Below are 113,202 nucleotides of genomic sequence, written 5' to 3' on the forward strand. Positions count from 1 at the left end.
CGTCGGCCGGGGCTTCGTGCTGTCTATGGCTCAGGCGACTGAGACTGCTGAGCCAGCTCAGGCAGCTCAGGCGGCTCAGGCGGCTCGGTGGCTCAGGTGGCGGCGAGGCGGCCCTTCTCGGCTGCTACGTCGAAGTCGGCCTCCGGCCACTCGGGGTTGAGGTCCTTCAGCGTTTCCAGGAGGAGCGTCGTGACGGCCCAGTTGCGGTACCACTTGCGGTCGCTGGGAATCACGTACCAGGGCGTCTTCTCGCCGTTGCACTTCTCCAGCGCGGCCTCGTACGCCTCGGTGTAGGCAGGCCAGAGCTCACGCTCGTCGACATCACCGGGGTTGTACTTCCAGTGCTTGGTCGCGTCGTCGAGTCTCGCCTCGAGACGGAGCTTCTGCTCCTCCGGCGAGATGTGCAGGAAGCACTTCACCACCGTGATGCCGCTCTCGGCCAACTCTTCCTCGAACTCGTTGATCTGCTCGTAGCGGCGATTCCAGACCGGCGGCGCGACCAGGTTGCGGACCCGGGCGATCAGTACGTCCTCGTAGTGCGAGCGGTCGAAGATCCCGATCAGGCCCGGCCCCGGCAGCGCCTGCCGGATCCGCCAGAGGAAGCCGCGGCGCCGCTCGGCCGGCGTCGGCGCCTTGAACGAGGTGATCCGCAGACCTTGGGGATCCATCAGCCCGGCGCCATGCCGGATGACGCCGCCCTTGCCGGACGTGTCCATCCCCTGCAGGACCAGCAGAACCCTGCGGTTGCCGCCCTTGCGCCCCTCGGCGAACAGCCGTTCCTGCCAGTCGGAGACCTCTGGCTCGAGCGCTTCGAGGGCGATCTTGCCCTCCTCCTTGGTGCCGTTGAACCCTGGCGTCGCGCGGCTGTCCCAGGCCTTCAGGTCCACCGGACCCGACGGCACCCGCAACGCGTCCAGCAACCTGGTGGCGCCGCCCTGATCCACCCCGGAACTCTTCTTCTTCGCCATCCGCTCATCCTGCCTCATGTTCGCGTCAGACCGGATCATTCACCGCGCGTGCTGCCTTCCGGCGGCGCCACAGCACCAGTTCGATCACGAGCACCAGGAGCAGGCAGACCGGTACCGCGATCACGCCCCAGACCAGGCCGGCCAGCGCCGCGAAGCAGTCACCGTCGTAGCCGGCGCAGTCGTCCTCGTGATGGGCGATGCCGGCCATGGCGACCACGTACGCCGTGAGCAGGGTGGCGCCCAGGTAGGCGACAGCGCGCACCATCCACCGGCCGGCACCGGGCGTGCCCTTCGGTCCGGCCTCCTGTGTCCGCGCGGGTTGGAGCGCAGTCGCGATCAAGGTCAGCGCGATCAGTCCGAGCACCACCTGCAGGTAGACGAGTTCGCCCTCGCCCGCCTCCCAGACGAACCGGAAGTCGAGGTTCGTCGCCACCTGCCACACCAGAATCACGTCCAGCACCACAAGGGCCGCGGCGAGCAACAGTCGAGCCGTGCGGTCCTGCCAGGCGACCACGACGCCGGCGACCCCGAGCGCGGCCGCGGCGTACCCCAGGGGGAGGATCCACTGCTCACTCCCGCGTCCCTCGGCATAGCTGAAGTAGACGAAGTTCCCAGCGCCCAGCAGGCCCAGCCCCGCGGCGAACAGCGCGAGGGACCCGACTACCGTCCGATGCTCTTGGATGGACATGGAGTCAGCGAACCACGTCCAAACGCCGGTCCGCGTGAGTAGGACCACTCAGTTCGGCTGTGTCGCTCCTTCGCGGGCCAGCGCGATCAGGCGGGAGACGGCGCGCAGGTACTTCTTCCGGTAGCCGCCCTTCAGCATCTCCGGGGAGAACATCTGATCGAGCGGTACGCCGCTCGCCACGAGCGGGATGTTCCGGTCGTACATCCGGTCAGCGAGCACCACCAGCCGGAGCGCGACGTTCTCGTCGGTGAGCAGCCGGATGTCCTGGATGCCCACGGTCTCCACCCCGTCGAGCAGAGCGCCGTACTTGCTCGGGTGCAGCTCGGCGAGTTGCCGATAGAGGTCGACGAAGTGGTCGCAGGAGGCTCCGGCACGCTCGGCTGCCACCTGCTCGACCTGCTCGTCGGTCCACGGCTCAGGAGCTACTGGGAGCCCTCGATGCCGGTAGTCGGGCCCATCGATCCGGCGTACGTCGAAGTTCGACGCGAGGCCCTGGATCTCGCGGAGGAAGTCCGTCGCCTGGAACCTGCCCTCGCCGAGCTTGTCCGGCAGCGTGTTCGAGGTCGCCGCGAGCTGTACGCCGGCTTCGACGAGTTGCCCGAGCAGTCGCGAGATCAGCACGGTGTCGCCGGGATCGTCCAGTTCGAACTCGTCGATACAGATCAACCGGTACTCCGACAGCGCCGCGACGGCCGGCCGCATCCCCAGAGCGCCGACCAGGTTCGTCAACTCCACGAACGTGCAGTACATCTTCGGCCCGGCCGAGACATGCCACAACGAAGCCAGCAGGTGCGTCTTCCCGACCCCGAAGCCGCCGTCGAGGTAGATCCCCGCCTTCTCCAGTTCAGGCCGCGACCTGGAACCACGCGACCTGGAACCACGCGACTTGGAACCCCTGAGCCTGGACCACAGCGTGGGCTCCTTGCGCGGTTCGGCGAGAACCTCCGCCCGGTCGCCGAGCACACCCAGGATCTCCGCCTGGCTCGGCTCGTCCGGGTTGGGCCGATAGTTGCCGAACCGTACGTCGGCGAACCGCGGCGGCGGCACGCACTCGGACAACAGCCGATCCGGACTCACCTCCGGCCGGCGCTCGCTCAGACGAATCGGCACCCCCACACCCTACGAGCCGACGCACCCCTTCAGGGCCAAGGGATGGGACAGCGGTTGGAAACAGCCGGGAAACAACGCCGTGACCTTGACCGCTTTCTTACTTTCAGTTAGGAAGTTGGTATCGGGGTCCACAGCCGGCTGGAATGACCGAGGAGTCAGCATGGGTGATCGGCAAGTCCCAACCCTGTCCACCACACCGTTTCGACGGCGCAGTCTGCTGAAGGGAGCGCTCGGCGGCGCGGCCGCCCTCGGGCTCGGCCCGGCCCTCGCGGGCTGCGGCGGCAGCGACAGCGGGGGCGGCACCACCAGCGGTGGCAAGGCCGTCGTCCGGATGTGGTCCTGGTACGGCGACCAGGAGGATCAGTTCCCGAAACTGATCGAGAAGTTCGAGGCGGCGCACAGCAACATCAAGATCGAGAACCGGATCTTCGGCACCCCCGACCAGTACCTGCCGGCGCTGCAGGCGGCGGTCGCGGGCGGCGACGTGCCGGAGATCTTCGCGCCGCACACGCGAGCGCTCACCTACGGCACCGGCGGTGTCTCGGCCGACCTGAAGAAGGATCTCGGCGACGACTTCCTGAAGGACTTCTTCGACTCGGCCAACCAGGAGTACACGCTGGACGGCAAGCAGTACGCGGTCGGCTGGATGGCGCAGACCTTCGGCCTGTTCTACAACCCGGACCTGCTGAAGCAGGCCGGCGTCGGCGAGGACGAGATCGAGACCTGGGACGACCTGATCGCGGCCGCCGCCAAGATCCGGGCGATCGGCAAGCACCCGGTGGCGCTCAGCTGCAACCCGACGACCAGTTCGCTGGACTTCTTCCTGCCGCTGGTTACCCAGGTCGCCGACGACCCGACCTTCTACCTCAAGCTGGACCAACTCAAGGACGGTCTGACCTATGAGGACCAGACCGTGGTCCAGGCGCTCGAGCTGAACCAGAAGATCGTCAAGGGCGGCGTCTTCCAGCCGGGCACCACCGGCACCAGCGGCGACCAGGTCCCGCAGATCTTCTACACCGAGAAGTCCGCGATGCTGTTCAACGGCTCGTGGACGCCGCAGGGCCTGTCCAAGGACGCTCCCCCGGCGTTCGCGAAGAAGTACAAGGTGATGAAGACGCCGGCCATCGCGGCGGGCAAGCGGCACTGGTGCGCGAACCAGGCCGGCGCCGGCTGGGCGGTCTCGGAGACGAGCAAGAACAAGGACGCCGCGCTGGAGTTCCTCAAGTTCCTGTACTCCGCCGACCAGTACTCCCCCACCATGAACGACTCGAACTCGATGCCGGCCACCAAGAGCGCCGCCGGCCGGATCGAACTGCCGGTGATGAAGCAGATGACGTCCTGGCTGCTCGACGGCGACGGCTGCCCGCACATCCCGTTCGGGGCCGGCTCGGTCGCGGCCGGCGATCCGCTGTCGAAGATCTTCGACGGCACCGGCCGGCCCGCCGCCGTCGCGAAGGAGATGCAGCAGGCCGTGCTGAACGCGAAGGGCGGCTAAATGGCGACCACTCTGACCGCACGTCCCAGCGCGCCCGGGCCGGCGACCCGCAGTACGGGGTCGGGAAGGAACCGGTTCGGGTCGCCGCTGCGGAAGTCGCAGCGGGTGGCGGGCTACCTGTTCGTACTGCCGACCTTCGTGCTGTTCCTCGGGTTCGTCCTGTGGCCGATCGTCTACACCGCGTACCTGAGCCTGACCTCGTGGGGCGGCTTCGGCAGTCCGCGGTTCGTGGCCCTCGACAACTACACCCGGATGCTCGGCGACCCGGTGGCCCGCCGGGCGATGATCGTGACGCTGGTCTACACCGCCGTCACGACCGTGGTGCTGACCTTCCTCGGCCTGCTCACCGCCGTCCTGGTGAACGCGGTCTGGAAACATGTCGGCGTCGTGGTGCGGACGATCCTGTTCATTCCCGGCATCGTCTCGTTCGTCGTCTCCGGCGTGCTCTGGAAGTTGATCTACGACCCGAACATCGGCACGCTCAACCAGGTGCTCGGCTCGATCGGGCTCGAGTCGCTGCAGCATCCGTGGCTGGCCGACCAGCGGACGGTGTTGCCGGCGATCATCGTGGTGAGCATCTGGGGCGGGCTCGGTTTCACCATGCTGATCTTCTTCGCCGGTGTCCAGGGCATCGACCCGAGCCTGTACGAGGCCGCTGAGGTGGACGGCGCGAGCAAGACCCAGCAGTTCTGGAACGTGACCGTGCCGAGCCTGCGGGTGGTCACCGGCCTGGTGGTCAGTCTCGGCCTGCTGAACGGGTTCAAGGCCTTCGACATCATCTTCGTGATGACCGGCGGCGGGCCCAACCACGGCAGCGAAGTACTGGGGACCTATCTGTACTCGCTGGCCTTCGGCTCGACGTCCGGGTCGATCCCGCAACTCGGCTACGCGAGCGCGTTCAGTGTCGTGACGATGGTGCTCTGCACGATCGCGGTGATCGCCCAACTGTGGCTGACCAGGAGGGCGGATCGATGAGGTTCCCGCTGGGCAAGAGCTTCGCCACCTTCGTGCTGCTGCCGTTCTGCGTCCTGATGGCGTTCCCGTTCGTCTGGATGCTGCTCACGTCGCTGCGGGAGGCGAACACGATCTTCGGCGGGTCGTTCTTCCCGGACACGTTCACCCTCGCCGGCTACCGCACCGCGTGGACGTCGATCCAGTTCCCGCTGCACTTCTGGAACAGCGTCTGGATCACCTCGGTGACGGTGATCGGCGTACTGATCTTCGCCACCCTCAGCGGCTACGCGTTCGCGAAACTCGACTTCCCGTTCCGCAACACGCTCTTCGTGCTGCTGCTGACCACGCTGATGATGCCGTCGACGGCGCTGATCATCCCGCTCTATCTGCAGCTCAAGGCGTTCGGGTTGCTCGACACCCAGGTGGGGCTGCTGGTCCTGTACATCTCGGGGTCGGCGCCGTTCGCGATGTTCCTGATGCGGGCGTTCTTCCAGACCCTGCCCGACGAGCTGATCGAGGCCGCCCGGGTCGACGGCGGCAGCGAGTTCACCATCTTCCGCCGCGTCATCCTGCCGCTCACCCGGCCGGGGATCGCGACCGTGGTGATCTTCCAGTTCCTGCAGACCTGGAACGAGTTCCTGATCGCGAACACCGTCCTGCGTACCACCGACTCGTTGCCGCTGCAGCCCGTTCTCTTCAGCCTGATGGGCCAGTACTCCACCGACTGGCCGGCGCTGACCGCCGGCCTCACCCTGTCCGTCATCCCGGTCGTCGTGGTCTACGTCCGGATGCAGCGGCAGTTCGTCGCCGGGATGATGCTCGGCGCCGTCAAGAGCTGACCTTTCCCCCTCGAAGAAGGAGCATCAATGCCGATCACCAACGTCGTCGTCAACTGCACCGATGTGCAGCGCTCGGTCGAGTACTACGCCAAGTTCCTCGAGGTCGAGCTGATCGGCGAGGCCACGGCCGAACGCGCCGTGCTGGACGCGGTGACGGCGACGATCGAACTGCGCGCGGTCGAGGCCGGGCGCGAGCAGAGCACCTGGGTGGGCGACGACCTGCAGAAGGGGTTCCGGCACCTCGGCTTCAAGGTCGACCGGCTGGACGAGCGGGCCGAGGTACTGAAGGCCGCCGGCGTCGAGTTCAAGCTCGACCCGCTCGATGCCGAGGGCAAGGTCCGGATCTGCTTCTTCTACGACCCCGACGGCACCCTGCTGGAGATGATCCAGGGTGACCTGCAGTACGCCGAGATGCTCGACGCCGAGGGGGTCGCGCGAGAGCGCGCTCTCGGAGTACCGCCGCGGCCGCGGTTCGACCATGTCGCCGTCACCGTCGAGGACCGGGCCGCCACCGACGCGTACTACCGGGACAACTTCGGCTTCTCCTTCATCGGCACCATCGAGCAGCCGCACGACCCGCGCGGCTTCCGTATCGGCTATCTCAAGTCCGGCGACACCGTGCTCGAAGTGTTCACCTACGAGCACGAGAAGAGCTCCCGCGCCCCGCAACTCGACGTCGCCGGCTTCGCGTACGCCGAACTCGCCGGTGACCCGCCGCCGGACCTGACCGAGGCGACCGCCCCCGACGGGACGACCGTGTACGTCGACCCGGACGGCTTCGCCTTCTCGGTCGGACCTACCGTATGAGCGCCGCAGCGCCGCGGCAGCAAGCCGATCATCAGGCTGTTCACGGAGCAGCTCATCACAAGGGGGGCGCATGACGAGTCCTTCTACCGACGACTGGCTCCGGCCGCTGGGTTCCACCGGGCTGACCGTGTCCGCGGTCTGCGCGGGAGGAGCGCTGCTCGCCGGGATGCCGGAGGTCTTCGGCTACGACGTCAGCCGCGAAGAGGCGGTCGCGGTGGTCCGGCAGGTGCTGGACAGCCCGCTGCGCTGGATCGACACGTCGAACGGGTACGGCGACGGCGAGAGCGAGCTCCGGATCGGGCAGGCGCTCGCCGAGCACGGCGGCCTGCCGGACGACTTCCTGGTCGCGACGAAGGTGGATGCTGACGGCAAGGACTACTCCGGTGCGCGGGTCCGGGCCAGTGTTGCCGAGAGCAAGCAGCGGCTCGGCCTCGACCAGTTGCCCCTGGTCTACCTGCACGATCCCGAGTTCCACGACTTCGACTCGATGCGGGACGCCGTCGACACGTTGATGCGACTGCGCGACGAGGGTGAGATCGGGCATGTCGGCCTGGCCGGCGGCAACACCGCCGAGCTGTCCCGGTACCTGGACCTCGGCGGCTTCGAGGTCGTCCTGGTGCACAACCGCTGGAGCCTGGTCGACCACAGCGCCGGTGCCCTGATCGAGAGAGCGGTCTCCGAGGGGATCGCGGTGGTGAACGCCGCGATCTACGGCGGCGGCATCCTGGCGAACCCGTCCGGCGGCCTGGCCAAGTACGGCTACCGGGAAGCGCCGGCCGCCCTGCTCGAAGCCGTCGCGGCGATGGACAAGGCGTGCCGCGACCACGGCATCGACCTGGTCACCGCCGCGCTGCAGCACTCGGTGAACGACCCACGGATCAGCGCGACGGTGATCGGCTTCAGCAAGCCCGCCCGGGTGGACCAACTGGTCGCCTCGCTGGAGACCGAGATCCCGGCCGAACTCCTGGACCGGCTGGCCGAACTGATGCCCGACCCGCGGTACTGGCTGGAGGAACCACGATGACGAACTTCCCCGACGGATTCGTCTGGGGCGCGGCGACAGCGTCGTACCAGGTCGAGGGAGCGGTCTCCGAGGACGGCCGCGGGCCGAGCATCTGGGACACCTTCGCCCATACGCCGGGCCGGATCGCGGACGGCTCGACCGGCGATGTCGCGGACGACCACTACCACCGGTACGCCGAGGACATCAGGCTGCTCGCCTCGCTCGGGCTCACGGCGTACCGCTTCTCCATCGCCTGGCCGCGGGTGATCCCGACGGGTGACGGAGCCACCAATCCCGCCGGGCTCGACTTCTACCGCCGCTTGGCCGAGACGTGCCTGGAGCATGGCGTCACGCCGTACGCGACGCTCTATCACTGGGATCTGCCGCAGCCGCTGGAGGACGCCGGCGGGTGGCTCGTGCGCGACACCGCCGAGCGGTTCCGGGACTATGCGGCGATCACGCACGCCGCGCTGTCGGACGTGATCAAGAACTGGATGACGCTGAACGAGCCGTGGTGTTCGGCGTTCCTGGGGTATGGGAACGCCGAACACGCACCGGGACGGACCGAGGGTGCTTCCGCGCTGAAAGCCGTTCATCACCTGCTGCTCGGGCACGGGCTGGCGCTTCGGGCTCTGCGCTCACCGGAGACGTCGATCGGGATCGCGCTGAACCCGGCACCCGTGTACGCCGCGTCGTCGTCCGAGGCGGATCGCGATGCCGCGCGGCGGGCAGACGGGCTGCGGAACCGGTTGTTCCTCGATCCGCTGCTGCTCGGGAAGTATCCGTCGGACGTGCTCGAGGACACCGGGATGACGGACTGGTTCGCGCAGTACGACGCGGATCTGCCGGTGATCTCGACACCGATGGACTTCCTCGGGGTGAACTACTACTGCCCGCAGACGGTCGCCGCGCCGGACGGTCCGATCACGGATCCCGGCAAGCCCAGCACGCTGCCGGGAAGCGAGAACCTCGTTGCCGTCGACACCGGTCTCGAACGCACCCAGATGGGCTGGCCGATCCAGCCCAGCAGCCTCGGCGATGTCCTGCGGATGGTCAACGACCTCGCTCCCGACCTGCCCCTCTACGTCACGGAGAATGGCGCCGCCTATCCGGATGAGGTGACCGCGGACGGCCAGATCGAGGACACCGAACGCCGGAGCTACCTCGAACAACACATCAACGTCTGCCAGCAGGTGATTTCCGGCGGTCTACCGCTGAAGGGCTACTTCGCCTGGACCTTGATGGACAACTTCGAATGGTCCTTCGGCTACAGCCGCCGCTTCGGCCTGGTCCACGTCGACTACCAGACCCAAGCCAGAACCATCAAACACAGCGGCCACTGGCTCCGCGACTACCTCACCACCTGACCCGCGGGAGGGTCGGGAACACCGCAGGTGTGGTGGGGGTCGGCTGTCAGCCCCGGCGCGAGCTATCCGCTCAGGGCGCGGTTGGAGGTTTGGTGAGGGGTTAGCTGGCTGTGGAGGACTAGGGAGGCGGCACCGAGGGCAGCGGCGCTGGGGCCCAGTTTGGAGAGTTCTACGCGGGTGGGGTGCATGGCGCGGACGAACGACAGGCGGTTGATCTCGGTGGTGGCGACGCGGGCGTAGATCTCGCCCGCCTCGCTGAAACCGGGCCCGGCGAGAATGATCTGGTCGAGGTCCAGCAGGTTCGTGATCGACAGCAGCGCCTTCGCCAGGTACGTCGCCGACTCCTCGATCAACGCCAGGCACCGAGGATCTCCGGAAGCCGCCAGCCGCGCGAGCTTGGCGAAGTCCGAGCGGATCGCGGAGCGCCTCCCCCGCAGCCCCAGGTCGCTCACCAACGACACGTCCTGCTCGGCCAGTTCGACCACCCGCGCCGGCGCGGCCAGGCTCTCCAAACAGCCGCGGCCACCGCACCAGCAGTCCGGCCCGTTCACGTCCAGGATCATGTGGCCGATCTCTCCGACGTTCGAGGACGAGCCGCGGTACACATCGCCGTTCGTGACCAGGCCCAGCCCGAACCCGGCCGCCATGTACACCGTGGCGAAGTCGTTGGCCGACGGGATCCGACCGGCCCAGAACTCGCCGATCGCCGCGCAGGTCGAGTCGTTCTCCACCACGATCGGGTGGTCGATCGCCGCGCTCAACGTGTCCCGGACCGCGAACGGCTCCCACGCGTACTTCGCCCGGTTCGCCCGCAGCAAGCGGTCTCCCCCGCCCTGCCGGCCGGCCAGCGCGACCCCCACGCCGACCAGCGTGGCAGGCTCGATCCCGGTCTTGACGATCAGATCCTCGAGCTCAGCCGTCAGCCGCTTCACCACGGTCCCCGGGGTGTCCCGCCCGATCCCCTTGGACGACAGTTGCTCGATCACGCGGCCGTTCATGTCGGTGACCACGTACGTCGTACTCGGCGTGTCGATGGAGATCCCGACGGCGTGCCTGGCGCGGGGGTTGAACTGCAGCAGGGTGGCGCGTTTACCCCCGGTGGGGTCGCCCAGGCCGGTCTCGATGATCAGCCCGTCGGCCAGCAACTGCTTGACCACCCGGGAGATCGAGGCACCGGTCAGACCCGAGCGGTCGGCCAGGTCCACGCGTGTCACCACGCCGCTGGAGCGGATCAGGTCCAGGATGGCACTGTGTGTCTCCTGAGCGGTCGCACCCTTGAGGATCTTCGCCACGGTCATTCCCTCCCGGTGCGCACTTTAGTACACAACGTAAGAAAGTGGGGATAGTTGACCTCGAGTTCTGTTGAGGTCCTAGCGTGGCGAGACCAATGGAGACGCCAGGAGGTCTGATGTACGCCGTACGGCTGCACGAGTTCGGTCCGGCTGAGAATCTCGTCTATGAGGAGGTCCCGGACCCAGTTCCGAGCGCCGGACAGGTCCGAATCAGCGTGGAGGCGGCCGGCGTGCACCTGCTGGACACCGCGCTGCGGGCCGGGACGGCAGGTGGCGGGCCGGTCGCACCGCCGGAGCTTCCGACCATCCCAGGCCGGGAGGTGGCAGGCACCGTCGACGCCGTCGGACCAGAGGTCGACGAGACCTGGATCGGCAAGCGGGTGGTCGTGCACCTAGGCCCTGTACCCGGCGGGTACGCCGAACTGGCCGTGGCGAACGTAAAGTCCCTTTACGTGATCCCCGACCACCTGGATGGCGCGACCGCCGTAGCCACTATCGGTACCGGCAGAACCGCCGCCGGCGTACTGGAGCAGGCCGCGCTCGGCAAGGACGACGTAGTACTGATCACGGCCGCCGCGGGAGGCATGGGCAGCCTCTTCGTGCAGGCGGCCCGCAACGTCGGGGCGGTCGTGGTCGGAGTCGCCGGAGGGCCTGAGAAGGTCCAGCAGGTGCGGGACCTCGGCGCGCAGTACGCGGTGGACTACAAGGCGACGGACTGGCCGGAGCAGGTCAAGGAACAGCTCGACGGGCGGGACGTGACCGTAGTACTCGATGGAGTGGGCGGGGAGAACGGGCAACGCGCGTTCGAGTTGCTGGGCATCGGTGGCAGGCTGCTGATGTTCGGCTGGTCGGGCGGCGGTCCTGTGCAGTTGACCACCCAGGACCTGATGAACCGCGGCCTCAGCGCGACCTGGGCGATCGGCCCGAAGCTGATGCGCAGACTCCGTGAACTGGAAGCCACGGCGCTCCGGGAGTCGATCGAAGGCCGCTGGACTCCCCTGCTGACTCGGTTTCCCCTCTCGAAGGCCCCCGACGCCCACCGCGCCCTCGAGCACCGCGAAACGGTCGGCAAGGTCGTCCTGCTCCCCCCGGAGTTGACCTTCACACCGTGTCAAGGCCCACCGTAGAGCCATGTTCACCATCGGAGACTTCGCCGCCTTCGGCCGGGTGTCGGCACGGATGCTGCGGCACTACGACGCGATCGGGTTGCTACGGCCGGCCGTCATCGACAGCACCAGCGGCTACCGGTACTACCGCGCCGACCAACTGAAGCGGCTCAACCGGATCATCGCGCTCAAGGATCTGGGCTTCACCCTGCAGCAGGTCCAGGACATCGTCGACGCCAAGATCGGCCCGGAGGAGCTGCGCGGCATGCTCCGCCTCCGCCGGGCCGAGCTCGAGGCGCGGCTGGCCGATGACGCGCTGCGGCTGGACGCCGTCGAGGCGCGGCTCCGAATCATCGAGAGGGAGGGTCACATGTCAACGGACGACGTCGTCCTGAAGTCGGTCCCGGCGATCCGGGTCGCCGAGCTGTCCGCCACCGCCGCCAGCTATGAGGGGGTGGACATCGGTCCGGTCATCCAGCCCCTGTACGCGCAGGTCTGGGAGCGGATCAACGCCGCCGGGGTGAAACCGGCCGGGCCGCCGGTTGCCTACTACGAGAAGGCCGAGGGCGACGCGGTCGTCGTACACGCCGCTGTCACCGTCGACGCGGCCGAGCAGGGCGGCGCCGACTACCAGGTGCTCGATCTGCCGGAGCTTCGGACGGCCGCCACTATCGTCCACCAGGGCTCCATGGACCAAGCGGACCAGAGTATGCAGCTGCTGGCCCGCTGGATCGATGACGGCGGCTACCGCAGCGTCGGCTACGCCCGCGAGGTCTGCCTCGCCTTCGACCCGGACAACCCGGACAACTGGGTGCACGAGTTCCAGATCGAGGTCACCCGACCCTGAACCTTCGTGAAGTTCAGATAGGCCTTGATCTTCGAGCGTTCGGTGCTGGGCGACGTACTGCAGGCCCCACGGCGTACTGATGTCCTGCTGGCGGATGAACTGGTCGCCTGGGCCGGCCAGCACTTCGGCGGCACGGCCCTGGACCAAGCGGTCGGCTGTCCGCACCGCGGCGGCCCTCGGATCGACCGGTGGATCGGCTTTGGCTTCGGTTGCCGGCACCTCCATGGCGACCACCGCTGTGGCGGCGACCGTCAGCACGCAACCGACTGCGACAGTGCGCAGGGCTGTGCTCTTCACGGGCTACTTCCTCACTGAAGGAGGCGAAACCCCCGCCACCGGCCGGGGGGCTGCGGCCGACCGGCGGATGGCGGGGGCGAGGAAGTCTGGGTCCGCTGGGCAGGTGGATGAACTCCAGTCGTCCTCTGTTCGAAGAGATTGACACCTGCGAGTTATGGCTGTGATATCCCAGCAGGGCATAACCTCACCGCTATGGAGCTGGAATTACGCCATTTGCGGGTGGTCTGCCGCCTCGCGGACACCGGCAGCGTCTCCAAGGCCGCCGCCGCTCTGGGCGTCTCGCAGCCCTCCCTCACGGCCCAGCTCCACCGGATCGAGGACGCCATCGGCGGCTCGCTGTTCGACCGAGGCCCGTACGGCGTGGTGGCCACTCCCCTGGGCAAGCACGTACTGGGCCGGGCGCGGGCGATGCTCGCGGATATGGACGACCTGGTGGGCTCCAGCCGCCGCTATACGACCCCGTCCGCAGTACTGCGGCTGGGGTCGGTCCGCACGGTGATGTTCGGCGGGTGGTTATCCCGCTTGGAGGAACTCCTGCCGGGGCGGGAGATCACGACGCAGGTGGACCCGTCGTGCGCAGTACTGACTGAGTTGCTGGCGGCCGGCGTGGTCGACGTGGTGATGCTCGGCCGCTGCGACGACGCCCACTCCCCACCCTGCCCGCCGGGCATTCGCGAGCAGACGATGGTCTACCCCGAGCCCTTCGCCGTCGCCCTCCCCATCGACCACCGGCTGGCCGGCGAGTCCTCGGTGAACCTCGCCGACCTGGCCGACGACATCTGGATCTGCCCACCCGCGGGCAAGGAAGACGGCGACCTCGCCTTCCTCCGCGACGCGTGCGAGGCGGTCGGCTTCACCCCTGAGTTCCGCTACGCCAACCTCGACACCGCGGAGATCGAACAACTGATCGGCGCCGGCCGCGGTATCAGCCTGTGTGCCCCCACGGTCCGCGAGATCCCCGGCACCGTCGTCCTCCCCCTGACCGGCCAACCCCTCCTCTGGCGCCGAGCCCTCCGCTGGCGCGCCGACCACACACCTCAAGAAGAAATCAACCTGATCCACCAAGCCTTCATAGACACCTACGCCACCACCATCACCGCCCACGCCGCCCCGCGCCCCTGGTGGCCCACCAACCCAGCCGCCCACCCCAAGATCCTCCAGCCCTGACCCGCCGGGCCTGTGGACGACGCCCGGCGATGGGCTGGTCCTCACTCTAGAATTCCAGCCATGGACGTTCTGCCGAGTCAGTCCGAGGTCTTCCTGCTCGCCGACCAAGACCGCCGGCTGACACCGGACGGCCCCGCGCTGGTGGGGCCTGACGGCGTACGGCGGGAGATTCCTGTGGGGGTCTACGAAGCGATGCAGTTCGTCGAAGCAGCCATGCTCAAGGGCTTCGCCGTCCAGGTCACCGCCTTGCGACACGAGCTACCCATCGACGAAGCAGCCGGCGCGATCGGCATGTCCCGCCGCGACCTACGCGCCTACGCCGCCGAAGGCGCGATCCCGTTCCGCTCCACAGAGCACACCGACTGGGTGCAACTCGAGCACGTGCTCGCCTTCAGCCAGCGCTTGAAGGCCCAGCGCCGCAGCGCCCTCGACGAGATGCTCAACGAATCGATCTACGACGACGATGACGACTTTCAGACCGGCGAGCAGGATCGGTAGGGCCCGCGCATGCCGGAGCCGGAGCGCCAAGCCTTCCTCGATGCGAATGTGCTTCGGGGGCACCTGCAGACAGACATCCTCCTCACGCTGGCGGACAAGGGCGCGTTCGAGCCTCGCTGGTCGGCCGAAGTCTTGGACGAGGTGCGTCGTAACCGGCCACCGAAGCTGTCCGAGCAAGCGATCGACCGCCGACTCGATCAGATGAACAGAGCTTTCCCGCAGGCCATGGTCAGCGGTTACGAGCACCTCATGCCTGCGATGCAGGCCGATGCCAAGGACAAGCATGTCCTCGCGGCCGCGGTGCATTCGCAGTCAACCGTGCTGGTGACGGAGAACGTGAAGGACTTCGACCCGCCGAGCAGCGGTCCGCACGCGATGCAGGTCGAGAAGACCTCCGCATTCCTCAACCGTCTCCTCAGCGACAACCCCGAGCGGACGGTCGCCGCGATGAACGAGATGATCAGCCGCACCGACCGCGAGCCGAACTCGCTCGCGGCGCTGGTCGACAAGATGGCCAAACAGAACGACTTGAAGGGCTTCGCACAGAGCTTCAACGCGGCGCTGCCGCCGGACCAGCGCAGTACCAGCCTGCAGCAGACCGGCGGCAAGGCGGAGAAGTCTGCGACGTCCGCCGCTTTCGACGGAGTAGCCCCGGCCGGCGGAGCCACTGAAGCACCTGCAGCAACACCCGAAGCGCGCAAAGCCCCACAGGGCGCCGAGAAGGGCACCGACAAGGAACTCTAAGCCTGTGGACAACGGCCAGCGAGAGACGGACGTCGCTCGTAGACTTCGCGGATGGACGTGATGCCTAGCAGGCCTGAGGTCTTTCTTCTCACCGGTGGAGCGGCTGCGGAGCGCTCCACGGTGGACCGCGGGGGCAGGCAGCTGTCAGTGTCTGCCGAGCTGTTCGAGGTGCTTGAGTTTGTGCAGGCGGCGGCCGAGCGTGGGCTCGCGGTGCAGGTGACGGCACTGAGACAAGAACTGCCGGTGGACGAGGCAGCTGACGCCGTCGAGATGGGACGGGACGAACTCCGGCTGTACATCGGGCAAGGGCGCATTCCGTCGCGCTCCAGCCAGTACGTCGACTGGGTGCGACTGTCCGACGTACTCGAGCTCAGTCGCAAGGTGGATGCCGAGCGAAAGCAGGCGCTGTCCGAGCTCGCGAACGAGTTGAGGTTGGACGAGTAGGACTAGCGGGTGTCTGACCAGGTTAGGCGGTATGAGGTTGAGCCGAAGCGGACGTGGTCGCCGGCTCGGACTTGGGTGGGGGTGGTGATGCGGAGGCCGTTGAGGTAGGTGCCGTTCATGGAGCCCAGGTCGCGGAGGAGCCAGCCGTCTTCTGTGGGGCGGAGTTCGGCGTGGAAGCGGGAGACGGAGATGTCGGCCATGCGCAGGGTGGCGCCTGGGCCGCGGCCGATGCGGACCGTCGGGGAGCCGGGCGGTGGGAGGGTCAGGCCGGGGAGCCGGAGCGCGGGGTTCGCGGAGCGTGGGGTGAGGGTGATGCGCGGGATGTGGGCGACCAGGCGGTGGAGCAGTTGGACCAGGCGCGGTTCTTCGCGGGGTAGGTCGTTCGTGGCGTCGGCTAGTTCTCGGCGGCTTTGAGCGCGGAGGACGAAGTTCATCCGGCGGATGAAGGTGTCATGCGACAGCCGGCCCGAGCCGGCGCCGTCGCGCAGGATCGCCAGCGCTCGATCCCGTTCGGCATCCGACGGGCGCCCTAACTCCAGCCTCGCCGATGTCATACCGAGATTGTCCGTGGACCCCCGGTCACTGTCCAGCACGGTCAGTCGTCAGTCCCCCGTACTACGCAGGTTCGCGTGGAAGCCGATCGCCACGTTGCACAGTCCGACGGCCTGTCGCCGGCCAAGGTGACAGGCGTCTGGACACAACCCGCCCTCGGCATCCTCCGATCGGCCACCGATGGCACCGGCCCGGGTCACACCTGCGAGCTTGCCCGCGTGCTCGGCCATAGACCGGCGGTCAGTTGACCAACCTCGCCAGCCGACGACTACGCAGTACGGGCATCAGGGTTTGGCGGTGAGCACGTCGGCCAGGTCGAACTTCACCGGCTCCTCGAGCTGTTCGTACGTGCACGACTCCGGCGTCCGATCCTCGCGCCACCGGACGAACTGAGCGGTATGCCGGAAGCGGACGCCCTCCATGTGGTCGTACTTCACCTCGACCACCCGCGCAGGCCGCAGCGGCACGAAACTCAAGTCCTTCCCCGCCTGCCACCGGCTGCCCTCGGCGTTGCGCGGCGTCCGGTTGCCTTCCTCCTGCTTGGCCCAGGCCCACGGATGGTCGTCGAAATCCGTGACCAGTTCCTGCATCTCCTCGAAGAGTTCCTCGCGTCGCGCCATCGGGAACGCGCCGATCACGCCGACGCTGGCGAGCACACCCTCGGCGTTGTAGAGGCCGAGCAGCAACGACCCGACCCGGTTCTCGCCGCTCTTGTGCACGCGGTAGCCGGCGACCACGCAGTCCGCGGTCCGCTCGTGCTTGATCTTGAACATGGTCCGCTTGTCCGGCTCGTACATCCCGTCGAGCGGCTTCGCGATCACCCCGTCCAGCCCGGCGCCCTCGAACTGGTGGAACCACTCGGTCGCGACGGCCTTGTCGGTCGTCGTCCGGGTCAGGTGGATCGGCGCCGCGGACTTCTCCAGCGCCTGCTCGAGCGCGACCCGCCGCTCGGCGAACGGGCGCTCGGTGTAGTCCGTGTCGCCCAGCGCCAGCAGGTCGAACGCCACGAAACGTGCCGGGACGGTCTCGGAGAGCATCTTGACCCGGGAAGCGGCCGGGTGGATCCGCTGCTGCAGCATCTCGAAGTCCAGCCGGTCGCCGGTTGAGCCGACCAGCACGATCTCGCCGTCGATCACACAGCGCTCGGGCAGGTTCGCCTTGATCGCCTCGACCAGTTCCGGGAAGTACCGCGTCATCGGCTTCTCGTTGCGGCTGCCGATCTCCACGTCGTCGCCGTCGCGGAAGATGATGGAGCGGAAACCGTCCCACTTCGGCTCGAAGCTGACGTTCCCGTCCGGGATCTGCTTGATCGGTTTCGCCAGCATCGGCTTGACCGGCGGCATCACGGGTAGCTGCATGCCGCCATTCTGCCCGTCGCGGAGGCATGATGGAGGCATACCGACTGGTAGAAACCGGAGGTACCGAGATGTACGACGTCGTACTGCTCGTGGAGCAGGAACTGACCGAACCCGACGCCAAGCGTGTCGTCGAACTGCACCAGGACATGCCTGAGCCGGTGAAGTACCACGTGCTCGTCCCGTGTCACAACGCCGAGGCCGGCGTGGAGGCGTCCATCAGCGCGCTGGGTACCGCGGACCTCTACGGACCAGGTCTCGTCGACCAGCGCGAGGAACTCGCCGAGGCGCAGAAGGCGATCGACAGCGAGGCGAGGGACTGCACCGGTCGGAGTGTTCAGCGGCTGCGCGATCTCGGTCAGCAGGCCGAGGGCGGGATCTCGCACGACCGGCCGATCGACGCGCTGACGGCGACGGTCGAGAAGGTCGGCGGGCAGGAGGTCATCATCTTGACCAGGCCGCACATCGTTGCCGAGTTCTTCCACCTCGACTGGACCAACTCGGCTCGCCGGCACCTCGGTGTGCCGGTTCTTCATCTACTCGAACACGAGGAACAGAAGACGAGGAAGTAACTCCCGTACTCCGTGGGCGCGTGGCTGGTCTCGCGCTCACGGAGCCCAAATCTGCCCCTGAGCACGCGAGCAAGCTCGCAGGAGTTGTCAGGTTGCTTGCTCACAGCCCCGCACCGCTGAGCAGGCCGGCCCACCCCGTCCCCAGCTCGCGGCTCAGCGGCGCAGGAGCCGCGGCTCGAGCGGGCCTCGGCCAGAGACTCAGTTGAGTAGTAGGACCGCGTAGGTGACTCCGCCGGCTAAGGCGGCGAAGAGTAGGGAGAGGCTGGCTCTCAAGGAGTGTTCGCCTACTTTGCCGTAGTGGCGGCCGTCTTCTGAGTTGTAGGCGAGCTTGTAGCCGGTGTAGCCGGCGCCTACCACCAGGGCGAGCTTGAGCATCGCGCCCTCCCCTCACGTCAGGACAAAACGCTACCCGGTCGGGCGGTTAGACGCCTGCGGCTGTGCCGGACTCGGCGAACTGGGTGTGGTACAGGTCGGCGTACTCGCCGTCCAGTGCGAGCAGTTCCTCGTGCGTGCCGCGTTCGACGATGTTGCCGTGGTCAACCACCAGGATCTGGTCGGCGTTCCGCACGGTCGACAGGCGGTGCGCGATCACCAGCGACGTCCGTCCTTCCAGCGCGGTGTCGAGCGCCAACTGGACCGCGACCTCCGACTCCGAGTCCAGATGAGCCGTCGCCTCGTCCAGTACGACGATGCGCGGCGCCTTCAGCAGCAGCCGGGCGATCGCGAGACGCTGGCGCTCACCACCGGACAGCCGGTGACCGCGATCCCCCACGACCGTGTCCAGCCCGTCCGGCAAGGACGACACCAACTCCCACACCTGCGCGGAGCGGAGCGCGTCCGCCATCTCCTCGTCCGTCGCGTCAGGCTTCGCATACGCGAGATTCGCCCGGATCGTGTCGTGGAACATGTGCGCGTCCTGGGTGACGTAACCGATCGCGTCGTGCAGCGACCGCAACGTCACGTCCCGGACGTCCTCACCACCGATGCGGACCGCACCGCCGGTCACGTCGTACAGCCGGGCCACCAGGTTGGTGATGGTGGTCTTGCCGGCCCCCGAAGGCCCGACCAGGGCAACCATCTGCCCGGCCTCGACGTTGAAGCTGACGTCGTCGAGCACCTGCGACGACACCCGCTTGTCGAGCACCGCGACGGACTCCAGGCTGGCCAGCGAGACCTGCTCCGCGGTCGGGTAGGCGAATGACACGTGGTCGAACGACACCGTCGACGCGCCGGCCGGCAGATCCCGGGCCTCGTCGGCGTCCTTGATCATCGGCTCCAGGTCGAGCACCTCGAAGACCCGCTCGAACGACACCAGCGCGGTCATCACGTCGACCCGCACGTTGGACAGCGCCGTCAGCGGGCCGTAGAGCCGACCGAGTAACGCGACCAGCGCGAGGAGCGTGCCGATCGTCAGGGTCTCGCGGACCGCGAGGTTGCCGCCGACGCCGTACACCAGGGCGGTCGCGAGCGCCGCGACCAGCGTCAGCGCGGTGAAGAACACCCGGCCGAGCATCGCGATCCGGATGCCCAGGTCGCGGACCCGGCCCGACCGCTCGCCGAACTCCCGGTTCTCGATCTCCGGGCGGCCGAACAGCGTCACCAGCAGGGCGCCGCCGACGCTGAACCGCTCGGTCATCGCCGTCGACATGTCCGCGTTCAGCTGCATCTGCTCCCGGGTCATCGCCGCCAGCCGGCGGCCGAGATAGCGCGCGGGGAGCAGGAAGACCGGCAGCAGCAGGATCGCGACGACCGTCAACTGCCAGCTCAGCAGCAGCATCGCGCCGACCACGAGGATCAGGCTGATGACGTTGGAGACGACGCCGGACAGCGTCGAGGTGAAGGCCTGCTGGGCGCCGATGACGTCGGTGTTCAGCCGGGAGACCAGCGCTCCGGTCTGGGTGCGGGTGAAGAAGGCGACCGGCATCTGCTGCACGTGCGCGAACACCTTGGTCCGCAGGTCGTAGATCAGGCCCTCACCGATGCGCGCGGAGAACCAGCGCTGCCACAGGCCGAGCCCGGCCTCGACGATCGCGAGCAGCGCGACCAACAGGGCCAGCGACGTCACCAGCCCCGCGTTGCCCTTGCTGATGCCGTCGTCGACGATCTTCTTGAACAGCAGCGGTGAGGCGATCACCAGGAACGCCGAGATCACCACCAGCACCAGGAACCCGGTGATCTGCCACCGGAACGGCTTGGCGAACCGCAGGATGCGCTTGAGCGTGCCCTTGGCCAGCTTGCGATCAACCACCGACGCGTCCTGCCGCCGCCAGCTCATCGCGCTGCCGCCGCCACCGCCCATTCGCATTCCTGAAGACATCCGGTCCCCTCCCCGCAATCCACTCGTCAACCTTGACAACAGTTGAGGTCGGTCAAAACTTCCCGCCGCGCCGGGACCTAGCCGAACGCCGCCACCAACTCCTGCAGCCGCCGGGTCTGCGCCTCCCGCTCGGCCTTCAACTGATCCTCGTACGACCGGTCCGCCGCGCCCAGCAGCAACGCCTTCGTCTCCCGTACCGCGCCCGCCAGCGGCGACAGCAACGCCTCGGACAAGTCTTTCACCGTACCGGCCAGATCCTCGGCCGGTACGACGATGTTGGCCAGCCCGAGCTCGCGGGCCTCCGCCGCCTCGACCCAGCGGGACGTCGCGCAGATCTCCAGCGCACGCGAGTACCCGATGAGTTGCACCAGCGGCTGCGTGCCACCAAGGTCCGGCACCAGCCCGAGCGCCGGCTCCCGCATGCTGAACCTGACGTCCGGCGTCACCACTCGCAGGTCACACGCCAGCGCCAACTGGAACCCGGCGCCCACCGCATGCCCCTGCACAGCGGCGATGCTCACGATCTCCGGCCGCCGCAACCAGGAGAAGCCCGCCTGGAACCCGGCGATCGCCTCGTGCACCTGCGCCGCGGGCTTGGCCCCGAGAGTGAGCAGCGGCTCCTCCCCGTCCACCGGCTCGCCCATGATCAGCTTGCGATCCAGCCCGGCCGAGAACGAGGGCCCCTCCCCCGACACGACGACCACGCGCACGTCCGGCGGCAACGCAGTACCGAAGTCCGCCAACGCCCGCCACATCGCCGGAGTCTGCGCGTTGCGCACCTCCGGCCGGTCCAGCACCACCCGGGCGACTGGCCCGTCCACCGTCAACCGCAGTCCGAGATCCGTCATGCCAGTGAACATACGCGAACCGGACCCCCTTTCCCCGCGGTCCGGATCACCTGTGGAAAAGCACTCAGGCGAGCGACACCAGGTCGGCGTAGTCGTTCGTCCACAGGTCCTCGACACCGTCGGGAAGGAGCAGCACCCGCTCGGGCTCCAACGCCTCGACGGCACCCTCATCGTGGGTGACGAGGACGATCGCGCCGGTGTAGGAACGAATCGCGTTCAGTACTTCGGTCCGCGACGCGGGGTCGAGGTTGTTGGTGGGCTCGTCGAGCAGCAGCACGTTCGCGGCCGAGACCACCAGCGTCGCCAGCGCGAGCCGGGTCTTCTCGCCACCCGAGAGCACCCGGGCCGGCTTGTCCGCGTCGTCGCCGGTGAACAGGAACGACCCGAGCACCGACCGGGCCTGGGTCTCATTCAGGTCCGGAGCCGCCGTCTTCATGTTCTCCAGCACGGTCCGGTTCACGTCGAGCGTCTCGTGCTCCTGCGCGTAGTACCCGAGCTTGAGGCCGTGCCCGTCGATCACCTCGCCGGTGTCCGACTTCTCGATCCCGGACAGCACCCGCAGCAGGGTGGTCTTGCCCGCGCCGTTCAGGCCCAGTACGACGACCCGCGAGCCGCGGTCGATCGCCAGGTCCACGTCGGTGAAGATCTCCAGCGACCCGTACGACTTCGACAACTCCTTGGCCATCAGCGGCGTCTTGCCGCACGAGGCCGGGGTCGGGAACACGATCTTGGCGACGCGGTCCGACGCGCGCTCGTCCTCGAGCGACGACATCAACTTCTCGGCCCGCTTCAGCATCTGCTGGGCCGCGGTCGCCTTGGTCGCCTTGGCGCGCATCTTGTTCGCCTGGGCGACCAGTTGCGACGCCTGCTTCTCCGCGTTCGACCGTTCGCGCTTGCGGCGGCGCTCGTCGGTCTCGCGCTGCAACAGATAGGCCTTCCAGCCGACGTTGTAGACGTCGATCTCGGCCCGGTTCGCATCCAGGTGGAACACCCGGGTGACGGTCTCCTCCAACAGGTTCACGTCGTGGCTGATCATGATCACGCCACCCGGATACCCCTTCAGGAAGTCCCGCAGCCAGACCACGGAGTCGGCGTCCAGGTGGTTGGTCGGCTCGTCCAGCAGCAGCGTCTCCGCCTGGGCGAACAGGATCCGGGCCAGCTCGACCCGTCGCCGCTGACCACCTGACAGGGTGCCCAGTGGTTGCCCCAGCACCCTTTCCGGGAGGCCGAGGTTCGCCGCGATCCGGGCCGCCTCGGACTCGGCCGCGTAGCCACCGGCCGCGTGCAGGTCGGCCTCGGCCCGCTCGTAGCGCCGCATGCCCTTCTCGCGGGTCTTGTCGTCCGCGCTGGCCATCGACTTCTCCGCGTTGCGCATCCGCCGGACCACCTCGTCCAGCCCGCGCGCGGCCAGGATCCGGTCCCGGGCCAGTACTTCGAGGTCGCCGGTGCGCGGGTCCTGCGGCAGGTAACCGATTTCCCCCGACGAGGTGACCGACCCGGACGCGGGCAGTCCCTCGCCGGCCAGGATCTTGGTCAGCGTCGTCTTGCCGGCGCCATTGCGTCCGACCAGGCCCACCTTGTCCCCCGGGCCGACGCGGAACGACGCAGGCGAGAGCAGTTGCCTGGCCCCGACGCGTACCTCGAGGTTGGAGACAGTGATCATGGCGGAGCAGGGTCCTCAGGGTCGGGTGCATGAAAAAGGGCGGGCCGGCGACGCCACGTCACAAGACGGCCTGTTCCCGCACCGAGGTCTAGTGTATGTGCTGTGAAATTCAACCCAGACGCCGACTTGGACACCAGTGGTGTCGAAGACACGCGAGGTAGCGGTGGCGGCGGTGGAATGCTCCCCGGCGGGATGGGAATCCCGGTGGGCGGCGGCATCGGCGGCATCATCCTGCTGGTCGTCATTCTGCTGCTGAACGGCGGCCTGCCGGGCGGAGGCGGCAGTGACGAGCCGGCAGCGCAGAACACGGCGCCAGGCAACCTGAGTTCCTGTGAGACCGGCAAGGACCTCGCCGCGAACAAGGACTGCCGGTTCGTCTTCTACCAGAACTCGATCGAGGGCTTCTGGGCCGCCGAGCTTCCCCGGCGCGGCAAGAAGTACACCCGGGCGCCCATGCGCGTGTTCAGTAACTCGGTGAACACGGGTTGTGGCCCCGCGACCGCCGCGGTCGGGCCGTTCTACTGCCCACCCGACAAGCGCGTCTACCTGGAGTTGGGCTTCTTCGAGACGCTGCAGACCGATCTGGGCGCCAAGGGCGGCGACTTCGCCGAGGCGTACGTCGTGGCGCACGAGTACGGGCACCACATCCAGAACCTCTACGGCATCCTCGGCCAGATCAAGACCCGGCAGGGCCCGACCTCGGACGCGGTCCGCTCGGAACTGCAGGCCGACTGCCTGGCCGGCATCTGGACCAACCACGCGACGACGATTCCGGACCAGAACGGCAAGACTTTCATCTCCGGCCTGACCGAGGACGACATCGTCCGCGGCCTCGACGCCGCCGCTTCCGTCGGCGACGACCGGATCCAGGAGAAGACCCAGGGCCAGGTCAACCCCGAGAGCTTCAGCCACGGCACCGCCGAACAGCGGATGAAGTGGTTCAAGGTCGGCATGGACTCGGGCGACATGAACTCCTGCGACACCTGGGCGGCCAACAGCCTCTGATCGCAGACAAGCGAAACGGTCCGGAAGAGGTTTCCTTCCGGACCGTTTCTGTTGGCCGTATTACGCGACCGCTGCCGGGCGGTGGTAGCCCGGGAGCAGTTCGTCGACCAGGGCGTCGGTCTCGGCCTCTGGGCCGCGGGGGCCGCCGTGCTTGGTAAGGGCCGTGTACATCTGACCCGCCACGTTCGTGACGTCCGCGGTGCTGCCGAAGTGGGCCGCCAGGCGGAGGGTGGCTCGCCAGAGGTCCTCAGAGGACGGCGAGAAGCTCAGGCCGGTCTGAAGCGCAGTACGGGCGAGGTTGCCGTCGTTGTGGCGCAGGCTGGCCTCTGCGAGGCGCAGGGACGCGTCCACGACGGCCTCGGCCATCTTGCGCTCGATGCCGGAGGCTGCGAGCCAGGAGTACCGGCCGGCGGGCAGGCTGGACCAGGACTGGCCGTGCACCAGGCTCAGCGCCGTCGAGAGCGGGCCGCGCGGGTCGTCCATCATCGACGCCTGCTTGGCGAGCGTGCGGAACACGTCCCAGTCCACCCGGACGATGCTGCGGTTCAGCAGCCAGCGGCCGGACTCGTCGGCGTACATGGCGTCCAGGCCGAGCCAGTTGCGGGTGTGCTCCAGCGCCGCGTTGCGCAGTTCGTCGCTGATGCCGCGCGGCCAGATGGCCCCGGCCAGCACGTTCGGGTGTACGCCGTAGTCCTGGCTGGCCAGGAACGCGACGATCTCCGTCGACAGCTGGATCCGGCCCGGGTCGATCGTGCCGCGGGCGTCCACCTCGACCGGGCCGAGCAGGTCGACCTCGACCGGTGCCGCCTGGGACAGGTCGGCGGAGGAGAACTCGTAGGCGGGCATGTCCTGCTCCGCCCGGCGCTTGTCCAGCGCCTCGCTCTCAGCCACCTCGAACAGCGCGATGAGATCCGCGAACTGGGCCGGGTTGATGCTGTGGGCATCGACCTCGAGCCCGAGCAGCCGGCAGACCGCCTGGTTCTTCTCGTCCACCACGAACCGCCAGGGCGAATCCATCACGTCGCCGACCACGACCACCGCGACACAACGCTTCGGATCCGCCGCGAGCCGGGCGAGTTGCTGCTCCTCCTCGGGCGACGGCGGCGCGGACACGAAGATGATCTCCGGACCCCACAGCGCCGGGTCCGGGTGCGCCATCCGCGCGTCGGCGACCGACGATGCGCTACGCCGGCCGCAAGCCTGGACCTGTGCGTCCGTACGGCGGGTGACCTCGTTCAGCGCGTCCTCGAGCTTCACCCAGTAGCTGAGCCGGCTCGGCGCCAGCGAGGACAGGTCGTCGCCGAAGCCGACCATGCTCACGTGCGCGCCCTCGGACCACAGGTTCGTGGCGAGCTCGGCGGCCAGCGAGCCAACCACGTCGCGGGACGCGTTGTTGACGCCACCGAAGCTGACGATGCCGTTGGCCGTGTCCAGGTCCACCATCACGATCGCGCCGTCGGCGTTCCGGCCCAGCGTGACGAGAGTCGGGTACGGCGCGGGCGCGTCGACCTCACCCTCCGGCGCGTAGGCGCGGCGCAGTACCCAACGGGTGCCGTTGGCAACGGCCTGCCACGGCGCGGGCGGCGCGGTGTGGCTCTCCCCCGGGTCCAGCACCAACGTCAGGGCCCGCTCGGAGACCAGCGCGGCGACCACGGTCGGCACCGGCCGGTTCTCGTCGGTCAGGGTCGCGCCGAGCAGCCGCAGCGCGTTGTCGACGAACTGAGCCGTCGGTACGTCGGACGCCAGCCGCAGACCGACCTCGGTCTGGCGATGCCCGGCCGCCTTCGGACCAGGCCCCTGGGCCCATCCACGACGACGCCTCAGAGCCAGAGCGAGGCCGGCAGCGAGCAGAGTGGCGCCGAAGCCGTAGATCCCGGCCTCTGTCGCGTCGAATCCGCCGGTCTCGGCCACCGGATCGGCCACCGGGACCACCTTCGTGCCACCCGCGGCGGGATCACCCGGCTGGGCGCCCGTCGTACCGGGCTCGTGCGGAGCGACCTTGCCGGGCTCGGGCTTCGCGGTCTTGGCGGTCGGGTCGCCCGTGGCGCTGCCGATCTCGATCGACGAGCCCTTCTCGACGCCCTGCTCCTCGAACCAGCGGCTCCCCGTGCCGGTCGTACCCTGCTCGACGCCGCCGGTCTTCGTGCCCGTCGAGGTCTTCGTGCCTGTGGAGGTCTTGGTTCCGGTGGTGGTCTTGGTGCCCGTCGTACCGGCCGGGCCGTTGTGGTCCACGTTGACGCGAACCGTGTGGACGCCCGCGCCCTTCGCGTCCGCGGGCAGGCGCACCTGCCAGCCCGGCAGGATCAGGTCGGGGTTCGTCAGGCGACGGCCGTCCGGCTGCAACTTGTTCTTGTTGAGGTCGTAGATCTCCTTGTACCGGCGCCCCTCCCCCAGGTAGCGCTCGGCGATGTCCCACAGGCAGTCGTAGTTCCGGCCCTGCGGCGGGCGGACCTCGGTGTACTTGACGACCTGCCCGGCCTCGTCGTTGTTCGTCCGTACGCCGGTGTGGGTGTGCGAGGTCTTGGAGTTCCCGCTCAGCACCGTACTGCGGGGCTCGGTCTGGCGGAACGTGTCCCGCGAGCCGTTGTCGTTGTCCTGGGCCACACTGATGGAGGTCGGCGTACCGACGCCGGCCGGGGTGACCGCGTTCGCCACCGGCAGGGTGACGCTCGCGGCGCCGGCGATCAGGACGACGCCCGAGACCAGCCGGCGGGCCAGGGTCTGCGAACCGCCACCGAGCGGGATCCGCGGCGACAGGCCATGGCCGCGGATCTCCGCGACCACCTCGGCGATCAGGCAGATGACGAAGTGCGCCCAGGCGAGCCAGATGAAGAACGCGATGATGCCGAGCACCGTCTCGATGCTCAACTCGCTGAACAGCACGTCCCGGTTCGGCATCCGGTCGGGCCAGGGGGTGCCGAAGTAGCGCAGCAGCACGTACGGAACCCCGCCGACGATCGCAAGGATCGCCAGCAGCGACACGAGCCCCTTCAGCCGGTCACCCGCACCACCACCAGCCGGCTGCGGCAACCGCGCGGCCCGAACCGGCTCACTCGTCTTCACCATCGTCGTCCCTCCATCGCCCCACCCTTACCCACCGATAGCCTGAACTTCCTGCACCGGCAGCCGCTGAATCGCCGTCACGTTCGCCGAGCCGAGCGGGTTCCAGATTCCTGTTCCGGCCCAGTACGTGACGTCCCAGGTGATCGTCAGTTTCACCGTGTACATCGAGTCCGGCTGGCTCGCGCTGGACCGCTTGTAGACGTGCTTGCACGTGCTCATCTGGTGGTACGGGTCACTGGTGTCGTCGTAGCCGTCGTAGTCGTCGTCCGCGCGCCCCGTCCCCATCAGGCAGGTGAACGGCGGGGTGCCGTCGCCCGGGTCCACGGTCATCTGGCCGACCATCGCCCGCATCGTCAGGTTGCGGTTGCCGGACCAGTAGGCGCTGTTCGGGTTGGCTGCTTCGGTCGCGCCGGTCTTGAGCACGATCGAACTCTCCCTGGTCAGTGAGAAGTACGCCGGTACGTTGACCCTCGGCGTGTAGGTCGGCTTGACCTGCAGCGCGGGCGCCGGGTACGTGTCGTGGAACGTGTCCCAGAACGGGTCCATGTAGCCCCGGCTCGGGCACTGGTCCTTCTCCGCCTCCGAGACCGGCACCATCATCCGTTCGACGTGCACCTTGTTCCCGCCGTCGGTGGTGTTCAGGTCGTAGTCGACGATCGTCAGCCGCAACACCCAGGTCTTGCCCTCGGGCGCAGCCGGCAGGGAGATCCCCAGCGGCACCGGGAAGTCGCGACACGGGATGAAGATGCGCGCTCCGAGCCGCTCGCGCCAGGTGGGGATCTCGCCACCGAATCCGGCCAGCGTCTGCCCCGAACTGCAGTAGGCGCCGAAGCCGTTCGAGTTGACGTACATGCTGCACGACTTGTTCCCGACCTGGGTGGTGATGCCGCCGTCCGCCATCGCGGTCGACGCGGGAACGGTCATCACCAGGGCGAGCACGGCGGTCAGGGCGATCAGCCCGCGACCCACTCGGTTCCGCATCCTCACTCCACAGTCTCGTCGTACCCGCAGGTTACCTTCGACCAGGGGCATCATGCCCGCCAATCGGTGCCTTCACCACTCCCCGTGAATCACGATTCGTGTTCTGTCCTAGGCCGGAAAGCGCACCTTCGAGCAGCTGAGCTTGCCTGCCGGCGCGATCTTGTACATCGTCCAGCCCAATCCCGTCTCGATCATGTCCAGCGCCTGGGGTACGCCCTTGGCGCCCGACAGCGCCCACTGCTTGGCCTTCGGATCCCAGTACTGCGTGGTCTGCGAGCGGCAGGTCTGGACGCGCACCACGCCGAACTTCTCCTGCTTGATGCCCATGACAACAACGCTGCCCGGCGGCCTCATCACCCAGCCGCTGCGCTTGGCCTCGTCGATACCGAGCTGGACATCGGCGTAGAAGTACGCCGGAAAGGCCTTCTTCACGATGTCCGCGTCCCGAGCCACCAGCGCGCTGAAGTAGATCGGGTAGTTCTTCACGAGGCCTTGGACGGCGGGGTTTTCGGCGTAGTTCCCCGGAACGACGATCACTTGGGCCTTGCGGGGTGGGGCTGCGGTGGTCGCCGGGGCGGTGGGCTCGGTCGTCGGCTCGGCGCTGGGGGTGGTGCTCGGGGTGTTGCCGGTGCTCGTGCTGGGGTCGCCTCCGCCTGCTGGTTCTGGCATGCCGCCCTTGTTGGTTTCCGGGCCGCCGCAGCCGGCCAGGACGAGGGTTGCGGCCAGCAGGAGGGCTGGAGCGCCTAGACGTCGCACGACGGGGACTCCTTCAGGGATGACGGGATCATCGGCCGGATCCCGGCGGTAGTGAGTTCTGTTGCTGGGCCGGTCCTGCGGGCGCGCCGCCGCCGGAGGTCGGCGGTGTGCCCGGCGTGGTCGTCGGCGGTGTGCCCGTGGGCGGCGTTCCGTCGGTGGGTGACGGCGACGGCGTGATGCTCGGAGTGCACGTCGCGGGGAACGGGAAGGGTGTCAGTGTCCACCTTGGCGTCGGTGAGCCGATGGTCCAGCTCGGGCACGGCAGATCGAGGGTCGGCGGGTTCGCGGGGCCGGTGGAGACGCCGGGGCCGTCGAGGGTGGGGTTGACGACGATCGGGGGGATCTGGGGGCTTTCGTCGGCCTTGTTGATGCCTTGTTCGGCGTGCGCCTCGCCGATGCCGGAGGCGTCGAGGTGGTCGATGCCGACCATGCCGAGGAAGATCGTCTTGTTGCCGATGACCACCTGGACCTGGAGGCTCTCGTCGGTGATCTCGGTGGTGCCGCACTGCCGGACGGCCGGGTCGTTGGAGGTGACCTCGGCGCAGAAGGCGGCGACCGCCGTACCGGCTTTGGCGGTGTCGATCTTGGCTTCGGAGGTGTTCAGCTCGATGGTGGCGGCGCCGACGCGAGCCGCTTCCTGGGCGTAGCCGACGGCGCGGGACTTCGCGCCGAGCTGGCGGCCGCCGTCGATGACCAGGCCGGCGAGGGTGAAGATCATCACCGCGAGGATCGCGACGGCCGGGCTGAGCGCGCCGCGCTGGTTGCCGGGGGCATCCACTCGGAGGAACTCGCGCAACCGCGCCGGCCGGTCAGGGTTGGTCGCCATCGCGGACACCTCGGTAGGGGTCGATGGACGAGCTGAACTTCTTGGTGATCCTGGTGTCGCCGCCGATACCGAGCAGGCCGAGGTCGCGGTAGTTGATCGTGCAGGTCACCTCGACGGACAGCGTCGAGCCCGCGGCGAAGGCGGTGGTGATGGAGCCTCCGGCGGTGTCCTTGCAGGACTGGACCGCCTGCTCCATGGTCCGGGTGACGGCGTCGTCGACCTGGCTCTGGGCCTCGGCGAGGGACCGCGTCTGGCTGGCTGAGCGGGCGCCGTCGCGGGCTGCGTTCTCGAGCAGGGAGGACGTCTGGAAATACCGCCCGCAGGCGAGCAGGAACATGAAGAGGATCAGGAGAATGGGGGCGAGAATCACCATCTCCAACGCCATGGTCCCCCGCTCACCGCGCGGGGCGTGGCGGGTGGCTGCGCGCACGCCCGAGGTGAGCAGGGCGCGAGAAGCGCGTGGGCGGTGCGTCCCCAGGGGTTTCATGCCTCACTCACTTGTCGGCTTCGAACTCTTCTATCGGGCCGGTGGCGGTCCGGCTGACCTCGAGGGTGAGGCCTGGCACCAGCGAGATGGTCTTGCCGGTGACCGTGAACGACACCATGCCCTCGGGATTGTTGTACGCCGGGGACGCGACCTCGGCGTCGCCCAAGGTGTTGCCGCCCAACTGCTGGGCGTACGCCTCGACGTCGGCGCGGACCTGCTCGCCGACCGCCGTCGTGTAGACCGGCGGCTGGACCAGCCGGAGCCGCGAGACACCCTCCTGCGCCGCGTTCAGCGCGACCGACCGGCCGTACAGCCACAGGGCGGTCTGGATCGAGACGAAGATCAGCGCCAGGATCGACGGAGCGAGGATCGCCAGTTCCAGCGACGTCGCGCCCCGCTCGGACCGGCGCCGATCACGCGCACCTGACCGCGGCAACTCCTCAGCCGTTCTGGATCTCGCCCGTACGCCGGTCGATCACGCCCCGCACCACCAGGCCGATCGCCAGCGCCGCGGCGACCAGGATGGCCGAGATGATCGCCCACTCCAGCGCGGACGCCCCGAGCTCGTTGCGGCCGCGGCGAGCGGCCCGGTTGCGTTGGTTGTGGGCCCGCGCCAGCGCGTAGCCGACCATCGCGCGCACGAACTGCGTTTCCACGTTCATCCGGTCTACCTTCCCAGTGATGAGACCTGATCAGGCCTCAGTATGCCCTCTACGACGGACAGAAATGCTGGACGGATCCCTCGTTCCCGGGACCCGGGATTGCTAACTGCCGAGGATCGCCGCGCCCGCAGGGTAGCCGAGGAACAGCATGAACGCAGCACACATCACCAACTGGGCGACCAGCATGGACTGTGAGCGTTCACCTGCCTTGCCCTCGACGTCCGCGAGCTCCTTGCGCCGCAGCGACGCGGCCCGGGCCAGCAGCGAGGCCCGGATCTTGGCGCCCTCGTCGCCGGCCAGGGCCAGCGCGGAGGCGAGATCGCGCAGTTCCTCGACCCCGAGATCGTCGCCCAGGCGGGCCATCGCGTCCCACGGCGTGATGCCGATCAGGCGCGCGTTCGCCAGCGCCTGCCGGATCCTGGCCATCGCCCAGTGGTCGCCGATGGTCGAAGCGGTCATCAGCGCCTCGGGCAGACCCCGGCCGCCGGCCAGGTTCATCGCGACCAGGTCGAGGAAGCTGCCGACCACGTGCCGGAAGTCCCGCCGCCGCGTTTCCGCCTCCTGCCGCAACGCCAGGTCGGGCAGGAAGAACGCGAACGCCATCGCCGCCAGCGTCACGATTGCCGGCGTCGCCCCGGGAGCGCTGAAGCCCAGCATCGAGAAGAGGAACAGCACGAACGGGATGAAGACCAGCGCGCCGAGCGCGAAGAACACCTTGGTCGCGAGCATCGCCGCGAACGGCTGGTTCATCACCGCCAGGTCGCGGCGCAGCCGGCCGAAGTTCCAGCCGCGGGAGTTCGCCTCGGCCTCCAGCCGCTGGCCGAGCGTCGCCTTGGCCCGGTCCATGCCGCCGAGCACCCGCTCCCCCGCCGCGCTGGCGGTGGCCGAACTCACGTACCCCGAGCGGCCGGCGTCGATCCGCGCGATCGTCGAGAGCACGTTGGCGCGGGGCTTGATGAACAGCCGGACGAGCAGGTACACGCCGAGGCCGACCATGCCGCCGGTGATGAATGCCGCGGTCATCCGCCCACCACCTCCATCCGGTCGTCGCCGGCCCGGTGGGCGCGCCGGTCGTCACTGCGGATCAGGAACCGGTCCGGTACCTCGATCTTGGCCAGCTTGCGCAGCCAGACCAGGCCCACGGCGTACAGGGCGATCACGATGAAGAGCACGAACTGCCCGACGAAACTCGTGTACGGCGAGACGTAGGTCGGGTTGAAGAGAATCAGTGCGGCGGCCACCAGCAGGGTGATCGCGACGACCACCTGGACGCTGCGCCGGGTGGACCGGCGCTCGGCGGCCACCTTCCGGCGTACGTCGAGCTCTTCGCGGGCCGAGTCCGCCAGGGCGCTGAGCACCTCGCGCAGGCCGGGTCCGCGCAGCCGGGCGTTCAGCACCAGCGCGGCGACGATCAGGTCGGCCGAGGGATCGTCCAGGTCGTCCGCGAACCGCATCAGGGCCGAGGGCAACGGTTCACGGATCCGGAGCCGGTCGACCAGCAGGTTCAGGCCGGGCTTGATCGCGGGAGCCGCGTTCACGGCGGTCGCGGGAATCGCCTGCTCCAGGCCGACCGCGCCCGCGATGGTGTCGCGCAGGGCCTCGGTCCAGGTGGCGAGTGCCTCCAGCCGTTCGATCGCGCGGCGCTCCTCGCCGGTACCGCCGAAGAACCGGTCGGCCAGCGCGGCCAGCAACCCCAGAGCCGCGGCGAGCACCAGCCAGCGGGTCACGACGAGCACGACCAGCCCGACACCGACGCCCGCACCGAGGCGGATCAGGTGCTTGCGGTTCTCCGCACTGCCGCTGCGCTTGAACAGCGACGGCGTCGACTCCCGCGGCCTGGTCCCGCGGATCGCGACGACCAGCAGCAAGAGCGCACCACCGACCACCGCCCCGCAGATCAGCGACAGCAAAGCGTCGTCAGTCATTCCGGCTCACCTCACGCCCAACGTCCGTGCACCAGCGGCTGGTAGCCGAAGTGTTCGAGCTCGTCCATGCAGGCGATCGGCGCGTGCGCGGCGGCGCGGCCGTCGGCGCCCGGGGCGAACACCTCGCCGGACAGCACCCGGCCGTCCCAGCCGGTCACCTCGCGGATGCTCTCGATGTACCGGCTCAACGTGCCGCCGTGCTGGTAGTCGTTGTGCTTGCGGACGAAGACGACGAAGTCCAGCGCGCCGGCGATCAGCATCTGGGTGGCCTCCATCGGCAGCCGCTCCGACGCCTGGATCGCGTAGGTGCTGATCCGGTTGAACACCTCCATCGAGCTGTTCGAGTGGATCGTCGACAGCGAGCCGTCGTTGCCCTGGCTCATCGCGTTCAGCATCGTCACGATCTCGTCGCCGAGCACCTCACCGACGATCACCCGGGAGGGGTTCATCCGCAGCGAGCGGCGGACCAGGTCGGCCATCGAGACCTCACCGACGCCCTCGGAGTTCGGCAGCCGTTCCTCGAACGCGACCACGTTCGGGTGCAGGTCCTTGAACTCCCCGAGCCCGAGTTCGAGTGAGCGCTCGACCGTGATCAGCCGCTCGTGCGGAGCGATCTCGTTGGCCAGCGCGCGGAGCAGGGTCGTCTTGCCGGAGTTCGTGGCACCGGCGATCATCACGTTCTTGCGGGCCGCGACGGCCGCCCGGAGGAAGGACGCGATGTCGGCCGACATGGTGCCGTTGGCAACCAGGTCCTGCAGGAAGACCCGGCCGAGCCGCGCACGCCGGATGGAGACCGCTGGCCGGGCGGTGACGCCCATCACCGCTGACAGCCGGGAGCCGTCGGGCAGCCGAAGGTCCAGTTGCGGGTTGGCGGAGTCGAAAGGGCGGCTGGTCAGACCGGCGTGGGCGGCCAGCACCTGGACCAGCTCGACCAGTTCGTCATCGGACTCGGCCACCGGGTCGAGGATCTCCTCGCGGCCGTCGCCGTACTGGACGAAGACCTGGTCGTAGCCGTTGATGTCGATGTTCTCGACCTCGGGGTCGTCGATCAGCGGCTGCAGCCGGCCGACGCCGAACAGGGCCGAGTGGATCGCGCCGGCGATCTTCGCGTCGTCGTCCGGCGTGGGCGGCGTCCGCCCCTCGGCCAGCTCGTACCGGGCGTGGTCCTCGAGCACCTGGACGATCAGGGACCGCGCGTACTCGCGCTCGTCCTCCGCGCTCATCGGCGGTACGCCGTTCACCTGGTCCCGGCGGCGCTGCTCGTTCAGCCGCTCGGCCACCTGGACCCGCAGCTTGCGGACCAGCTCCTGGTCGGTGCTCATCGGCCCTCCCACTCGCCGTTCGGACCACCCAGACTGTCCGGACCACCCTCGCCGTGCGGACCACCCTGACCGTGCGGGAAGGCCGCCTCGGCCATGTCGAAGTCGTGCTGCGTCGGCATGGCGACCAGCGCGGCCAGTTCCGCGGCGATGTCGCTCGCCGTACGGATCAGCGGAGTACGGTCGAGCCGGCCCTGGCCGCGGCCGTCGAAGAACGCGGCGCCGACCGGGTCGTAGGCGAGGTGCCAGCGGTGCTGGACCGGTACGGACATCGCGTCCAGCACCGACCACACCTGCTTCACACCGTCGCGCTTCTTCGGGTCCGCGACCACGATGACACCCAGCTTCGCGTCGACGTGGTGGACCAGCGAGGACAGCCGCTCACGCAGGTGCGCGACGGACGAGCCGGTCGCGGTACAGACCAGGACGACCATCCGGGCGGCCTGGACCAGCGGAAGCTGCGGGGACGCGGGACCGATCCGGCCGCAGTCCGCGATCACGTCCGCGCTGAACATCTGGTTGAAGGTGATCCCGAGCGGCTGCCACAGCCCGCCCATGCCGCCGATCTGCTCGGGCGTGCGGACGCCGATCATCACGTCCAGGCCGCCGTCGAGCTGCTGGCTGTGCGCCATGATCACGTCGTCGCCCAGGCCCTTGCGGCTGGCGGCGGCCAGGCTGACCAGGCCCCGGTCGGAGTTCAGCGGCTGACCGCCGGGTGCCGTCATCCGGATCGCGACGTCACTGCCCGCCGGATCGCACTCGGCCACCAGCACCGGCCGGGGCCAGAGCGCGCCGAGCACCAGGCCGGCAGTCGTCACCCCGGGCGAGCCCTTCGCGCTCGCCATCGCGACCAGTGCCATCAACCGCCCCCGTTGCCGCGGGCGAGGTCCGGCCTGGTTGCCGGCGGCAACTTCGCGATCACCAGCGTCTTGGACGCGGCCGCCGCGGCCACGCTGGTCAGCTTCGAGGCCGGCACCAAGACGGTCACGTTGAGCGTGGTGTTCGCCTTCGTCCTGGCGTCGGTGATCGCGCCGGCCACGTTCGTCACCTCGGCCGCGGTGACCAGGACCTGCGGCACGGCGGCCTCCTGGTTGGCGGCGGGCACGCGGACCACCTGGACGATGTCACCGGCGCTGATCGGCTCCGAGGGAGCACGACCGGCCTCGAGGCTGAGGCCGACGAGGGCGCCGCCGTCGGGGATCGCGGGCTTGTCGCTGAGGCTGCCCTTGGTGAGGTACTGCCCGGGGTACAGCCAGCCGGTCGTGTAGTGGCCGGAGTACTTCTCGAGCTCGGACCACAGGATCAGTGGGCCGGTCGTTCCGGCCAGGTCGCCGCGGGCCAGGTCCTTCCGGTCGAGCTTGGTTCCGGGCGGCAGCGCCTTCTCGCCGATCGCGACGTACGTCTGCCGCTCACCGCTTCGCACCGTGATCAGGGCGGAGCCGGCCGCGCCGAGGAGGATCAGGATCACCGCCAGAGCGGCCAGCGCGGGCCGGCGTTCACGGCTGGCGGGGAGTCGGTTCGAGCCACCGACCGGTGCTTTGCCTGAACCGCGGGCGCCGGGGGCGGAGGGACGCGTGGAGGACGAGAAACTCACGCGCATACCGTAATGGCCCGATGGTGCCAACTGGACCGCCAGGTCTGGCCCGTTACCGCTTCGGTGTCCGCCGAGCCACCTGATCCCGCTCGTCGGGAGTCAGAAGTTCGGTGAAAGCGCCCGGGCCGCCGTACAAGTGGTCTAGATAGCTGTACAGCCCCTGTAGCGCCCTGCCCAGCTCTGCCGGCCAGTCGTCAGCCGCAGCCAGGTCCCCCGCCAGCTTGCGTCCCTCGGCGAGGGTGACGGCCGCGTTCACCGGTTGATCGAGCCGCACCAGCGTGTCGTCGCCCGGATCCTGCGCCCGGCCACGGAGCCGTTGCACGACTTCGGCCATCGCGGCCAGTTCCTGGGCCGACAGCAACCGGTCGAACCCGGCGCCGCCGTACAGCTGATCCAGATAGCCCGTGAGCGCGCCGAAAAGCTCGAGCCCGTCGTACTCCGCGCCCGTGCGCGCCACCTGGCGCAGTTGGGCGGTCAGGCTCCGCGCTTCGGAGACGGTCCAGGACGACGGAAGAAGTTGATCGTTCATCGAGGTCAGCCTGACACGCGACCGGCCGAAACTCTGCTCCGTCGGGAGGTAGCCGGATCGAAATCATTTGTCGGTTGCCGAGTGGAACTCAGGACGTTACTTTGCGGTCACAGTGTCGTCACTGTCACCGACGAATCGAGGGCAGCCGGTTTGCCGAAGGACATGATCCGATGAGTACGCCTGCCCAGGCGGGGCCGGCGGAGCTCCGGGCCCGGGCGGCCCTCGGGGTCGCGCTCGGGGTGGTCGCGCCCGGGGCGATCGCGCTGGAGGACGGCCGGGTCCGGCTGACGACCTCCAGCGACGTGCTCTCGCGGGAGGCGATGCAGCGGCTGGACGAGCGCCTGGCCGTGCGGGCGGCCGAGCAGCTGTCCGACGAGCGGCTGCTCGCCGAGGCCGTGGCCTTCCTCGGCGCCGAGATCGACCACGCCCGCGGTGGTTCGTCGCCCGTCGACGGCGCGACCGTTGCGCTCGACAACTTCCTCGACGTGCCGAACCTGCCGGCCGAGACTCGGGCCGAGGCGCAGACGATGCTGCGGAACGTCCTGGAAGGCAATCGGCTCACCACCGACGTGGCGGCGCAGCGCCTGGCCGCTGCGCGGGTCGCCGATCGCGCCCGCGAATTGCCGCCGCTGGTGGCGGACACAGCGCAGGCCGCGGCCGACATCCGCCGCGAAGCGCAGGTGGTCAGCCACCTCGCCGCTCCGGAGCAGCCGACGACCGTACGGCGCGCCACCCGCCACCGAGTGGGCAACAAGCATCGGCGGACCGAGGCAAACCGCAGAGTCGACACCCCAGCCGTGGCGGGACTCGGACCGGACGGCCGTACTCCGCCTGGCGCGCACGCCGCGGACATCCGGCTCAGCGACGACGAGGTCCTCGCCGGACTGCTGGAGGTCCAGCCGAGTGATCTGCCCGGCGGGTTGACCGACCCGATGCGGTTGATCGACCGCCCGCGTGTCGGCGTGATCTCGACTCCGCACGGCCCTCAGCACGTGCGCCTCGATTCAGGCGAGCCGCCCTCGGGCCTGGTCGCCACGATGTCCCTTCGCGCCGGCAGCCAGGCCGACCCCCACGTACTACGCATCGACCGCGAACTCGACCCCAGCCAACTCCGCCGGGTCTGGACGAACCAGGCCAGCGGACTGGTGCACCAACTCAACGCCCGGGCCATCACGCCGTCGGGTCCGATCGAGCGATTCCGGTCGGCGTTCGGCGGCTTCCCTGGGCGCCGGGACGCGACAGCGCAGTACGACGAGTTCCGGATGCTGACGAGGAATTGGCGGGAGGCACAACTCCAGGCTGATCCGGCCAGCAGTGCCCGCATCGAGCAAGACCTGCAGAGCGTGGCCGCCACGATCCAGCGCAAGGGTCAGCCCGTCCCGGCCCTGCCCTGGTCGGAGGAGGCTCGTCATGTGGTGGCACCGGACCGGACGGCGTCCGCTGTCCCTGCGGTGAACACGACCGCCCACCTCCGGCAGCAGGTCCTTGGTGAGATCACTGGGCTCGAGAAGGCTGCTACCGACCAGGAGACACGGGCAGCGGCTCGGCGTACCAGTGCGACCGAGGCAGTGGCCGCCTCGACCAAGTCCGTCGAGGAAGCCGAGACGGAGGAGGCTCGCAAGGACTCGGCCGCGCCTGAGCGGGGTCGCAAGCTCCGGGTGGCTGCGACCAAGTCGCTGGCCACCGCCGAGCGTCACACCGCGATCGCTGCCGCTTGCGAGCACGCAGCCGGGCAGGCGAAGGAGGCTGGACAGGCCTACCAGACGCTCCTCGCCAAGCTGGACGCGGTGGAGGCTGCTGGCGAGCAGCCGGGGCCCGAGGTGGCCGCACTCGCGCAGGCGGCTGCGGAGAAGGTCGAGGCGTACCAGGCGGGTGTGGCGGCGACTCTGCCGTCGAAGGACATCCAGCACACCGTGGTCACCCGCGGCCGGCTCCCCCACCTGACCGCGCTCTGCCGGGACCTGAACGAGGACCTGGCGGCGGACAAGAACCCGTACCGGTTCACGCCTGAGGTACTGCATCGGCGGTTGCGGGCGGAGACTCGGCGGATTCTGTCCCCGGACGGGGTGGTGGTGACAGTCGGGAACAACCCGGACGCCGACGTCACCGAGCTCACGCAGTACAAGATCAACTTGCGGCCGGGCGAGCTGCGCGAAGTCCTGGACTCGCCGATCAGCTTCGACGAGGGACAGTTCGGGCAGCTGGACCAGGGTGGCTTCAACCTGTCGACCTCGGCGACGGACACGATCAACCACAGCGGTGGCGGCAGCCTGAAGACGCTGACGGCCGGGTTCCCCGACTCGAGCGCGCTCAAGGCGACCGCGGAGGTCGTCTCCCCCGGCCTGGAGTTCGCCGTCGGGCATAGCCACGCGGTGAGCAGCACCGCGACGGAGTACGGGCTCGGTGGTGCGGTCGAGGTGCTCAACGGCGAGATCATGCACTTCCGCTCCGAGACACCGAGCTGGGCCTGGCAGAAGCGCACCTCCGCGCTGGATCCGTGGTCGGACACCACGGTCGTCGCCACCGGCGACCCGGAGGACGCCGCCCACCTGGACGTGGGTTACGGCCACACGTACACGGTGCCGCCGCCGGCGGACCAGATCGACATCTTCCAGGCCGGGCTGGAGGGCGAGCTCGACAACAGGATGCCGGAAGGCGTCGTGTCCCGGATGGACGGTCTCGGCGAGCTGGCGCGCGAGGGCGCGGCCGGCCTGAACGCCAGGCTCGGTGGGCTGGACCGGGTCGGCTACGACCAGCTCCGCGGCCTGCTGACCGAAGACGCGCCGGCGCGACTCGACGAGGCGGCCAGGCCGGGCGGGATCGGTCGGCTGATCACCAACGGCGGCCGGCCGATCGCGTACGCGCAGTACGAGACCTTCCTGGTGCCCAAGTCCGCCAGGCTGCTCAGCGACAGCTCGCCCGACCACAAGATCGAGCGGCTCCGGGTCGGCTTCTCCGGTGCGTCCGGAGGCCAGTCGTTCGGCAGCTCCAGCTCCGCTGCCGCCACCCTCGGCTACCCCGGTACTGCGCTCAGCGACCTCGGCAGCTCCACGATCGACTTCGGGCCGTCCGTCAAGGGCGGCCGCAACGTCTCCCGCGAAGACAGCCTGAACACCAGCGACGTCGCGATCCACCCGAGCGTGCAGCGGACCGAGGAATCGGTCGGGATGGAGTTCGAGCGGGTCGACCGGCTCACCTTCCACCGGCTCGACCGGGACGAGTCGTTCTCGGTCGACGGCGGCGGCAAGCTGGTACTGCGGGCGCCCGCGAATGACCTGTTCCGGTTCGGCGCGCCGGTCCCGAAGGACACGCTGCGGCTCGATGCGGACGGCCGGCCGCAGCAGGGGCTCGATGGCCGGACGCTGCTGCGTGGCGACCCCGAGCCGACCACTGAGAACCTGAAACTCCCTGTCTGGCAAGGGAACGGCAAGGGACAACTGCGCGGAGCGGGACCGGCCCTGGTGCAGCAGTTCAAGGGTGCGGATCCCGCCTTCCAGACGTTCGTCCGCCAGTTGAGCGACGAGGAGATGGTGCCGCCGCTCGATGCCAACTTCCGGCCGGTGCTCGCCGGGCTGGCGGGCAAGGACCCGGCGCTGGTGGCGAGTCAGTTGCAGAACCTCGAGCGGGTCGGGCAGCAACTGGCCAGGCATCGGCTCGAGACCGGCCTCGACGCCGGTGCCCAGGGCGGCATCGCCTTCGCCCTGACCAAGCACCACACCGGGCGCTCACCGGAGCTGCGGAGCTACCGGGTCGAGATCACCCAGCACCACGACCAGGCGAGGCTGCTCGGCCTCAACAAGTCGCAGACGGCCACAAACCTACACATCGGGTCGAACACGACTGTCCGGTCCCGCGGCCGGTCGAAGGGCCTGCCGTGGTCAGCCAAGTTCGGCTTCAGCAACAAGCCGGATGCCGGTCAGGCCGGCGGTGTACCGGAGATCGGACCGAGCTACGGGCGGTCCTCCCTCGGCCGATACCTGGGGTGGGCGACCGGCAGCACGGTCAACGGCGTCTCGCTGACGGAGAGCACGGCGCCGCTGGCGGAGTTCGAAGTACCGCACACGATCACGATCCGGGAGATCCACGCCGGCGGTGACTCCGAGCCGCTGGTCGAAGAACACGGCAGCGCCCGGATCTCGATCGACAGCGAACTCTGTGATCGCGGCGAGCCGCAGCAGATGGCGATCGCCGGCAAGGTGCCACCCGGCCTGCTGCAGACCGCGACCTGGCAACACGTCGACGTCGGCAACGCGCTGAACCGCCTGACCGCCGAGCTTCCGGCCGCCGCCAGGGCGGACTCGGCGGCGCTGCATCACCTGACCGCCTTCATGAACGTGCGGAATCTCAGCTCACACCCCGAGATGATGACCTCGGAGTACAAGACGCAGTTCGCGATCAGCCCGGCCGCCTCGGGCCCCGCACAGACTGTGGCGCAACGCGGCCTCGCGCCCCGGCAGGCGAGCGTCGGCCTGACCACACGGGTGGAGAACCTCCGGTACGTCGGCAGCGGGCATCCCGTGATTGGCGACATCAACCTGACCCTCGGCAGTTCCAGCTTCACCAGCGGTACGTCGACCGGCAACAACGCCGGGATCGGCGGTGGCAGCGGGGAGACGGAGACGTCCGGTGACGGGTGGAACGCCTCCGCCGGCGTGAGTCGCTCCGGCAGCCGGTCCAGCTCGGCCACCCAGACCGCCATCAGCGGCGTCGAACGGCTGAACATCAAGGACGGCCAGCACTACCAGTTCGTCGGCGACCTGGTCCTGGAGGCGGAGATCAAGGCGGCCGGCCTCGCTGTGCAAACTCTGACCCCACCCCACCCCGGTCAGGGATCCAAGAAGGTGGAACTCGACACCGGCGCGATCATGCTCACGCTGCCGGAGCGCGACGCGCTCCAGCTCTACGGCCGCAAGAAGCTCGACCTACCGCTGGCCAAGGTCGCCGATGCCTACCAGCGGCTCCAGGACGGCACGCTCAGCCTGGACCGGCGGACCGCCGTCACGATGATCCGTCGCTACCAGGTCGAGAAGGCGGGCAGTACCGACGGCCTGGCCCCGACCCACACCGACGAGATGCTCGCGGACAAGCTCCGCAGTGTGGTCAAGGTGCCGACTCCGGCCGGCGCGCCACAGGAGTTCGACGAGCTCGCCGCCAAGGCCGAGGAGCTCGCCGGCGAGCGGGTGGCAGTGCGGCTGCCGGACCACTACCGGACCACGATGGGCGCCGCGCTGATCGACCGGGACAGCTACAAGGACACCTCGAACAACGAGACCGACATGCTCCGGGAGGTGCAGGCGGCGATCGGCGAACGCGTCCCCGACGCGCTGAACGATCCGGCGGTCACCGCGGCCCTGCGCAGCGACCTGGCCGGCCTGCGGCAGCGCGGTCACATGGACGACATCCTCGATCCGGCGGGCTTCACGCTCGACTACCCGTTCGGTGCCGGGGGTCCCGGTGTGCCCGCGCCGAGGAACCTGCAGGTCCGGGTCCGGATCGTGTACGACGGCCCGCCCACGACCGACGGCGCGCCCGACGATCCGGCGGCGGGCAAGACCGAGAACGCCTTCACGATCCACCAGGGCTACGACTACACCGAGGAAGGCCGCAGCCGTACGTCGACGATCGGGTACGGCGGGAACGTCGGCGGCGGGATGACCGACGGCGGAGTCGGCTCGGCGAGCCTGAGCACGGAGCTCAGTACCTCGACGACCGCGACCAGCGTCGAGCAGAACACCCGGATGAGCCGGGCCCTGTGGCTGAAGACGAAACGTGTCGAGCGGGACTTCCACCTGGTCATCGACGTGCAGGAGACTCCCGGCCTCGGCGCGGAGACGAAGGGGCGGCTGGCGCAGACAGTCGACAAGCTGCGCAACCCGGAGAAGCAGGAGCCACCGCACCGCCGGGTCGCCTCCGGGAAGATGACGCTGCTCGTGCCCGCGTCCGACATCAACCCGCCGCCGATCGCCGACCTGCCCCAGGACCACCGGTCGGTGCCGCTGCCGAGCTACTACTTCCTGCGCGGCATCGAACTGCACGACGCCGACGGCCAGCGGCCCGCCGAGGCTCGGACCGCCCAGGACCTCGACGAGGACGACGAACTGATCAAGTCCGCCTGTGGTGGGCTGCAGTCCCGCGGGATGCTCACGCAGGCCGGCGTCACGATGCACAAGGGCGCGATCAGGAAGCAGTTCTCGGCCGCCACCCGCCGGGTCGCCTTCGAGCGGGCCGGGGACGGCGCTGGACCGTGGACCACTCCCCTGCCGGTCCCAGGCCACGGCTCGCGGGCGGTGTCGACCCGGCTGCGCGCGGAACTGTCCGGGCTGCGGCTGATCTCGGACCCGGAGAACGACGACAAGGTCCAGATGGGTGACATCAACCGTCAGCAGGGCATCACCCAGACCACCAACAAGAGCACCCGGAAGCTGCCGACGAGCCAGACCGTCGGCGCCTCCGACGCGACCACCGACCTGAAGGCGAGCGTCTCCACCGGCGAACAGGTGACCGAGAAGGACTCCGACACCACCGGCAACCGCAACGAGACCAGCATGATGGCCTCCGCGCCCGTCGTGACGGTGGAGATGCGGGTCGACTTCCACCTCGACATGCGGCGGCTCAAATTCGACCGGAACAACCAGCCGACGGTGGACAAGGAGAGCACGGTCGAGAAGGCAGCCAGCGGGGTCGCGACCCTGACCATGTTCCGGCACGAGTACGACGAGATGCGGGCCCGGATGGAGGCCGGCCTGGCTCCCCTGGGCAACTGGGATCCCGAACGGATCGCCGCGGCCACGAAGAAGCGGGTGCCCGAGCGCCGGGTCAGCGCGCACGAGGTGGTCCGCAACGAGGCCGGTCAGGACGAGTTCCACCCCTACCGGCCGATGGTGGAGGCGCTGGCGCAGGCGCGGAAGGAGCGCGTCGCGGTGGTCCTGACGATGCACCAGCAGGACGGCAGCAAGCAGACGTACACCGCGTTGCCGAACGGCACGATGACCGGAAACACTCCGGCCAACGGTCGAGGCGACACCAACGCCGGCTACGCGGCCGCCTTCGCCACGCTGCATCCGCAACTGGCCCTGCTGGCCGAGGGGCGCGTCGATCTGCGCAAGCTGTACGACGCGGGCGGCGACAACGGCCGCTTCACCGGCACCGTCGTCAAAGCCCTGCAGAAAAACGGCATTCCGGCCGCGGCACTCACCGAGCTGGACCACTCGCTGTCCGCAGGCCGCGCGACCACTGCCCGGACAAGCCCGGACGGCGCGAAGACGACATCCACGCGCCAGACCAAGAGCAAGCACGGCTCCGGACTGGTGGTCCCGTGAGCGACTACGACCCGAAGTACTCGATCGCACGGACCGACGACGAGGCCCTGCTGTACCTCGACCTGCAGCCATGCCCGGACTGCGGCTCCATCGACACGCCGTGGGAGCAGGGGCTGTCCGACGAGGACGGCGAACTGGTGAGCAGCTACTACGGGATCTGCTCCGGCTGCCAGGCCGAGCGGGAGTACCTGTTCGGCCTGCCCGAGCACGAGACGGCCGGCCCGTTCCCGAACTTCGGCGGACCCGAGCCGTCGGAACTGCTGGACGCCGGGCAGTGGCTGCAGGTCGCGGATCGGTCGGCCGAGTCGGTGCCCGAGGACCGCGACGAGGCAACCGTCGTACTGCGGATCGCGCGCGCCGCCGTCGAGGAAGTCCTCAAGTTCGTCCCACCCGGCACCGACGCGGTTCCGGCCGAGGCGTTCTGGACCGACGAGGGTGCTGCCGTTCGGACCGCCGGACCCGATAGGTTCCGGTTGGAGCGACTGCTCGTGATCAGAGACGCCTACCGCGACACAGGAGCGAATTGATGTTGACCGCACGGACCCTGGCCGAAGCTCGGGTCTATCTGAGTGCGATGGCCGCGTCCGACGCACCCGACGCCACCGAGGCGCCCGAGTCCTCGCTGGTCGAGGGCGAGGAGGCCTGGACCATCCAGTCCCCGCACGGCGACGTCCAGGTCCTCTACCGGACCGAGGACGAGGCCAGGCTGCTCGGCGAACGCTTCGGGCTCGGCAACTCCCTGCTGCTCGATGCCGGGCTCTGGGTGCAGTTCGCCTCGGTCTGGGCGAAGCGGGCGCTCGACGCGGACATCGAGTACACCGGTCAGCCCGGCCAGAATCGGGCCCGGGTCGAGCTGAACTGGGAGTTCGCGCGGGACGCCCTGGCGGAGGCGCTCAAGTTCTTGCCGGACGGCGCGGATGTGGTCCCCGACGAGGGCTTCTGGACCGAGATCGGAGTTCGCACCCGCGAACTGAACCCCGAACTCTTCACCCGTGCCAAGCTGACCGAGGACTACGAGTTCTACCGCGACACCCTCTCCGACTTCCGCTCCCTCTACGGCGAGGAGTGAGCCGGCGGGTCGGTGATGGCGATGCGTACTGCGCGCGCGTCGACGCCGGCCTGTTCGAGGACCTTCTGTTTGGGGTCTGCCACGCCTAGGAAAGGTGGGCGGATCAGCGGGACGAGGTCCTTCAGTCGTGGGTCTTCCAGGACGGTGTCGATGGCCTTGCGGTCGCCGCCGCAGACGAGGACATCAAGGTGGGCCGGCGCGAGGATCCGTACTGCGACCTCGGTGGCGGCCGCGAAGGCCTCGCGGGCCTGGTTGTCCCGGCGGCGGGCGTAGCGCTGCTGGGACCAGCCGCCTGCCTTGGTGGTGCCCTGGACGTGGCGGGACCCGACCTTGGAGTCCACCAACTGCCCGCCCGCGAAGACACCCGCGCCGTAACCACCACGCCGTACCAGCAGTACTCCGAGGCGGCGGTCGGCCAGGACGTGCGCGACCAGGCCGGCCGGAGTGAGGTCCTCGAGTGGCCCGAACGGCACGTCGATCTCGGCGAGCGAGCCGTCTTCCGCGGAGGCGGTCAGCTTCGTGGGAGTGACGGCGTACGAGGTGACGCCGTGGCGCTCGGTGAAGCCGGCCAGCCAGCGTTCGAGCCGCTCGGGGCCGATGGAGACGATGCGAGTCACGCAGCGACGCTAACGCATGCGAAAGCCCGGGCCACCTGACCCGGGCTTCCGTGTACGCCTCCTGTTACCAGGAAGCTGAAACCTAAACGTTGAAACCGAGCGCGCGGAGTTGGTCGCGGCCGTCGTCGGTGATCTTCTCCGGGCCCCACGGCGGCATCCAGACCCAGTTGATCCGGAAGTCGTTCACCAGGCCGTCCAGCGCCATCCGGGTCTGGTCCTCGATCACGTCGGTCAGCGGGCAGGCCGCGGACGTCAGCGTCATGTCGATGATCGCGGTGGTGGTGTCGTCCACGGTCACGCCGTAGATCAGGCCGAGGTCGACGACGTTGATCCCCAGTTCGGGGTCGACGACGTCCTTGAGCGCCTCGGTCACGTCCTCGACGGCAACGGTCGAACCAGCCGGCTTGTTGGCAGCTTCGAGGTCGACCTCGGGCAGCTCGATCTTCTCTTCGGTCTGGTCAGACATTGGTTGCTCCTTCTTTCTTCGCGAGGGCCTGGGCCGTGGCGTCACGCCAAGCCGACCAGCCCAGCAGTGCACACTTCACCCGGGCCGGGAACTGCGCGACACCCGCGAAGGCGACGCCGTCTTCCAGAACCTCTTCGTCCGGCTCGACATTCCCCCGGCCCTGCATCAGTTCCAGGAACTTCTCGTACGTCGCCATTCCGTCGGCGACCGGCTTGCCGATCACCAGGTCGCTCATCACCGAGGTCGCCGCCTGGCTGATCGAGCAGCCGACGCTGTGGTGCGTCACCCCGGTGACCGTGTCGCCGTCGAGTTCGACGCGGAGGGTGACCTCGTCCCCGCAGGACGGGTTCACGTGGTGCACCTCCACGTCGTACGGCTCCGCCAGGCCCGCGTGGTGCGGGGTGCGGTAGTGGTCCAGGATGATCTCCTGGTACAGCGAATCCAGCTGCATAAGCCGTCAAGCCACCTTGAAGAACGATCGGACGAAGCCGAGGCCGTCGACGAGCGCGTCGATCTCCTCGGGCGTCGTGTACAGGTAGAAGGACGCCCGCGTCGAGGACTGGACGCCGAACCGCTCGTGCACCGGCCGCGCACAGTGATGCCCGGCCCGTACGGCGATGCCGCGCGTGTCCAGCACGGTCGCCACGTCGTGCGGGTGAACCCCGTCGAGCTCGAAGCTGATCGCACCGCCGCGGTCGGCGATGTCGGTCGGCCCGAGGATCTTCAACCCCGGCACGGTCTGCAGCCCCTCCAGCGCGTACGCCGTGATGGCCTGCTCGTGCGCCGCGACCTTGTCCATCCCGATGCCGGCCAGGTAGTCCAGCGCCGCGCCGAGTCCGACCGCCTGCGCGATCGGCGGCGTACCGGCCTCGAACCGGGCCGGCGGCGGCGCATAGGTCGAACCGGTCATCCGCACGACCTCGATCATCTCTCCCCCGCCAAGGAACGGCGGCAGCTGAGCGAGCAGGTCGTAGCGGCCCCAGAGCACGCCGATGCCGGTCGGGCCGACGGCCTTGTGACCGGTGAAGGCCAGCAGGTCCGCGCCGAGCGTCGAGACATCGACCGGGAACTGCGGCACGGCCTGCGAGGCATCGACCACCACCGTCGCGCCGACCGCGTGGGCCTTGGTCGCGATCTCGGTGATCGGGTTGATCGTGCCGAGCGCGTTCGAGACCCAGGTCAGCGAGACGACCTTGGTCCGCTCGGTGATCAGGTCCTCGAGGTTGCTCAGGTCCAGCCGGCCCTCGTCGGTGACGCCGAACCAGCGCAGCGTGGCGCCGGTCCGCTCGCAGGCGAGCTGCCACGGGACGATGTTGCTGTGGTGCTCCATCTCGGAGATCACCACCTCGTCCCCCGGCTTCAGGCCCGCACCGAGCGTGTGGGCGGCGAGGTTGAGCGCCTCGGAGGCGTTCTTGGTGAAGACGATCTCGTCCCGGTTCGGCGCGCCGATGAAGGCCGCGACCCTGTCCCGGCCGCCCTCGTACGCCGCGGTGGCCTCCGCGCCGAGCTGGTGCATGGCGCGGGCGACGTTGGCGTTGTGGAGCAGGTAGTGCTCCTCGATCGCCTTCACCACCTGCCGCGGCTTCTGCGACGAGTTGGCCGAATCCAGGTAGACCAGCGGGAACCCGCCCGAGAGCTCGCGGGACAGGATCGGGAAGTCCGCCCGGACCGACTGCCAGTCCAGAGGACTCTCGAAAGAACCTGTCAGGGGACTGCTGAAGGTCCGGGCTTCTGTCATGCCTTCGCGCCTGTCTTCAGGAACCGCTCGTAGCCGTTCGCCTCGAGCTCGTCGGCCAGCTCCGGGCCGCCCTCCTCGGCGACCTTGCCGTCGACGAAGACGTGGACGAAGTCCGGCTTGATGTAGCGCAGGATCCGGGTGTAGTGGGTGATCAGCAGAACGCCCTTGTCCCCCTGCTCGGCGAACCGGTTGACGCCGGTGGAGACGATCTTCAGCGCGTCGATGTCGAGGCCGGAGTCGGTCTCGTCGAGGATCGCGATCTTCGGGTCGAGCAGCTCCAGCTGGACGATCTCGTGCCGCTTCTTCTCACCACCGGAGAAGCCCTCGTTGACGTTGCGGGTGCCGAAGTCGGCGTCCATGTCCAGGTCGGACAGCGCCTTGTTGACGTCCTTGACCCAGGTCCGCAGCTTCGGCGCCTCGCCGTCGATCGCGGTCTTGGCGGTGCGCAGGAAGTTCGACACCGATACGCCGGGGACCTCGACCGGGTACTGCATGGCCAGGAACAGGCCGGCCCGGGCGCGCTCGTCGACGGCCATGGCGAGGACGTCCTCGCCGTCGAGCGTCACGGTGCCGCTGGTGACGTTGTACTTCGGGTGGCCGGCGATCGAGTACGCCAGCGTGGACTTGCCGGAACCGTTCGGGCCCATGATCGCGTGCGTCTGACCACCGGCGATGGTCAGGTCGACGCCGCGCAGGATCTCCTTCGGGCCGTTCTCGGTGTCGACCGACACGTGCAGGTCGCGGATCTCGAGTGTCGCCATGAGGTTCTTCTATCTCCGTTTGCTTGGGAAGCCGTTAACTGGCGCTGTTCAGGGGGTTCTTGACGTCGACCAGCAGATCGTCGCCGTCTACGCGCACCGGGTAGACCGGCACCGGGTCGTACGCCGGCAGGCTGGTCGGCTCGCCGGTGCGCAGGTCGAACCGGGAGCCGTGCAGCCAGCACTCGATCTCGCAGCCGCCGACGTCGCCCTCGGACAGCTGGATCTGCGCGTGCGAGCACTCGTCGCGGACGGCGAAGTACTGGCCCTCGCTCTTCACGACCGCCACCTCGACACCGCCGACCTCGGTGGCGACGACTCCCTCGTCGGGAACGTCGGCCACCGCGCAGGCGCGTTCGAACGTGTCACTCATGCTCAGGCCTTGGCCGCCGCGGCGCTCAGCTCGGCCGTGCGCGCGAGCTTCTGCTCGATGACGTCGTGCAGGTGCTCGGTGACCTCGGGGACGCCGATCCGGCCGATGATGTCGTTGAAGAAGCCCGACACCACCAGACGCCGTGCCTCGTCCTCAGGGATCCCGCGGGTCTGCAGGTAGAACAGTTGCTCGTCGTCGAACCGGCCCGTCGCCGACGCGTGCCCGGCGCCCTCGATCTCGCCGGTCTCGATCTCCAGGTTCGGCACCGAGTCGGCGCGGGCGCCGTCGGTGAGGACCAGGTTCCGGTTCAGCTCGAAGGTGCTGGTGCCCTCGGCCGCGGCCCGGATCAGCACGTCGCCGATCCACACCGAGCGGGCGTTGTCACCGGCCAGCGCGCCCTTGTAGAGGACGTTGCTCTTGCAGTTGGTCGCCTCGTGGTCGACGAACAGCCGGTTCTCGTGGTGCTGACCCGACTCGGCGAACAGCACCCCGAGCAGGTTCGCGTCGCCACCCGGACCGGCGTACCGGACGTTGGTGGAGAGCCGGACGATCTTGCCGCCCAGCGTCACGGTGACGTGGTTGAGCTTGGCGTCGCGGCCGATCACGGCGTCGTGCTGACCGACGTGGATCGACTCGTGGTCGCCCTGCTGGATCGACACCACGCGCAGCTCGGCGCCGTCACCGACGACGATCTCCACGTTCGCGGCGTACTCGCCGCTGCCCGTGTGGTCGATGATCACGGTCGCGCGGCTGTGCCGGCCGGCCTCGATCACCAGGTGACCGTGGCCACGGCCGCCGAGGCTCGCGACGTTCACGTGCACGGGCTCGGTCAGCTCGGCCTCGACCGGGATCCGGACCGCGAGCGCCTCGGCGGCCTGGTTCCAGGCGACGGCGGCGATCCGGTCCTGCGGGACGAGCGCCTTCACCGCGTCGACGGCGAGGCTCTCGACGACGACGGCCTCGGGGCCGTGCGCGTCGATCTTCGGGGTCTCGGTGCCGGCCTCGTCGGCGAACAGCGCCTTGAGGGCCTTGACCGGGGTGAAGCGCCACTCCTCTTCACGGCCGTTGGGCACCGGGAAGGCGGCCACGTCGTACGACGTGGTCCGCTCGCTGCGGGCCTGCAACGGCACCGGGGAGCCCGGCCCGTGGGAGTGCGCCTGGTTACCGGTCGCAACCAGGGTTTCGGTGGCTGACATCAGCCGACGGCCCCTTCCATCTGCAGCTCGATCAGTCGGTTCAGTTCCAGCGCGTACTCCATCGGGAGCTCGCGGGCGATCGGCTCGATGAAGCCGCGGACGATCATCGCCATCGCCTCGTCCTCGGCCATGCCCCGGCTCATCAGGTAGAAGAGCTGGTCGTCGCTGACCTTGGACACGGTCGCCTCGTGCCCCATCGCCACGTCGTCCTCGCGGACGTCGACGTAGGGGTAGGTGTCCGAACGGCTGATGGTGTCGACCAGCAGCGCGTCACAGCGCACCGTGGACTTGCTGTGGTGCGCGCCCGGCGCCACCTCGACCAGACCGCGGTACGACGTCCGGCCGCCACCGCGGGCCACCGACTTCGACACGATCGAGCTGGAGGTGTGCGGCGCGTTGTGCACCATCTTGGAGCCGGCGTCCTGGTGCTGGCCCTCGCCCGCGAACGCGACCGACAGGGTCTCGCCCTTGGCGTGCTCGCCCATCAGGTACACGGCCGGGTACTTCATCGTCACCTTGGAACCGATGTTGCCGTCGATCCACTCCATCGTCGCGCCCTCTTCGCAGGTGGCGCGCTTGGTGACCAGGTTGTAGACGTTGTTCGACCAGTTCTGGATCGTCGTGTAGCGGCAGCGGGCGCCCTTCTTCACGATGATCTCGACGACCGCGGAGTGCAGCGAGTCCGACTTGTAGATCGGCGCGGTGCAGCCCTCGACGTAGTGCACGTAGGCGTCCTCGTCGACGATGATCAGGGTCCGCTCGAACTGGCCCATGTTCTCGGTGTTGATCCGGAAGTAGGCCTGCAGCGGGATGTCCACCTTGACGCCCTTGGGCACGTAGATGAACGAGCCGCCGGACCAGACCGCCGTGTTCAGCGCGGCGAACTTGTTGTCGCCGACCGGGATGACGGAGCCGAAGTACTCCTGGAACAGCTCCGGGTGCTCGCGCAGGCCGGTGTCGGTGTCCAGGAAGATGACGCCCTGCTCCTCCAGGTCCTCGCGGATCTGGTGGTAGACGACCTCCGACTCGTACTGCGCGGCGACGCCGGCGACCAGGCGCTGCTTCTCCGCCTCCGGGATGCCGAGCTTGTCGTAGGTGTTCTTGATGTCCTCGGGAAGCTCTTCCCAGCTGGTGGCCTGCTTCTCGGTGGAGCGGACGAAGTACTTGATGTTGTCGAAGTCGATGCCGGACAGGTCCGCACCCCACGACGGCATCGGCTTGCGGTCGAAGAGCTTCAGGCCCTTCATCCGCAGGTCCAGCATCCACTCCGGCTCGTTCTTCAGCGTCGAGATGCCCTGCACCACGTCGGCGCTGAGGCCACGCTTGGCGACGGAACCGGCGGCGTCACTGTCGGACCAGCCGAACTTGTACGTGCCGAGCCCTTCGAGCTCCGGGTGAGCGGTTTGCGTCATCGTGCAGTCCTCGCAGATTCGCTGTCGGATACAGAGGAAACCGGCTCTGTGACTACCTGGCCGGGGATGTGCGTAGTACAGACACCGTCGCCGTGGGCGATGGTGGCCAGCCGCTGGACGTGCCGGCCGAGGAGTCTCGAGAACACCTCGGTCTCGGCCTCGCACAGCTGGGGGAACTGCTCGGCCACGTGTGCGACCGGGCAGTGGTGCTGGCACAGTTGCGCGCCGGCACCGGCTTGCAGTGTGGAGGCGGCGTAACCGTCCGCGGTCAGCGCCTGGGCGAGCACCTCCGCCTCCTTGCCCTCGGGCGCCAGTTCCAGCATCTGGCGGTACCGCTTCTCCACCTCGCCCACCCGTTGCCGGGCGAACGCGACGACGGCCTCGTCACCGCCCGCCTCCGCGATGTAACGCAGCGCGGTGGCGGCCAGGTCGTCGTAGGCCTGGTGGAAGGCGTGCCGGCCGGTGTCGGTCAGCACGAAGACCTTGGCGGGACGGCCGCGGCCGCGGGGGCCGTAGACGCGCTCCTCGCGGCTCTCGACCACGCCCTCCTCGAGGAGGTGGTCCAAGTGCCGGCGGACCGCCGCCGGGGTCAGTTCCAGCCGCTCGGCCAGCACCGCGGCGCTGGACGGGCCGTTGGTCAGGATCGAGCGGACGACCCGGTCCCGAGTGGACTCGTCCCGCGCGACAGCGGTGCCCGAGGGCACCTGACCGGTCTGCGCAGGAGTTTTCACAACATCAGTGTCGCGTAATTAACCGGGCCCTTCAAATAAGGCTGCCCTAACCGGTTCGCCTGCGCCGGGGGTGACCGTGAGGAGCGTCACGTCGGGGCGTTTCCAGTGTCGCAGGTGCCGAAGGAAGCCCCGGAGGGGACACTTAGACTGCGTACGTGCCAGTCGCGGTGGAAATAGACAGCCTCGTCGTCCGGTACGGCGAGAAGACCGCTGTCGACGGTCTCAGTCTCACCGTAACCGGCGGAACAGTGACGTCCGTGCTCGGCCCCAACGGCGCCGGGAAGACGACGACGATCGAGAGTTGCGAAGGCTTCCGGCGGCCCGACGCGGGCCAGGTCCGGGTGCTCGGGCTGGATCCGATCGCGGACCACGACGCGCTGATGCCGCGGATCGGCGTGATGCTGCAGGAGGGCGGCGCCTGGTCCGGCGTCCGCGCGATGGAGATGCTCCGGTACGTCGCCAGCCTGCACTCGCACCCGCTGGATCTGCCGACGCTGGTCGAGCGGCTGGACCTCGGCACCTGCGGGCGGACGCCGTACCGCCGGCTGTCCGGTGGTCAGAAGCAGCGGCTGTCGCTGGCCCTGGCGATCGTCGGCCGGCCGGAGGTCGTGTTCCTGGACGAGCCGACCACCGGGCTGGACCCGCACGGCCGCCGGGAGATCTGGCAGCTGATCCGGGACCTGCGCGACGACGGCGTCACCGTGGTGCTCACCACTCACGCGATGGACGAGGCCGAGCAACTGTCGGACCAGGTGCACGTGGTGTCCGCCGGCAAACTGATCGCCTCCGGCAGTCCAGACGTACTGACGGAGCATGGCGCCAAATCCCTCGAGGACGTCTACCTGGCGCTGACGGCGCGGGAGAGCAAATGAGTAGTACGTACGTCCCGCGCCCGGGTTCCGCTCCCTGGCCACGCAAGGTGCTCTCACATGCGGTGATGGAGTTCCGGCTGCTCCTGCGGAACGGCGAGCAGCTACTGCTCGCTCTGGTAATCCCGCTGGGCTTGCTGCTGCTCCTGGGCGGCACCGGACTGGGCGACCGGCTCCCGCTGGGTGACGGGCCTGCTGTGGATCTCGCGGTGCCGCGCGTGCTCGCACTGGCCGTGCTGTCGACCTCGTTCACCTCACTGGCGATCGCGACCGGCTTCGAACGCCGGTACGGCGTGATCAAGCGGCTGGGCGCCTCTCCCCTGTCCAGGACCGGGTTGCTCGCCGGCAAGATCGGCTCGGTTCTCGCGATCCAGGTGATCCAACTGACCGTCCTGATCGTTACTGGGTTCGCCCTCGGCTGGAATCCCGTCGGTGGGGCCGCAGCGGTGTTCGGCGTGCTCCTGATGATCTTGTGCGGCACGGCCGCCTTCGCGTCGCTCGGACTGCTGATGGCCGGAGTACTGCGAGCCGAGGCGACGCTGGCCGCGGCGAATCTCCTGTACCTGCTGCTCTTGGTGGGCGGCGCGATCATGACGCCGGTCGAGGAGTACCCCGAGGGCCTGCAGGGCGTAGTACGGCTTCTGCCTAGTGCTGCGCTGGCCAATGGGCTGGCGAACGCCACCCTGGAAGGAGTGGTGCCGTGGGCCGCTGCACTGTCCCTGGCGTTGTGGGCCGCCGTGCTCGGATACCTGGTCTCCAGGACCTTCCGCTGGGACTGAACGAGACCTTCTCTAGAGTGTGCCGGTGACCACGGTGCCCCCGACCCTCGAAACCGAACCCGTCAACGGATTCTGGCGACTGGTGCCAGAGCCGAGCCTGGATGTCGTCCGACGCTGGGGCTGGGCCTCGGTCGTCGTCAACATCGGCATCGTGGTGACCGGTGGGCTGGTGCGGCTCACCGGGTCGGGTCTTGGCTGTCCGACCTGGCCGCAGTGCACCGATACGTCGTACGTGCCGCACGGCGAGCTGGGGATGCACGGCGCGATCGAGTTCGGCAACCGGCTGCTCGGGTTCGTGGTGGCGGCGGTCGCGATCTGCACCTGGCTCGTGGTGATGCGGTACCGGCCACGCCGTACGGATCTGCGTCGCCTGGCCACCGCCGCGGCGTTGGGCGTCCCGCTGCAGGCCATCATCGGTGGCGTCAGCGTGCTGACCGGGTTGAACCCGTGGATCGTGTCGGCGCACTTCCTGGTGTCGCCGATCATCATCACGTTGACCGTCGCAATGATGCGCCGATCACGAACCAGTCCGTACCCCCACACTCCCCCGGTGGTCCGTGCGCTCGCTACGGCCTGTGTGGTTGCCGTCTGGCTGGCTGTTGCCCTCGGCACTCTTGTCACCGGGGCCGGTCCGCACTCGGGTGATCCGGAGACCGGGCGGAACGGTTTCAACGAAACAGTGATCAGTCAGTTGCACGCGGATGTGGTGTTCGGCTTGCTGGGCGTCACGATCGCCCTGGTGATCGCTACCCGCGTCACCGCGACCTCCCGCGCCCTGCGGCAACTCGCTGCCTGGCTACTGGCAGTGGAACTGCTGCAGGGCGCGGTCGGCTTCACTCAGTACTTCACGGGCCTGCCGTGGGTGCTAGTACTGATCCATATGTTCTTCGCCGCCGTACTGATCGCCTTGGTGACCGCTGTGTACGGCGAACGCGGTACTCCTGCTACCTGAGTCGCTATCTGACTCTGTAGACGGCGCCCGGGCCGAACAGTGGCGACGAGACGAAGAGGCTGCCGTACTTGTTGAAGGCCACGCCGGCGGGCAGTTGCAGCTTGCCCCTGACGAGTTCCTTCTTGTAGCCGGCCTTGTTGTACTTGCCGCGGTACTGCAGGAAGAGCGAGCCGACTGCCGTGGGCTGACCACTCATCTCCCAGGCCAGCCAACTGTCGCGGGCCAACTGGACCACGGCGAGCGTGCCGCGCGGTCCGGCGGCCAGGTCGACGATCGAGGTGTAGCCGTCGGCGTACCGCTGGCAGTGGCCCTTGTACGGCTTGACCGGGTCGCACACCGCGTTGACCGAACCCGGCTTGATCCGCCAGATCTGCGACGTACCAGGTGTCGCCGGGAAGCCCCGGAGCTCACCCACGTAGTAGTAGCCGTCTGATCCGACGGTCACCGACGTGGCGACAGCTTCGGACGGCACCAGTTGACCACCGAGATTCGAGGGTGCCTTGATGACGCGTGGCTTGAGCCGCGCGACGGTCTTGATCTTGCCGTTCGGCCAGACCCGGAGCAGGTCGTTGTTGGCGGCATCGGCCACCAGGATCGTGCCGTCTCGCAGCACCGCCACACCGAACGGGTTCGTCTCGGTCGGCGATTCGGAGACGTTGTACGGATCCGGGTCCTTCGCCTGGTACTTCGCGATGTTCGCGATCGGCAGCGGCGCCTTGCCGGGCCGCATCCTGAACAAGGTCGCTCCGCCCGGCGGAATTGGCTGCCCGGGCTCACCACCCGCACCGGTCAGGGCGTAGGTGACGCCCCAGCGGTTCGTGTCGATGGCCGGCGGGAAGCCGCCCGGCACCGTGCCGAGCTTCTTGATCCCCTTGTTCTTGCCGTAGGCCCAGGCTTCGTACACGGAGCCGTCACCCACGCTGTAGACGATCTTGCCGTCGTACGCCGCGACGCCGCGCGGCCCGTTCAGGCCGGTGACCACCGGCTTGAGGCTGCCCCCACCCCCACCAGTACCTTCGGCCTGGCCGGCAACCAGCACTGTACCGATCAGTGCAACGGCCGAAACGGCCGCGATTCGAGCTGTCCTTACCCCCACTAGGTGCCCCCTACTTCTCCGTCCCCCCAGCGTGGAGCCGCCCCCCACGGACCTCCTTATGGCAACATCCGGAGCCGGTCAGGTCAACACTCAGAGGGTCACCACGACCTTGCCGCGGGCTTTTCCGCCTTGTACATAACGGATCGCGTCCGGCGCCTCACTCAGCTGGAAGGTCCGGTCGATCGCCGGGCGGATCTTGCCCTCGGCCATCAACGCGCCGAGTTCCTCGAACTCCGCGCTGCTCTCCTTGGCCAGCATGCCGCCGATCTTCTGGCCGACGAACAGGTTCAGCAGCGCGGCCCGCAACGGCCGGCCGACACCGAACCACTTGCCGTCGCGTTCGCCGCCGACGATGACGAGGCGCCCCTTCGGGGTCAGAGCCTTGCGGACGTGCCGGAGATCGCGACTCCCGGCGGTGTCGATGATCACGTCGTACTGGTGGTTGCCGTCGGCAAAGTCTTCCCGGGTGTGGTCGATCACGTGATCCGCGCCGAGCGCGGCGACCAGGTCGGCCTTCGCAGTACTGCAGACGCCGGTGACCTCGGCGCCGTACAGCTTGGCCAACTGGACCGCGAAGGTGCCGACTCCGCCCGCCGCGCCGGTGATCAGAACCTTGGTACCCGGCTTCACCTTGCCCCGGACGGCGCCGAGCGCAGTACCGGCGGAGATCGGGGTGGCTGCCGCCTGTTCGAAGCTGACCTCGGCTGGTTTGTGGGTCAGCCGGTCCTCCCTGGCCGCGACGTACTCCGCGAACGTGCCTTCCGCCGTACCGAACACCTCGTCGCCCGGCTGGAAGCGGGTCACCTTCGCGCCGACCTCGACGACTCGACCGGCCAGGTCGCGGCCGCGGATCGCGGTTTTGGGTGCCCGGAGACCGAAGCCGATCACGCGCATCAGGTAGGGCTCCCCGGTCATCAGATGCCACACTCCGGCGTCCACGCCGGCCGCCTTCACCTCGACGAGCACCTGGTCGTCCTTCGGCGCCGGCCGCTCGATCTCCCGGACCTCGAGCGTCTCCGCACCGCCGTACCGGTACTGCGCGATTGCCTTCATGCTTCTCCCCCACCGTCTGGATACTGGAACACTTCATCGAGCGGTACCGCGAACACCTTCGCGATCTGGAACGCCACCTCGAGCGAGGGCGAGTACTTCCCCTGCTCGATCGCGATCACCGTCTGCCGGGTCACGCCGATCCGCTTGGCCAACTCGGCCTGCGTCATCTCCCCATGGACGAACCTCAGCGTGCGGATCGAGTTCGTCACCCTGGTCGGCTTCACCACGGCTGGAACCCCCGCCGGTAGGCAAACAACTTCGCCACCGACCCCAGTACAGCCGACAGCACGAAGGCCAGGTAGACCGCGTTGGCGATCCAGAAGTAGTCCCACTCCGCCAGCGCCATCAGCAACGCCGAAACCCCACCGATCACCACGAACGACTGCCCGATGTAATCCCCGAACCGCCCGATCTCACGATCCCGCTGATCCTTCTCGTTGGCTCCCTCGGGCGCCACGATCGAGATCAGGATGTTGAGCACGATCGACACCACGATCGCGGCGCCGATACTCCAGAGCATGGGTGCCGCGTAGTCCACGTCGGCCAAGGCACCATCCCGTGCCAGCACCACCGCGACGTATACGCCGTACCCCAGGATGCTCACGACGAGCATCACCCATGCGCGCTTCTCTTCGAACGCCATGTTCATCCCTCTTCTATGTCAAAGAAACCTGACATGTTGAAGGTAAAGGTTGGTTGACTCGGTGTCAAACTTTTCTTACTTCGTTCGGGGGAGGTAGGTGCGGGTGGTTGGCGTCGCCGGGCTGCGTGAGGGTGCTAGTCGGGCCGGTGCGCGTCAAGAGCGCCTGCGGCGTCCCTTCGGGATCGGAACGAGTTCCGACTCTTGACCCGCACCACCCCGACCAGGGAAGGACGCAGCTATCCCGGAGCCGCTCAGAGGTATGGCGACAAAGTTCCGGGAGATCCTCCCGGCCCCCGTCCGGCCAGTTCCCGCGCGCTTTGAGCTCCAAAAGCACCCACCGAGGCCGATTGGGGAGGATTGCACCCCTCAACGGGCGTGAAATCCTCCCCAAACCGCCAGGAATGCCCACCCCGGACGAAGAACCTCCCCAAACGGCAGCCGTACCCCGCCCCGGGCGGACAACCTCCCCGAACGCCGGGTCACCCCCACGTCCAAGGCACCCGGGCGGCTCATCCCCAAACGTGGCCGGCCAGAAGACTTACCCGACCCGGCGCACACCCCTCCGCGGGATCCGCGTAGCTGCGTCCTTCCCTGGTCGGGATGGGGTGGGTCAAGAGTCGAGCTCGCTCGATCCCGAAGGGACGCCGAAGGCGCTCTTGACCCACCCCAGCCCGACCAGCACCATCACGCAGCGGAGCCCGCGAACCACCCGCCCCCAAACCCAAGCAGAACCACCCCAGCCCTACCCGCGACCACCCGCACCCAAGCCCGCGTCAACCCCCGCCGCCCCGCGTACGAAGTACCAGCGCAGGAGCGGGTCGTACTAGCGCAGGAGCGGGTCGATGGCTGCGGCGATGAAGAGCAGGGCCAGGTAGATGTTCGAGAAGTGGAACAAGCGCATCGGGCGGAGGGCGGGGCCTTCGGCTCCGGTGTTGGCTCGGGCCAGGAGAGCGAAGGCTTCGCGGAGGAATACGACGCCCAGGATCACCGCGGCCAGCGGGTACACCCATCCAGTGCCGCCCACCGGCCACAGAGCCAGCGAGGTGATCACCATGACGATCGAGTACGCCAGGATCTGGCGGGCCGTCGCGACCGGAGTGGCGACGACGGGGAGCATCGGGACGTCGACCGAGGCGTAGTCCTCGCGGTAGCGCATCGCCAGGGCCCACGTGTGCGGCGGGGTCCAGAAGAAGACCACGCCGAAGAGGACCAGCGGAGTCCACGCCAGCGAGCCGGTGACCGAGGTCCAGCCGATCAGGGTCGGGAAGCAGCCGGCGATCCCGCCCCAGACGATGTTCTGGACCGTGCGGCGCTTCAGGATCATCGTGTAGCCGAACACGTAGAACGCGTTCGCGGCCAGCGCCAGCAGCGACGACAGCCAGTTGACCAGCAACCCGAGCTCGATCGTCGCCAGTACGCCCAGGACGATGCCGAAGACGGTCGCCGAACGCGGGCTGACCGCGTGCCGCGGGAGCGGGCGGCGACGGGTGCGGCGCATCTGCTCGTCGATGTCGCGGTCGAGCACGCAGTTGATCGTGTTCGCGCTGCCGGCGGCCAGGATCCCGCCGACCAGGGTGGCGGCGACGATGCCCAGCCCGGGGACTCCCCCGGCGGCCAGGAACATCACCGGCACGGTGGTGATCAGCAGGAGCTCGATGATGCGCGGCTTCATCAGACCGACGTACGCCTTGATCACGTCGCGCACCGATGGGCCGGCACCCTTGAGGGATGGGTCGGTCGGCAGCGGCGCCGGGTACGACGTCGTCGCGGCTGGACGCGGGTCGACGGCCGTCACGAACACCTCGAACTGAGTGGGTTGACGCCGGGGACCGGCGCTGACGGTTCGACAGTCTACGACGCCCCGTAGGAGGATCCCGCACCACCCACCCGCGAACTCGCCGGTGGCCTGCCGGAGACCTGCCAGGGACCTTCGTGGTGACCGTCATGGTGACCTGCATGGACGCCCGCCGGAGGGGCACCGATGTGATGTACCAGACGTCCGGACCGGGCGGGAACAACGACAGGCCGGTTCCGGTTGCCGAGGTATGGAAGGCAGACAACGGCCGGGCGAGTAGGCTCGCTCACGGTGACGCGCGGGGGCGCGATCGGCGTGGACCAGCTGGTCCGGCCGGCCCCTCGAACGCCAACCAGACGGATGTTCGAAGCCATCGAGAGGAGCGCCGCCGGCGTGACGGAGAAGACCAGCCCCAAGCTTGACTGGACCGAGCTCGACAAGCGCGCGGTCGACACCGTGCGGGTCCTCGCGCTGGACGCCGTGGAGAAGGTCGGCAACGGCCACCCCGGTACGGCGATGAGCCTCGCCCCGGCCGCGTACCTGCTGTTCCAGAAGGTGATGCGGCACAACCCGGCGGACCCGACCTGGGCCGGCCGCGACCGGTTCGTCCTGTCCGCGGGTCACTCGAGCCTCACCCTGTACATCCAGCTCTACCTGGCCGGGTTCGGCCTCGAGCTGGAGGACCTGCAGTCGCTGCGCACCTGGGGCAGCCTGACTCCGGGCCACCCGGAGCACGGCCACACCAAGGGTGTCGAGACCACCACCGGCCCGCTGGGCCAGGGCGTCGGCAACTCGGTCGGCATGGCGATGGCGGCCCGCCGCGAGCGCGGCCTGTTCGACCCCGAGACTGCGAAGGGCGAGAGCCTCTTCGACCACCACATCTACGCGATCGCGTCCGACGGCGACCTGGAGGAGGGCGTTTCCTCCGAGGCCTCCTCGCTCGCGGCGCACCAGCAGCTGGGCAACCTGACGCTGATCTGGGACGACAACAAGATCTCGATCGAGGACGACACCAACATCGCGTTCTCCGAGGACGTCGCCGCCCGCTACGCGGCGTACGGCTGGGACGTCCGCGAGGTCGACTGGACCAACGACGGCACCGGCTACGAAGAAGACGTGCAGGCGCTGTACGACGCGATCCTGGCCGGCAACGCGGTGACCGACAAGCCGAGCTTCATCCGGCTGCGCACGATCATCGGCTGGCCGGCCCCGAACAAGCAGAACACCGGCAAGATCCACGGCTCGGCCGCCGGCGCCGAAGAGGTCGCCGCGACCAAGAAGATCCTGGGCTTCGACCCGGAGAAGAACTTCGAGGTCGCCGACGAGGTGATCGAGCACACCCGCAAGGCCCTCGGCCGCGGCAAGGAGCTGCAGGACGAGTGGACTGTCGGGTTCGAGGCCTGGAAGCAGTCCTCCCCCGAGCGCTCCGAGCTCTTCGCCCGGCTGGAGAAGCGTGAGCTGCCGGCCGGTTGGGCGGACGCGCTGCCGACCTGGGACGCCGACGCCAAGGGTGTCGCCACCCGGGCCGCGTCCGGCGAGGTGCTCAGCGCCCTGGCGCCGAAGCTCCCCGAGCTCTGGGGCGGTTCCGCCGACCTGGCGGGCTCGAACAACACCACCCCGAAGGGCGAGCCGTCGTTCATCCCGGCGGAGCACTCCACCAAGGACTTCCAGGGCAACGAGTACGGCCGGGTGCTGCACTTCGGCATTCGCGAGCACGGCATGGGCGCGGTACTGAACGGCATCGTGCTGCACGGCGGCACCCGCCCGTACGGCGGTACGTTCCTGGTCTTCTCCGACTACATGCGTCCCTCGGTCCGGCTGGCCGCGCTGATGAAGCTGCCGGTCACCTACGTCTGGACGCACGACTCGATCGGCCTCGGCGAGGACGGCCCGACCCACCAGCCGGTGGAGCACCTGGCCGCGCTGCGGGCGATCCCGGGCCTCGACATCGTCCGCCCGGGTGACGCGAACGAGACCGCCGCCGCCTGGGCCGCGATCCTCGAGCACACCGACCGCCCGGCCGGCCTGGCGCTGACCCGGCAGAACGTGCCCACCTTCCCCCGCGGCACCGACGGCTTCGCCACCACGGAGAACGTCAAGAAGGGTGGCTACACCCTGATCGACGCCGACGGCACCCCCGACGTCATCCTGATCGGCACCGGCTCCGAGCTCCAGCTCGCGGTCGAGGCGCGGACCAAGCTGGCCGAGCAGGGCATCCAGGCCCGCGTGGTGTCGATGGTGTCGCGCGAGTGGTTCGACGAGCAGGACGACGCCTACCGCGACGAGGTCATCCCGCCGGCGGTCAAGGCTCGCGTCTCGGTCGAGGCCGGCGTGTCGCTGGGCTGGCGCGAGGTCGTCGGTGACGCCGGGCGCAGCGTCAGCCTGGAGCACTTCGGTGCATCGGCCGACTACAAGACGCTGTACGACGAGTTCGGCATCACCGCCGACGCGGTCGTACAGGCCGCCAAGGACAGCATCGCCGCGGCCGCCGAGCTCGGTGGCTCCGGGGTTTCGGTCGACCGGCGCGCGGCCGGCCCGATCGGACCCGGCGACGATCCGAGCGTGAGCGCCGACCCGGACGCCGACGCCACCAACGAGCGCAACTGAACGACGACAACAAAACATCGGAGGCTTCGGACATGACTGATCGTTTGAGAGAACTCGCCGACGCAGGCGTCTCCATCTGGCTGGACGACCTGTCCCGGCAGCGGCTGACCAGCGGCAGCCTGGCGACGCTGATCCAGGAGCAGCACATCAGCGGCGTGACCACCAACCCGACGATCTTCGCCAAGGCGATCTCCGACGCCGGTACGTACGCCGACCAGGTGGCCGCGCTGGCGGCCGACGGCAAGAGCACCGACGAGGCGATCCGCAAGATCACCACCGACGACGTCCGCGACGCCGCCGACCTGTTCAAGCCGGTCTACGACGACACGGACGGCGTGGACGGCCGGGTCTCGATCGAGGTCGAGCCGGGCCTGGCCCGCGACACCGAGAAGACGATCGCCCAGGCGAAGGAGCTGTGGGAGACCGTCGGCCGGGAGAACGTGTTCGTGAAGATCCCGGCCACCAAGGAGGGCATCCCGGCGATCGCCGAGACGCTTGCCGCCGGCATCAGCGTGAACGTGACGCTGATCTTCTCGCTGGAGCGCTACCGGGCCGTCGCCGACGCGTTCCTGACCGGCGTCGAGAAGGCGATCGACAACGGTCACGACGTGACCAAGCTCGGCAGCGTCGCCTCCTTCTTCGTCAGCCGGGTGGACAGCGAGGTCGACAAGCGACTCGATGCCATCGGCACCGACGAGGCCAAGGCGCTGAAGGGCAAGGCCGCGATCGCCAACGCGCGGCTCGCCTTCGAGGCGTACGAGGAGATCTTCGGCTCCGACCGCTGGCGCGAGCTCGAGACCGCCGGCGCCAAGCCGCAGCGCCCGCTGTGGGCGTCGACCGGCGTCAAGGACCCGGCGTACAAGGACACCATGTACGTCGAGGAACTGGTCACCGCCGGCGTGGTCAACACGATGCCGCAGGCAACCATCGACGCGGTCGCGGACCACGGCGAGGTACGCGGTGACACCGTCCGCGGCGACTACGACGCGGACCGCAAGGTGATCGCCGACCTGGAGGCGCTGGGCATCTCCTACGACGACGTCGTCCGGGTGCTGGAGGACGAGGGCGTCAGCAAGTTCGACGCCTCCTGGTCCGAGCTGCAGGACACCGTCACCTCGGCCCTGAAGGCGGCCGCCAAGTGACCGAGTCGCTCACCGTCAAGGCGTACGGCGAAGGCTGGCAGCAGGTCGTCGAGCGGCTCGTCAGCGAGAAGATCGCCTCCCGGATCGCGGCCAAGGACGCCACCACCTGGGGTCCGGAGGCCGAGTCCGAATCCGCGATCCGGCTCAGCTGGGTCGACCTGTACGACTCGTCCCGGCCGTTGCTGGCCGAGATCGAGGCGCTGCAGGCCGACCTGCGCGCCGAGGGGCTGGACCGGATCGTGCTGTGCGGCATGGGCGGTTCATCGCTGGCGCCCGAGGTCATCACCCGCACGGCCGGCGTCGAGCTGGTCGTGCTGGACTCCACCAACCCGAGCGTGATCGCCCGGGCGCTGGCCGGTGACCTGCAGCGCACGGTCGTCGTGGTGTCCAGCAAGTCCGGTGGCACGGTCGAGACCGACAGCCAGCGGCGCGCCTTCGTGAAGGCCTTCAACGATGCCGGCATCGACTCGGCCTCGCGGATCATCGTCGTCACCGACCCCGGCTCGCCGTTCCAGAAGCTGGCCGAGGACGAGGGCTATCGCAAGACCTTCCTGGCCGATCCGAACGTGGGCGGCCGCTACAGCGCCCTCACGGCCTTCGGCCTGGTGCCGTCGGCACTCGCCGGCGCGGACGTGGCCGAGTTGCTCGACCAGGCTGCTGAGGCCGCGCCGCTGCTCCAGGCGGACGACGCGGACAACCCCGCTCTCGTCCTCGCCGCCGTCCTGGCCGGCAGCCCAGGTCGCGACAAGGCGATCATCGCCGCAGGCGGTTCGTCCATCGTCGGATTTCCCGACTGGGCCGAGCAGCTGATCGCGGAGAGCACGGGGAAGAACGGCACCGGCGTCCTCCCGGTAGCAGTGAAGGGCATCCACGCTCCGGAGCTGCAAAGCGGCGCGGGCGACCTCGTCCACGCTCTGCTTGCTGCCGACACGAGTGCGGCAAGCGTCGCCTCCGGGACGCCGACAGTCGTCACCACTGGCTCGCTGGGCGGGCAGCTCCTGCTGTGGGAGATGGCCACTGCTGTGGCCGGCTACCTGCTGGGGATCAACCCGTTCGACCAGCCGGACGTGGAGAGCGCCAAGCAGGCCGCACGCGGTCTGCTGGACGCACAGCCGAAGCCGGAGGCCGCGGCCTTCACCGATGGGGCCGTGGAGGTTCGCGCCACCGAGGGCCTGCTCGACGGCGTCGACACGGCCAAGGGCGCGCTCGACGCACTGCTGGGCCAGCTCGCCGACGACGGCTACCTGGCCGTCATGGCGTACCTGGACTCCGAGCGCGACGAGAACCTCGTCGCCATCCGGCCGGCACTGGCCACCCGCACCGGTCGCCCGGTCACCTTCGGCTGGGGTCCGCGGTTCCTGCACTCCACCGGCCAGTACCACAAGGGCGGCCACCCGCAGGGCGTGTTCCTGCAGATCACCAGCTCGGAATCGACCGACGTCGAGATCCCGGATCGCCCGTTCACCTTCGGCACGCTGATCTCGGCCCAGGCCGCGGGCGACGCCGGAGTACTGGCGGAGCGCGGCCGGCCGGTCCTGCGGCTGCACCTGACGGACCCCGAGGCCGGCGTACACCAGCTGATCTCCCTACTCGACGCACACGACAAATCGGAGGCAGGCGGCGCATGACTCCGTCGTTGCCACGCCTCCTCAGTCCAGGCCAGGAGACGCCATGACCGCAGAGCTCGATGAGGAGTCGGCCGGCCCGGTGAACCCGCTCAGGGATCCCCAGGACCGTCGGCTCCCCCGGATCGCCGGGCCCTGCAGCCTGGTGATCTTCGGTGTCACCGGAGACCTGGCCCGCAAGAAGCTGATGCCGGCCGTGTACGACCTGGCGAACCGGGGCCTGTTGCCGCCCGGTTTCGCGCTGGTCGGCTTCGCCCGGCGCGACTTCAGCAACCAGGACTTCGCCCAGATCGTGCACGACTCGGTCAAGGAGCATGCCCGGACGCCGTTCCGCGAGGAGGTCTGGCAGCAACTGGCCGAGGGGTTCCGGTTCGTGCCGGGCGATCTCACCGACGACGAGGCGTTCAAGCGGCTGCGCGAGACCGTGGACGAACTGGACGTCAACCGCGGTACGGGCGGGAACCACGCGTTCTACCTGTCCATCCCGCCGGGGCTGTTCCCGCAGGTCGTGCAGCAGTTGTCCGAGCACGGCCTGACCGAGGAGCGGCCGGGATCCTGGCGGCGGGTGGTGATCGAGAAGCCGTTCGGTCACGACCTGAAGAGCGCTCGCGAGCTGAACCACGTCGTCGAGTCGGTCTTTCCGCCCGAGGCGGTCTTCCGGATCGACCACTACCTGGGCAAGGAGACCGTCCAGAACATGCTGGCGCTGCGGTTCGCCAACGCCATGTTCGAGCCGGTCTGGAACAGCCACTACGTCGACCACGTGCAGATCACCATGGCCGAGGACATCGGCATCGGCGGCCGCGCCGGGTACTACGACGGCATCGGCGCCGCGCGTGACGTGATCCAGAACCACCTGCTCCAACTGCTCGCGCTGATCGCGATGGAGGAGCCGGTCAGCTTCGACGCGTGGTCGCTGCGCCAGGAGAAGAAGAAGGTGCTGGCGGCCGTCAAGCTGCCGGACCGCCTCGACCTGCACACCGCCCGCGGCCAGTACGCCGCGGGCTGGGCCGGCGGCACCAAGGTCAAGGGTTACCTGCAGGAGGACGGCATCCCCGCGTCGTCGGCGACGGAGACGTTCGCGGCGCTGCGCGTGGACGTGGACACCCGGCGCTGGGCCGGGGTCCCGTTCTACCTGCGCACCGGCAAGCGGCTCGGCCGTCGCGTCACCGAGGTGGCGGTGATGTTCAAGCGCGCGCCGCACCTGCCGTTCACGGCCACGGAGACCGAGGAACTGGGCCAGAACGCCCTGGTGATGCGGATCCAGCCGGACGAGGGCATCACGATGCGGTTCGGCGCCAAGGTGCCCGGCACGATGATGGAGATCCGGGACGTGAACATGGACTTCGCGTACGGCGGCTCCTTCACCGAGTCGTCGCCGGAGGCCTACGAGCGGTTGATCCTGGACGTGCTGCTCGGCGATCCGCCGCTGTTCCCGCAGCACACCGAGGTGGAGCTCGGCTGGAAGATCCTCGACCCGGTGATCAACTACTGGGCCGAGAACGGTCTGCCGGAGCAGTACGCCTCCGGGGCCTGGGGTCCGGACTCCGCCCACCAGATGCTCGCCCGCGACGGACGCGCCTGGAGGCGGCCATGATCATCGACCTCACCGACACGACGTCGAGCGAGATCGCCTCCGCGCTGCTCCGGGCCCGGCGCAACGCCGGGTCGCCCGCGATGGGCATGGTCGGCACGATCGTGGTCGTCGTCGACGAGTCGTCCCACCACGACGCGATGAAGGCCGCGAACGAGGCCGGCCGCGAGCACCCGTCGCGGGTGCTCGTGGCGATCCTGCGGCCCGGCCGCGGCGCGGGTGGCCTCGACGCCGAGGTCCGGGTCGGCGAAGGCATCCCCGGCGAGGCGGTGCTGCTTCGGCTGCACGGCGATCTCGCCAAGGTGCCCGAGTCGGTCATCACCCCGCTCTTGCTGCCGGACTCCCCCGTCATCGTCTGGTGGCCGGGTGGCGGGCCGAAGGTGCCGCACCAGGATCCACTGGGCGCACTGGGACGCCGTCGCGTCACCGACGCGGCCGCGACCCGTCGCGCCCAGGTGGACTTCACCGCGCGGGCCGAGGGCTACGCGCCGGGCGACACGGACTTCGCGTGGGCCCGGTTGACCCCGTGGCGGGCGCTGATGGCCGCCGCGCTGGACCAGTACCCGACGCAGGTCACCGGGGCGGAGGTCGTCTCGGCCAAGGGCAACGCGAGTGCAGACCTGATGGCAGCGTGGCTGCAGTGCCGGCTCGGAGTACCGGTGGAGCAGAAGAACTCGCGTGGGCCGGGCATCACCGCAGTACGGATGTTCACTCCGGCTGGTCCGATCGCACTGACTCGGCCGGATGGGGCTGTGGCGACGTTCAGCATCCCGGGTCAGCCTGACCGGCCGGTGGCGTTGAAGCGGCGGAACACGTCCGAACTGCTGAGCGAGGAGCTGCGGCGGCTGGACCCGGACGACGTGTACGCGCAGACGCTGGCGTGCATGGTCGAGCGGGAGACGATGCCGGCCGAGGCCAAGACGGTCAGTACTGTCGACCGTCGCTCGGCCCAGAAGGCCGCCGAGAAGGCAGCAGCCCGTACTGCGGCGGTCGCGGGCAAGGCGGCGTCGCCGGAGCTCGAGGCCAAGGCGGCCGGGAAGAACCGTGCCGCGAAGAAGGCCGCGCCGGCCAAGACCACGGCGAAGAAGTCGGCAGCCAAGAAGAAGACAACGGCTGCGGGGTCGAGGGCCGGCGGGTCGACGACAGCCAAGAAGTCGACGGCTTCGAAGCGGGTTACGGCGAAGAAGGGCACGAGCAAGAGGGTGGCTGGGCGGTCATGAGTTCGCCCTCGATCCTGGTGAACCGCGACGCCGAGGGCTTGGCCCACGCCGTCGCGGCCAGGTTCATCACCAAGTTGGTGGATGTCCAGAGCAGCGGCGGGGTCGCGCAGGTCGTACTGACCGGCGGCCGCGTCGCGGCGGTGGTCTACCGGGCCGTCGCGGAGTCCCCGGCCCGGAGTGCGATCGACTGGCGCCGGGTCGAGTTCTGGTGGGGAGACGAGCGCTTCCTCCCTGACGGTGATCCGGAGCGCAACGAGACCCAGGCCCGGGACGCGCTGCTGTCCCGAGTCGACGTCGATCCGGATCGGGTCCACCCGATGCCCGCCGACTCAGGTCAGGGCCCGGAGGCAGCCGCCGAAGCCTACGCCGCGACCCTGGCGGCCGCGGCGGGCTCCGGTGACGACCTGCCGACGTTCGACGTACTGATGCTGGGTGTCGGGCCGGACGGTCATGTGGCGTCGCTGTTCCCCGAGCACGAGGGCCTGCAGGTAGAGGATCGACCGGCGATCGCGGTCCACGGCGCTCCCAAACCGCCGCCGACGCGCATCTCGCTGACGTTCCCGATGCTGAACCGCGCCCACGAGGTGTGGTTCGTCGTCTCCGGCGAGGACAAGGCGAAGGCAGTCGGCCTGGCCCTCTCGGGCGCCGCTGACCTCCCCGCTTCTGCGCCGAAGGGCCTCGACCGGACGCTCTGGCTGGTCGACGAGGCCGCCGCGCAGGAGATCAATCACATCTGACCTGCTGCCAGGTCAGGAAGCAACGCCAGCCGGGGTGGAGACCGAGTTTCGTCGTCTGCGGCTCGGCCCACCCCTTGGGCTGACAAGATGAGGGGATGACGTCCTTTCGCGAACTGCACGCCGGATCCTTCGTGATGCCGAACGCCTGGGATGCCGGCAGCGCGGTGATCCTGGCGGAGGCCGGGTTCCCGGCGATCGCGACGACCAGTGCCGGGATCGCGTTCTCGCTGGCCAAGGGCGACCACACGCTCCCGGACGGCGCTCCGTCGGTCTCCCGGGAGACGATGTTCGAGCGGGTCCAGCAGATCACCGAGGCCAGCCAGGTGCCCGTCAACGGCGACCTGGAGGACGGGTACGGCGAACGCCCGGAGGAGGTCGCGACGACCATCCGGATGGCGCTCGAGGCGGGTCTCGCCGGCGGCAACATCGAGGACTTCGACGGCCGCAACCTGTACGACGAAGCCCTGTCGGTGGAGCGGATCGTCGCAGCCCGCGAGGCGGCCGGACCCGATTTCGTCCTGACCGCACGGACCGACGGACAACTGCTGAGTTCCCCCACCTCGCTGGCGGACTCCATCGACCGCGCCAACCGGTACTCCGAAGCCGGCGCCGACTGCCTCTACGTGCCCGGCGTCAACGACCTCGCCACCATCGCCACACTGGTCAAGGAGATCGACGGTCCGCTCAACGTCGTCCTCGGCCTCGGCACCTCAACGCTCACCACGCACGACGTCTTGGCCGCCGGCGTCACCCGCATCAGCCTCGGCGGCAGCATCGCCCGCGCCGCCCTCGCCTTCATCCGCTCGAGCGCCGCCGAACTCGCCACTCAGGGCACCATCACCTTCGCAGCAAACCAGATCCCCCAGGGCGAACTGAACGCCCTCTTCGCCCGCCAACCCACGCAGGCGTGAGCACGGCTCCCCGTCCGCCGGCTGAAGTCTCTCAGCCGGCGGACGGGTGGGGCCGTGTCAGCACCTGACGAGCAGGCCCGTCAATGCGGTGCAGGTGCGGGTTGCCCGGTCGTTGGCCGGGTTCGAGTCGTCCGGCGTACTCTGCGTGCGCTCGGCCGTGGCTACCAGCGACCCCAGCGAAAGCAGCGCGGCATCGGCTGAGAACGATCTGGTGGCTGTGGCGCCAGTGGCCAACGCCGGGACGTCGCACGTCACCGTCCTGGTTCCAGCCACCCGAGTGCAGCCGGATGACGACGCGAACACCAGACCGGCTGGATAGGCTCCGGTCAACCGTACGCCGGTGGCATCAGCCGGCCCGTCGTTCCGTACGGTGATCGTGTAGGTGATCCGCGACGTGAGCAGACCACGTGCCGTGGCGTTCAGTGACACCGCGAGGTCGGTCGCGGCCGGCAGCGGCGGTGCGATCGTGATCACCGGTCCATCCAGGATCTCGAAGGCGTAGTTCTCGCCGATGAACTGATGCTGCAGCGTGAACTGTCCCACCGGAGCATCGTCCTTGAGCCTGAAGGTGAAGACCACGGTCCGGGACTCCCCGCCGGCCACCTCGCCGACCCCACCCCTGACGCTGGTGCCGAGCACATCACACGCGAACGCGCCCGGGCAGGACACCAGTTCGACGATCGTCGGCAGTGAAAGCTCCTTGCCGTACAGCCCCGCCTTGCCGCCGGTGATCGTGAACGCCTGGCTGTTGTGAACCGTCTGGGTGACGGTGAACGTCTCCCCTGGCCGGATCGTGAGCGGACTGACGACGACCGCGCTCGACGGCTCGGCCGCCGTCGCGACCTGCGGCGCGGCCACCAGACTCGCACCGACCATCGCGGTCATCATCGCGGCTCTCACCAGTTTTCCTGCCTGCATGACAAAGCCCCCCATCCCCGTTGGAAACCTGTTCCCCCACCGCCTGCGGCGGTGAACCGAGTATGGGACGCTCCGCCGACCGGCACAACCACGCACCCGGAGCAGACCTGGTCGATCACCGGGAGTAGGCATCGGCTCATGCGGAACGGCCCGGACCGATCGTGGGATCAGTCCGGGCCGTCCGGAGTACTCAGAAGATGATCTCGCCGCGGGCTCGGCGGTCACGGAGCTTCTGGAGGGCCTCGTCCAGGATCTCCGCGGCCTCTTGCTCGCTGCGACGTTCCTTCACGTAGGCCAGGTGGGTCTTGTACGGCTCGATCTTCGGGGGCGGCGGGGGGTTGTTGACGTCGGTGCTGGTCGGTAGACCGCACCTCGGACAGTCCCACGCCTCCGGGATGGCCGCCTCGACGGCGAACACCGTCGCGGTCTCGTGCCCGTTGGCACAGAAGAACACGATGCGCTGCCGGGGCGCGGTGTCGCCGCGCTCCGCCTCGCCCATCGGTCCGGCACCGACCCGGCTGCCACGAATGGCACTACCACCACCAGCCACGGGAGCTACTCCCCTCTCAGCCGAGCTTGTACAGCAGGCCGAGCGCGACGATGGCACAGAACCAGATCAGACCGACGGCGATGGTGATCCGGTCCAGGTTCCGCTCGGCCACCGAGGACCCGCCCAGGCTGGACGAAACCCCGCCACCGAACAGGTCCGACAGACCGCCACCGCGGCCTTTGTGCAGCAGCACGAGCGCCGTGAGGATCAGGCTGCAGATGATGACGACGATCGAGAAAGCGAGAATCACGAGGAGTAGCCTAACTGAAGGTCCAGGTAACGGCAGATACCGGCGAACTCGTCCACCTTGAGGCTTGCTCCACCCACCAGGCAGCCGTCGACATCCGGCTGGGCCATGATGCCACCTGCGCTGCTCATCTTCACCGACCCCCCGTAAAGAATCCGTACCGAGTCGGCCACTGCGGGTGAAACCGTCTCCTCCAGCCGGCCCCGGATCGCGGCGCAGACCTCCTGCGCGTCCTCCGGGGTGGCGACCTCGCCGGTACCGATCGCCCAGACCGGCTCGTACGCGATCACGACCTTGCGGACGTCGTCCGGCTTGAGCCCGGCGAGCGCGCCGTCCAGCTGGGCCAGCGTGTACTCGACCTGCTCGCCGGCCTTGCGGACCTCGAGGCCCTCGCCGACGCAGACGATCGGGGTGATCCCGGCCGCCAGCGCCTTGGTGGCCTTCGCGTTCACCGTCGCGTCGTCCTCGCCGTGGTACTGCCGGCGCTCCGAGTGGCCGGCCAGCACGTAGCTGCAGCCGAGCTTGGTCAGCATCGCGGCGGAGATCTCGCCGGTGTAGGCGCCGTCGTCGTGCACGGAGATGTCCTGCGCGCCGTAGACGATCTTCATCCGGTCGCCGTCGACGAGCGTCTGCACGCTGCGGATGTCGGTGAACGGCGGCAGCACCGCCACCTCGACCCGCTCGAAGTCGTGCTTCTTGTCCTGCAGCGTCCAGCTCAGCTTCTGCAGCAGGTGCACGGCCTCGACGTGGTTGACGTTCATCTTCCAGTTGCCCGCCATCAAAGGCGTGCGGGCAGCGTTCTCACCCATAGGTAGTCAGTCCTCTTCCAGCACAGCGAGACCGGGGAGCTCTTTGCCCTCCAGGTATTCCAGCGACGCACCGCCGCCGGTCGAGATGTGGCCGAACTGGTCGTCGGCGAAGCCGAGCTGCCGTACCGCGGCCGCCGAGTCACCACCGCCGACCACACTGAGTCCGTCCACCTCGGTCAACGCCTGCGCGACGGCCTTGGTTCCACCCGCGAACGCCTCCATCTCGAAGACGCCCATCGGACCGTTCCAGAAGACCGTCTTGGCCGCCGCGATCTCGGCGGCGAAGGCCTTGCCGGAGTCGGGGCCGATGTCCAGGCCCAGCTGGTCGGCCGGGATCGCGTCGGCCGCGACCACGGTGGCGGGGGCGTCGGCCTTGAACTCGGGCGCGACCACGATGTCGGTCGGCAGCACGATCTCGACACCCTTGGCCTTGGCGGTCTCCAGGTATCCCTTGACCACGTCGAGCTGGTCGTCCTCGAGCAGGCTCTTGCCGACCTCGTGGCCCTGGGCCTTGAGGAAGGTGAAGACCATGCCGCCACCGATCAGCAGCTTGTCGGCCTTGGCGAGCAGGTTGTCGATCACCGCGAGCTTGTCGGATACCTTCGCGCCACCCAGTACGACGACGTACGGGCGGTCGGGGCTCTCCGTGAGCTTCTTCAGGACCTCGACCTCCGCCAGCACCAGGCCACCCGCGGCGTGCGGGAGTTTGCCGGCCACGTCGTACACGCTGGCCTGCTTGCGGTGGACCACGCCGAAGCCGTCGCTGACGAACACGTCGGCCAGCCCGGCCAGTTCCTCGGCCAGGGCCTCCCGCTCGGCCTCGTCCTTGCTCTCCTCGCGCGGGTCGAACCGCACGTTCTCGAGCAGCAGCACCTCGCCCTCGTCGAGCTCCTGGACGGCCTCCTGGGCGGAGTCGCCGGTCACGTCGGTGGCGAAGTGCACCTTGATGCCCTCGTCCTGCAGCAGCTCACCGAGCCGCTTGGCCACCGGGGCGAGAGTGAACTCCTGGTTCGGCTTGCCCTTGGGACGGCCGAGGTGCGCGGTCACGATCACCTTCGCGCCGGCCTTCGCCAGTTTCACCAGGGTCGGCACGCTGGCCTTGATCCGGCCGTCGTCGCCGATCTTCTCGCCGTCGATCGGCACGTTCAGGTCGGAGCGCACCAGCACCCGCAGGCCGGCCACGTCACCGAGGTCTTCGATCGTCTTCACAGTTCAGCAATCCTCTGTCGAACGACGCTTGCGCCCGAAGGAGACCACCAGGGCCGCCGTCGGACGCAAGCTGTGGAAAGGATGAACGTCAGAGCGAGGCGCCGACGTAGTTGACCAGGTCGACGAGGCGGTTGGAGTAGCCCCACTCGTTGTCGTACCAGCCGACGACCTTCACCTGGTTGCCGAGCACCTTGGTCAGGCCGGCGTCGAAGATGCAGGAGGCCGGGTCGGTGACGATGTCGGTCGACACGATCGGGTCCTCGGTGTACTTCAGGTAGCCCTTGAGCGCACCCCCGGCAGCGGCCTTGACGGCGGCGTTGACCTCTTCGACCGAGGTCTCCCGGCCGACGGTGATGGTCAGGTCGGTGGCGGAACCGGTCGGCACCGGGACGCGCAGCGCGTAGCCGTCCAGCTTGCCCTTCAGCTCCGGCAGGACCAGGCCGATCGCCTTGGCGGCACCGGTCGAGGTCGGCACGATGTTCAGGGCCGCGGCGCGGGCGCGACGCAGGTCCGGGTGCGGGCCGTCCTGCAGGTTCTGGTCCTGGGTGTAGGCGTGGATGGTGGTCATCAGGCCCTGCTGGATGACGAACTCGTCGTGGATGGCCTTGGCCATCGGCGCCAGGCAGTTCGTGGTGCAGGACGCGTTCGAGATGACCGTGTGCTGGTCGGCGTCGTACAGCTCGTGGTTGACGCCCATCACCACGGTCAGGTCCTCGTTCTTCGCCGGGGCGGAGATGATGACCTTCTTGGCGCCGTTGTCGGCGTGCGTCTTGGCCTTGGTGGCGTCGGTGAAGAAGCCGGTGGACTCGATCACGATGTCCGCGCCCACATCAGACCACTTCAGGTTCGCGGGGTCACGCTCGGCGAACGCCTTGAAGGTGTGGCCACCGACGCTGATGTCGGTGTCGGTGGCGGACACGTCGCCGGGGAAACGGCCCAGGATCGAGTCGTACTTCAGCAGGTGGGCCAGGGTCTGGTTGTCGGTCAAGTCATTGACGGCGACGACCTCGATGTCGGCACCGGACGCCTGCACGGCGCGGAAGAAGTTACGGCCGATCCGGCCGAAGCCGTTGATACCTACGCGTACGGTCACGGGACTACGTCTCCTCAGAACTAGCTTTCGAGCACTGCCGCTACGCCCGAAACACTAGCCCAACAGCCCACTCGATCCACTGGTTACATCCACTTATGACCAGTGAGTCGGCGTCACTACCTGCTGGTATGCCTCAGGCCGGGTCCAGCATGTCAGGCGTGAGGTTGGCCTCGGTGTTCGGGATGTTCAGGTCGGCGGCACGCTTGTCCGCCATCGCCAGCAGCCGCCGGATCCGGCCCGCGACCGCGTCCTTGGTGAGGGCCGGCTCGTGCAACTGGCCGAGCTCCTCGAGGCTGGCCTGCTTGTGCTCCAGCCGCAGTTTTCCCGCCACCTGCAGGTGATCCGGGACGTCGTCGCCGAGAATCTCCAGCGCCCGCTCGACCCGCGCGCCGGCCGCGACGGCCGCCCGGGCCGACCGGCGCAGGTTCGCGTCGTCGAAGTTGGCCAGCCGGTTCGCGGTGGCGCGGACCTCGCGACGCATCCGCCGCTCCTCCCAGGCCAGCACCGACTCGTGCGCGCCGAGCCGGGTCAGCAGGGCGCCGATCGCGTCGCCGTCACGGATGACCACGCGGTCCACATTGCGGACTTCGCGGGCCTTCGAGCCGATCCCGAGCCGCCGGGCGGCACCGACCAGGGCCAGCGCGGCCTCCGGGCCGGGGCAGGTCACCTCGAGCGACGAGGACCGGCCGGGCTCGGTCAGCGAGCCGTGCGCCAGGAACGCGCCACGCCAGGCCGCCACGGCGTCGCAGGAGGCGCCGGAGACGACCGCCGGGGGCAGACCGCGGACCGGGCGGCCGCGGTTGTCCACGAGGCCCGTCTGCCGCGCCAGGGCGTCACCGTCGCGGACCACGCGCACGACGTACTTGGTCTGCTTTCGGATACCGGACGGAGAGATCACCACCACGTCCGACGGGTGCCCGAAGATCTCGGCGATGTCCTTGCGCAGCCGGCGGGCGGCGGCGCCGCTGTCCAACTCGGCCTCCACCACGATCCGGCCGGAGACGAGATGCAGGCCGCCCGCGAAGCGCAGTACGGAGGACACCTCGGCCTTGCGGCAACAGGGTTTCGTGACCTGGATGCTGGTCAGCTCGGACTTCACCTGTGCTGTCATCGCCATGTAGGGAATCCTCCCACTGCTGTCAAAGACCCTCGCCCCACCACCGGTCCAACTGCCCGGCGAGGTCCCGTGTTACGGGCGGGGGCAAACTCGTGTTCGACCAGAAGAGGCTCGTCGACTGAGCTCTCGAAGGTCCGCGGCGCTACTCGAAGATCTCGCGGTAGATCTTGGCCAGTTTGCCAGGGTCGTGGTGGAGGTGCCGGGTGTCGTCGGCGATGTCGGCGATCACCAGGTGGGCGCCGAGCGCGTCCGCGGTACGGCGTAACGACGCCGGGTCCGGCACGTGCCCCTCGTCGGCGAGGACCACGTCGATCCGCAGATCCGGCGCGTGCGCGGCCAGTACCTCGAGGTGCGTCTCCGGGGAGAACCCGTCCGTCTCGCCCTTCTGCTCCCCCAGGTTCAGCGTCAGCAGGCGCCGGGCGCTCGTCTCCTGCAGGCCGCGCGACAAGGCGGGGACCAGCAGGTTCGGGATCACCGAGGTGAACCACGAGCCCGGGCCGACCACCACCCAGTCGGCCTCGGCGATCGCCACCAGCGCCTCCGGGCAGGCCGGCGGATCGGCCGGGTCGAGCGCGACGTCCACCACATGCCCTTCGGTGGTCGCCACCTCGGCCTGGCCGCGGATCTCGGTGATCGCCTCGGGATGCGCCGGATCCAGCCCGAGCACCCGCGCGGTGATGTCCAGCGGGACCGCCGACATCGGCAGCACGCGCCCTTGCGCACCAAGGAGTCTGGCCACCCAGTCGAGTCCGTCGACGGCCTCTCCGAGCAGCTCCCACAGCGCCACGATCAGCAGGTTGCCGACCGCGTGGTCGTGCAGTTCGCCGTCGCTGCGGAACCGATGCTGCAGTACGTCGGCCCAGGTGCGGCCCCACTCGTCGTCGCGGCACAACGCGGCCAGCGCCATCCGCAGATCGCCCGGCGGCAGCACCCCGAGCTCTTGCCGCAGCCGGCCCGAAGAACCTCCGTTGTCAGCGACCGTGACGACAGCGGTCAGCTGGTCCGTCACCTGGCGCAGCGCGGACAGCGAGGCGGCCAGGCCGTGCCCGCCGCCCAGTGCGACGACTCGTGGAGGTCTCGTCACTCCCGCCCCAGATCCCGGTGCACTACCAACGTCGGTGACCCCTTCGCCCGCAGCCGTTTGGCGATCTCCTCGGCCATCGCGACGCTCCGGTGCTTCCCACCGGTGCAGCCGATCGCGACCGTGACGAACCGCTTGCCCTCGTTCAGATAACCGGTCCGCAGGGTGTCCAGCACGTCCACGTAGTTCTGCAGGAACTGCTGGGCCAGCAGATGACCGAGCACGAAGTCTGACACAGGTTTGTCCTGCCCGGTCATCGGGCGCAGATCGGGCTGCCAGTACGGGTTCGGCACGAACCGCATGTCGGCCACCACGTCGGCGTCCACCGGGATGCCGTACTTGAAACCGAACGACACCACGGTCGCCCGCAGCTCGGCGTTCTCCTCGTCACCGAAGCCGTTCACGATCTTCGCGGCGAGCTGGTGGATGTTCAGGTTCGAGGTGTCGATCACCATGTCGGCGCCGGCCCGGATGTCGCCGAGCAGCTCCCGCTCGCGCTGGATCCCGGTCAGCAGCCGGCCCTCGCCCTGCAGCGGGTGCGGCCGGCGGACGCTCTCCTGGCGCCGGACGATGACGTCGTCCGAGGCCTCCAGGAACAGCGTCACCGGCCGGTAGCCCTTTGTCCGCAGATCCTGGATCGCGGCGCCGAGCTCGTCGAAGAACATCCCGGTCCGCACGTCCACCACGATCGCCAGCCGCGGCGACGCCCCGGTGCCGACCACCTGCTCCACGATCGTGGTCAGGAACATCGGCGGCAGGTTGTCGACCACGAACCAGCCGAGATCCTCCAGCACGTCCGCGACCGAGCTCCGTCCCGCGCCGGACATGCCCGACACGATGATGAGGTTGCCGCTCGACTCGTCCATCAGTTCTCTGTTCTCCCCGTTCGATCCCCGTCGGGCGCGCCGGAAAGCTCCGGCACGTCATCGTCCAGTATCTCGCCGGTCGCGGTGTTGACCGACGGCGCCCGACCCGTGTCGGCCTGCGTTGCCGCGGAGTTCACCGCCAGGACGACGGACTCCGCTGTCCGGCGGCCGAAACCGGGCAGCTCGGCCACCTGGTCGATCGACGCCTGGCGCAGCTTCTTCAGCGAGCCGAAATGCTTCAGCAGCGTCTTGCGCCGTACGTCGCCGAGGCCCGGGACCTCGTCGAGCACGCTCTCCACCATCGACTTGGACCGGCGGTTGCGGTGGTGCGTGATCGCGAACCGGTGGGCCTCGTCGCGAAGGCGCTGCAGCAGGTACAGGCCTTCCGAAGTACGGGAGAAGATGACCGGGTCCTCGTCGTCGGGAAGCCAGACCTCCTCCAGCCGCTTGGCCAGACCGACGACCGGGATGTCGCCCAGGCCGAGCTCGTCCATCGCCTGCCGGGCCGCGGCGACCTGGGGCGGACCACCGTCGACCACGACCAGCCCCGGCGTGTAGGCGAACTTCTTCGCCCGGCCGGTCTCCGGATCGACCAGGTACGCCGTCGGGTCCTCGCCCGCGGGGATGTCGGCGCGGTCCTCCAGCATCCGCTTGAACCGCCGGGTCAGCACCTCCGCGATCGAGGCGACGTCGTTCTGCCCGTCGACGCCCTTGATCACGAACCGCCGGTACTCGCTCTTGCGCGGCAGGCCGTCCTCGAAGACCACCATCGAGGCGACCACCTCGGTGCCCTGCAGGTTCGAGACGTCGTAGCACTCCATCCGCAACGGCGCCTCGGGCAGGTCGAGCGCGGCCTGGATCTCCTCCAGCGCGAGGTTGCGGGTGGTCAGATCGCTGGCCCGCTTGGTCTTGTGCATTGTCAGCGTCTGCAGCGCGTTGCGCTCGACGGTCGCCATCAGGTCCTTCTTGTCGCCGCGCTGCGGGACCCGGATCGCGACCCGCGAACCACGCAGCTCCGACAGCCACTCGATCAGCGCCGCCTCCCCCGCGGGCAGCCTCGGCACCAGGATCTCCCGCGGGATGGCATCGGAGGTCTCACCGGCGTAGGTCTGCTGGATGAACCGCTCGACCAGGTCGGCCGTGGTCGCGTCGCCGTCCGCCTTGTCGGCGATCCAGCCGCGCTGACCGCGGATCCGGCCGCCGCGCACATAAAAGATCTGGACCGCGACCTCCAGCGGGTCCTCCGACAACGCGATCACGTCGGTGTCGGTGCCGTCGCCGAGAACCACCGCGTTCTTCGCCAGGGCCTTGTCCAGCGCACTCAGGTCGTCGCGGATCTTGGCGGCCTTCTCGTACTCGAGCTCGGCGGCGGCCGCCCGCATCTCCTTCTCCAGCCGGCGCACGTACGTCGAGGTCTGGCCGGACAGGAACGCGGAGAAGTCCTCGACGATCTTGAGGTGCTCCTCCTGGCTGACCTGGCCGGTGCAGGGCGCGGCGCACTTGCCGATGTAGCCGAGCAGGCAGGGACGGCCGATCTGGCGGTGCCGGTTGAACACCCCCTTGCTGCACGACCGCATCGGGAACACCCGGAGCAGCAGGTCGACGGTCTCGCGGATCGCCCAGGCGTGGCTGTACGGGCCGAAGTACCGGACGCCCTTCTTCTTCGGGCCGCGGCCGACCATCACCCGCGGGTACTCCTCGTTGAGGGTGATCGCCAGCCACGGGTACGACTTGTCGTCGCGGTACTTCACGTTGAAGCGCGGGTCGTACTCCTTGATCCAGGAGTACTCCAGTTGCAGCGACTCGACCTCGTTGGCCACCACGGTCCAGTCGACCTTGGCCGCGGTGGTGACCATCGTCTGGGTCCGCGGGTGCAGATTGACCAGATCCTGGAAGTACGACGACAGCCGGGCGCGCAGGTTCTTCGCCTTGCCGACGTAGATCACCCGGCCGCCGGCGTCGCTGAAGCGGTACACCCCGGGCGAATCGGGTATGGACCCCGGAGCCGGTCGGTAGGAGGAAGGATCAGCCACCTGAACACCCTAGTTCGCCGTACCGACAAGCCCGTCCGGGCCAGGGCTGGTTCCGGCAAAAGTCTCAATGGGTGCTTCAATGACACACTTGAAGGCATGGATGATCTCGAGATCGGCCGGCGACTGGCGGCCACGTTTCCCGGTGTCAACGTGCTGGTGGCGAACGGCGACAGCTTCTTCATCTACGACCCGGACCGCGACCTGCCCCCGCAACGGCAGATGCCTTTCCTCACCATCGTCACCTCGGACAGCTACGACAAGGACTCCCAACTGGATCGCCCGGGGGTCTACCGGCTCAACGTCGGCCTGACCAAGACCACCTACACCTCTTTGTTCGGCGATGCCGCTGCCGAGTGGGACTACGCGGCGATCGACACGGTGATGCCGCATCCGGTGTACGCGCCGCAGTACTGGGTCTGTGTGCTGAATCCGTCCGAAGCCACGTTGGGCGAGATCGGCCCACTCCTGACGGAGGCCTACGACTTCGCCGTTCGCAAGTACACGAACCAGCGGCAGCGCCACGACTCCTGACTTTGCGATCCGGCGAAGGTTCTGTTGCGGCTCGGCACACAGCGCAGGTCTGAGCGTCCGCGGGATGGTCGCTGTCCGTAGCTTGACCCTCAGGTTGACGTTCAGGATCCGGAGCGTGCGGCGGCCAGCCCACGCTGACCCGAGGGAGTGTTGCGCCTAGTGACCACACGCCGCCGGTTTGCCATCGGTACCGCCGCAGCAGCCGCGCTCGCTCTCGTCGTCACCACTCCGGTCAGCCAAGCGCGGGACATGGACCCGGCCTCGGCCGACGTCTGGATCCGCGGCGCCGGGAGTCCCACCGCGATCCCCGGCACCTACCTCGTCGTGCTCACCGGGGAACAGTCCGCCGCGGCGACCCGCGTCACCACCCGCAGCCTGGCGAAGTCGTACGACGCGACGGTGCGCAGGCAGTTCAGCGCCTCGATCCAGGGGTTCTCGGCAAGCATGACCGAGGAGAAGGCCAAGGAGATGGCGGCCGATCCCCGGGTCGCGTTCGTCCAGCAGAACCAGAGGATCACCGCGAATCAGGACAACCCGCCCTGGGGTCTGGATCGGACCGACCAGCGTGATTTGCCGCTGAACCAGAAGTTCGAGCCTACGGCGACGGCCGAGAACGTCAGCGTCTACGTGATCGACACCGGCATCTACCCGACCCACCAGGAATTCGCGGATCGGGCGACGGTTGGCACCGACACCATCGGCGACGGGCAGAACGGGATCGACTGCATGGGGCACGGCAGTCATGTGGCCGGGACCGTTGCGGGTACGACCGTCGGTCTGGCCAAGGCGGCGAAGATCTTCGGGGTCCGGGTGCTCGACTGCGCCGGGTCGGGATCGTCGGAGTCTGTTGTCGGCGGCATCGAGTGGGTGACGGCCAACGCGAAGAAGCCGGCGGTCGCGAACATGAGCTTGGGTGGTGGGGCTGACGAGGCTCTGGACACTGCTCTGCGCGCCTCGGTCGCGTCCGGAGTCAGTTATGCCGTTGCTGCTGGCAATGAAAGCTTCGACGCCTGCAACGGGTCGCCGGCCAAGGAGCCGGTGGCGATCACGGTGGGGGCCACCGACGAGCACGACGTTCGGGCGAACTTCTCCAACTGGGGACGGTGCGTTGACCTGTTCGCGCCCGGGGTGGACGTCGAGTCGGTCGCCATCGGCGGCACGGACGCGAAGGCCAGGATGAGTGGGACGTCGATGGCGGCACCGCATGTCGCTGGGGTGATCGCGCTTTATCTGAGCGAGCATCCGGAGGCGAAGCCGGCCGAGGTGACTGCCGCGCTGCTTGATGCTTCGACGTTGGACAAGGTGACCAACCTTGGGACGGACTCGCCGAACAAACTCTTGTTCGGCGGCGAGACCGACCCGGTCACTCCCACGCCCACCCCGAGCCCGACCCCCAGCCCGAGCCCGACGCCCAGCACGCCCACCCCGAGCCGCCGTTGAGGATGTCCGCGGTGAGGCCCGGCCCCGTGGGCCGGGCCTCACGTCTGGTCAGGCCGAGCCGACGATGTTTCCGCCCTGCACGGTCACGGTGACCGCCGCGAGGGGCGAGGTCGCCGGGCCCCCGAGGACGCTGCCGTCGGTGGCGCTGAACTTGCTGCCGTGGCACGGGCAGTTGATGGTGTTGTTCTCGATCGTCCGAACGATGCAGCCCGCGTGCGTACAGACCGCGGTGAAGCCCTTGAACTCACCGGCGGTCGGCTGAGTGACCACCACCTTGTCGAAGACCTTCCCGCCTCCGACGGGCACGTCCGCCACCGCTCCGATCACCGGTCCGCCGCTGCTCGGCGTACCGGCGGACGACGGAGCCGAGGACGGCGCCGAGGTGGGAGTCGTGCCGGGCGCGGAACTGGACCCCGAGGCCGATGGCGTGCCGCCGGCCTCGTCGCCGCCACCGCACGCGGCGAGCAACGGCACGCTGACGCCCGCGAGACCGGCGACCGCGGCACCGCGGAGCACCGCCCGCCGGTCACGCAAGGTGTCGATCGCCCGGGCGAGTTCTGCCGTTTTGTCGTCGCTCATGAATCTGGACCTCCAAGAGCCTGCAGGGGAAATAGTTGAACGCTCTGCTATCTGTTTTGTACCCGACGCGGCCAAATCCGGCCATACCTGGACAAACGACCGGATCACGTGAACGGTTCAGTCGCCTGCACAAGTTCTCAGCCGGTGGTCCGGCTGACCAGTCCGACCGCCGCGCCGTCAGCAGCACACCGCCGGTCAACGCGCCGGTCAACGCGATCAGCAGGGCCGCCGCACGGGCGATCGCCGCAACGATGTGGGTAATTCAGCGCACGCCCGCAGCACGGAACCAGGCGGATGCCGCGTCGGTGATCGCGAGCCCGGCGTCACCGTTCGTGAACACCACGAGGGCCTCACCGGCCGATGGCGTGACCAGTACCAGGTGCTTGAAGCCGGGGTTGTCGCCGTTCTGCCAGAGCACCTGCTGCCCGTCGGAGCGGGACCACCATCCCCAACCAAGGGTCCGTCCGCCCTCGCGCCCTTCGGAGTACGGGCGCGTCATCGACTCCCGTACTGCGGCTGCCGCGTCGCCCCAGAACGTGCTCGTCACGAAGCGGACGTAGTCGTCCAGGCAGGTATCCAGGTTGCCGTAAGCACCGAGCTTGACCCGCGGCACAGCAGGCAGCGGATTCCCCGCCGGGTCGTGCGCGACGGCTCGGTCCGGGTCCGGGTGGTCCACAAACGAACTGCGCGTCATTCCCAGCCGGCGCAGCAGACCCTCCAACTCAGCAAGGACTTGAGGAGCGCCACGGCGGTTCTGCAAAGCCTTGAGGAGGAGCTGGAATCCCTCGCCGGAATAGCCGAACGTCTCCCCCGGCGTCGCGTCCAGGCGAAGGAGCGAGCCGTCCGGGCGCCAGTTCGGGAAGCCGGTGTGGTGGGACAGCACCATCGCCGGAGTGAGCAACCGCAGGCGGGGGTCGGGTGCCGCACCGAACTCGGCGAAGTCGACCTGGGCAGCGAGAGGCTCTTCCAGCTCCAGATCTCCCGCCGCGGCAAGTTCCAGGACATACCGCGCGAAGAACGGTTTGGTCAACGACGCGGCGTCGAAAGTCGTTGCCTCGGACACGCTTGTGGAGCCGCTGGAGACTCCCAGGCAGACCTTCTCCTGAGCGCGCCCCTGATCGGTCAGGAACGCCACGGCAGCACCGGGCGCTCCTGACCGACGCCAGGAATCTTCCAGCCGGCCGAGGCCGGCTGGACTCCTGCCGGCTATCCGGCCGCTCGCTTTGCTACGACCTTCTTGGCCGGAGCCTTCTTCGCGGCGGCGGTCTTCTTCACCGGCGCCTTCTTGGCGGCGGCCTTCTTCACCACCACACCGTTCTTCGCCGCAGCGCGGGTCGTCGTACCGGTGGACGACTTCGCCGCGGCGGCGAGCTTCTTCGCGCTCGGCTTGGCCGCGCGGCCGTGCAGGATCTCGGCGAGGAACTCGCCGGTGTACGACCCCGGATTCGCCGCGACCTCCTCCGGCGTGCCCTCCGCGACCAGCGTGCCACCGCGGCGGCCGCCGTCGGGGCCGAGGTCGACGATCCAGTCGGCGGTCTTGATCACGTCGAGGTTGTGCTCGATCACCAGCACCGAGTTGCCCTTGTCCACCAGGCTGCCGAGCACGCCCAGCAGCTTGCGGATGTCCTCGAAGTGCAGACCTGTGGTCGGCTCGTCCAGCACGTACACCGTGCGCCCGGTCGACCGCTTCTGCAGCTCCGACGCCAGCTTGACCCGCTGCGCCTCACCACCGGACAGCGTCGGCGCGGGCTGGCCGAGCCGGACATACCCGAGCCCGACCTCGTTCAGCGTGGTCAGGTGCCGGGAGATCGCCGGGATCGCCGCGAAGAACTCCGCGGCCTCCTCGATCGGCATGTCCAGGATGTCCGCGACCGTCTTGCCCTTGTAGTGCACCTCGAGCGTCTCCCGGTTGTACCGGGCGCCGTGGCAGACCTCGCAGGGGACGTAGACGTCCGGCAGGAAGTTCATCTCGATCTTCAGCGTGCCGTCACCCGAGCAGGCCTCGCAGCGGCCGCCCTTGACGTTGAAGGAGAACCGGCCCTGCTGGTACCCGCGGACCTTCGCCTCCGGCGTCTCCGCGAACAGCTTGCGGACGTGGTCCCACACTCCTGTGTACGTCGCCGGGTTCGACCTCGGTGTCCGGCCGATCGGTGACTGGTCGACGTGGATCACCTTGTCGACCAGTTCCATCCCGGAGATCTTCGTGTGCCGGCCGGGAATCGTCCGGGCGCCGTAGATCTGCCGCGCGAGCGACGTGTAGAGGATGTCGTTCACCAGCGTCGACTTGCCCGAGCCCGAGACCCCGGTGACGGCGACGAAGACCCCGAGCGGGATCGTCACGTCGATGTCCTTGAGGTTGTGCTCGCGCGCGCCGAACACCTTCAGCTCGCGGCCCTCCGTCAGCGGCCGCCGGACCGGCGGGATCGGGATCTCCCGACGGCCCGAGATGTACGCGCCGGTGATCGAGTCCGGGTGGTTGCGCAGGTCCTCGACCGTGCCGGAGACGACCACCTGGCCGCCGTGCTCGCCCGCGCCCGGGCCGATGTCGACCACCCAGTCGGCGTGGTCGATGGTGTCCTCGTCGTGCTCGACGACGATCAGTGTGTTGCCCAGGTTCTTCAGCCGGACCAGGGTGTCGATCAGCCGCCGGTTGTCCCGCTGGTGCAGACCGATCGACGGCTCGTCCAGCACGTAGAGCACGCCGACCAGGCCGGAGCCGATCTGGGTGGCGAGCCGGATCCGCTGCGCCTCGCCGCCGGACAGCGAGCCCGCCGGCCGGTTCAGTGCCAGGTAGTCCAGGCCGACGTCGAGCAGGAACTGCAGCCGCTCGCCGATCTCCTTGACCACCCGCTCGGCGATCTGCTTCTCCCGCGGCGACAGCTCCATGTCGGCGAGGAACGCGTGCACCTCGTCGATCGACATGGCGCCGATCTCGGCGATGTTCTTGCCGCCCATCGTGACCGCGAGCGAGATCGGCTTCAGCCGGGCGCCGTTGCAGGCCAGGCAGGGCACCTCGCGCATGTACCCTTCGAAGCGCTCCCGGCTGGTGTCGCTGGCCGCCTCGGCGTGCCGGCGCTCGACGTACGGGATGACGCCTTCGAAGGTGGTGTAGTACGACCGCTCGCGGCCGTAGCGGTTCTTGTACGAGACGTGGACCTGCTTGTCGTGCCCGGTCAGCAGCGACTTCTTCGCCTTGGCCGGGAGCTCCCCGAACGGCGTGCTGGTCTTGATCTTCAGGTCGTTGGCCAGCGCGCCGAGCAGCCGCTCGAAGTACTGCGAGACGTTGGCTCCCGACCACGGCTGGATCGCGCCCTCGTCGAGCGACTTCGACGGGTCCGGGACCAGCAGTTCGGGGTCGACCTCCATCCGGGTGCCGAGCCCGGAGCAAACCGGGCAGGCGCCGTACGGCGAGTTGAACGAGAACGAGCGCGGCTCCAGTTCGTCGATCGCCAGCGGGTGGTCGTTCGGGCAGGCGAGCTTCTCGGAGAACCGGCGCTCGCGGTGCGCGTCGTCCTCCGGCAGGTCGACGAAGTCGAGCGTGACGATGCCACCGGACAGGCCGAGCGCGGTCTCCACCGAGTCGGTCAGCCGCTGCTTCGCGGAACCCTTGACCGCGAGCCGGTCGACCACCACGTCGATGGTGTGCTTCTTCTGCTTGTCCAGCTTCGGCGGCTCGGTCAGCTGGATCGTCTCGCCGTCCACCCGTGCCCGCGAGAAGCCCTGGCCGGTGAGCTGGCGGAAGAGGTCGAGGTACTCCCCCTTGCGGCCGCGGATCACCGGCGCGAGCACCTGGAAGCGGGTGCCCTCGTCCAGATCGAGGACGCGGTCGACGATCTGCTGCGGGGTCTGCCGGCTGATCGCCTCGCCGCACTCGGGACAGTGCGGCCGGCCCGCGCGGGCGAACAGCAGCCGGAGATAGTCGTAGACCTCGGTGATCGTGCCGACGGTCGAGCGCGGGTTCTTCGAGGTGGACTTCTGGTCGATCGAGACGGCCGGCGACAGGCCCTCGATGAAGTCCACGTCCGGTTTGTCCATCTGACCGAGGAACTGCCGGGCGTACGCCGAGAGCGACTCGACGTAGCGCCGCTGGCCCTCGGCGAAGATCGTGTCGAAGGCCAGGCTGGACTTGCCGGACCCGGACAGTCCGGTGAAGACGATCATGGCGTCGCGCGGCAGGTCGAGCGAGACGTCCTTCAGGTTGTGCTCACGCGCTCCACGCACGATCAGACGGTCAGACACAAGCTCACTCTCAGCCGTTCTCGAGGGTTTCGTGGCCGTCCGGGTGCCCACTCAGGGGCCTCCGGACACGCTCTGGGGACATGCCCGATCATGCTAACGAGGCCTTCCGACAAAAACTTCCGCAGCACGTCGCCGGGATCCCCCGCCGGGTCGTTGCGGCCTCTTCGAAAGCATATTCGATACTGTCAGACCATGGTCGCACCCGAGGCAACGACCCGGCTGATCGCGGAGTTGGCGTCCGCTCACCGGCGACTTCTGGACACCGTCGCCCGGCTGACGGACGACGCCGTACCGCGCCCGTCGCTGCTGCCCGGCTGGACCGTCGGGCACGTGCTGAGCCACCTCGCCCGGAACGCCGACGCCCTGGTCAATCTGTGTGACTGGGCTCTCACCGGAGTCCGCAAGCCGATGTATGTCTCGGTGGAGGCGCGGGAGGCCGACATCGAGGAAGGCGCGGCACGACCCCTCGCAGAACACGTGGACGACATCGCCGCGGCGGAGGCCCGGCTGCTGGAGCGGTTCGAGGACCTCCCGGCCGAGGCGTGGCAAGCGGAGGTGGCCTGGCCGAGCGGAACCACCCGTACTGCGGACCAGATCGTCACCGCCCGGCTCAACGAGCTTGAGGTGCACCACGTCGACCTGGGCCTCGGGTACACCTTCGACGACGTGCCGCCCGAGACCCGCGACGTGCTGCTCACCTACGTGACCAGCAGGTGGCCGGCGGACTTCCAAGTCGTACTGCGAAGCTCGGACTCGGCCTGGTCGTCGCCAGACCGTCCGGGCGATGCAAGGATCATCACTGGCGGTAGTGCTGCACTCCTCAGCTGGGTGCTTGGGCGCAGCGACGGGAGCACGCTCACGGGAGACGTGCCCACACCACCGGCTTGGGGATAGAGGAGACGGCATGACGGAGTATCACGGCAACGTCCACGTCGGCGGGCCGGCGCAGACGCACGAGCTGGCCAAGCTGATGATCAGCAAGGTCGCCGTGGGGCCGATGGACAATAACGCCTATCTGCTGCGCTGCCGCCAGACCGACCAGCAGGTGCTGATCGACGCCGCGAACGACGTCGGCACCCTGCTGAGCCTGATCGGCTCGGGCGGGATCGGCCGCGTCATCACCACCCACCAGCACGGTGACCACTGGCAGGCGCTCGCCGAGGTCGTCGCCCGGACCGGCGCGACCACGGTCGCCGGCCGCGACGACGCCGAGGGCATCCCGGTCCCCACCGACGAGCCGGTCGGCGACGGCGACACGATCCGCTTCGGCGAGATCACCCTCGAGGTGATCCAGTTGGTCGGCCACACCCCTGGCTCGATCGCCCTCCTGTACGACGACCCGACCGGCCCGCCGCACCTGTTCACCGGCGACTCCCTGTTCCCCGGCGGCGTCGGCAACACCCGCGGCGACAAGAAGAACTTCGAGTCCCTCCTGCACGACGTGGAGACCAAGCTCTTCGACCGGCTCCCCGACGAGACCTGGGTCTATCCCGGCCACGGCGCGGACACCACGCTCGGCACCGAGCGCCCGGCCCTCCCCGAGTGGCGCGCCCGCGGCTGGTAGTCCGCGGCAAGGAAGTCATCGTCGAGCCGGCTCATCCCAGCCGGATCACCCCGTTGCTGATGGCGGCGTACGGGCTGACCGAGCGGGAGCAGGAGGTCACGCGCCTGGTCCTGCATGGAACTCGACCACCTACATCGCCGGGCGCCTGTTCGTCTCGGCGAACACGGTTGCAGCAGCAACACCTGAAGAGCGTGTTCGACAAGACCGGCGTCCGCAGCCGTCGCGACCTGGTCGGCAAGATCTTCTTCGCCCACTACGAACCGCGCGTCCGCGACAACGAACACCGCGCGGCAGAGGGCCAACCTCTCCGTGGCGGTCCGGTCAGTCGGACAGCTCGGTAGGCACCGCGATCACATCGACGAGGGCGTCGTTGCGGATGGCGGTGATCTCCGTGCGGCGGCCGATGGCGTCGGAGAAGAGTTGGCGCTGGAGGGACTGCGCGTCGCGGAGCGGGGTGCCGTCGACGGCCAGGACCAGATCGCCGGCGCGGAGGCCGGCGTCGGCGGCGGGGCTGTCGGGGATGACCTCCACCACCCGCAGCGCGCGGCGCTGATCGAAGCGTTCGGCCAACTGAGGGCGCAGCGGTGCCGGCGTAGTCGCCAGGCCTAGGTAGGCGCGGCGAACCCGGCCGTCGTGGAGCAGGGAGTAGATGATCCGGCGGGTGGTCGGATTCATCGGCACCGCCAGGCCCAGACCGATCCCCGCGACGGCGGTGTTGATGCCGATCACCCGGCCGTTGCCGTCGGCAAGTGCTCCGCCGGAGTTGCCGGGATTCAGCGCCGCGTCGGTCTGGATGACGTCCTCGATGATCCTGCTGGCCGACCCCGACCGGACCGGCAGCGAGCGACCCAGAGCGCTGACGACGCCTGCCGTCACGCTGCCTGCCAAGCCCAGCGGATTGCCCACGGCAACCACCAGGTTCCCCACCTTCAGCCGGTCCGCGTCGCCGTACTCCGGCGGATCCGGGATCGCCCGGTCGGCCCGCAGTACGGCCAGGTCCGACAGCCGGTCGACGCCGGCCACCCGTGCCTGCGCCGTCGTCCCGTCGGCGAACTCGGCGGTCGCGGTGGTGCCGTCGCCGACCACGTGCGCGTTCGTCAGCAGATGCCCGTCCCCGGTGAGCACCACGGCCGAGCCGGACGAGTCGCCGCGCCGGCCTGTGATCCGCAGGCTCGCGACCCGCGGGATCAGCATCTCCGCCACTCCCGAGACCACCCGGGAGTAGGCATCCAGTACGTCGTCGTCCATCATCCTGCCGCCTCCTGATTACATCATTACAGCGCAATCAAGGACAGGGAGCTGCTTAGGCTCATTAACTTTAGTTATAGTGGCTCACATGACCACACGCACCCCTCGGGAACGGTACCGCGAGCAGACCCGGGACGAGATCAAGGACCTCGCCCTGGCCCAACTCGCCGAGGGCGGCGTCTCCTCGATCGCGCTGACCCGGATCGCCAAGGAACTCGGCCTGTCCGGCCCCGCTCTCTACCGGTACTTCGCCGGCCGCGACGACCTGGTCCACGCCCTGATCCGCGACGCGTACGACGACCTCGCCACCGCGATCGAGCAGGCCGCGACCTCCGAAGCGGCCGGGCGCGCGCGGCTCGTAGTACTGGCTGAGTCGTTCCGGGGCTGGGCGCGCAAGGCGCCACATCGCTACCTGCTGATCGCCGGCGCTCCCCTGCCCGGCTACGAAGCGCCGGCCGACACCGTCGAGCGGGCCCGCGCCGCACTCGGGCCGTTCCTCGCGGTCTTCGCCGACGGCGAGCCCGGTCCGGCGTTGAAGCCGCTGGTCAAACAACTGACCGCCTGGGCCAAGGACGACGAACAGGTCCGCGCCTGGGTCACCGGCTACCTCGACGGAAAACCGGCGATCACCGTCTGCGGCACCGCGCTCGCCGGCGCCATCACCGCGTGGACCCGCCTGCACGGCGTCATCAGCCTCGAGGTCGAGGGCCAGTTCCAGGGCATGGGCTTCGACCCCGGAACGCTGCTGACCGCCGAGACCACCACCCTCGCGGACGCCTTCGCGTTGGCCTGATCCCGAAGGGCTAACGCAAGAGGGGCACCGAGTGAATCGGTGCCCCTCTCAGCTGTCGGGCTGGCGAGATTTGAACTCGCGATCTCTTGTCCCCCAGACAAGCGCCTTACCAGGCTAGGCCACAGCCCGAGACCCGCTCCAAGAAGCGAGCGGGATTACCTTACCCCATTCCAGGACCTGTTCTGACCAAGGGCTCAGGGCAACAGCAGGGGTACCGCGGTCACCGTTTGGCTTTCTTGATCCGCGGCCGGATCTGGACGTGCACCGGGCTGCCGACGAAGCCGAAGTCCTCCCGCAGCCGCCGCTCGATGAACCGCTGGTACGACGGCTCGAACGCGCCCGAGGTGAAGATCGCGAAGGTCGGCGGCATCGTGGTCGCCTGGGTGCCGAACAGGATCTTCGGCTGCTTGCCACTGCGCACCGGGTGCGGGTGCGCCGCGACCAGCCGGCCGAGGAACGCGTTCAACTGGCCGGTCGGGACACGGGTCTGCCAGCCGTCCAGGGCCGCCTCGATGGCCGGCACCAGTTTCTCCATGTGCCGCCCGGTCAGCGCGCTGATGTTCACTCGCGGCGCCCAGCGGAACTGGACCAGGTCGCGGTCGATCTCGCGCTCCAGGTAGTAGCGCCGGTCTTCGTCGACCATGTCCCACTTGTTGTAGGCGATGACGAGGGCCTTGCCGGCCTCCTCGACCGTGTTCATGATCCGCAGGTCCTGCTCGGTCATCGGCTCGGACGCGTCGATCACCACCACGACCACCTCGGCGCGCTCGATCGCGCTGTTGGTGCGGAGGCTGGCGTAGTACTCGTGGCCCTGGACGTTCTTCACCTTGCGCCGGATGCCGGCGGTGTCGATGAAACGCCACTGCTTGCCGCCGAGGATGATCTCCTCGTCGACCGGGTCGACGGTGGTGCCGGAGACGTCGCTGACGACGACCCGGTCCTCCTTGGCGACCTTGTTCAGCAGCGAGGACTTGCCGACGTTCGGCTTGCCGACGATCGCGACCCGGCGCGGGCCGCCGGTCTCGGCGTCGCGCTCGGGCGGCGCCTCCGGCAGCGCGGCCAGGACGGCGTCCAGCATGTCGCCGGTGCCGCGGCCGTGCATCGCGGAGATCGGGAACGGCTCACCGATGCCCAGGCTCCACAGGTTCATCGCCTCGGACTCGACCCGCTGGTCGTCCACCTTGTTCGCGGCCAGCACGACCGGCTTGCCGGACTTGCGCAGCACCCGCACCACGGCCTCGTCGGCGTCGGTGATCCCGACGGTGGCGTCCACCACGAAGAGCACCGCGTCCGCGGCGTTGATTGCGACCTCGGCCTGCGCGGCGACCAGCGCGGCCATGCCGACGGCGTCGGGGTCCCAGCCGCCGGTGTCGACGACGGTGAAGCCGCGCCCGGCCCAGTTGGCGTCGTACGAGACGCGGTCGCGGGTGACGCCGGGGGTGTCCTCGACGACGGCCTCGCGGCGGCCGATGATGCGGTTCACCAGGGTCGACTTGCCGACGTTCGGCCGGCCGACGATCGCGAGCACGGGCAGCGGGCCGGTGTCCTCGCGGTCGTGGGAAGGTTCGGCGAACTCGTCGCCGTAGCCGGTGGGCAGGTCACTCATCAGGATCCTTCTGGTCTGGCACGCCCGGAAGGGGGTGGCCGGTGGCTTCGACGGCCGCCTGCACGTGAGCCCGCAGTACGTCGCCGATCTGGTCGGCAACCGCGCGTACGTCCACGTGCCTCCGGGGAAAGGATACGCGGTCCACCGTGAACGTCTCGCCATACACCACGTCCACCCGGCTCCCGCGCGGGGGATAGTGCTCCACGTCTCCCCCGGGCAGCCGGGTCCCGAGCAGCGCGACCGGGAGGATCGGAGCACCGGTCACCATCGCCAGGTAGGCGACCCCGGTCCGGACCTTGCGGAAGTCCCCCGGCCCCCGGGTTCCCTCCGGGTAGACGCTCAGTACGTTGCCGTCGCGGAGCACCTTGATCGCCTTGCGCACAGCCAGTACGTCGTACGTCGTACGGTCGACGGGGATCTGACCGGCCAGGTGCAGGATCTTTCCCTGCAAGCCCACGAACGCCTCGATCTTGCCGAGTTGGTGGAGCATGCGCGGCGCGGTGGACCCCAGCAGCGGCCCGTCGAGCAGACCCAGGTGATTGGGGGCCAGCAGCACCGGACCGGTGAGGGGGAACCGGCTCTGGTGGTGGATCGTCAGGTCGTAGCGCCACCGGATGTAAGGCGCCACCAGGTGCCGCAGCGCCCCGCCGAGCCGGTGTGGAAGCGGCGGAAGGTCGTCGGTGCGGGGCAACTCGTGCTGCCCGGTCATTTCGTCAGCCGTCATGACTCCTGGTCGCCGGAGTCCATATCGGCGGCCTCGGCCTCCTTCGCGAGTCGGCAAATCACGTCGATGACCTCCTCCAGGGACAGGTAGGTGGAATCGATGGTGACCGCGCCGTCCGAAGCGACCAGGAACTGCGCGACCGTGGAGTCGTCCGCGTCCCGGCGGACGATCTGGTCGCGAAGCTGCTCGGAAGTGACCGCGCCGTCGCTCAACTCGGCCTTGCGGCGAGCCATCCGGGCGTCCTGGTCGGCGATCAGGACCACCTTCAGCTCCGCGTCGGTGGCCACCACGGTGGCGATGTCACGGCCCTCGACGACCATGCCGCCGGACGGCTTGGCGGCGGCGATCAGGGCCTGCTGGCGGCGGATCAGCTCCGCCCGGACGGCGAGGTTGGTGGCGGCGATCCGGCTCACGCCGGCGCTGATCCGCGGGTCCCGGATCGCCTCGGTGACATCGGTCCCGTCGGCGACCACGACCTGGTGCCGCGGGTCGGTGGAGATCTCCAGCCGCAGCTCCCGGGCCCGGGTGGCGGCCGCCTCGGCGTCGTCGGCGTCGATGCCGCTCTCGAGCACCGACCAGGCGACCGCGCGGTACATCGCTCCCGTGTCCAAGTACTGCAGTCCCAGCCTGGTGGCGACTCCGCGGGCGGTGCTCGACTTGCCAGACCCGCTCGGGCCGTCAACAGCGATGATCATGAGCCGAAGGTTACCGGTGCACCGAGGGCACCGGCGCACGGTGGCTACCGGTGCACGGCCCAACCACGCTCGGTCAGTACCCGGACCAGCTGATCCACCGACGCCGGCTTGACCGACAGTTCGACCTCACCGACCGGGCGGCCGGGGCTGTGGTCGATCCGCAGGTCCTCGACGTTGGCGCCGGACTCGGCCGCGTCCGCGAACAACCGGGCCAGCTGGCCGGGCCGGTCCGGGATCGTGACCATGATCGGAACGAGCTCGATGTGCGGGGTGCCGTGCTTGCCGGGCACCCGGACCGCGCCGGATACGCCGCGGTTCAGCACGGCGGTGACCTCGTCGGTCGCCTCTTCCTTGCCGAGGGCAATCAACAGCCGGTCCAGCTCGTCCCGGATCTGCTCCAGCAGCCCGCTCAATGCCGGTGAGTTGGCGGAAACGATCTGGGTCCACAGCCCGGGATCGCCGGCGGCGATCCGGGTCACGTCGCGAACGCCCTGGCCGGACAGCTCCAGGTGCGCGGCCGGCGCGTCGACGAGAGTGCCCGCGGCGAGCGACGACATCAACTGCGGCAGATGCGAGACGCGGGCGACGGCGAGGTCGTGATCGGTCGCGGACAGTTCGACCGTCCGCGCACCGCACGCTTCCGCGAGCCGGCGGACCAGGTCGGCGGCCGCCGGATCACTTGTCCCGTGCGGGGTGATCGCCCAGGTCGCGCCGTCGAACAGGTCCGCCCGGCCCGCGAGTGGGCCGTTCCGCTCGGAACCGGCCATCGGGTGGCCGCCGACGTACCGGGCCAGATCGCCGGAACGGCCGCTCGCGTCGAGCAGAACCTTCGCGTCCGCCAGCGGCTTGCCCTTCACGCTGGCCGCGTCGGTCACGATCGCGTCGGTCTGCTCGAGTTGCTCGGCGATCACGGCGCCGACGTGGTCCGGCGGGACCGCCACCACCACCAACTGCGGCTCGATCTGGACCAGCCGGGACCCGGCGCCGATCCGCTCGGCCATCAGCGCGCTGTCCGGATCGGCGTCCACCAGTTCGACCACCACGCCCAGCCGTCCGAGCGCGAGGCCGATCGAGGTACCGATCAGGCCGGTGCCGACGATCCGGACCGGGCCGCGGAGCTCCGTCATTGGGCGCCCGTCAGGTCGGGGCGCAGGCTGACGGCACCGTGCAGGTAGACGTGCTGGATCTTCTCCCGCGAGCGGGGCGTCTCCGCGTGCACCATCATCCGGACCACCCGCGGCAGCGCGTGCGGTACGTCGATCTCCTGCATGCACATCAGCGGCACGTCGGTCAGCCCGATCTGCCGGCCCGCCACCGCGGGGAACTCCGAGTGCAGGTCCGGCGTGACGGTGAACAGGATGCTGATCAGGTCCTCGGAGCCCAGGTCGTTCGCCTCCAAGACCGCTCGGACCAGCTCCGCGGACCGCTCGAGCAGATGCTCGCGCTCGTCCGCCTCGAGCTGGGTGGCACCCCGGATCGCCCGTACCGCCACAGTGCCTGCCTCCTCGTTCGCCGATGATCAACAGTCCAACACTAGGCCAGGTCGGCCAGCCCGTGGACAAGCGTCTCGGAATCGGCTCCGTGCGTGCTGCTACGACGTCTGCCGCTGGGCTTCGGCGGCGTCGACGGTCTGCTCCAGGAGAAGGGAGATCGTCATCGGGCCGACGCCGCCGGGGACCGGCGTGATCAGGCCGGCGACCTGGGACGCCTCCTCGAAGTGCACGTCGCCGACGTTGCCTTCGTTGTAGCCGGCATCGATCACGACGGCGCCGGGCTTGAGCCAGCCGCCCCGGACGAAGTTCGCCTTGCCGACGGCGGCCACCACGATGTCGGCGGTCCGGACGATGTCGGCCAGGTCCTTGGTCCTGGAGTGGGTGTAGGTGACGGTCGCGTTCGATGCCAGCAGCAACATCCCGACCGGCTTGCCGAGGATCGGGCTGCGGCCGATCACGACCGCGTGCGCACCCTCCAGCGGTACGTCGTACGCCTCGAGCAGGCGGAGGATGCCGCCGGGGGTGCAGGAGCGGAACCCGGGCTCGCCGAACGCCATCGCGGCGAAGGCGTGCATGGTGACGCCGTCGACGTCCTTGCCCGGCGCGATCGCCTCGAACGCGGCCCGCTCGTCGATCTGGCTCGGCACCGGATGCTGCAGCAGGATGCCGTGCACGGTCGGGTCCTCGGACAGCTTGGTCAGTTCGGCGACGAGTTCCTCGGTGCTGGTCTCGGCAGGCAGCACGACGCTGAGCGAGCCGATGCCCGCCTTCTTGCTCCGGTTCTGCTTCATCCGGACGTACGTCGCCGAGGCCGGGTCATCCCCCACCAGCACGGTCGCCAGGCACGGCTGCACGCCGGTCTCGTCCTGCAGCTTCTTGGCCCGCTCGGCCGCCTTCGCCACCATCTCCGCGGCCAGGTCGGTGCCGACCATCAGGCGGGCGGCGTCGCGCTGGACGGGCTTGGTGGTCTCCGGGTCGGAGAAGCTGAGGGTGTGGTTGGCGTTCGTCATGGGCGCGCTCCTTCGGGCGTCGACGGAAAGGTCGGTCACCCAGGCGCGCGGCTTCATCCGGACGATCGTCCGGCGGACCGCTCCCCGGTGGTGATCCACCTGAACGCCAGTCGCGGTCCGCCGGACAGTTTACCCGCCGGCTCGGTGGAGGATCACCTCGGCGACCTGTGGGGCGACCGCGCCGGGTGCCCACAGCACTCGCACCGCCTCGATCTCCTTCCCGGCGAGCGGTAGCGCCGTGTAGATGCCATGCACGGCCCCGACGGCCTCCCAGCCGGCGGCCGTCTTGATTTCGAGTCGCCCGCTCGCGGCGGCGCCGTCACGCTGCAGCACCGTGACGCGATCCACCGTCACCGGAGCCGACGCTGTGACCGTCAGCGCGTCACCTGCGACCGGCGCCGCGGCGGCTGCGTACGCAGTACTGGGGTTTCCGTCGACCGCCTGCGCCAGGGAACCGGCAGGTGTGCCACTCGCGGTGAGCACCAACTCCGACCCATCAGTCACCTGTACTGCGAACTCCCGCACCACCAGCCAGTACGACGGGTTGGCGGCCAGCGCGCGGTATCGCACGTACCGAGCGCGCGTTCCTTCCGGAGCAGTGACGCGAACTTCTGCCGTCGTGGCGCGGGTCAGCTCGGTCCAGGTCTCGCCGTCGGCCGACCACTCGAGCGCACCCGAGTGGAGGAAGTCGTTCGGGCTCCCCGTCTTGCCCATCAGCAGGGCGATGTCGCCGATCTCGCGCACGGCTCCGAGGTCGACCCGGATCTCGTCACCCGTCCCCGGAGCGCCGTTGCTCCAGAAGAACGTCGACTCGTCGCCGTCGACCATTCGGGCCGGCACATTGTCCGCGTACGTCGGCAGCGACGTGGACGCCGTCCGGCGGGCTTCGAGGCCCATCCACTGGTCGTGCACCCGGCCTGCCTCGGTCAGGAAGACGTCGACCACTCCCTCACCGATCCGTGGGTAGGTGCTGGAATGCGGCGCACGGACGTCGCGGATCGCCTTGGCGCGGCTGACCAGCTTGTCGATCTCCTGACGGTGGGACCACGCGGCCCGACCGTCGCCCTCGGCAACTGCTTCCAGCAGTCGGAGCGACCGCTGCAAGGCCTGGCCCCAAAGCTCGGTGGCGTCGAGCCACGCCTTCGCCTCGGCGGCGAACGCGGGATCGACCACCCCGGCGCGGAGCTGCGCGGGCGCTGACTCGATCGCCCGTACGGACGGCTTCAGCGCCTCGATGGCCGCCAACTGGTCGCCGCCCTTCCAGGACTGCCAGAACTCGGCCGTCTCGGCTGCCAGCCGCGGCGCGCTCTCGGGGTGCAGGGTGGTGTCGTAGGTGTTCAGGTCGGCGAAGACCTCCAGTGCCTCCGTGGTCCGGCGGTCACCACCCGCGCGTTCGGCGAGGGCACGGTGCCACGACGCCTGTTCGTCGTACCGGGCGGGGTTCCAGCCGAGCTCGGCGAAGGAGTAGAGGGCGACCTTGCTGACGGCGGCCTGGTTCATCGGGTTCGAGATCACCCCGGCGACGTGCTCGGCGATGCCCGGCTCGCGACCGCTGTAGTCGGCCAGCGGCAGCCGCCCGGCCAGGTAGTCGTTGACCGGGTAGTTGTCCCAGATCAGGATGTCGTGCCCGAACACCGCCTTCGCCTGCGCCGCCTGCGCCGTCGTGATCGTCCGCGGGATCACGCCGATCCCGGTCCAGTGCACGACCACCGCGGCGTCGAGTTGCTCGCGCAACGCCTTCTTGTACGGCGTCTCGGACACGTTGTAGTACTCCGTCGGCACCATCTGCAGAGGTGCCACCCCGGGCTTGTTCGCCACCCACTCGCGCTGCACCCGGTTGAGCAGGTCGCTCTGCGCCCGCCCCGCCGCACCACCACCGGACCCGTACTTCGTGACGTCGGCCGGGCAGTGCCACGAGTTGTAGTCGATGTCGTCCAGCGGGATGTTGAAGGCGCGAGCCCCGAGGGCGTAGAGCGCCTCGAACTTGGCGATCAGGGCCTGGTAGTCGTTGTCGGAGGTGTAGCAGATCGACAGGCCCGGCGAGAGGGCGAAGGTGAAGTCGACCTTGTTCCGGCCCGCTCGCGCGACCAGTTCGCCCAACTCGGCCAGCTTGTCCGCGGGGTACGCGTCGCGCCAGCGCTCACGGTGGTACGGGTCGTCCTTCGGCGCGTACTCGTAGGTGTTCATCCGGTGGTCGCCCAGGTAGTCGAGGTGATCCAGCCGGTCGGCGTGCGACCAGGGCGTTCCGTAGAAGCCCTCGATCGAGCCGCGGTAGCGCATCGTCGGCCAGTCGCGGATCTCGAGGCCGGGGACGCGGTTCCCGCGGACGACCTGGGCGAGGGTGCGCGCGGCGTAGTACGTGCCGTCGGTGTCGACGCCGTCGAGGACGACGTGCTTGCGACTGTTCTGCCCGATGGCGAGGACGTACCCCTCGGCCGGCAGGCCGGTGGACGGCTGGACGTTCAGTTGCTGCAGCGTCGGGTTGTCGCCGCCCAGCCAGATGGTCACCGGCGTCTTGGGGTCGCCGCCGTCCGTTGTCTGGACGGTGCTGACACCCGCCTGGGTGAGCGTCGCGCGGACCACTCTCTCGGCGTCGGGATCCGTCTGCGCGCCGCGGACCAGGCCGACGGTCTTGCCCAGTTCGAAGCCGTCGGTGCGGACGGTGGTCTGTTGGGGCTCAGGCGAGATGGGCGGGGCATCCGCAGCGGCGGCTGGGGTGGTGAAGGCGAGGGACTGGGCCGCGACGGCGAGCACCGCGATCAGGGACAAACCAGGACGGGGCATGGCGACTCCTCGAGCGGAAGGCGTGGCACCGTCCATCCAGCCAGTGCGCGTAGCTGCTCGTCAAGTGCTCGAAGTGACCAAAACCAGTCAATCCGTTCACACGCGTCAGAGAAGCTTGGCGTGATCCAGTGCTAGATAGGCCACGTCGGTGCCGGTCATCCGACCCGGGGTACGGAGCTCGGCGCGGAACTCGTCGACGGTCAGTTCAACGGGGACGCAGTCCTCGTACTCGTCCAGTTGCTGCTCGCCGTCGGGTCGGCAGCCGCGGGCGACAGCGACGTACTTGCGGTAGACCGACGAGGCAGCCGCCCAGATCCAGCCGACCACCTCGATGGACTCGCAGGTGTAGCCGGTCTCTTCTTCGAGCTCGCGCCGGCCGGCCGGGCCGGGCTCCTCGCCCGGGTCGATCAGGCCGCCGGGGAGGTTGGTGACGATCTGGTCGGGACCGGCGCGGAACATCCGGACGGTGACGACCTTGCCGTCCGGGGTGAGCGGGAGCACGGTGACGCCGGCGGTGATTCCGGCGTTCAGCTTGGGTCCGAACACGTCCCAGTCGGCGACCCGCCCGTCCGGCAGCCGGTACCGCCGCTGGTTCACCGTCAGGAAGCCCTCGAAGCCCGGCTTCTCCTCCAGCAACACCCAAGGCTCTGGATCAGCGGGCCCGGCCCGCGCGGTCTCGGGGTCGTCTGCGCGAGCGTCCGGAACGGGGGCGTCCGCGCGAGCGTCCGGAACGGGGGCGTCCGCCCCAGGCGTGCCTGGGGCGGACGGTGGTGTGTCGTTCACAGTGGCCGGTCGGTGTCCGGCTCCTCCGGCGGCGCGATCGGAGCGTCGTCCGCGGGCGGCGCGACCGGGGCGTCGCCGGAGCTGTCGCTCTCGTAGTTGCCGCCGTTGACGGATTCGGCGGTCTCCATGTGCGCGACCGGCTCCGACGGCGAGGTGTCCGGCCTCGACTCGCCCAGAATCCGGCCGAGCGTCTCCTCGGAGATCCGCTTGAACTTGCGCGTCTGGCTCCGGGTCCGGTCCAGCACGGCGACCTCGAGCTGGTCCGGCTCGAGCTGCCGGGTCTCGGTGCCGTCGTGGCCGAGAGCGTCCACCGCGAGACGCAGCGCGCCGGCCAGCGAAATGCCCTCGGAGTAGTGCTCGCCCACATAGTCGGCCACCTGCTCGGCCGGGCCACCCATCACGGCATACCCCCGGACGTCGGCGATCGAGCCGTCGTAGGTGAGCCGGTAGATCTGGTCCTCGGCCACCGTGCTGCCGATCTCGGCGACCAGGATCTCCACCTCGAGCGGCTTCTCGCCACCGGAGGAGAAGATCGCGCCGAGCGTCTGCGCGTAGGCGTTGGCCAGGGCCCGGCCGGTGACGTCACGCCGGTCGTAGGAGTACCCGCGCATGTCCGCCAGCCGGACGCCGGCGATCCGCAGGTTCTCGAACTCGTTGTACCGCCCGACCGCGGCGAAGGCCATCCGGTCGTAGATCTCGGCCACCTTGTGCAGTGCCGGTGACCGGTTCTCGGCCACGAACAGGATGCCGTCGGCGTACTGCAACGCGATCGCGCTGCGGCCCTTGGCGATGCCCTTGCGGGCGAAGTCGGCCCGGTCCCGCATCAGCTGTTCGGGTGAGACGTAGAACGGAACGCTCATGGAAGTCCTTTGTGTCGAGGCGCGGGGCTCAGGTCAGCGGTGCGGCTGGGCCGTCCGGACGCTGCAGCCGGGCCGCGACGATGCTGTCGACGATCGCGCCGACCTCGTCCTCGGGCATCCGCTGGTAACCGTCGGAGGTGACCACGCCGATCACGGGGAAGATCCGCCGGGCCATGTCCGGCCCGCCGGTGGCGGAGTCGTCGTCGGCCGCGTCGTACAGCGCCTGGATGGTCGCCGTCACGCAGTCGGTCGCCGACATGCCGTCCCGGTACAGCTTCTTCAGCGCGCCGCGGGCGAACAGCGAGCCCGACCCGACGCTGTGGAAGCTGGTCTCCTCGTACCGGCCGCCGGTCGGGTCGTAGGAGAAGATCCGGCCGCCCTTCAGGTCGTGGTCGTAGCCCGCGAACAGCGGCACCACGGCCAGGCCCTGCATCGCCATCGCGAGATTGCCGCGGATCAGCGCGCTCAGCCGGTTCGACTTGCCGTCGAGGCTGAGCGTGGTGCCCTCGAGCTTCTCGTAGTGCTCCAGCTCGACCTGGAACAGCCGCACCATCTCGACCGCGAGACCGGCGCTGCCGGCGATCCCGACGCAGGAGTACTCGTCGGCCGGGAACACCTTCTCGATGTCCCGCTGGGCGATGATGTTGCCCATCGTCGCGCGCCGGTCGCCGGCCATCACGACGCCACCTTCGAAGGTGGCGGCGACGATCGTGGTGCCGTGGGGGACGTCCTTGGACAGGTCACCTGTCCCCAGGTTGCGTCGTCCGGGCAACAGGTCGGGCGCGTGCCCGGCCAGGAAGTCCATGAAGGACGAGCCACCTGGGGTCAGGAAGGCTTCCGGCAACCGGCCGGAGGCATCGAATGTCATCTAGCGGTTCACTCCCCACCCTTTTGCACGAAGCCGCGAACGAACTCTTCCGCGTTCTCCTCGAGCACCTCGTCGATCTCGTCGAGGATCGAGTCGACGTCGTCGTCGAGCCGTTCCTTGCGCTCCGCGACGTCCTCGCTCGACTTGGCCTCGGTGACCTCTTCCTCGGTCGTCGAGCGCTTCGTCTGCTTGTGCTGCTGTCCGCCGTCCTTCGCCATGGCACACACCTCCTAGAACCGCCGAACAGGAGAGCCGCCCAACCGGCCCTCGCTGTCACATCTCTAATGGCGACCCTACCCGGCGGCGCCCCCAGTAATGGTGCGAACCAGGTCACTCGCGGTGTCGCACTGGTCGAGAAGTGCTCCGACGTGCGCCTTGGTGCCCCTCAGCGGGTCCAGCGTGGGGATCCGCTGGAGTGACTCGCGACCCGGCAGGTCGAAGATGACCGAGTCCCAGGACGCGGCGGCGACCTGACCGGCGTACTGCTGCATGCAGCGGCCGCGGAAGTAGGCGCGGGTGTCCGTCGGCGGGTGCGAGACGGCCATCCGGATCTCCTCGTCGGTGACGAGGCGCTGCATCCGGCCGGCCTTGACCAGCTTGTAGTACAGGCCCTTGTCCGGACGAAGGTCCGCGTACTGCAGGTCGACCAGGTGCAGCTTCGGGTCGTCCCACTCCAGCCCGTCGCGGTCGCGGTAGGACTGCAGCAGCTTCAGCTTCGCGACCCAGTCGAGCTGGTCGGCCAGTGTCATCGGGTCGGTGGCGAGCTGGTCGAGGACCTGCTCCCAGCGCTGCAGGACGTCCTTGGTCTGCCGGTCCGCGTCGTCGCCGTACTTGTCCTCGACGTACTTGCGGGCCTGCGCCAGATACTCCACCTGGAGCTGCACCGCGGTCAGCTTGCGGCCGTCCTTGAGCGTCATCAGGTGCGTACAGGTCGGGTCGTGACTGATCTCGTGCAGCGCGGTCACCGGCCGGTCGACGCTCAGGTCGTCGGTCAGCCAGCCGTCCTCGATCATCGCCAGCACCAGCGACGTGGTGCCGACCTTGAGGTACGTCGAGATCTCGGCCAGGTTCGCGTCGCCGATGATCACGTGCAGCCGGCGGTACCGGTCCGGGTTCGCGTGCGGCTCGTCGCGGGTGTTGATGATCGGGCGCTTCAGCGTCGTCTCCAGGCCGACCTCGACCTCGAAGTAGTCGGCCCGCTGGCTGATCTGGAAGCCGTTGGTGTTGCCGTCCTGGCCGATCCCGACCCGGCCGGCGCCGGTGACCACCTGGCGGCTGACGAAGAACGGCGTCAGGTGCCGCACGATCGACGCGAATGGGGTCGACCGGCGCATCAGGTAGTTCTCGTGCGACCCGTACGACGCGCCCTTGTTGTCGGTGTTGTTCTTGTACAGGTTCAGCGGTGGCGCCCCCGGGATCTGCCGGGCCTGCCGGGCGCCCTCCATGATCACCAGCTCGCCGGCCTTGTCCCAGACCACCACGTCGCGTGGATTCGTGCACTCGGGCGCGGAGTACTCCGGGTGGGCGTGGTCGACGTACAACCGGGCCCCGTTGGTGAGGATGACGTTCGCCAGGCCGGTCTCCTCGTCGGTGAGCTGGCTGGAGTCCGCCACCTCCCGGCTCAGGTCGAAGCCGCGCGCGTCCCGCAGCGGGTGCTCCTCGTCGAAGTCCCACCGCGTCTTGCGCGCCAGCGGCTGCGTCTGGGCGTAGCCGTTCACCACCTGGCTCGAAGTCAGCATCGGGTTGGCCCCAGGCTGGCCAGGGACCGAGATGCCGAACTCGGTCTCGGTCCCCATGATCCGCCGAACACTCATGCGATCGAGCCTACGCGGTGAAGCCGACTAAAGGGGTTGAAGTGTCCACAGGGTTACATGTGAGACTTCCCGGATGGACGAACTCGTGGCGTTGCTGGACTCCGACGGCCGGGTGTGCGGGACCGCCCCACGATCGCGGATGCGGCGGGAGAACCTGCGCCACGGAGCGACCGGAGTACTGGTCCGGAACTCCGCGGGTGACATCTACGTGCATCGGCGTACGCCCACCAAGGACGTGTACCCCGCACGCTACGACTTCATGGCCGGCGGCGTCATAGCGGCCGATGAGGACCCGTACGACGCGGTCGTGCGCGAGTTGGCCGAGGAGCTCGGAATCACCGGAGCGGAGCTGACGAGGCTGCCGGAAGGTGATTACGCAGACGAGTTCACGAACTACCGCGCCTACCTCTACACGTGCGTGTGGGACGGCCCGGTGAGGCATCAGCCGGAGGAGGTCGACTGGGGCGCGTGGATGTCCCCGGCCGACCTGGTCGCGAAGCTGGACGACCCGGACTGGCCGTTCGTCCCTGACACGTCAGCTTTGCTCGGGCCACTGGTGCGCAGCTTCGCATGAGGATCGACGACAACGGCTGGGACAGCCGCGCCTGGCTCGAGGGCGGCCTGGGCTCAGGTCCTGCCGCTGCTGCCGGGGTACGCGCGGTCCGCAGGCGCCGACCTCCTGAGCCGGGTGGACAGGTGGAGTCGGGCCGACGGAGCTCGCACCGCGCTCATCCACGCGGATCCGGGACTGGCATCTCCTCAGCCCTTGGTACCAGGTCCATCGCGGGCTCCTGCTCGACCTCCCGGAGGACGTGGAGAGCGGTCTCTCGGGGATCCTGGCCAGGTTGTGACTAGTTGCGCACGATGCGGGAGAACGACCGCGCCAGGTTGATGCCGACCAGGCCGCCCCAGCAGATGATCATCGCGAAGGTGCCTTCCATGTTGGCCGCGATCGCGGTGATCGGGATGCCGGCCGCCACGGAGACGATCGCGAGCGCCAGACCACCCGGGTCGGTCTCCCTGCTTTGCTGAACGGGTTGAACCGGCTGAGCCGCCTCGCCGGGCTGCCGCGCCACCCGAGCCGCGTCGAGCTTCTCCAGGAACGACTCGATGATCTCGGCCTCGTACTCCGGCCCGAGTTCCTGCCGCGCCGCCACCGCGGCCCGCAAATCCTTCCGCACCTCATCCGCCGCCATACCAGCAAGGTACGACGCCGGCACCCTGCCGGGAATCAGGGAGAACCCTTACCGGTCCCTCTCGACGCGCTTCCCGCAGACAGCAGCCGCCCCGATCCACCGAGGGTCGGGGCGGCTGCTGACAGCTTGTTACAGGTACTGACCGGTGTTCGTGGCCGTGTCGATGGAGCGACCCGGCTCGGTACCCTGCTTGCCGGAGATGAGCGTCCGGATGTAGACGATCCGCTCGCCCTTCTTGCCGGAGATCCGGGCCCAGTCGTCCGGGTTGGTCGTGTTCGGCAGGTCCTCGTTCTCCTTGAACTCGTCGACGCACGCCTGCAGCAGGTGCTGCACCCGCAGACCCTTCTGGTGGTCGTCCAGGAAGGCCTTGATCGCCATCTTCTTGGCCCGGTCGACGATGTTCTGGATCATCGCGCCCGAGTTGAAGTCCTTGAAGTACAGGACCTCCTTGTCACCGTTGGCGTAGGTGACCTCGAGGAAGCGGTTCTCGTCGGCCTCGGTGTACATCCGCTCGACCGTGCGCTGGATCATCCCGTTCACGCAGTCGGACCGGTCACCGTGGAACTCGTTCAGGTCGTCCGCGTGCAGCGGCAGCGTGGTGGTCAGGTACTTCGAGAAGATGTCGCGGGCGGACTCGGCGTCCGGCCGCTCGATCTTGATCTTCACGTCCAGCCGGCCCGGCCGCAGGATCGCCGGGTCGATCATGTCCTCACGGTTCGAGGCACCGATGACGAGCACGTTCTCCAGGCCCTCGACACCGTCGATCTCGCTCAGCAACTGCGGCACGATCGTGTTCTCGACGTCGGAGGAGACACCGGAACCGCGGGTGCGGAACAGCGAGTCCATCTCGTCGAAGAAGACGATCACCGGCATGCCCTCGGAGGCCTTCTCACGAGCCCGCTGGAAGACCAGGCGGATGTGCCGCTCGGTCTCGCCGACGTACTTGTTCAGCAGCTCGGGACCCTTGATGTTGAGGAAGAACGACTTCTGCCCCTCCACCCCGGTCCGCTCGGCCACCTTCTTGGCCAGCGAGTTCGCCACCGCCTTCGCGATCAGCGTCTTGCCACAGCCCGGCGGGCCGTACAGCAGCACGCCCTTCGGCGGCTTGAGCTCGTGCTCGAGGAACAGGTCCTTGTGCAGGTACGGCAGCTCGACCGCGTCCCGGATCTGCTCGATCTGGCCGGCCAGGCCACCGATCTGGGTGTAGTCGATGTCCGGCACCTCTTCGAGGATGAGCTCCTCGACCTCGGACTTCGGGATTTTCTCGTAGACATAGCCGGAGCGGGGCTCCAGCAGCAGCGAGTCGCCGGCCCGCAGCGCGATGTCGAGCAGCGGCGAGGCGAGCCGGACGACCCGTTCCTCGTCGGCCTGCGCGATCACCAGCGCCCGCTCGCCGTCGGCCAGCAGCTCCTTCAGCATCACCACGTCGCCCACGACCTCGTAGTCGCAGGCCTCGACCACGTTCAGCGCCTCGTTCAGCATCAGTTCCTGGCCGAGCTTGAGCGCGTCCAGATCGACTGAGGGGCTCGCCGCGACCCGGAGCTTGCGTCCCCCGGTGAACACGTCCAGCGTGTCGTCGTCGTTGCGGCCCAGGAAGGTACCGAAACCGGACGGCGGTTGCGCCAGCCGGTCGACCTCCTCCTTCAGGGCGATGATCTTCTCTCGGGCCTCGCGCAACGTTTCCGCCAACCGCTCGTTCTGCGCGGTCACGCTCGCCAAGGACGCCTGGGTTTCGGACAGTCTGCCTTCGAGCGACCGGCTGTCTGCCGGATGCTCCAACAACCGACGCCGCAACGCTGCGACCTCGGCCTCCAGGTAACGGACCTGGTTACGCAGCTCTGCCGCGGTAGGACTCTCGTCTCCAGCCACGATCATCACCTCACCATGTGGGGCTCGACCCTATGGACCTTACCCAGAAAAGCCAGCCGAGCAAGCTGAATCCCATCACGTGTCGGTTGCGGATGATTCCGTTGCGTGCGGCGTGTCGGAGGGTGTCTCGGAACGACGCGGCCCGGCGTAGTCGTCGCCGTACGCCCCCGGGGCCGGCCGGCGCTTCTTCCGCGGTGCCTGTACGCCGGGCGCCATCCGCCGCGCCGTGACCAGGAACGCGGTGTGGCCCTGCATCCGGTGACCCGGCCGGACGGCCAGTCCCTCGACGTGCCAGTCCCGCACCAGCGACTCCCAGGCCCGGGGCTCGGTGAACTCGCCGTGCGCCCGCAGTGTCTCCACGACCCGGCTCAGCTGGGTCGTGGTGGCCACGTACGCGCAGAACACCCCTCCCGGCACCAAGGCCCCCGCGGCGGCGTCCACGCACTCCCAGGGGGCCAGCATATCCAGCACGATCCGGTCCACGTCCACCTCGTCGAGCGACTCGACCAGGTCCCCGACCTGCAGCCGCCAGGCCGGGTGCTCGGCGCCGAAGAAGTTGGTCACGTTCTTCCGCGCCACCTCGGCGAAGTCCTCCCGCCGCTCGAACGAGATCACCTCGCCCTGCACCCCGACAGCCCGCAGCAACGCCGTCGTCAGCGCCCCGGACCCGGCCCCTGCCTCGACCACCTTCGCGCCGGGGAAGATGTCGGCCATGGTCACGATCTGGGCGGTGTCCTTCGGGTAGATCACCGCCGCCCCCCGCGGCATCGACACGGAGTAGTCGGCCATCAGCGGACGGAGTACGAGGTACTCGACGCCGCCACCCTTGGACCGCACCACCACCGCGTCCGGCCCGTCGATCAACTCGTCGTGGGCGATCCCGCCCTTGGTGGTGTGAAAGACCTTCCCCCGCTCCAGGAACACCGAGTGCCGCCGCCCCTTGGGGTCCGACAGGGTCACCCACTCCCCCGCCTGCAACGGCCCGTGATGCACCCCGGAAAACGACGAATCAGGAAAATCTCGAAGATCAGACATAAGAGGCTCACCCTACGTCCCCACCCCCACCACCCCAGAATGCCCACCCCACCCCACCACCAAGCAGGTTCGGGGAGGATTCCACCCCCACCCAGTGGTGCAACCCTCCCCAAACCCCCCGCACGGCCCGACACGGAGCCCGCCCCGCCCGAACGACATCCCGACCCGGCGCACACCCCTCCGCGGGATCCGCGTAGCTGCGTCCTTCCCTGGTCGGGATGGGGTGGGTCAAGAGTCGAGCTCGCTCGATCCCGAAGGGACGCCGAAGGCGCTCTTGACCCACCCCATCCCGACTAGCACCATCACGCAGCGGAGCCCGCGAACCACCCGCCCCCATGCGAAGCAGAACCACCCCAGCCCCACCCACGAACCACCACAGGCGAACCCCCACAGGCGCCCCCCACAGGCGACCCACCACAGGCGCCCCCCACAGGTAACCCACCACAGGCGAACCACACCCTCAGCGAGAGCGGAAGGCCTGCTCCACGTCGGCGGTGGCGAGGACGCCGTAGACCTGCCCGTTGGCGTCGAGGACCAGGTACTCCGAGGCGGGGTGTTTGCGGAGGGCGGTGAGGATCTCTTCGCCGGTGTCGTTGACGCCGATGATGTGGCCCGCGCTGATCCGGGTGGAGACCTCGCCGACCGTGGTCCACGGGCGCTGGTTCTCGGCGACGGCGTTCACGGCTGCCTCGGAGACCAGGGCGTGCGGCTTCTCGTCGCCGCCCATGACCACGACGGCACCCGCCTGGGCCCCTCCGGCCAGCCGCACCGCCTCCGACAGCGGAGTACCGGCGTGTACTGCGATCGCCCGGCGGGCGAGGGTGCGCACCTGCAGGGCCGGCAGCTTGCGCTTGAGCCGAGCCTGCATCAGGGACGCGGTGGAGCCCATCCACAGGAAGAACCCGACCGCCAGGGCGATGACGAAGTCGATCAGCGTCGGCTGCCGGCCGAACACCTCTTCCAGGATGACCGGAGCCGCCAGCACGAGGATGGCGATGATCCGGCCGGCCCAGGCCGCGGCGATCGTGCCGGTGTGCATGTTGCCCGTCAGCTTCCAGACGAACGCGCGCAGTACCCACCCGCCGTCCAGCGGCAGCCCCGGCAGCAGGTTGGTGACGCCGACGATCAGGTTGGCCAGAGCGAGCTGGAACAGCGCGACGTACGCCACGCCCTCGTCCACGGCGCGGGAGCCGACGTACGCCAGTCCACCGACCAGGAGCGAAGCCAGCGGCCCGACCACGGAGACCGCGAACTCCTCGAACGGGGTCTTGCGCTCGCCCTCGATGTGCGTGCCGGCGGCGAAGAAGCCGAGGTTGATCTCCGACACCGGAATGCCGAACCGCATCGCCACCAGGGCGTGCGCGAGCTCGTGCAGCAGGATCGAGGCGGTGAACGTGACCACGAAGGCGAAGGCGGCCACGTACCGCCAACTGCCCAGCTCCGGGAACTGCGCGCCGATGATGCTGGAGAACCCGAAAGCCAGCAGTACCGCGACCGGCAGCCAGGTGAATCGCATGGTCAGCTTGATGCCCTTGACGCGACCGAGCACCCAGGTGCCGGGCGTAGGACCGGCAGGCTGGGCAGGACTCTGGGGATCGCGCGGCTCGGACATCGACCCAACGCTATCGGTCGAGTGGTAGCACCGCGTCAAACACCCACAGTTAGGCGGGCCACGTACCCCTCCTGCACGCTGCCGGTGGTGGCCGCGAGCTGGTGTTCCGCGCCGTCGTCCCTGAACACGTTGTCGTTCTCCAGCGACGTCCTGGACATGTTCTGCGCGCTACCGTCGTAGCCGGAGCTCGCGTACACGGCGTTGCAGGCCTCGGCCGGTAGGGCCAGCTGTGAGGTCGCGCTGATCTTCCCGGCCGCCGTCGCCTCGGACAGCGAGGAGTAGACCTCGAAGTGGATGTGCGGCCACCTCCCGGAGTACGCGCCCGGGAAGACCGTGGTGAAGGTGACCTTCCCCTGAGCATCAGCAGCCTGTACTCCGCGCAGGTAGTTCTCGTCGCCGATCTCGTCGTCGTACAGGGAGTACCGGCCCTCCGCGTCGCAGTGCCACAGGTAGACCGCCGCACCCGGCAGCGCGGCGTCCTTGGCCGCGTCCATGACCACCAGCTCCACGGTCAGCTGGACACCTTCGGCAACCCCGGAGGCCGAGCCGAAGCTCTTGGTGATGTCGCTGCGGACGATGCCCGACTCGGTCAGCACGTTCGGGCCGTTCGACCCGTCGCCCGGGAACGGGCCGGCCGTCTCCTCGGGGATCTCCTGCACGTCTGTAGTGGAGGAGGCGCCCGCGGTCGGCGTACTGGACGTAGTACTGGAGGTGGTGCCGGCCGACGGGCTGCTGCCACCGGAGGTGCTGTCGTCGGCCGAGCATCCGGCGACTACGGCGAGGCCGGCGCCGGCGAGCAGGCGGAGTACGTTGCGCCGCCGCAGCGTGCCCAGGTCGTATTCCAGGCCCAGGTCGTGTTCGTGCATTTCGTCTCCTCAGCTCGCTTCGTGCCTCCAGAGTGCCGAGCGAGGCCGATGGTTTGCCGAAAGTCCGGTGCGAGTTTGCTGTGAGCCGGTCCGACGCCCTGACGCACAGGCGATGGGGTCACCCCTGGTGGATGAGTCCGGCGCGCGGGATCCGAACGATGATCATGGAGGGTGCGGCCGGCTCGGCGGGATGGGAGTAGGCGATCGCGAAGGAAGCGCGGTCGCGCGGTCGGCTCGGGCACCGCGATGCTGCTGGTCTTCGGTCGCTACCTGCCCGGACTGCGGTTCATCGTCAACGCGACCTTGGGACTCGCCGCCCGCCCGTACCGGCACTTCCTGCTGTGGTCGGCGATCGACGGAACCCTGTGGTCGGTCTACACCTGCCGTCTCGCCTACCTGATCGGTACGGCGCTGGCGGGATTCCCCCTCGCCTCGGTGATCATCTCCGGCGTTGTCACGACGGTGGCGATCGCTGTCGTCTTCCTGGTAGCCCGCCGCCGACGCGATTTCGGCGCGGCTCGCGTCCACCGTGGTCACCCAGGCGATGGTGTTCGTCGCGTTCGGTCTCCTGCTCGGCAACCGGGTCCTGGACATCGTCGACGTCGAGGCGGCCAACCAGTACGTCCGCCACCTGGCCGAAGCCACGCTGACCCTGGTGCTGTTCACCGACGCGGTCCGCGTCAACGTGGGCAGGCTGCGGCGGGAGATGCTGGTGCCGGCCCGCCTGCTCGGTGCCGGCCTGCCGCTGACGATCCTCGCCGGTACGGCGGCCGGCTTGGCGCTGCTCCCCGTGCTGAACATCTGGACGGCGGCGGCTCTGGCCACGATCCTCGCGCCGACGGACGCGGCGCTGGGACTACCGGTCGTGAACAACAAGAGATTGCCGTCTCGCGTTCGGCAAGGGCTCAACGTCGAGAGCGGCCTGAACGACGGCGTCTGCGTTCCGCTGCTGATCATCTTCCTCACCATCGCCGAGGCCGAGGAGGGCGTCGCGCACGTCGAACCGGTCCGGGTGGTGCTGGAAGAGATCGGCTTCGGCACCGTCGGCGGCGTCGCTGCCGGTCTGATCGGGGCCTGGGCCCTGCGCGCGGTCGCGGCCAGAGGCTGGATGGCAGGGACCTGGAAGCAGATCAACGCGGTGGCGACGCCGCTCCTGGCGTACACGGTCGCGAGCGCGCTCGGCGGCAGCGGGTTCATCGCCGCTTTCGTGGCCGGGATCGTGTACGGCGTCGTCGCGGGAGCCGGCGCCGAGCCGACGACGACGCTGGCCGAGGAGTCGGGAGAGCTGTTCAACGCCGCGACCTTCCTCCTGTTCGGCGCGGTGCTGCTGGGACCCGCGATCGGCGAGCTGGACTGGCGGATCGCGCTGTACGTGGCGCTCAGCCTGACTGTCGTACGAATGCTCCCTGTCGCGCTGGCCATGATCGGCACCGGCATGCGGGCGGTGACCATCGGATTCCTCGGCTGGTTCGGTCCCCGCGGCCTGGCCTCGATCGTATTCGTGCTTCTCCTGGTGGAGCAGAGCGAACTGCCCGAGCGTCCACTGATGCTCGTGGTGGCGACCTGGACGGTGGCGCTCTCAGTGCTGGCCCACGGCCTGACGGCTCTGCCCGGCGCCAACCGCTACGCCGACTGGTACGCCGCCCACACGGAGAAGCACCCGTCGATGCCCGAGACCGTGCCGGTGGCCGATCAACGCACTCGCTCTGCCGGCCGGTCGGAGCGGTGGACGAAACCCGGATCCGGGAAGGGAACACACGACTCCCGCTGAGAACGCGGTCGGCGGACCACCCGCAACTACTTGTTCCAGATGGACGCCACCGCGTGGGGCTGGATCCACCTGCTGGGCGGTCTGCTGGTGCACAGACGAAGGCCCTTGGCACCGCCTCACCTGTCTCATCCGTTCCGGATGAGGCAGGCGAGGCCGGCTGGGCGGAGTCTCGATCGTGAACATCGGCTTCCTGGCCGCCTACCCGATCTGGTCGGTCACCATGATCGCGATCGACATCCTGGTCATCTGGGCGTTGACCGTGCACGGCCACGAGATCGCCGACCAGCGCAACGGTGAGGGGTTGACCTGATGACTGGCGACATCGGCTGGAAGGTGCTCATCGGCCGCGGCGTGATCGGTGTCGTCTTCGGGATCCTGGCGATCGCCTGGCCGGTCTCGACGGTGACCGCCCTCGTGGTGCTGTGGGGAATCTGGGCGTTGGCGGAGGGCATCAGTTGCCTCGTGCAGGCGGCCCGGACGGAGTCCGGCCGGAGCCGGCTGGGGTGGGCCGTAGTGGGAGTGGTCGGGCTGGTCGCGGCGTTCTTCGCGATCTTCAGCCCGCAGGTGACAGCCGAGACGCTCACCTGGATCCTCGGCATCTGGCTGATCATCCGCGGCCTGTTCGACGTGCTCGGAGCCTTCAGCAACTTTCTGCTGGCACCACGCTGGCTGATCCTGCTCAGCGCGGCGCTGTCGATCCTGCTGGGCGTGTTCTTCGTCGCCAATCCCGGTCGTGGCGCTGTCGGCATCGCGGTGCTGCTAGGGATCATCGCCCTCGCCTGGGGAATCGTGTTCGTCGCGGCCGGCCTGCTCAGCCGCCGCGAAACTCAGCCGCTCCGCCGCACCTGACCGGTCTGCACCGTGCCCCCCACCCTTGGGCAGTCTGGGGCGCCAGTCGTAGATGACCGACGTACGCAGTACGACGTCCTACAGCGAGCTGTGCTTGCGGCCGCCGGGCCCGGCAGCGCGGCGACCACCTCACCCGGACCGGATGACCTGTGAGCCTTCTAATACCGCGTTCGCTGGCGGGCGGCCAGGCGGGCGGCGATCCAGAGCGGGAGCGCGGCGGCGAGGGCGGTGAGTACGAGGAGGGTGACCGAGAGCGTGCTCGCGTAGCCGAGTTCGCCGTACTCGAAGGCTCGGCGGTAGATGAGCAAAGGCGCCGTCAGGGTCGCGTTGACCGGGCCGCCGGCGGTCACGAGGAGGGCGGGAACGAAGGCGTTCTGGACGACGACCACCACGTCCCGCACCGCGAGCACGATCACGATGGGCGCCATCAGCGGGAGTGTCACCCGGGTCATCGCGAACCAGGCTGATCCGCCCTCGACCTCGATCGCCTCGTGCAGCCGGGCGGGGATCGCGATGCGCGCGGCGAGGGCGACGGTGAACGCCTCGCCCACCTGGAAGGCCATCACGAGCACCAGCCCGAGCCTGGCTCCCCACGGCGTTGTGAGGAACCCCGGGTCGGGGACTCCGAGCGCACCGAGCAGCGCGGGCAGCGGCCCGTACAGCGGGTTGAGGATCCACAGCCACAGCAGCGCCCAGGCCGCGTCCGGGATGACCGACGGCAGGTACGCCGCCGCCCGGCCGACCGTTGTCCCGGCTCCGCGGCGACGGGCAAGCAGGAGCGCGGCCCCGACCGCGAGGAGCAGCCGGAGCGGTACGACGACCGCGGCGATGAGCGCGCTGACCCCGACGGCGTCCCAGAAGGCTCGATCACCCACCACTCGGACAAGGTTGTCGGCACCGGTGAACTCCGGCGCCCGGAAACCGAAGTAGTCGGTGAAGGCGAGAACGGCAGCCAAGGCAAGCGGAGCCAGTACGAGTAGCAGCGACCCCAACAGGTACGGAACAGCGAGCGGCCCGCGCCACCAGCCCGCCGCAGTACGCCTCATCGCCGGCGGCCGGTCACGGCGTCGAAGTGATGCTCATCCTCGGCCCGCCAGGCCACCCCCACCTGCTCCCCCACCTTCGGCACCTCGCCCCACGGCATCCGCACCAGCAACTCCTCATCCGCCTGCACGCGGATCAGGCATTCCTCTCCTGCGGGCTCGACCGCGGTCACCGTGCCGGTCCGCTTGCCGTCGCCGTCCTTGCCCACCCGTACGCGCTCAGGTCGCACACCGACGACGACTCCGTCAGCGGCGGGAAGGAGATTCATCGGCAGCGGACCGACGATGCGCGCCACCGCCGTCGTCGCGGGTTGCTCGTACAAGGCGGCCGGGGTGTCGCACTGCAGGACGCGGCCGTGATCCATCACCGCGACCCGGTCCCCCATCGCCATCGCCTCCAGTTGGTCGTGCGTGACGTGCACCATCGGCACGCCCAGCGACCGCTGCACCGCCCGGATCTCGCCGCGCATCCGCAGCCGAAGCTCGGCGTCGACCGAGGCGAGCGGCTCGTCCAGTAGACAGACCGCGGGCACCCGGATCATCACCCGCGCCAGCGCCACCCGCTGCCGCTCGCCACCGCTGAGCTCGCCCGGCATCCGCTGCAGCAAATGCTCGACGTCGAGGCTGCGGGCCACCTCGCGGACGCGCGCCTCGACGTCGCGTCGCTTGGCACCCCGGGCCCGTTCGCCGATGCCGATGTTCGCCGCGACGCCGAGGTGCGGGAACAGCGCGGCCTCCTGGAACACCATCGCGACGTCCCGGCGGGCAGCGGGCACGTCGGTGACGTCCCGCTCGCCGATGACGACCCGCCCCTCGTCCAGCGTCTCCAGTCCGGCGATCGCGCGCAGCAGCGTCGACTTACCCGACCCCGAGGGTCCGACGATGACCAGCAGTTCACCGTCGGCCGCTTCGAGGTCGATTCCGTCGAGGGCTACGACGTGCGCCCCGCCGTAGGCCCGGAAGCCCTTGCGCGCGGCTTCGACCCGCAGACTCATCGGCCCCGGAGCAGCGGGTCCGCCTGCTTCTGGATCTCGGCGAGGACCTGGTCGAGCGGGACGCCGTCCTCGAAGGCCCGCTGCAACTGGTTGCCGATCACGTCCTCGACCTCCGGCCACGACGGCGTCACCGGTGTGTGCCTCAGTTGCGGGATGGCGTCCAGGAACACCTGCGACGACGCGGGCGGGCGAGCCGGGCTGAGGAACGCGGGCGAGGTCGCGACGGCCTT

General features: G+C 68.9%; 108 protein-coding genes, 1 tRNA gene and 1 riboswitch (1 of these 110 only partly in view). Of the genes, 37 read left to right on the forward strand and 72 right to left on the reverse strand.

Features of this window, described 5'->3' with window-relative positions:
• Window positions 1-92 precede the first annotated feature (92 nt).
• From ABD255_RS13400 to zapE, 3 genes are read right to left on the reverse strand one after another with little or no spacing between them, the layout of a single operon-like run.
• The gene (locus ABD255_RS13400; RefSeq protein WP_344213485.1) at window positions 93-968 is read right to left on the reverse strand and encodes a PPK2 family polyphosphate kinase; all 876 of its coding nucleotides are present in this window, start codon (window positions 966-968) and stop codon (window positions 93-95) included.
• 25 nt (window positions 969-993) lie between these two features.
• Window positions 994-1,656: a hypothetical protein gene (locus ABD255_RS13405; RefSeq protein WP_344213487.1), complete on the reverse strand. Its 663-nt coding sequence runs from the start codon at window positions 1,654-1,656 to the stop codon at window positions 994-996.
• Window positions 1,657-1,704: 48 nt separating this feature from the next.
• Window positions 1,705-2,766, reverse strand: a complete 1,062-nt coding sequence (gene zapE, locus ABD255_RS13410) for a cell division protein ZapE (protein ID WP_344213489.1) — start codon at window positions 2,764-2,766, stop codon at window positions 1,705-1,707.
• A gap of 160 nt (window positions 2,767-2,926) precedes the next feature.
• Here zapE and ABD255_RS13415 point away from each other — a divergent pair, with 160 nt between their 5' ends.
• The 6 genes from ABD255_RS13415 (at window position 2,927) to ABD255_RS13440 (ending at window position 9,231) form a co-directional block, all read left to right on the forward strand.
• Window positions 2,927-4,261: an ABC transporter substrate-binding protein gene (locus tag ABD255_RS13415; protein ID WP_344213491.1), complete on the forward strand. Its 1,335-nt coding sequence runs from the start codon at window positions 2,927-2,929 to the stop codon at window positions 4,259-4,261.
• Window positions 4,262-5,236 (forward strand): carbohydrate ABC transporter permease, encoded by a 975-nt coding sequence (locus ABD255_RS13420; protein WP_344213493.1) that lies wholly within the window; start codon window positions 4,262-4,264, stop codon window positions 5,234-5,236.
• Window positions 5,233-6,054, forward strand: coding sequence for a carbohydrate ABC transporter permease (locus ABD255_RS13425; protein ID WP_344213495.1), 822 nt, complete (start codon window positions 5,233-5,235; stop codon window positions 6,052-6,054). The genes ABD255_RS13420 and ABD255_RS13425 overlap by 4 nt, the downstream gene beginning before the upstream one ends.
• 27 nt (window positions 6,055-6,081) lie before the next feature.
• Window positions 6,082-6,861, forward strand: coding sequence for a VOC family protein (locus tag ABD255_RS13430; RefSeq protein ID WP_344213497.1), 780 nt, complete (start codon window positions 6,082-6,084; stop codon window positions 6,859-6,861).
• Window positions 6,862-6,931: 70 nt separating this feature from the next.
• Complete coding sequence (locus ABD255_RS13435) at window positions 6,932-7,885, forward strand: aldo/keto reductase (RefSeq protein WP_344213499.1); 954 nt, start codon at window positions 6,932-6,934, stop codon at window positions 7,883-7,885.
• Window positions 7,882-9,231: a GH1 family beta-glucosidase gene (locus tag ABD255_RS13440; protein WP_344213501.1), complete on the forward strand. Its 1,350-nt coding sequence runs from the start codon at window positions 7,882-7,884 to the stop codon at window positions 9,229-9,231. Before ABD255_RS13435 ends, ABD255_RS13440 begins: the two co-directional genes overlap by 4 nt.
• A gap of 62 nt (window positions 9,232-9,293) precedes the next feature.
• Here ABD255_RS13440 and ABD255_RS13445 read toward each other — a convergent pair whose 3' ends face one another.
• Window positions 9,294-10,523 carry an ROK family transcriptional regulator gene (locus tag ABD255_RS13445; protein WP_344213503.1) on the reverse strand — a complete coding sequence of 410 codons (1,230 nt, stop codon included), beginning with the start codon at window positions 10,521-10,523 and terminating at the stop codon, window positions 9,294-9,296.
• A 116-nt stretch (window positions 10,524-10,639) separates the two neighbouring features.
• Between ABD255_RS13445 and ABD255_RS13450 the strand changes: the two genes are divergently transcribed.
• The 6 genes from ABD255_RS13450 to ABD255_RS13475 all read left to right on the forward strand — a co-directional run bounded on the left by ABD255_RS13450 (window position 10,640) and on the right by ABD255_RS13475 (window position 15,626).
• Window positions 10,640-11,650: a zinc-binding dehydrogenase gene (locus ABD255_RS13450; RefSeq protein WP_344213505.1), complete on the forward strand. Its 1,011-nt coding sequence runs from the start codon at window positions 10,640-10,642 to the stop codon at window positions 11,648-11,650.
• A gap of 4 nt (window positions 11,651-11,654) precedes the next feature.
• Complete coding sequence (locus ABD255_RS13455) at window positions 11,655-12,476, forward strand: MerR family transcriptional regulator (RefSeq protein WP_344213507.1); 822 nt, start codon at window positions 11,655-11,657, stop codon at window positions 12,474-12,476.
• 489 nt (window positions 12,477-12,965) lie between these two features.
• A complete protein-coding gene (locus tag ABD255_RS13460) occupies window positions 12,966-13,940 on the forward strand; it encodes a LysR family transcriptional regulator (protein WP_344213509.1) in 975 nt (324 codons plus the stop codon).
• Between the two features lie 60 nt (window positions 13,941-14,000).
• Window positions 14,001-14,438 carry a hypothetical protein gene (locus tag ABD255_RS13465; RefSeq protein WP_344213511.1) on the forward strand — a complete coding sequence of 146 codons (438 nt, stop codon included), beginning with the start codon at window positions 14,001-14,003 and terminating at the stop codon, window positions 14,436-14,438.
• Between the two features lie 9 nt (window positions 14,439-14,447).
• The gene (locus ABD255_RS13470) at window positions 14,448-15,182 is read left to right on the forward strand and encodes a PIN domain-containing protein (protein ID WP_344213513.1); all 735 of its coding nucleotides are present in this window, start codon (window positions 14,448-14,450) and stop codon (window positions 15,180-15,182) included.
• A 51-nt stretch (window positions 15,183-15,233) separates the two neighbouring features.
• On the forward strand, window positions 15,234-15,626 hold the full coding sequence (locus ABD255_RS13475) for a hypothetical protein (RefSeq protein ID WP_344213515.1): 393 nt from the start codon (window positions 15,234-15,236) through the stop codon (window positions 15,624-15,626).
• Between the two features lie 2 nt (window positions 15,627-15,628).
• On the opposite strand, the gene ABD255_RS13480 is transcribed toward ABD255_RS13475, so the two are convergent.
• Window positions 15,629-16,180, reverse strand: a complete 552-nt coding sequence (locus ABD255_RS13480) for an FHA domain-containing protein (RefSeq protein WP_344213516.1) — start codon at window positions 16,178-16,180, stop codon at window positions 15,629-15,631.
• 282 nt (window positions 16,181-16,462) lie between these two features.
• Window positions 16,463-17,536: an ATP-dependent DNA ligase gene (locus ABD255_RS13485; RefSeq protein ID WP_344213518.1), complete on the reverse strand. Its 1,074-nt coding sequence runs from the start codon at window positions 17,534-17,536 to the stop codon at window positions 16,463-16,465.
• Between the two features lie 29 nt (window positions 17,537-17,565).
• Between ABD255_RS13485 and ABD255_RS13490 the strand changes: the two genes are divergently transcribed.
• Window positions 17,566-18,105 carry a hypothetical protein gene (locus ABD255_RS13490; protein WP_344213520.1) on the forward strand — a complete coding sequence of 180 codons (540 nt, stop codon included), beginning with the start codon at window positions 17,566-17,568 and terminating at the stop codon, window positions 18,103-18,105.
• A 198-nt stretch (window positions 18,106-18,303) separates the two neighbouring features.
• Here ABD255_RS13490 and ABD255_RS13495 read toward each other — a convergent pair whose 3' ends face one another.
• The 4 genes from ABD255_RS13495 to abc-f form a co-directional block, all read right to left on the reverse strand.
• Window positions 18,304-18,480, reverse strand: coding sequence for a hypothetical protein (locus ABD255_RS13495; protein WP_344213522.1), 177 nt, complete (start codon window positions 18,478-18,480; stop codon window positions 18,304-18,306).
• A 46-nt stretch (window positions 18,481-18,526) separates the two neighbouring features.
• Window positions 18,527-20,422: an ABC transporter ATP-binding protein gene (locus ABD255_RS13500; protein WP_344213524.1), complete on the reverse strand. Its 1,896-nt coding sequence runs from the start codon at window positions 20,420-20,422 to the stop codon at window positions 18,527-18,529.
• Between the two features lie 77 nt (window positions 20,423-20,499).
• Window positions 20,500-21,270: an enoyl-CoA hydratase/isomerase family protein gene (locus ABD255_RS13505; RefSeq protein WP_344213526.1), complete on the reverse strand. Its 771-nt coding sequence runs from the start codon at window positions 21,268-21,270 to the stop codon at window positions 20,500-20,502.
• 64 nt (window positions 21,271-21,334) lie between these two features.
• A complete protein-coding gene (gene abc-f / locus ABD255_RS13510; RefSeq protein WP_344213527.1) occupies window positions 21,335-22,933 on the reverse strand; it encodes a ribosomal protection-like ABC-F family protein in 1,599 nt (532 codons plus the stop codon).
• Between the two features lie 102 nt (window positions 22,934-23,035).
• Between abc-f and ypfJ the strand changes: the two genes are divergently transcribed.
• Complete coding sequence (gene ypfJ / locus ABD255_RS13515; protein WP_344213529.1) at window positions 23,036-23,938, forward strand: KPN_02809 family neutral zinc metallopeptidase; 903 nt, start codon at window positions 23,036-23,038, stop codon at window positions 23,936-23,938.
• A gap of 60 nt (window positions 23,939-23,998) precedes the next feature.
• Here ypfJ and ABD255_RS13520 read toward each other — a convergent pair whose 3' ends face one another.
• From ABD255_RS13520 to ABD255_RS13580, 13 genes are all read right to left on the reverse strand, one after another.
• Window positions 23,999-27,004: an AfsR/SARP family transcriptional regulator gene (locus ABD255_RS13520; RefSeq protein ID WP_344213531.1), complete on the reverse strand. Its 3,006-nt coding sequence runs from the start codon at window positions 27,002-27,004 to the stop codon at window positions 23,999-24,001.
• Between the two features lie 24 nt (window positions 27,005-27,028).
• Window positions 27,029-27,982, reverse strand: coding sequence for a hypothetical protein (locus ABD255_RS13525; protein ID WP_344213533.1), 954 nt, complete (start codon window positions 27,980-27,982; stop codon window positions 27,029-27,031).
• A gap of 108 nt (window positions 27,983-28,090) precedes the next feature.
• Entirely contained in the window at window positions 28,091-28,738 is a 648-nt protein-coding gene (locus tag ABD255_RS13530; RefSeq protein WP_344213535.1) for a hypothetical protein, read from the reverse strand.
• 28 nt (window positions 28,739-28,766) lie between these two features.
• Complete coding sequence (locus ABD255_RS13535; protein WP_344213537.1) at window positions 28,767-29,564, reverse strand: TadE/TadG family type IV pilus assembly protein; 798 nt, start codon at window positions 29,562-29,564, stop codon at window positions 28,767-28,769.
• Window positions 29,548-30,051 (reverse strand): TadE/TadG family type IV pilus assembly protein, encoded by a 504-nt coding sequence (locus ABD255_RS13540; RefSeq protein ID WP_344213539.1) that lies wholly within the window; start codon window positions 30,049-30,051, stop codon window positions 29,548-29,550. The genes ABD255_RS13535 and ABD255_RS13540 overlap by 17 nt, the downstream gene beginning before the upstream one ends.
• 7 nt (window positions 30,052-30,058) lie before the next feature.
• Entirely contained in the window at window positions 30,059-30,487 is a 429-nt protein-coding gene (locus ABD255_RS13545) for a TadE/TadG family type IV pilus assembly protein (protein ID WP_344213543.1), read from the reverse strand.
• A 4-nt stretch (window positions 30,488-30,491) separates the two neighbouring features.
• Window positions 30,492-30,713 carry a hypothetical protein gene (locus tag ABD255_RS13550; protein ID WP_344213545.1) on the reverse strand — a complete coding sequence of 74 codons (222 nt, stop codon included), beginning with the start codon at window positions 30,711-30,713 and terminating at the stop codon, window positions 30,492-30,494.
• 102 nt (window positions 30,714-30,815) lie between these two features.
• A complete protein-coding gene (locus tag ABD255_RS13555) occupies window positions 30,816-31,736 on the reverse strand; it encodes a type II secretion system F family protein (protein WP_344213547.1) in 921 nt (306 codons plus the stop codon).
• The gene (locus ABD255_RS13560) at window positions 31,733-32,638 is read right to left on the reverse strand and encodes a type II secretion system F family protein (protein WP_344213549.1); all 906 of its coding nucleotides are present in this window, start codon (window positions 32,636-32,638) and stop codon (window positions 31,733-31,735) included. Before ABD255_RS13560 ends, ABD255_RS13555 begins: the two co-directional genes overlap by 4 nt.
• 11 nt (window positions 32,639-32,649) lie before the next feature.
• On the reverse strand, window positions 32,650-33,960 hold the full coding sequence (locus ABD255_RS13565) for a TadA family conjugal transfer-associated ATPase (RefSeq protein WP_344213551.1): 1,311 nt from the start codon (window positions 33,958-33,960) through the stop codon (window positions 32,650-32,652).
• Window positions 33,957-34,817, reverse strand: coding sequence for a CpaE/TadZ family protein (locus ABD255_RS13570; protein WP_344213553.1), 861 nt, complete (start codon window positions 34,815-34,817; stop codon window positions 33,957-33,959). The genes ABD255_RS13565 and ABD255_RS13570 overlap by 4 nt, the downstream gene beginning before the upstream one ends.
• On the reverse strand, window positions 34,817-35,551 hold the full coding sequence (locus tag ABD255_RS13575) for a hypothetical protein (protein ID WP_344213555.1): 735 nt from the start codon (window positions 35,549-35,551) through the stop codon (window positions 34,817-34,819). Before ABD255_RS13575 ends, ABD255_RS13570 begins: the two co-directional genes overlap by 1 nt.
• Before the next feature lie 52 nt (window positions 35,552-35,603).
• Window positions 35,604-36,080, reverse strand: coding sequence for a hypothetical protein (locus tag ABD255_RS13580; RefSeq protein WP_344213557.1), 477 nt, complete (start codon window positions 36,078-36,080; stop codon window positions 35,604-35,606).
• 170 nt (window positions 36,081-36,250) lie between these two features.
• Between ABD255_RS13580 and ABD255_RS13585 the strand changes: the two genes are divergently transcribed.
• The 3 genes from ABD255_RS13585 to ABD255_RS13595 are packed head-to-tail and all read left to right on the forward strand — an operon-like array spanning window position 36,251 to window position 44,468.
• A complete protein-coding gene (locus ABD255_RS13585) occupies window positions 36,251-43,399 on the forward strand; it encodes a hypothetical protein (RefSeq protein WP_344213559.1) in 7,149 nt (2,382 codons plus the stop codon).
• Complete coding sequence (locus ABD255_RS13590) at window positions 43,396-43,926, forward strand: hypothetical protein (protein WP_344213561.1); 531 nt, start codon at window positions 43,396-43,398, stop codon at window positions 43,924-43,926. Before ABD255_RS13585 ends, ABD255_RS13590 begins: the two co-directional genes overlap by 4 nt.
• Window positions 43,926-44,468 carry a hypothetical protein gene (locus ABD255_RS13595; RefSeq protein ID WP_344213563.1) on the forward strand — a complete coding sequence of 181 codons (543 nt, stop codon included), beginning with the start codon at window positions 43,926-43,928 and terminating at the stop codon, window positions 44,466-44,468. The genes ABD255_RS13590 and ABD255_RS13595 overlap by 1 nt, the downstream gene beginning before the upstream one ends.
• Here ABD255_RS13595 and ABD255_RS13600 read toward each other — a convergent pair.
• From ABD255_RS13600 to ABD255_RS13640, 9 genes are all read right to left on the reverse strand, one after another.
• Window positions 44,453-45,085, reverse strand: a complete 633-nt coding sequence (locus tag ABD255_RS13600; RefSeq protein WP_344213565.1) for an acVLRF1 family peptidyl-tRNA hydrolase — start codon at window positions 45,083-45,085, stop codon at window positions 44,453-44,455. The genes ABD255_RS13595 and ABD255_RS13600 overlap by 16 nt on opposite strands.
• A gap of 82 nt (window positions 45,086-45,167) precedes the next feature.
• Window positions 45,168-45,551 (reverse strand): metal-sulfur cluster assembly factor, encoded by a 384-nt coding sequence (locus ABD255_RS13605; protein ID WP_344213567.1) that lies wholly within the window; start codon window positions 45,549-45,551, stop codon window positions 45,168-45,170.
• Window positions 45,544-46,002: a Fe-S cluster assembly sulfur transfer protein SufU gene (gene sufU, locus ABD255_RS13610; protein WP_344213569.1), complete on the reverse strand. Its 459-nt coding sequence runs from the start codon at window positions 46,000-46,002 to the stop codon at window positions 45,544-45,546. The genes ABD255_RS13605 and sufU overlap by 8 nt, the downstream gene beginning before the upstream one ends.
• A gap of 6 nt (window positions 46,003-46,008) precedes the next feature.
• On the reverse strand, window positions 46,009-47,289 hold the full coding sequence (locus ABD255_RS13615) for a cysteine desulfurase (protein WP_344213571.1): 1,281 nt from the start codon (window positions 47,287-47,289) through the stop codon (window positions 46,009-46,011).
• Window positions 47,286-48,050, reverse strand: coding sequence for a Fe-S cluster assembly ATPase SufC (gene sufC, locus ABD255_RS13620; protein WP_344213572.1), 765 nt, complete (start codon window positions 48,048-48,050; stop codon window positions 47,286-47,288). Before sufC ends, ABD255_RS13615 begins: the two co-directional genes overlap by 4 nt.
• A gap of 34 nt (window positions 48,051-48,084) precedes the next feature.
• A complete protein-coding gene (locus ABD255_RS13625; protein WP_344213574.1) occupies window positions 48,085-48,420 on the reverse strand; it encodes a non-heme iron oxygenase ferredoxin subunit in 336 nt (111 codons plus the stop codon).
• A 2-nt stretch (window positions 48,421-48,422) separates the two neighbouring features.
• Entirely contained in the window at window positions 48,423-49,616 is a 1,194-nt protein-coding gene (gene sufD / locus ABD255_RS13630) for a Fe-S cluster assembly protein SufD (protein WP_344213576.1), read from the reverse strand.
• Window positions 49,616-51,028, reverse strand: a complete 1,413-nt coding sequence (gene sufB, locus ABD255_RS13635) for a Fe-S cluster assembly protein SufB (RefSeq protein WP_344213578.1) — start codon at window positions 51,026-51,028, stop codon at window positions 49,616-49,618. Before sufB ends, sufD begins: the two co-directional genes overlap by 1 nt.
• Window positions 51,025-51,732 (reverse strand): helix-turn-helix transcriptional regulator, encoded by a 708-nt coding sequence (locus ABD255_RS13640; protein WP_344213872.1) that lies wholly within the window; start codon window positions 51,730-51,732, stop codon window positions 51,025-51,027. Before ABD255_RS13640 ends, sufB begins: the two co-directional genes overlap by 4 nt.
• A 182-nt stretch (window positions 51,733-51,914) precedes the next feature.
• On the opposite strand from ABD255_RS13640, the gene ABD255_RS13645 reads away from it, so the two are divergent.
• The 3 genes from ABD255_RS13645 to ABD255_RS13655 are packed head-to-tail and all read left to right on the forward strand — an operon-like array spanning window position 51,915 to window position 54,359.
• Window positions 51,915-52,631 carry an ABC transporter ATP-binding protein gene (locus ABD255_RS13645; RefSeq protein WP_344213580.1) on the forward strand — a complete coding sequence of 239 codons (717 nt, stop codon included), beginning with the start codon at window positions 51,915-51,917 and terminating at the stop codon, window positions 52,629-52,631.
• A complete protein-coding gene (locus ABD255_RS13650; protein WP_344213582.1) occupies window positions 52,628-53,407 on the forward strand; it encodes an ABC transporter permease in 780 nt (259 codons plus the stop codon). The genes ABD255_RS13645 and ABD255_RS13650 overlap by 4 nt, the downstream gene beginning before the upstream one ends.
• 25 nt (window positions 53,408-53,432) lie before the next feature.
• On the forward strand, window positions 53,433-54,359 hold the full coding sequence (locus ABD255_RS13655) for a COX15/CtaA family protein (protein WP_344213584.1): 927 nt from the start codon (window positions 53,433-53,435) through the stop codon (window positions 54,357-54,359).
• A gap of 4 nt (window positions 54,360-54,363) precedes the next feature.
• Here ABD255_RS13655 and ABD255_RS13660 read toward each other — a convergent pair whose 3' ends face one another.
• The 5 genes from ABD255_RS13660 to ABD255_RS13680 all read right to left on the reverse strand — a co-directional run bounded on the left by ABD255_RS13660 (window position 54,364) and on the right by ABD255_RS13680 (window position 58,952).
• Entirely contained in the window at window positions 54,364-55,341 is a 978-nt protein-coding gene (locus ABD255_RS13660) for a ScyD/ScyE family protein (RefSeq protein WP_344213586.1), read from the reverse strand.
• A gap of 204 nt (window positions 55,342-55,545) precedes the next feature.
• A complete protein-coding gene (locus ABD255_RS13665) occupies window positions 55,546-56,508 on the reverse strand; it encodes an NAD(P)-dependent alcohol dehydrogenase (RefSeq protein WP_344213588.1) in 963 nt (320 codons plus the stop codon).
• The gene (locus ABD255_RS13670; protein ID WP_425554409.1) at window positions 56,505-56,735 is read right to left on the reverse strand and encodes a helix-turn-helix transcriptional regulator; all 231 of its coding nucleotides are present in this window, start codon (window positions 56,733-56,735) and stop codon (window positions 56,505-56,507) included. The genes ABD255_RS13665 and ABD255_RS13670 overlap by 4 nt, the downstream gene beginning before the upstream one ends.
• A complete protein-coding gene (locus ABD255_RS13675) occupies window positions 56,729-57,151 on the reverse strand; it encodes a hypothetical protein (protein ID WP_344213590.1) in 423 nt (140 codons plus the stop codon). The genes ABD255_RS13670 and ABD255_RS13675 overlap by 7 nt, the downstream gene beginning before the upstream one ends.
• Before the next feature lie 823 nt (window positions 57,152-57,974).
• Window positions 57,975-58,952, reverse strand: coding sequence for a heme o synthase (locus ABD255_RS13680; RefSeq protein ID WP_425554410.1), 978 nt, complete (start codon window positions 58,950-58,952; stop codon window positions 57,975-57,977).
• A gap of 354 nt (window positions 58,953-59,306) precedes the next feature.
• On the opposite strand from ABD255_RS13680, the gene tkt reads away from it, so the two are divergent.
• The 7 genes from tkt (at window position 59,307) to ABD255_RS13715 (ending at window position 68,782) form a co-directional block, all read left to right on the forward strand.
• Entirely contained in the window at window positions 59,307-61,553 is a 2,247-nt protein-coding gene (gene tkt / locus ABD255_RS13685; protein WP_344213877.1) for a transketolase, read from the forward strand.
• Window positions 61,554-61,585: 32 nt separating this feature from the next.
• Complete coding sequence (gene tal / locus ABD255_RS13690; RefSeq protein ID WP_344213592.1) at window positions 61,586-62,695, forward strand: transaldolase; 1,110 nt, start codon at window positions 61,586-61,588, stop codon at window positions 62,693-62,695.
• Window positions 62,692-64,323 (forward strand): glucose-6-phosphate isomerase, encoded by a 1,632-nt coding sequence (locus ABD255_RS13695; RefSeq protein WP_344213594.1) that lies wholly within the window; start codon window positions 62,692-62,694, stop codon window positions 64,321-64,323. The genes tal and ABD255_RS13695 overlap by 4 nt, the downstream gene beginning before the upstream one ends.
• Window positions 64,324-64,366: 43 nt before the next feature.
• Window positions 64,367-65,917, forward strand: coding sequence for a glucose-6-phosphate dehydrogenase (gene zwf / locus ABD255_RS13700; protein ID WP_344213596.1), 1,551 nt, complete (start codon window positions 64,367-64,369; stop codon window positions 65,915-65,917).
• The gene (locus tag ABD255_RS13705; protein WP_344213598.1) at window positions 65,914-67,134 is read left to right on the forward strand and encodes a glucose-6-phosphate dehydrogenase assembly protein OpcA; all 1,221 of its coding nucleotides are present in this window, start codon (window positions 65,914-65,916) and stop codon (window positions 67,132-67,134) included. The genes zwf and ABD255_RS13705 overlap by 4 nt, the downstream gene beginning before the upstream one ends.
• Complete coding sequence (gene pgl / locus ABD255_RS13710; RefSeq protein ID WP_344213600.1) at window positions 67,131-67,871, forward strand: 6-phosphogluconolactonase; 741 nt, start codon at window positions 67,131-67,133, stop codon at window positions 67,869-67,871. Before ABD255_RS13705 ends, pgl begins: the two co-directional genes overlap by 4 nt.
• 95 nt (window positions 67,872-67,966) lie before the next feature.
• Window positions 67,967-68,782, forward strand: coding sequence for an isocitrate lyase/PEP mutase family protein (locus tag ABD255_RS13715; RefSeq protein ID WP_344213601.1), 816 nt, complete (start codon window positions 67,967-67,969; stop codon window positions 68,780-68,782).
• A gap of 57 nt (window positions 68,783-68,839) precedes the next feature.
• Here ABD255_RS13715 and ABD255_RS13720 read toward each other — a convergent pair whose 3' ends face one another.
• The 10 genes from ABD255_RS13720 to uvrC all read right to left on the reverse strand — a co-directional run bounded on the left by ABD255_RS13720 (window position 68,840) and on the right by uvrC (window position 78,705).
• Window positions 68,840-69,682, reverse strand: coding sequence for a DUF11 domain-containing protein (locus tag ABD255_RS13720; RefSeq protein ID WP_344213603.1), 843 nt, complete (start codon window positions 69,680-69,682; stop codon window positions 68,840-68,842).
• 208 nt (window positions 69,683-69,890) lie between these two features.
• Window positions 69,891-70,250 (reverse strand): RNA polymerase-binding protein RbpA, encoded by a 360-nt coding sequence (locus ABD255_RS13725; protein WP_344213604.1) that lies wholly within the window; start codon window positions 70,248-70,250, stop codon window positions 69,891-69,893.
• A gap of 16 nt (window positions 70,251-70,266) precedes the next feature.
• Complete coding sequence (gene secG / locus ABD255_RS13730) at window positions 70,267-70,500, reverse strand: preprotein translocase subunit SecG (protein ID WP_344213606.1); 234 nt, start codon at window positions 70,498-70,500, stop codon at window positions 70,267-70,269.
• Window positions 70,497-71,306: a triose-phosphate isomerase gene (gene tpiA / locus ABD255_RS13735; RefSeq protein ID WP_344213608.1), complete on the reverse strand. Its 810-nt coding sequence runs from the start codon at window positions 71,304-71,306 to the stop codon at window positions 70,497-70,499. Before tpiA ends, secG begins: the two co-directional genes overlap by 4 nt.
• A gap of 6 nt (window positions 71,307-71,312) precedes the next feature.
• Window positions 71,313-72,515 (reverse strand): phosphoglycerate kinase, encoded by a 1,203-nt coding sequence (locus tag ABD255_RS13740; RefSeq protein WP_344213610.1) that lies wholly within the window; start codon window positions 72,513-72,515, stop codon window positions 71,313-71,315.
• An 88-nt stretch (window positions 72,516-72,603) separates the two neighbouring features.
• Window positions 72,604-73,608, reverse strand: a complete 1,005-nt coding sequence (gap, locus tag ABD255_RS13745; protein WP_344213611.1) for a type I glyceraldehyde-3-phosphate dehydrogenase — start codon at window positions 73,606-73,608, stop codon at window positions 72,604-72,606.
• 133 nt (window positions 73,609-73,741) lie between these two features.
• A complete protein-coding gene (gene whiA / locus ABD255_RS13750; RefSeq protein ID WP_132191256.1) occupies window positions 73,742-74,725 on the reverse strand; it encodes a DNA-binding protein WhiA in 984 nt (327 codons plus the stop codon).
• Between the two features lie 142 nt (window positions 74,726-74,867).
• The gene (locus ABD255_RS13755; protein ID WP_344213614.1) at window positions 74,868-75,809 is read right to left on the reverse strand and encodes a gluconeogenesis factor YvcK family protein; all 942 of its coding nucleotides are present in this window, start codon (window positions 75,807-75,809) and stop codon (window positions 74,868-74,870) included.
• On the reverse strand, window positions 75,806-76,672 hold the full coding sequence (rapZ, locus tag ABD255_RS13760) for an RNase adapter RapZ (RefSeq protein WP_344213616.1): 867 nt from the start codon (window positions 76,670-76,672) through the stop codon (window positions 75,806-75,808). The genes ABD255_RS13755 and rapZ overlap by 4 nt, the downstream gene beginning before the upstream one ends.
• The gene (gene uvrC, locus ABD255_RS13765; RefSeq protein ID WP_344213618.1) at window positions 76,672-78,705 is read right to left on the reverse strand and encodes an excinuclease ABC subunit UvrC; all 2,034 of its coding nucleotides are present in this window, start codon (window positions 78,703-78,705) and stop codon (window positions 76,672-76,674) included. Before uvrC ends, rapZ begins: the two co-directional genes overlap by 1 nt.
• A 96-nt stretch (window positions 78,706-78,801) precedes the next feature.
• On the opposite strand from uvrC, the gene ABD255_RS13770 reads away from it, so the two are divergent.
• On the forward strand, window positions 78,802-79,236 hold the full coding sequence (locus tag ABD255_RS13770) for a DUF6194 family protein (RefSeq protein WP_344213620.1): 435 nt from the start codon (window positions 78,802-78,804) through the stop codon (window positions 79,234-79,236).
• Window positions 79,237-79,395: 159 nt separating this feature from the next.
• Window positions 79,396-80,676 carry a S8 family peptidase gene (locus ABD255_RS13775; RefSeq protein WP_344213622.1) on the forward strand — a complete coding sequence of 427 codons (1,281 nt, stop codon included), beginning with the start codon at window positions 79,396-79,398 and terminating at the stop codon, window positions 80,674-80,676.
• A gap of 48 nt (window positions 80,677-80,724) precedes the next feature.
• Here ABD255_RS13775 and ABD255_RS13780 read toward each other — a convergent pair whose 3' ends face one another.
• The 3 genes from ABD255_RS13780 to uvrA form a co-directional block, all read right to left on the reverse strand.
• Window positions 80,725-81,255 (reverse strand): Rieske (2Fe-2S) protein, encoded by a 531-nt coding sequence (locus ABD255_RS13780; protein ID WP_344213624.1) that lies wholly within the window; start codon window positions 81,253-81,255, stop codon window positions 80,725-80,727.
• 262 nt (window positions 81,256-81,517) lie between these two features.
• Window positions 81,518-82,465 carry a serine hydrolase domain-containing protein gene (locus ABD255_RS13785; protein WP_344213879.1) on the reverse strand — a complete coding sequence of 316 codons (948 nt, stop codon included), beginning with the start codon at window positions 82,463-82,465 and terminating at the stop codon, window positions 81,518-81,520.
• On the reverse strand, window positions 82,462-85,494 hold the full coding sequence (gene uvrA, locus ABD255_RS13790; RefSeq protein WP_344213626.1) for an excinuclease ABC subunit UvrA: 3,033 nt from the start codon (window positions 85,492-85,494) through the stop codon (window positions 82,462-82,464). Before uvrA ends, ABD255_RS13785 begins: the two co-directional genes overlap by 4 nt.
• 192 nt (window positions 85,495-85,686) lie before the next feature.
• Here uvrA and ABD255_RS13795 point away from each other — a divergent pair, with 192 nt between their 5' ends.
• From ABD255_RS13795 to ABD255_RS13805, 3 genes are read left to right on the forward strand one after another with little or no spacing between them, the layout of a single operon-like run.
• Entirely contained in the window at window positions 85,687-86,388 is a 702-nt protein-coding gene (locus ABD255_RS13795) for a maleylpyruvate isomerase family mycothiol-dependent enzyme (RefSeq protein ID WP_344213628.1), read from the forward strand.
• A gap of 10 nt (window positions 86,389-86,398) precedes the next feature.
• Window positions 86,399-87,058 (forward strand): MBL fold metallo-hydrolase, encoded by a 660-nt coding sequence (locus tag ABD255_RS13800; protein ID WP_344213630.1) that lies wholly within the window; start codon window positions 86,399-86,401, stop codon window positions 87,056-87,058.
• The gene (locus tag ABD255_RS13805) at window positions 87,037-87,399 is read left to right on the forward strand and encodes a hypothetical protein (RefSeq protein ID WP_344213632.1); all 363 of its coding nucleotides are present in this window, start codon (window positions 87,037-87,039) and stop codon (window positions 87,397-87,399) included. Before ABD255_RS13800 ends, ABD255_RS13805 begins: the two co-directional genes overlap by 22 nt.
• Here the strand turns inward: ABD255_RS13805 and ABD255_RS13810 are convergent.
• Window positions 87,380-88,309, reverse strand: a complete 930-nt coding sequence (locus ABD255_RS13810) for a S1C family serine protease (RefSeq protein ID WP_344213634.1) — start codon at window positions 88,307-88,309, stop codon at window positions 87,380-87,382. The two genes, ABD255_RS13805 and ABD255_RS13810, sit on opposite strands and share 20 nt — an antisense overlap.
• 85 nt (window positions 88,310-88,394) lie before the next feature.
• Between ABD255_RS13810 and ABD255_RS13815 the strand changes: the two genes are divergently transcribed.
• Window positions 88,395-89,099 carry a TetR/AcrR family transcriptional regulator gene (locus ABD255_RS13815; RefSeq protein WP_344213636.1) on the forward strand — a complete coding sequence of 235 codons (705 nt, stop codon included), beginning with the start codon at window positions 88,395-88,397 and terminating at the stop codon, window positions 89,097-89,099.
• Between the two features lie 55 nt (window positions 89,100-89,154).
• Here the strand turns inward: ABD255_RS13815 and ABD255_RS13820 are convergent.
• From ABD255_RS13820 to dop, 13 genes are all read right to left on the reverse strand, one after another.
• Window positions 89,155-89,228, reverse strand: a tRNA-Pro gene (locus ABD255_RS13820).
• A gap of 91 nt (window positions 89,229-89,319) precedes the next feature.
• Window positions 89,320-90,705 carry a ribosome biogenesis GTPase Der gene (gene der, locus ABD255_RS13825; protein ID WP_344213638.1) on the reverse strand — a complete coding sequence of 462 codons (1,386 nt, stop codon included), beginning with the start codon at window positions 90,703-90,705 and terminating at the stop codon, window positions 89,320-89,322.
• A complete protein-coding gene (locus ABD255_RS13830; RefSeq protein ID WP_344213640.1) occupies window positions 90,698-91,429 on the reverse strand; it encodes a lysophospholipid acyltransferase family protein in 732 nt (243 codons plus the stop codon). Before ABD255_RS13830 ends, der begins: the two co-directional genes overlap by 8 nt.
• On the reverse strand, window positions 91,426-92,124 hold the full coding sequence (gene cmk, locus ABD255_RS13835; RefSeq protein WP_344213642.1) for a (d)CMP kinase: 699 nt from the start codon (window positions 92,122-92,124) through the stop codon (window positions 91,426-91,428). Before cmk ends, ABD255_RS13830 begins: the two co-directional genes overlap by 4 nt.
• A 44-nt stretch (window positions 92,125-92,168) precedes the next feature.
• On the reverse strand, window positions 92,169-93,251 hold the full coding sequence (locus tag ABD255_RS13840) for a prephenate dehydrogenase (protein WP_344213644.1): 1,083 nt from the start codon (window positions 93,249-93,251) through the stop codon (window positions 92,169-92,171).
• Window positions 93,248-93,616 (reverse strand): chorismate mutase, encoded by a 369-nt coding sequence (gene aroH / locus ABD255_RS13845; RefSeq protein WP_344213646.1) that lies wholly within the window; start codon window positions 93,614-93,616, stop codon window positions 93,248-93,250. The genes ABD255_RS13840 and aroH overlap by 4 nt, the downstream gene beginning before the upstream one ends.
• 99 nt (window positions 93,617-93,715) lie before the next feature.
• The gene (locus tag ABD255_RS13850; protein ID WP_344213648.1) at window positions 93,716-94,627 is read right to left on the reverse strand and encodes a bifunctional 5,10-methylenetetrahydrofolate dehydrogenase/5,10-methenyltetrahydrofolate cyclohydrolase; all 912 of its coding nucleotides are present in this window, start codon (window positions 94,625-94,627) and stop codon (window positions 93,716-93,718) included.
• 30 nt (window positions 94,628-94,657) lie between these two features.
• Window positions 94,658-94,751: riboswitch (ZMP/ZTP riboswitch) on the reverse strand.
• Between the two features lie 5 nt (window positions 94,752-94,756).
• The gene (locus tag ABD255_RS13855) at window positions 94,757-97,411 is read right to left on the reverse strand and encodes a glycoside hydrolase family 84 protein (protein WP_344213650.1); all 2,655 of its coding nucleotides are present in this window, start codon (window positions 97,409-97,411) and stop codon (window positions 94,757-94,759) included.
• Window positions 97,412-97,516: 105 nt separating this feature from the next.
• Window positions 97,517-98,050 carry an NUDIX hydrolase gene (locus tag ABD255_RS13860; RefSeq protein ID WP_344213652.1) on the reverse strand — a complete coding sequence of 178 codons (534 nt, stop codon included), beginning with the start codon at window positions 98,048-98,050 and terminating at the stop codon, window positions 97,517-97,519.
• Window positions 98,051-98,190: 140 nt separating this feature from the next.
• On the reverse strand, window positions 98,191-99,054 hold the full coding sequence (prcA, locus tag ABD255_RS13865) for a proteasome subunit alpha (protein ID WP_344213654.1): 864 nt from the start codon (window positions 99,052-99,054) through the stop codon (window positions 98,191-98,193).
• A gap of 28 nt (window positions 99,055-99,082) precedes the next feature.
• Window positions 99,083-99,922, reverse strand: coding sequence for a proteasome subunit beta (gene prcB, locus ABD255_RS13870; RefSeq protein WP_344213656.1), 840 nt, complete (start codon window positions 99,920-99,922; stop codon window positions 99,083-99,085).
• 8 nt (window positions 99,923-99,930) lie between these two features.
• On the reverse strand, window positions 99,931-100,140 hold the full coding sequence (locus ABD255_RS13875) for a ubiquitin-like protein Pup (protein WP_344213658.1): 210 nt from the start codon (window positions 100,138-100,140) through the stop codon (window positions 99,931-99,933).
• A gap of 75 nt (window positions 100,141-100,215) precedes the next feature.
• Window positions 100,216-101,736, reverse strand: a complete 1,521-nt coding sequence (gene dop, locus ABD255_RS13880) for a depupylase/deamidase Dop (protein WP_344213660.1) — start codon at window positions 101,734-101,736, stop codon at window positions 100,216-100,218.
• 73 nt (window positions 101,737-101,809) lie between these two features.
• Here dop and ABD255_RS13885 point away from each other — a divergent pair, with 73 nt between their 5' ends.
• Window positions 101,810-102,310: an NUDIX hydrolase gene (locus ABD255_RS13885; RefSeq protein WP_344213662.1), complete on the forward strand. Its 501-nt coding sequence runs from the start codon at window positions 101,810-101,812 to the stop codon at window positions 102,308-102,310.
• Window positions 102,311-102,587: 277 nt separating this feature from the next.
• Here the strand turns inward: ABD255_RS13885 and ABD255_RS13890 are convergent, their stop codons facing one another.
• From ABD255_RS13890 to ABD255_RS13910, 5 genes are all read right to left on the reverse strand, one after another.
• The gene (locus ABD255_RS13890; protein WP_344213664.1) at window positions 102,588-102,932 is read right to left on the reverse strand and encodes a hypothetical protein; all 345 of its coding nucleotides are present in this window, start codon (window positions 102,930-102,932) and stop codon (window positions 102,588-102,590) included.
• 129 nt (window positions 102,933-103,061) lie between these two features.
• Window positions 103,062-104,807 (reverse strand): proteasome ATPase, encoded by a 1,746-nt coding sequence (gene arc / locus ABD255_RS13895; RefSeq protein WP_344213666.1) that lies wholly within the window; start codon window positions 104,805-104,807, stop codon window positions 103,062-103,064.
• A gap of 69 nt (window positions 104,808-104,876) precedes the next feature.
• On the reverse strand, window positions 104,877-105,836 hold the full coding sequence (locus ABD255_RS13900) for a tRNA (adenine-N1)-methyltransferase (protein ID WP_344213668.1): 960 nt from the start codon (window positions 105,834-105,836) through the stop codon (window positions 104,877-104,879).
• A 460-nt stretch (window positions 105,837-106,296) separates the two neighbouring features.
• Entirely contained in the window at window positions 106,297-107,448 is a 1,152-nt protein-coding gene (locus ABD255_RS13905) for a site-2 protease family protein (protein ID WP_344213670.1), read from the reverse strand.
• 35 nt (window positions 107,449-107,483) lie between these two features.
• Complete coding sequence (locus ABD255_RS13910; protein WP_344213672.1) at window positions 107,484-108,314, reverse strand: intradiol ring-cleavage dioxygenase; 831 nt, start codon at window positions 108,312-108,314, stop codon at window positions 107,484-107,486.
• Between the two features lie 529 nt (window positions 108,315-108,843).
• Between ABD255_RS13910 and ABD255_RS13915 the strand changes: the two genes are divergently transcribed.
• The 3 genes from ABD255_RS13915 to ABD255_RS13925 all read left to right on the forward strand — a co-directional run bounded on the left by ABD255_RS13915 (window position 108,844) and on the right by ABD255_RS13925 (window position 110,934).
• Window positions 108,844-110,085 carry a cation:proton antiporter gene (locus tag ABD255_RS13915; RefSeq protein ID WP_344213674.1) on the forward strand — a complete coding sequence of 414 codons (1,242 nt, stop codon included), beginning with the start codon at window positions 108,844-108,846 and terminating at the stop codon, window positions 110,083-110,085.
• Window positions 110,086-110,260: 175 nt separating this feature from the next.
• Window positions 110,261-110,395 (forward strand): DUF7144 family membrane protein, encoded by a 135-nt coding sequence (locus tag ABD255_RS13920; RefSeq protein WP_344213676.1) that lies wholly within the window; start codon window positions 110,261-110,263, stop codon window positions 110,393-110,395.
• Window positions 110,395-110,934, forward strand: a complete 540-nt coding sequence (locus ABD255_RS13925; RefSeq protein ID WP_344213678.1) for an HdeD family acid-resistance protein — start codon at window positions 110,395-110,397, stop codon at window positions 110,932-110,934. The genes ABD255_RS13920 and ABD255_RS13925 overlap by 1 nt, the downstream gene beginning before the upstream one ends.
• 158 nt (window positions 110,935-111,092) lie before the next feature.
• On the opposite strand, the gene ABD255_RS13930 is transcribed toward ABD255_RS13925, so the two are convergent.
• The 3 genes in view from ABD255_RS13930 to ABD255_RS13940 are tightly spaced (each overlapping or abutting the next) and all read right to left on the reverse strand, a layout consistent with a single transcriptional unit that may run on beyond the window.
• Complete coding sequence (locus tag ABD255_RS13930) at window positions 111,093-111,980, reverse strand: carbohydrate ABC transporter permease (RefSeq protein WP_344213681.1); 888 nt, start codon at window positions 111,978-111,980, stop codon at window positions 111,093-111,095.
• Window positions 111,977-112,972, reverse strand: a complete 996-nt coding sequence (locus ABD255_RS13935) for an ABC transporter ATP-binding protein (protein ID WP_344213683.1) — start codon at window positions 112,970-112,972, stop codon at window positions 111,977-111,979. The genes ABD255_RS13930 and ABD255_RS13935 overlap by 4 nt, the downstream gene beginning before the upstream one ends.
• Window positions 112,969-113,202, reverse strand: partial view of an ABC transporter substrate-binding protein gene (locus tag ABD255_RS13940; protein WP_344213685.1) — the 3' end only. Its footprint extends 1,038 nt past the window's final position; only the last 234 of its 1,272 coding nucleotides appear in the window; its start codon lies off the right edge, out of view; it ends in the stop codon at window positions 112,969-112,971. Before ABD255_RS13940 ends, ABD255_RS13935 begins: the two co-directional genes overlap by 4 nt.

Origin of the sequence: Kribbella sancticallisti, assembly GCF_039530625.1 — a bacterium.
Classification (GTDB): Bacteria; Actinomycetota; Actinomycetes; order Propionibacteriales; family Kribbellaceae; genus Kribbella; species Kribbella sancticallisti.

What these genes read in the sequence shown, in the direction of transcription:
- ABD255_RS13400 (WP_344213485.1), bottom strand. Translation starts at nt 968, where the DNA reads ATGGCGAAGAAGAAGAGTTCCGGGGTGGATCAGGGCGGCGCCACCAGG.
- ABD255_RS13405 (WP_344213487.1), bottom strand. Translation starts at nt 1,656, where the DNA reads ATGTCCATCCAAGAGCATCGGACGGTAGTCGGGTCCCTCGCGCTGTTC.
- ABD255_RS13415 (WP_344213491.1), top strand. Translation starts at nt 2,927, where the DNA reads ATGGGTGATCGGCAAGTCCCAACCCTGTCCACCACACCGTTTCGACGG.
- ABD255_RS13420 (WP_344213493.1), top strand. Translation starts at nt 4,262, where the DNA reads ATGGCGACCACTCTGACCGCACGTCCCAGCGCGCCCGGGCCGGCGACC.
- ABD255_RS13425 (WP_344213495.1), top strand. Translation starts at nt 5,233, where the DNA reads ATGAGGTTCCCGCTGGGCAAGAGCTTCGCCACCTTCGTGCTGCTGCCG.
- ABD255_RS13430 (WP_344213497.1), top strand. Translation starts at nt 6,082, where the DNA reads ATGCCGATCACCAACGTCGTCGTCAACTGCACCGATGTGCAGCGCTCG.
- ABD255_RS13435 (WP_344213499.1), top strand. Translation starts at nt 6,932, where the DNA reads ATGACGAGTCCTTCTACCGACGACTGGCTCCGGCCGCTGGGTTCCACC.
- ABD255_RS13440 (WP_344213501.1), top strand. Translation starts at nt 7,882, where the DNA reads ATGACGAACTTCCCCGACGGATTCGTCTGGGGCGCGGCGACAGCGTCG.
- ABD255_RS13450 (WP_344213505.1), top strand. Translation starts at nt 10,640, where the DNA reads ATGTACGCCGTACGGCTGCACGAGTTCGGTCCGGCTGAGAATCTCGTC.
- ABD255_RS13455 (WP_344213507.1), top strand. Translation starts at nt 11,655, where the DNA reads ATGTTCACCATCGGAGACTTCGCCGCCTTCGGCCGGGTGTCGGCACGG.
- ABD255_RS13460 (WP_344213509.1), top strand. Translation starts at nt 12,966, where the DNA reads ATGGAGCTGGAATTACGCCATTTGCGGGTGGTCTGCCGCCTCGCGGAC.
- ABD255_RS13465 (WP_344213511.1), top strand. Translation starts at nt 14,001, where the DNA reads ATGGACGTTCTGCCGAGTCAGTCCGAGGTCTTCCTGCTCGCCGACCAA.
- ABD255_RS13470 (WP_344213513.1), top strand. Translation starts at nt 14,448, where the DNA reads ATGCCGGAGCCGGAGCGCCAAGCCTTCCTCGATGCGAATGTGCTTCGG.
- ABD255_RS13475 (WP_344213515.1), top strand. Translation starts at nt 15,234, where the DNA reads ATGGACGTGATGCCTAGCAGGCCTGAGGTCTTTCTTCTCACCGGTGGA.
- ABD255_RS13480 (WP_344213516.1), bottom strand. Translation starts at nt 16,180, where the DNA reads ATGACATCGGCGAGGCTGGAGTTAGGGCGCCCGTCGGATGCCGAACGG.
- ABD255_RS13485 (WP_344213518.1), bottom strand. Translation starts at nt 17,536, where the DNA reads ATGCAGCTACCCGTGATGCCGCCGGTCAAGCCGATGCTGGCGAAACCG.
- ABD255_RS13490 (WP_344213520.1), top strand. Translation starts at nt 17,566, where the DNA reads ATGGAGGCATACCGACTGGTAGAAACCGGAGGTACCGAGATGTACGAC.
- ABD255_RS13495 (WP_344213522.1), bottom strand. Translation starts at nt 18,480, where the DNA reads ATGCTCAAGCTCGCCCTGGTGGTAGGCGCCGGCTACACCGGCTACAAG.
- ABD255_RS13500 (WP_344213524.1), bottom strand. Translation starts at nt 20,422, where the DNA reads ATGTCTTCAGGAATGCGAATGGGCGGTGGCGGCGGCAGCGCGATGAGC.
- ABD255_RS13505 (WP_344213526.1), bottom strand. Translation starts at nt 21,270, where the DNA reads ATGACGGATCTCGGACTGCGGTTGACGGTGGACGGGCCAGTCGCCCGG.
- abc-f (WP_344213527.1), bottom strand. Translation starts at nt 22,933, where the DNA reads ATGATCACTGTCTCCAACCTCGAGGTACGCGTCGGGGCCAGGCAACTG.
- ABD255_RS13520 (WP_344213531.1), bottom strand. Translation starts at nt 27,004, where the DNA reads ATGGTGAAGACGAGTGAGCCGGTTCGGGCCGCGCGGTTGCCGCAGCCG.
- ABD255_RS13525 (WP_344213533.1), bottom strand. Translation starts at nt 27,982, where the DNA reads ATGCGGAACCGAGTGGGTCGCGGGCTGATCGCCCTGACCGCCGTGCTC.
- ABD255_RS13535 (WP_344213537.1), bottom strand. Translation starts at nt 29,564, where the DNA reads ATGGCGACCAACCCTGACCGGCCGGCGCGGTTGCGCGAGTTCCTCCGA.
- ABD255_RS13540 (WP_344213539.1), bottom strand. Translation starts at nt 30,051, where the DNA reads ATGAAACCCCTGGGGACGCACCGCCCACGCGCTTCTCGCGCCCTGCTC.
- ABD255_RS13550 (WP_344213545.1), bottom strand. Translation starts at nt 30,713, where the DNA reads ATGAACGTGGAAACGCAGTTCGTGCGCGCGATGGTCGGCTACGCGCTG.
- ABD255_RS13555 (WP_344213547.1), bottom strand. Translation starts at nt 31,736, where the DNA reads ATGACCGCGGCATTCATCACCGGCGGCATGGTCGGCCTCGGCGTGTAC.
- ABD255_RS13560 (WP_344213549.1), bottom strand. Translation starts at nt 32,638, where the DNA reads ATGACTGACGACGCTTTGCTGTCGCTGATCTGCGGGGCGGTGGTCGGT.
- ABD255_RS13565 (WP_344213551.1), bottom strand. Translation starts at nt 33,960, where the DNA reads ATGAGCACCGACCAGGAGCTGGTCCGCAAGCTGCGGGTCCAGGTGGCC.
- ABD255_RS13570 (WP_344213553.1), bottom strand. Translation starts at nt 34,817, where the DNA reads ATGGCACTGGTCGCGATGGCGAGCGCGAAGGGCTCGCCCGGGGTGACG.
- ABD255_RS13580 (WP_344213557.1), bottom strand. Translation starts at nt 36,080, where the DNA reads ATGAACGATCAACTTCTTCCGTCGTCCTGGACCGTCTCCGAAGCGCGG.
- ABD255_RS13585 (WP_344213559.1), top strand. Translation starts at nt 36,251, where the DNA reads ATGAGTACGCCTGCCCAGGCGGGGCCGGCGGAGCTCCGGGCCCGGGCG.
- ABD255_RS13595 (WP_344213563.1), top strand. Translation starts at nt 43,926, where the DNA reads ATGTTGACCGCACGGACCCTGGCCGAAGCTCGGGTCTATCTGAGTGCG.
- ABD255_RS13605 (WP_344213567.1), bottom strand. Translation starts at nt 45,551, where the DNA reads ATGTCTGACCAGACCGAAGAGAAGATCGAGCTGCCCGAGGTCGACCTC.
- sufU (WP_344213569.1), bottom strand. Translation starts at nt 46,002, where the DNA reads ATGCAGCTGGATTCGCTGTACCAGGAGATCATCCTGGACCACTACCGC.
- ABD255_RS13615 (WP_344213571.1), bottom strand. Translation starts at nt 47,289, where the DNA reads ATGACAGAAGCCCGGACCTTCAGCAGTCCCCTGACAGGTTCTTTCGAG.
- sufC (WP_344213572.1), bottom strand. Translation starts at nt 48,050, where the DNA reads ATGGCGACACTCGAGATCCGCGACCTGCACGTGTCGGTCGACACCGAG.
- ABD255_RS13625 (WP_344213574.1), bottom strand. Translation starts at nt 48,420, where the DNA reads ATGAGTGACACGTTCGAACGCGCCTGCGCGGTGGCCGACGTTCCCGAC.
- sufD (WP_344213576.1), bottom strand. Translation starts at nt 49,616, where the DNA reads ATGTCAGCCACCGAAACCCTGGTTGCGACCGGTAACCAGGCGCACTCC.
- sufB (WP_344213578.1), bottom strand. Translation starts at nt 51,028, where the DNA reads ATGACGCAAACCGCTCACCCGGAGCTCGAAGGGCTCGGCACGTACAAG.
- ABD255_RS13650 (WP_344213582.1), top strand. Translation starts at nt 52,628, where the DNA reads ATGAGTAGTACGTACGTCCCGCGCCCGGGTTCCGCTCCCTGGCCACGC.
- ABD255_RS13665 (WP_344213588.1), bottom strand. Translation starts at nt 56,508, where the DNA reads ATGAAGGCAATCGCGCAGTACCGGTACGGCGGTGCGGAGACGCTCGAG.
- ABD255_RS13675 (WP_344213590.1), bottom strand. Translation starts at nt 57,151, where the DNA reads ATGGCGTTCGAAGAGAAGCGCGCATGGGTGATGCTCGTCGTGAGCATC.
- tkt (WP_344213877.1), top strand. Translation starts at nt 59,307, where the DNA reads ATGTTCGAAGCCATCGAGAGGAGCGCCGCCGGCGTGACGGAGAAGACC.
- tal (WP_344213592.1), top strand. Translation starts at nt 61,586, where the DNA reads ATGACTGATCGTTTGAGAGAACTCGCCGACGCAGGCGTCTCCATCTGG.
- zwf (WP_344213596.1), top strand. Translation starts at nt 64,367, where the DNA reads ATGACCGCAGAGCTCGATGAGGAGTCGGCCGGCCCGGTGAACCCGCTC.
- ABD255_RS13705 (WP_344213598.1), top strand. Translation starts at nt 65,914, where the DNA reads ATGATCATCGACCTCACCGACACGACGTCGAGCGAGATCGCCTCCGCG.
- pgl (WP_344213600.1), top strand. Translation starts at nt 67,131, where the DNA reads ATGAGTTCGCCCTCGATCCTGGTGAACCGCGACGCCGAGGGCTTGGCC.
- ABD255_RS13715 (WP_344213601.1), top strand. Translation starts at nt 67,967, where the DNA reads ATGACGTCCTTTCGCGAACTGCACGCCGGATCCTTCGTGATGCCGAAC.
- tpiA (WP_344213608.1), bottom strand. Translation starts at nt 71,306, where the DNA reads ATGGGTGAGAACGCTGCCCGCACGCCTTTGATGGCGGGCAACTGGAAG.
- whiA (WP_132191256.1), bottom strand. Translation starts at nt 74,725, where the DNA reads ATGGCGATGACAGCACAGGTGAAGTCCGAGCTGACCAGCATCCAGGTC.
- rapZ (WP_344213616.1), bottom strand. Translation starts at nt 76,672, where the DNA reads ATGGACGAGTCGAGCGGCAACCTCATCATCGTGTCGGGCATGTCCGGC.
- ABD255_RS13770 (WP_344213620.1), top strand. Translation starts at nt 78,802, where the DNA reads ATGGATGATCTCGAGATCGGCCGGCGACTGGCGGCCACGTTTCCCGGT.
- ABD255_RS13780 (WP_344213624.1), bottom strand. Translation starts at nt 81,255, where the DNA reads ATGAGCGACGACAAAACGGCAGAACTCGCCCGGGCGATCGACACCTTG.
- ABD255_RS13795 (WP_344213628.1), top strand. Translation starts at nt 85,687, where the DNA reads ATGGTCGCACCCGAGGCAACGACCCGGCTGATCGCGGAGTTGGCGTCC.
- ABD255_RS13800 (WP_344213630.1), top strand. Translation starts at nt 86,399, where the DNA reads ATGACGGAGTATCACGGCAACGTCCACGTCGGCGGGCCGGCGCAGACG.
- ABD255_RS13810 (WP_344213634.1), bottom strand. Translation starts at nt 88,309, where the DNA reads ATGATGGACGACGACGTACTGGATGCCTACTCCCGGGTGGTCTCGGGA.
- ABD255_RS13815 (WP_344213636.1), top strand. Translation starts at nt 88,395, where the DNA reads ATGACCACACGCACCCCTCGGGAACGGTACCGCGAGCAGACCCGGGAC.
- der (WP_344213638.1), bottom strand. Translation starts at nt 90,705, where the DNA reads ATGAGTGACCTGCCCACCGGCTACGGCGACGAGTTCGCCGAACCTTCC.
- ABD255_RS13830 (WP_344213640.1), bottom strand. Translation starts at nt 91,429, where the DNA reads ATGACGGCTGACGAAATGACCGGGCAGCACGAGTTGCCCCGCACCGAC.
- cmk (WP_344213642.1), bottom strand. Translation starts at nt 92,124, where the DNA reads ATGATCATCGCTGTTGACGGCCCGAGCGGGTCTGGCAAGTCGAGCACC.
- ABD255_RS13840 (WP_344213644.1), bottom strand. Translation starts at nt 93,251, where the DNA reads ATGACGGAGCTCCGCGGCCCGGTCCGGATCGTCGGCACCGGCCTGATC.
- ABD255_RS13850 (WP_344213648.1), bottom strand. Translation starts at nt 94,627, where the DNA reads ATGACGAACGCCAACCACACCCTCAGCTTCTCCGACCCGGAGACCACC.
- ABD255_RS13855 (WP_344213650.1), bottom strand. Translation starts at nt 97,411, where the DNA reads ATGCCCCGTCCTGGTTTGTCCCTGATCGCGGTGCTCGCCGTCGCGGCC.
- prcA (WP_344213654.1), bottom strand. Translation starts at nt 99,054, where the DNA reads ATGAGCGTTCCGTTCTACGTCTCACCCGAACAGCTGATGCGGGACCGG.
- prcB (WP_344213656.1), bottom strand. Translation starts at nt 99,922, where the DNA reads ATGACATTCGATGCCTCCGGCCGGTTGCCGGAAGCCTTCCTGACCCCA.
- ABD255_RS13875 (WP_344213658.1), bottom strand. Translation starts at nt 100,140, where the DNA reads ATGGCGAAGGACGGCGGACAGCAGCACAAGCAGACGAAGCGCTCGACG.
- dop (WP_344213660.1), bottom strand. Translation starts at nt 101,736, where the DNA reads ATGAGTGTTCGGCGGATCATGGGGACCGAGACCGAGTTCGGCATCTCG.
- ABD255_RS13885 (WP_344213662.1), top strand. Translation starts at nt 101,810, where the DNA reads ATGGACGAACTCGTGGCGTTGCTGGACTCCGACGGCCGGGTGTGCGGG.
- ABD255_RS13890 (WP_344213664.1), bottom strand. Translation starts at nt 102,932, where the DNA reads ATGGCGGCGGATGAGGTGCGGAAGGATTTGCGGGCCGCGGTGGCGGCG.
- arc (WP_344213666.1), bottom strand. Translation starts at nt 104,807, where the DNA reads ATGATCGTGGCTGGAGACGAGAGTCCTACCGCGGCAGAGCTGCGTAAC.
- ABD255_RS13900 (WP_344213668.1), bottom strand. Translation starts at nt 105,836, where the DNA reads ATGTCTGATCTTCGAGATTTTCCTGATTCGTCGTTTTCCGGGGTGCAT.
- ABD255_RS13905 (WP_344213670.1), bottom strand. Translation starts at nt 107,448, where the DNA reads ATGTCCGAGCCGCGCGATCCCCAGAGTCCTGCCCAGCCTGCCGGTCCT.
- ABD255_RS13910 (WP_344213672.1), bottom strand. Translation starts at nt 108,314, where the DNA reads ATGCACGAACACGACCTGGGCCTGGAATACGACCTGGGCACGCTGCGG.
- ABD255_RS13925 (WP_344213678.1), top strand. Translation starts at nt 110,395, where the DNA reads ATGACTGGCGACATCGGCTGGAAGGTGCTCATCGGCCGCGGCGTGATC.
- ABD255_RS13930 (WP_344213681.1), bottom strand. Translation starts at nt 111,980, where the DNA reads ATGAGGCGTACTGCGGCGGGCTGGTGGCGCGGGCCGCTCGCTGTTCCG.
- ABD255_RS13935 (WP_344213683.1), bottom strand. Translation starts at nt 112,972, where the DNA reads ATGAGTCTGCGGGTCGAAGCCGCGCGCAAGGGCTTCCGGGCCTACGGC.